Annotated in this window: 88 protein-coding genes (1 of these 88 cut by a window edge); 63 read left to right on the top strand and 25 right to left on the bottom strand. The window is 30.6% G+C overall.

What is annotated here, in order from left to right:
* Positions 1-158, top strand: the final stretch of a protein-coding gene (locus BEE63_RS05780) for a glycosyltransferase family 2 protein (RefSeq protein ID WP_066020475.1). 859 nt of this gene lie to the left of the window's left edge; the window shows 158 of its 1,017 coding nt (coding positions 860-1,017); its start codon lies beyond the left edge, outside the window; it ends in the stop codon at positions 156-158.
* A gap of 25 nt (positions 159-183) precedes the next feature.
* Positions 184-1,299, top strand: coding sequence for a UDP-galactopyranose mutase (gene glf / locus BEE63_RS05775; RefSeq protein ID WP_066020474.1), 1,116 nt, complete (start codon positions 184-186; stop codon positions 1,297-1,299).
* A 45-nt stretch (positions 1,300-1,344) separates the two neighbouring features.
* On the opposite strand, the gene BEE63_RS05770 is transcribed toward glf, so the two are convergent.
* Positions 1,345-2,028 (bottom strand): phosphatase PAP2 family protein, encoded by a 684-nt coding sequence (locus BEE63_RS05770; protein WP_066020473.1) that lies wholly within the window; start codon positions 2,026-2,028, stop codon positions 1,345-1,347.
* A 370-nt stretch (positions 2,029-2,398) separates the two neighbouring features.
* On the opposite strand from BEE63_RS05770, the gene BEE63_RS05765 reads away from it, so the two are divergent.
* The 13 genes from BEE63_RS05765 to gtfA all read left to right on the top strand — a co-directional run bounded on the left by BEE63_RS05765 (position 2,399) and on the right by gtfA (position 16,797).
* Positions 2,399-3,007, top strand: a complete 609-nt coding sequence (locus tag BEE63_RS05765; RefSeq protein WP_066020472.1) for a sugar O-acetyltransferase — start codon at positions 2,399-2,401, stop codon at positions 3,005-3,007.
* Positions 3,008-3,212: 205 nt separating this feature from the next.
* Complete coding sequence (locus BEE63_RS05760) at positions 3,213-4,958, top strand: sensor histidine kinase (protein WP_066020471.1); 1,746 nt, start codon at positions 3,213-3,215, stop codon at positions 4,956-4,958.
* The gene (locus BEE63_RS05755; protein ID WP_066020470.1) at positions 4,939-6,528 is read left to right on the top strand and encodes a response regulator transcription factor; all 1,590 of its coding nucleotides are present in this window, start codon (positions 4,939-4,941) and stop codon (positions 6,526-6,528) included. Before BEE63_RS05760 ends, BEE63_RS05755 begins: the two co-directional genes overlap by 20 nt.
* A 495-nt stretch (positions 6,529-7,023) precedes the next feature.
* A complete protein-coding gene (locus tag BEE63_RS05750) occupies positions 7,024-8,541 on the top strand; it encodes an ABC transporter substrate-binding protein (RefSeq protein ID WP_066020469.1) in 1,518 nt (505 codons plus the stop codon).
* 70 nt (positions 8,542-8,611) lie between these two features.
* Positions 8,612-9,541, top strand: coding sequence for an ABC transporter permease (locus tag BEE63_RS05745; protein ID WP_066020468.1), 930 nt, complete (start codon positions 8,612-8,614; stop codon positions 9,539-9,541).
* Between the two features lie 12 nt (positions 9,542-9,553).
* The gene (locus tag BEE63_RS05740; RefSeq protein WP_066020467.1) at positions 9,554-10,450 is read left to right on the top strand and encodes a carbohydrate ABC transporter permease; all 897 of its coding nucleotides are present in this window, start codon (positions 9,554-9,556) and stop codon (positions 10,448-10,450) included.
* A gap of 29 nt (positions 10,451-10,479) precedes the next feature.
* Positions 10,480-11,286 (top strand): Nif3-like dinuclear metal center hexameric protein, encoded by an 807-nt coding sequence (locus tag BEE63_RS05735; protein ID WP_066020466.1) that lies wholly within the window; start codon positions 10,480-10,482, stop codon positions 11,284-11,286.
* 12 nt (positions 11,287-11,298) lie between these two features.
* Positions 11,299-12,237 (top strand): alpha/beta hydrolase, encoded by a 939-nt coding sequence (locus tag BEE63_RS05730; RefSeq protein ID WP_066020465.1) that lies wholly within the window; start codon positions 11,299-11,301, stop codon positions 12,235-12,237.
* 15 nt (positions 12,238-12,252) lie between these two features.
* Positions 12,253-13,044, top strand: coding sequence for an alpha/beta hydrolase (locus BEE63_RS05725; RefSeq protein WP_066020464.1), 792 nt, complete (start codon positions 12,253-12,255; stop codon positions 13,042-13,044).
* Between the two features lie 12 nt (positions 13,045-13,056).
* Positions 13,057-13,887 (top strand): polysaccharide deacetylase family protein, encoded by an 831-nt coding sequence (locus BEE63_RS05720; RefSeq protein ID WP_066020463.1) that lies wholly within the window; start codon positions 13,057-13,059, stop codon positions 13,885-13,887.
* Between the two features lie 15 nt (positions 13,888-13,902).
* A complete protein-coding gene (locus BEE63_RS05715) occupies positions 13,903-14,325 on the top strand; it encodes a DUF3237 domain-containing protein (protein WP_066020462.1) in 423 nt (140 codons plus the stop codon).
* 29 nt (positions 14,326-14,354) lie between these two features.
* Positions 14,355-15,311, top strand: a complete 957-nt coding sequence (locus BEE63_RS05710) for a carbohydrate kinase family protein (protein ID WP_066020461.1) — start codon at positions 14,355-14,357, stop codon at positions 15,309-15,311.
* A gap of 16 nt (positions 15,312-15,327) precedes the next feature.
* A complete protein-coding gene (gene gtfA / locus BEE63_RS05705; protein ID WP_066020460.1) occupies positions 15,328-16,797 on the top strand; it encodes a sucrose phosphorylase in 1,470 nt (489 codons plus the stop codon).
* Positions 16,798-16,874: 77 nt separating this feature from the next.
* Here the strand turns inward: gtfA and BEE63_RS05700 are convergent, their stop codons facing one another.
* Positions 16,875-17,837 (bottom strand): NAD(P)-dependent oxidoreductase, encoded by a 963-nt coding sequence (locus BEE63_RS05700; protein ID WP_066020459.1) that lies wholly within the window; start codon positions 17,835-17,837, stop codon positions 16,875-16,877.
* A gap of 261 nt (positions 17,838-18,098) precedes the next feature.
* Between BEE63_RS05700 and BEE63_RS05695 the strand changes: the two genes are divergently transcribed.
* The 6 genes from BEE63_RS05695 to BEE63_RS05670 all read left to right on the top strand — a co-directional run bounded on the left by BEE63_RS05695 (position 18,099) and on the right by BEE63_RS05670 (position 24,776).
* Positions 18,099-18,836 (top strand): MerR family transcriptional regulator, encoded by a 738-nt coding sequence (locus BEE63_RS05695; protein WP_347463867.1) that lies wholly within the window; start codon positions 18,099-18,101, stop codon positions 18,834-18,836.
* A 656-nt stretch (positions 18,837-19,492) separates the two neighbouring features.
* The gene (locus tag BEE63_RS05690) at positions 19,493-21,208 is read left to right on the top strand and encodes a methyl-accepting chemotaxis protein (RefSeq protein WP_066020458.1); all 1,716 of its coding nucleotides are present in this window, start codon (positions 19,493-19,495) and stop codon (positions 21,206-21,208) included.
* A gap of 168 nt (positions 21,209-21,376) precedes the next feature.
* Positions 21,377-22,057 (top strand): response regulator transcription factor, encoded by a 681-nt coding sequence (locus BEE63_RS05685; protein ID WP_066020457.1) that lies wholly within the window; start codon positions 21,377-21,379, stop codon positions 22,055-22,057.
* 97 nt (positions 22,058-22,154) lie between these two features.
* Entirely contained in the window at positions 22,155-23,078 is a 924-nt protein-coding gene (locus tag BEE63_RS05680) for an ABC transporter ATP-binding protein (protein WP_066020456.1), read from the top strand.
* Positions 23,071-23,868, top strand: a complete 798-nt coding sequence (locus BEE63_RS05675) for an ABC transporter permease subunit (protein ID WP_066020455.1) — start codon at positions 23,071-23,073, stop codon at positions 23,866-23,868. The genes BEE63_RS05680 and BEE63_RS05675 overlap by 8 nt, the downstream gene beginning before the upstream one ends.
* 17 nt (positions 23,869-23,885) lie before the next feature.
* A complete protein-coding gene (locus BEE63_RS05670) occupies positions 23,886-24,776 on the top strand; it encodes a sensor histidine kinase (protein ID WP_066020454.1) in 891 nt (296 codons plus the stop codon).
* 11 nt (positions 24,777-24,787) lie between these two features.
* Here the strand turns inward: BEE63_RS05670 and BEE63_RS21605 are convergent, their stop codons facing one another.
* Both BEE63_RS21605 and BEE63_RS05660 read right to left on the bottom strand, forming a co-directional pair.
* A complete protein-coding gene (locus tag BEE63_RS21605) occupies positions 24,788-25,447 on the bottom strand; it encodes a YsnF/AvaK domain-containing protein (RefSeq protein WP_175400828.1) in 660 nt (219 codons plus the stop codon).
* A 116-nt stretch (positions 25,448-25,563) separates the two neighbouring features.
* The gene (locus tag BEE63_RS05660; protein ID WP_066020453.1) at positions 25,564-26,007 is read right to left on the bottom strand and encodes a YsnF/AvaK domain-containing protein; all 444 of its coding nucleotides are present in this window, start codon (positions 26,005-26,007) and stop codon (positions 25,564-25,566) included.
* A gap of 388 nt (positions 26,008-26,395) precedes the next feature.
* Between BEE63_RS05660 and BEE63_RS05655 the strand changes: the two genes are divergently transcribed.
* From BEE63_RS05655 to BEE63_RS22305, 10 genes are all read left to right on the top strand, one after another.
* Entirely contained in the window at positions 26,396-27,190 is a 795-nt protein-coding gene (locus BEE63_RS05655) for a Tim44 domain-containing protein (RefSeq protein WP_066020452.1), read from the top strand.
* A gap of 290 nt (positions 27,191-27,480) precedes the next feature.
* Positions 27,481-29,244 carry a pectate lyase family protein gene (locus BEE63_RS05650; RefSeq protein WP_081312477.1) on the top strand — a complete coding sequence of 588 codons (1,764 nt, stop codon included), beginning with the start codon at positions 27,481-27,483 and terminating at the stop codon, positions 29,242-29,244.
* A 150-nt stretch (positions 29,245-29,394) separates the two neighbouring features.
* Entirely contained in the window at positions 29,395-30,726 is a 1,332-nt protein-coding gene (locus tag BEE63_RS05645; protein ID WP_066020450.1) for an enhanced serine sensitivity protein SseB, read from the top strand.
* Between the two features lie 163 nt (positions 30,727-30,889).
* The gene (locus BEE63_RS05640; RefSeq protein ID WP_066020449.1) at positions 30,890-31,915 is read left to right on the top strand and encodes a DUF346 domain-containing protein; all 1,026 of its coding nucleotides are present in this window, start codon (positions 30,890-30,892) and stop codon (positions 31,913-31,915) included.
* Positions 31,916-32,362: 447 nt separating this feature from the next.
* Positions 32,363-32,560, top strand: coding sequence for a cold-shock protein (locus BEE63_RS05635; protein WP_066020448.1), 198 nt, complete (start codon positions 32,363-32,365; stop codon positions 32,558-32,560).
* A gap of 437 nt (positions 32,561-32,997) precedes the next feature.
* Positions 32,998-34,329 (top strand): pectate lyase, encoded by a 1,332-nt coding sequence (locus tag BEE63_RS05630; protein WP_066020447.1) that lies wholly within the window; start codon positions 32,998-33,000, stop codon positions 34,327-34,329.
* 300 nt (positions 34,330-34,629) lie between these two features.
* On the top strand, positions 34,630-36,132 hold the full coding sequence (yjeM, locus tag BEE63_RS05625) for a glutamate/gamma-aminobutyrate family transporter YjeM (protein WP_431732476.1): 1,503 nt from the start codon (positions 34,630-34,632) through the stop codon (positions 36,130-36,132).
* 203 nt (positions 36,133-36,335) lie between these two features.
* Positions 36,336-43,886, top strand: coding sequence for a hypothetical protein (locus tag BEE63_RS05620; RefSeq protein ID WP_066020445.1), 7,551 nt, complete (start codon positions 36,336-36,338; stop codon positions 43,884-43,886).
* Positions 43,887-43,965: 79 nt separating this feature from the next.
* Positions 43,966-45,765 (top strand): motility associated factor glycosyltransferase family protein, encoded by a 1,800-nt coding sequence (locus BEE63_RS05615; RefSeq protein WP_066020444.1) that lies wholly within the window; start codon positions 43,966-43,968, stop codon positions 45,763-45,765.
* 621 nt (positions 45,766-46,386) lie between these two features.
* Complete coding sequence (locus BEE63_RS22305; protein ID WP_066020443.1) at positions 46,387-47,220, top strand: methyl-accepting chemotaxis protein; 834 nt, start codon at positions 46,387-46,389, stop codon at positions 47,218-47,220.
* 298 nt (positions 47,221-47,518) lie between these two features.
* On the opposite strand, the gene BEE63_RS05605 is transcribed toward BEE63_RS22305, so the two are convergent.
* The 5 genes from BEE63_RS05605 to BEE63_RS05585 form a co-directional block, all read right to left on the bottom strand.
* Complete coding sequence (locus BEE63_RS05605) at positions 47,519-48,523, bottom strand: ketoacyl-ACP synthase III (protein ID WP_066020442.1); 1,005 nt, start codon at positions 48,521-48,523, stop codon at positions 47,519-47,521.
* Between the two features lie 319 nt (positions 48,524-48,842).
* Positions 48,843-49,583 carry an alpha/beta fold hydrolase gene (locus BEE63_RS05600; RefSeq protein ID WP_066020441.1) on the bottom strand — a complete coding sequence of 247 codons (741 nt, stop codon included), beginning with the start codon at positions 49,581-49,583 and terminating at the stop codon, positions 48,843-48,845.
* Between the two features lie 61 nt (positions 49,584-49,644).
* The gene (locus BEE63_RS05595) at positions 49,645-50,385 is read right to left on the bottom strand and encodes an alpha/beta fold hydrolase (protein ID WP_066020440.1); all 741 of its coding nucleotides are present in this window, start codon (positions 50,383-50,385) and stop codon (positions 49,645-49,647) included.
* Positions 50,386-50,492: 107 nt separating this feature from the next.
* Positions 50,493-50,759, bottom strand: coding sequence for an alpha/beta fold hydrolase (locus tag BEE63_RS05590; protein WP_066020439.1), 267 nt, complete (start codon positions 50,757-50,759; stop codon positions 50,493-50,495).
* Positions 50,760-51,021: 262 nt separating this feature from the next.
* Complete coding sequence (locus BEE63_RS05585; RefSeq protein WP_066020438.1) at positions 51,022-51,765, bottom strand: alpha/beta fold hydrolase; 744 nt, start codon at positions 51,763-51,765, stop codon at positions 51,022-51,024.
* A gap of 266 nt (positions 51,766-52,031) precedes the next feature.
* Here BEE63_RS05585 and BEE63_RS05580 point away from each other — a divergent pair, with 266 nt between their 5' ends.
* The 7 genes from BEE63_RS05580 to BEE63_RS05550 all read left to right on the top strand — a co-directional run bounded on the left by BEE63_RS05580 (position 52,032) and on the right by BEE63_RS05550 (position 75,143).
* Positions 52,032-67,148: a fibronectin type III domain-containing protein gene (locus BEE63_RS05580; protein WP_066020437.1), complete on the top strand. Its 15,117-nt coding sequence runs from the start codon at positions 52,032-52,034 to the stop codon at positions 67,146-67,148.
* Between the two features lie 266 nt (positions 67,149-67,414).
* Entirely contained in the window at positions 67,415-69,133 is a 1,719-nt protein-coding gene (locus BEE63_RS05575; RefSeq protein ID WP_066020436.1) for a sensor domain-containing diguanylate cyclase, read from the top strand.
* Between the two features lie 123 nt (positions 69,134-69,256).
* On the top strand, positions 69,257-70,375 hold the full coding sequence (locus BEE63_RS05570; protein ID WP_066020435.1) for a ribose-phosphate pyrophosphokinase: 1,119 nt from the start codon (positions 69,257-69,259) through the stop codon (positions 70,373-70,375).
* A gap of 162 nt (positions 70,376-70,537) precedes the next feature.
* Positions 70,538-71,287 carry a YwqG family protein gene (locus BEE63_RS05565; protein ID WP_242874699.1) on the top strand — a complete coding sequence of 250 codons (750 nt, stop codon included), beginning with the start codon at positions 70,538-70,540 and terminating at the stop codon, positions 71,285-71,287.
* A gap of 34 nt (positions 71,288-71,321) precedes the next feature.
* Positions 71,322-72,494: an aminotransferase class I/II-fold pyridoxal phosphate-dependent enzyme gene (locus tag BEE63_RS05560; RefSeq protein ID WP_066020434.1), complete on the top strand. Its 1,173-nt coding sequence runs from the start codon at positions 71,322-71,324 to the stop codon at positions 72,492-72,494.
* Positions 72,495-72,779: 285 nt separating this feature from the next.
* Entirely contained in the window at positions 72,780-74,345 is a 1,566-nt protein-coding gene (locus BEE63_RS05555) for a DUF2207 domain-containing protein (RefSeq protein WP_066020433.1), read from the top strand.
* Positions 74,346-74,486: 141 nt separating this feature from the next.
* Positions 74,487-75,143 carry a hypothetical protein gene (locus BEE63_RS05550; RefSeq protein ID WP_066020432.1) on the top strand — a complete coding sequence of 219 codons (657 nt, stop codon included), beginning with the start codon at positions 74,487-74,489 and terminating at the stop codon, positions 75,141-75,143.
* 218 nt (positions 75,144-75,361) lie between these two features.
* Here BEE63_RS05550 and BEE63_RS05545 read toward each other — a convergent pair whose 3' ends face one another.
* Both BEE63_RS05545 and BEE63_RS05540 read right to left on the bottom strand, forming a co-directional pair.
* Entirely contained in the window at positions 75,362-76,189 is an 828-nt protein-coding gene (locus BEE63_RS05545; protein WP_066020431.1) for an ABC transporter permease, read from the bottom strand.
* Positions 76,189-77,100: an ABC transporter ATP-binding protein gene (locus BEE63_RS05540; protein ID WP_066020430.1), complete on the bottom strand. Its 912-nt coding sequence runs from the start codon at positions 77,098-77,100 to the stop codon at positions 76,189-76,191. Before BEE63_RS05540 ends, BEE63_RS05545 begins: the two co-directional genes overlap by 1 nt.
* A gap of 225 nt (positions 77,101-77,325) precedes the next feature.
* Between BEE63_RS05540 and BEE63_RS05535 the strand changes: the two genes are divergently transcribed.
* From BEE63_RS05535 to BEE63_RS05510, 6 genes are all read left to right on the top strand, one after another.
* Complete coding sequence (locus BEE63_RS05535) at positions 77,326-77,796, top strand: Fur family transcriptional regulator (RefSeq protein ID WP_066020429.1); 471 nt, start codon at positions 77,326-77,328, stop codon at positions 77,794-77,796.
* 13 nt (positions 77,797-77,809) lie between these two features.
* Entirely contained in the window at positions 77,810-78,976 is a 1,167-nt protein-coding gene (locus BEE63_RS05530) for a sensor histidine kinase (protein WP_066020428.1), read from the top strand.
* Positions 78,977-78,995: 19 nt separating this feature from the next.
* A complete protein-coding gene (locus BEE63_RS05525) occupies positions 78,996-79,685 on the top strand; it encodes a response regulator transcription factor (RefSeq protein WP_066020427.1) in 690 nt (229 codons plus the stop codon).
* A gap of 78 nt (positions 79,686-79,763) precedes the next feature.
* Positions 79,764-80,366: a TetR/AcrR family transcriptional regulator gene (locus BEE63_RS05520; RefSeq protein ID WP_066020426.1), complete on the top strand. Its 603-nt coding sequence runs from the start codon at positions 79,764-79,766 to the stop codon at positions 80,364-80,366.
* Positions 80,367-80,386: 20 nt separating this feature from the next.
* Positions 80,387-81,091 carry an ABC transporter ATP-binding protein gene (locus tag BEE63_RS05515; protein WP_066020425.1) on the top strand — a complete coding sequence of 235 codons (705 nt, stop codon included), beginning with the start codon at positions 80,387-80,389 and terminating at the stop codon, positions 81,089-81,091.
* Between the two features lie 2 nt (positions 81,092-81,093).
* Positions 81,094-84,264 carry an FtsX-like permease family protein gene (locus tag BEE63_RS05510; protein WP_066020424.1) on the top strand — a complete coding sequence of 1,057 codons (3,171 nt, stop codon included), beginning with the start codon at positions 81,094-81,096 and terminating at the stop codon, positions 84,262-84,264.
* A 95-nt stretch (positions 84,265-84,359) separates the two neighbouring features.
* On the opposite strand, the gene BEE63_RS05505 is transcribed toward BEE63_RS05510, so the two are convergent.
* Together BEE63_RS05505 and fba are read right to left on the bottom strand one after the other, a co-directional pair.
* The gene (locus BEE63_RS05505; RefSeq protein ID WP_066020423.1) at positions 84,360-85,484 is read right to left on the bottom strand and encodes a glycoside hydrolase family 5 protein; all 1,125 of its coding nucleotides are present in this window, start codon (positions 85,482-85,484) and stop codon (positions 84,360-84,362) included.
* A 373-nt stretch (positions 85,485-85,857) separates the two neighbouring features.
* The gene (gene fba / locus BEE63_RS05500; RefSeq protein WP_066020422.1) at positions 85,858-86,721 is read right to left on the bottom strand and encodes a class II fructose-1,6-bisphosphate aldolase; all 864 of its coding nucleotides are present in this window, start codon (positions 86,719-86,721) and stop codon (positions 85,858-85,860) included.
* A gap of 370 nt (positions 86,722-87,091) precedes the next feature.
* Here fba and BEE63_RS05495 point away from each other — a divergent pair, with 370 nt between their 5' ends.
* From BEE63_RS05495 to BEE63_RS05445, 11 genes are all read left to right on the top strand, one after another.
* The gene (locus BEE63_RS05495) at positions 87,092-88,057 is read left to right on the top strand and encodes a VanZ family protein (RefSeq protein ID WP_066020421.1); all 966 of its coding nucleotides are present in this window, start codon (positions 87,092-87,094) and stop codon (positions 88,055-88,057) included.
* A gap of 35 nt (positions 88,058-88,092) precedes the next feature.
* A complete protein-coding gene (locus tag BEE63_RS05490) occupies positions 88,093-88,953 on the top strand; it encodes a D-alanyl-D-alanine carboxypeptidase family protein (protein WP_066020420.1) in 861 nt (286 codons plus the stop codon).
* 64 nt (positions 88,954-89,017) lie between these two features.
* A complete protein-coding gene (locus BEE63_RS05485) occupies positions 89,018-89,719 on the top strand; it encodes a response regulator transcription factor (protein ID WP_066020419.1) in 702 nt (233 codons plus the stop codon).
* Positions 89,706-90,812 carry a sensor histidine kinase gene (locus BEE63_RS05480; protein WP_066020418.1) on the top strand — a complete coding sequence of 369 codons (1,107 nt, stop codon included), beginning with the start codon at positions 89,706-89,708 and terminating at the stop codon, positions 90,810-90,812. Before BEE63_RS05485 ends, BEE63_RS05480 begins: the two co-directional genes overlap by 14 nt.
* 60 nt (positions 90,813-90,872) lie before the next feature.
* On the top strand, positions 90,873-91,421 hold the full coding sequence (locus tag BEE63_RS05475; RefSeq protein WP_066020417.1) for a GNAT family N-acetyltransferase: 549 nt from the start codon (positions 90,873-90,875) through the stop codon (positions 91,419-91,421).
* A gap of 175 nt (positions 91,422-91,596) precedes the next feature.
* Positions 91,597-91,809: a DUF2997 domain-containing protein gene (locus tag BEE63_RS05470; protein ID WP_066020416.1), complete on the top strand. Its 213-nt coding sequence runs from the start codon at positions 91,597-91,599 to the stop codon at positions 91,807-91,809.
* 40 nt (positions 91,810-91,849) lie between these two features.
* Positions 91,850-92,440: a 4Fe-4S single cluster domain-containing protein gene (locus BEE63_RS05465; RefSeq protein WP_066020415.1), complete on the top strand. Its 591-nt coding sequence runs from the start codon at positions 91,850-91,852 to the stop codon at positions 92,438-92,440.
* Between the two features lie 14 nt (positions 92,441-92,454).
* On the top strand, positions 92,455-94,146 hold the full coding sequence (locus tag BEE63_RS05460; RefSeq protein ID WP_066020414.1) for an AAA family ATPase: 1,692 nt from the start codon (positions 92,455-92,457) through the stop codon (positions 94,144-94,146).
* Positions 94,147-94,161: 15 nt separating this feature from the next.
* Positions 94,162-94,941: a hypothetical protein gene (locus BEE63_RS05455; RefSeq protein WP_066020413.1), complete on the top strand. Its 780-nt coding sequence runs from the start codon at positions 94,162-94,164 to the stop codon at positions 94,939-94,941.
* Positions 94,941-96,836, top strand: coding sequence for a DUF4339 domain-containing protein (locus BEE63_RS05450; RefSeq protein ID WP_066020412.1), 1,896 nt, complete (start codon positions 94,941-94,943; stop codon positions 96,834-96,836). The genes BEE63_RS05455 and BEE63_RS05450 overlap by 1 nt, the downstream gene beginning before the upstream one ends.
* A gap of 35 nt (positions 96,837-96,871) precedes the next feature.
* Complete coding sequence (locus tag BEE63_RS05445; RefSeq protein WP_066020411.1) at positions 96,872-98,251, top strand: DUF4339 domain-containing protein; 1,380 nt, start codon at positions 96,872-96,874, stop codon at positions 98,249-98,251.
* A 79-nt stretch (positions 98,252-98,330) separates the two neighbouring features.
* On the opposite strand, the gene BEE63_RS05440 is transcribed toward BEE63_RS05445, so the two are convergent.
* The 5 genes from BEE63_RS05440 to BEE63_RS05420 are packed head-to-tail and all read right to left on the bottom strand — an operon-like array spanning position 98,331 to position 102,531.
* Positions 98,331-99,125 (bottom strand): ABC transporter permease, encoded by a 795-nt coding sequence (locus tag BEE63_RS05440; RefSeq protein WP_066020410.1) that lies wholly within the window; start codon positions 99,123-99,125, stop codon positions 98,331-98,333.
* 15 nt (positions 99,126-99,140) lie between these two features.
* Positions 99,141-99,935, bottom strand: a complete 795-nt coding sequence (locus tag BEE63_RS05435) for an ABC transporter permease (protein ID WP_066020409.1) — start codon at positions 99,933-99,935, stop codon at positions 99,141-99,143.
* The gene (locus BEE63_RS05430) at positions 99,928-100,848 is read right to left on the bottom strand and encodes an ABC transporter ATP-binding protein (RefSeq protein WP_066020408.1); all 921 of its coding nucleotides are present in this window, start codon (positions 100,846-100,848) and stop codon (positions 99,928-99,930) included. Before BEE63_RS05430 ends, BEE63_RS05435 begins: the two co-directional genes overlap by 8 nt.
* Positions 100,849-100,906: 58 nt before the next feature.
* A complete protein-coding gene (locus tag BEE63_RS05425; RefSeq protein ID WP_081312473.1) occupies positions 100,907-101,830 on the bottom strand; it encodes a sensor histidine kinase in 924 nt (307 codons plus the stop codon).
* Positions 101,827-102,531 carry a response regulator transcription factor gene (locus BEE63_RS05420; RefSeq protein WP_066020407.1) on the bottom strand — a complete coding sequence of 235 codons (705 nt, stop codon included), beginning with the start codon at positions 102,529-102,531 and terminating at the stop codon, positions 101,827-101,829. Before BEE63_RS05420 ends, BEE63_RS05425 begins: the two co-directional genes overlap by 4 nt.
* 272 nt (positions 102,532-102,803) lie before the next feature.
* On the opposite strand from BEE63_RS05420, the gene BEE63_RS05415 reads away from it, so the two are divergent.
* Positions 102,804-103,262 (top strand): YhcH/YjgK/YiaL family protein, encoded by a 459-nt coding sequence (locus BEE63_RS05415; protein WP_066020406.1) that lies wholly within the window; start codon positions 102,804-102,806, stop codon positions 103,260-103,262.
* Between the two features lie 606 nt (positions 103,263-103,868).
* Here the strand turns inward: BEE63_RS05415 and BEE63_RS05410 are convergent.
* Positions 103,869-104,978, bottom strand: coding sequence for an alpha/beta hydrolase (locus BEE63_RS05410; RefSeq protein WP_066020405.1), 1,110 nt, complete (start codon positions 104,976-104,978; stop codon positions 103,869-103,871).
* A gap of 311 nt (positions 104,979-105,289) precedes the next feature.
* Here BEE63_RS05410 and BEE63_RS05405 point away from each other — a divergent pair, with 311 nt between their 5' ends.
* The 4 genes from BEE63_RS05405 (at position 105,290) to BEE63_RS05390 (ending at position 108,646) form a co-directional block, all read left to right on the top strand.
* Positions 105,290-106,063, top strand: coding sequence for an SPL family radical SAM protein (locus tag BEE63_RS05405; RefSeq protein WP_066020404.1), 774 nt, complete (start codon positions 105,290-105,292; stop codon positions 106,061-106,063).
* Positions 106,064-106,298: 235 nt separating this feature from the next.
* Positions 106,299-106,826, top strand: coding sequence for an NUDIX hydrolase (locus tag BEE63_RS05400; RefSeq protein WP_066020403.1), 528 nt, complete (start codon positions 106,299-106,301; stop codon positions 106,824-106,826).
* A 164-nt stretch (positions 106,827-106,990) separates the two neighbouring features.
* On the top strand, positions 106,991-107,476 hold the full coding sequence (locus BEE63_RS05395) for a GNAT family N-acetyltransferase (RefSeq protein ID WP_066020402.1): 486 nt from the start codon (positions 106,991-106,993) through the stop codon (positions 107,474-107,476).
* A 381-nt stretch (positions 107,477-107,857) separates the two neighbouring features.
* Positions 107,858-108,646 (top strand): hypothetical protein, encoded by a 789-nt coding sequence (locus tag BEE63_RS05390; RefSeq protein WP_066023171.1) that lies wholly within the window; start codon positions 107,858-107,860, stop codon positions 108,644-108,646.
* A 313-nt stretch (positions 108,647-108,959) separates the two neighbouring features.
* Here BEE63_RS05390 and BEE63_RS05385 read toward each other — a convergent pair whose 3' ends face one another.
* From BEE63_RS05385 to BEE63_RS05365, 5 genes are read right to left on the bottom strand one after another with little or no spacing between them, the layout of a single operon-like run.
* Positions 108,960-110,024: an ABC transporter substrate-binding protein gene (locus BEE63_RS05385; protein WP_066020401.1), complete on the bottom strand. Its 1,065-nt coding sequence runs from the start codon at positions 110,022-110,024 to the stop codon at positions 108,960-108,962.
* A complete protein-coding gene (locus tag BEE63_RS05380) occupies positions 110,025-110,807 on the bottom strand; it encodes an ABC transporter permease (protein WP_066020400.1) in 783 nt (260 codons plus the stop codon).
* Positions 110,801-111,634: an ABC transporter permease gene (locus BEE63_RS05375; RefSeq protein WP_066020399.1), complete on the bottom strand. Its 834-nt coding sequence runs from the start codon at positions 111,632-111,634 to the stop codon at positions 110,801-110,803. The genes BEE63_RS05380 and BEE63_RS05375 overlap by 7 nt, the downstream gene beginning before the upstream one ends.
* Positions 111,621-112,679 (bottom strand): spermidine/putrescine ABC transporter ATP-binding protein, encoded by a 1,059-nt coding sequence (gene potA, locus BEE63_RS05370; protein WP_066020398.1) that lies wholly within the window; start codon positions 112,677-112,679, stop codon positions 111,621-111,623. The genes BEE63_RS05375 and potA overlap by 14 nt, the downstream gene beginning before the upstream one ends.
* Before the next feature lie 30 nt (positions 112,680-112,709).
* On the bottom strand, positions 112,710-113,249 hold the full coding sequence (locus tag BEE63_RS05365; RefSeq protein ID WP_066020397.1) for a helix-turn-helix domain-containing protein: 540 nt from the start codon (positions 113,247-113,249) through the stop codon (positions 112,710-112,712).
* Positions 113,250-113,863: 614 nt separating this feature from the next.
* On the opposite strand from BEE63_RS05365, the gene BEE63_RS05360 reads away from it, so the two are divergent.
* The 3 genes from BEE63_RS05360 to BEE63_RS05350 all read left to right on the top strand — a co-directional run bounded on the left by BEE63_RS05360 (position 113,864) and on the right by BEE63_RS05350 (position 115,079).
* The gene (locus tag BEE63_RS05360; RefSeq protein WP_066020396.1) at positions 113,864-114,328 is read left to right on the top strand and encodes a ribonuclease; all 465 of its coding nucleotides are present in this window, start codon (positions 113,864-113,866) and stop codon (positions 114,326-114,328) included.
* 17 nt (positions 114,329-114,345) lie between these two features.
* Positions 114,346-114,624, top strand: a complete 279-nt coding sequence (locus BEE63_RS05355; RefSeq protein ID WP_066020395.1) for a barstar family protein — start codon at positions 114,346-114,348, stop codon at positions 114,622-114,624.
* 197 nt (positions 114,625-114,821) lie between these two features.
* The gene (locus BEE63_RS05350; protein ID WP_066020394.1) at positions 114,822-115,079 is read left to right on the top strand and encodes a hypothetical protein; all 258 of its coding nucleotides are present in this window, start codon (positions 114,822-114,824) and stop codon (positions 115,077-115,079) included.
* Positions 115,080-115,119: 40 nt separating this feature from the next.
* On the opposite strand, the gene BEE63_RS05345 is transcribed toward BEE63_RS05350, so the two are convergent.
* A complete protein-coding gene (locus BEE63_RS05345) occupies positions 115,120-115,275 on the bottom strand; it encodes an endoglucanase (protein WP_066020393.1) in 156 nt (51 codons plus the stop codon).
* Positions 115,276-115,343: the final 68 nt, after the last annotated feature.

Raw genomic sequence — 115,343 nt, 5'->3', positions numbered from 1 at the left:
AAGAACTATGGAAATACATTAAGGATAGAGACTTAGAACTTTATAATAATCTTAGATATGGAATTATGGGTCGGGTAATAAATTTACCAGGTAGAATAGGACGTAAAATTTCTTTAGGAGCATATAAAATATCACAAAGAATAGTGGGATTCAATTAAAAAATATTTTAGGAGAATAAATTTTATGAATAATAAATATGATTTTTTAATTGTAGGTGCAGGACTATATGGTGCTATTTTTGCAAATGAAGCGAAAAAGCAAGGAAAACGCTGTTTAATCATTGATAAGCGTAGTCATATTGGGGGAAATATTTATACAGAAAAAGTTGAAGGCATTAATGTGCATAAATATGGAGCTCATATTTTTCATACTAATAATAAAATGGTATGGCAGTATGTAAATCAATTTGCTGAATTCAATAGATATACTAACAGCCCGGTGGCAAATTATCATGGAGAAATTTATAACTTACCTTTTAATATGAATACATTTAATAAAATGTGGGGAGTTGTAACTCCGGATGAGGCAAAGAAGAAAATAGAGGATCAGCGTAGTGCTAACTTTACAGAGCATCCACAAAATTTAGAGGAGCAGGCTATTAATTTAGTTGGTACAGATATTTATGAAAAACTTATTCGCGGCTATACTGAGAAACAGTGGGGGCGCTCGTGCAGGGAATTACCAGCATTTATTATACGAAGACTTCCTGTAAGATTTACATATGACAACAATTATTTTAATGCACTTTATCAGGGAATACCCATAGGTGGGTATACTGCTATGATTGAAAAAATGATAGCTGGTATTGAAGTAAAACTTGATACAGATTATTTTAAAAATAAAGATAAATGGGATAGTATTGCGGAAAAAGTAGTTTATACAGGACCTGTTGATGCTTACTTTAATTATAAATTTGGTGTTTTGCAGTATAGAAGCGTACGATTTGAAACGGAAGTTTTAGATATACCTAATTTTCAGGGTAATGCAGTAGTTAACTATACGGATAGAGAAACTCCGTATACGCGTATTATAGAACATAAGCATTTTGAGTTCCAAAATCAATCTAAAACGGTTGTAAGTCGTGAATATAGCACAGAATGGAAACTTGGTGATGAGCCATATTATCCTGTCAATGATGAAAAAAATAGTGCTTTGTATGAAAAATATAAGGGACTTACTGAAACTCAGGATAATGTTATTTTTGGTGGGCGCTTAGGCGAATATAAATATTATGATATGGATAAAGTTGTAGAAGTGGCACTGGAGAAAGCAAAAAAAGTTTTAAAAAACGTAGAATAAATTATTTCAATATAATAAAAGCCGTATCAGATTTTTAATGCGGCTTTAAAAGTTACTGTTTTTATACGGTAAATTATTATTAATATTTTTATTTACATGTTGAGGGAATAGTTTTTCATTAAAGTATATTTTATATACAAATATGTATGAAGCAAAGCCAAGTATTAGTCCCCAGAAAACGTCTATTATAGAATGTTGCTTTACAAAAAGTGTTGAAATACAAATAAAAAAACTAAGAATTATTACAAGAATTTTTACCTTTAGGTTATTCTTAAAGCAAATTGAATTCATAATACCTGTACAAAGTGAAATACAAACAGCAACATGCAAACTTGGACATACACTTGATGGTGAATCACCTTCTTGTAAAAGCTTTATAGCCTGTGAAAAAATATCTTTGCCATAAGTTGTTGGTCTGAGTGTTATATAACTTGGGTATATGAAATAAGCTAATAAACCAATTGCCATACATATATTAACTGATAAAAAAGTTTTTCTTAAATCAATTTTTGATTTAAAAAAGAAAATAATACATGTTCCTGCAATAAGTAAAAACCACAGGCAATATGGTATTATAAATATGGGGACAAAAGGAATCATATCGTCCAATTTACAATAAATTCTATGCCCTCCAAGGTTGATGTTATCTTCTATTAAAAAGATTATTACTAAAGCAATATAAATAAAAATTTGAAGCAAAGCTTTATTGTCTTTGTTTTTTTTAAACACGTGATTTTCCTTCTTTTTTATAAAAATTAATAATGATCAGATTAAGAGTAAGGTATACAAATTCACCTAATCTTTCATGAAAACCTATATCCATTATATATATTACTACTTTTTGCTTATTATATATAGAGTGTTTATTTAAACTGTTCCCTAAATACTATTATCCTGATTAAAGTAAAAGCAAGGTAAATTTTTCTGCCCTTCTCTACGAAAAATGCGATAACATATTATTATAGAATGATAATTGGATTTGCGTATGATTCGATTACTAATAAATTAAGGATGATTAATACATACTAATATATTTAAAGATCAAATAATATAGATATAAAATCAGCTATTTATATAAAAGTTAAGGAGGAAGCTGAACATGAATCAAAAGGAAAGAATGCTATCAGAACTACCTTACAAAGCATGGTTGGATGGGCTTGAGGAAGAAAGAATTAAAAATAAGCTCAAAATATATGAATACAATTTGCTTCGTCCTGATGAAAAGAGCAAAATGAACAAATTGATTAAAGATATACTTGGTAAAACAGGTGAGAGCATTCATGTGGAACAGCCTTTTCATTGTGATTATGGCAAAAATATTGAGGTTGGAAATAACTTCTTTGCAAATTACAATTGTGTAATATTAGATGTAGGTAAAGTAGTAATTGGAGAAAATGTTTTATTTGCACCAAATGTATCGGTTTATACAGCAGGTCATCCAATTCATCCAGAGCCCAGAAATTCGGGATATGAATATGGTATTAAGGTAATAATAGGAGATAATGTATGGATAGGCGGAAATGTTATAATAAATCCAGGTGTTAAAATAGGAAATAATGCTGTAATAGGGTCTGGTAGTGTAATTACAAAGGATATACCTGATGATGTTATTGCAGTAGGAAATCCATGCAGGGTTGTAAGAAAAATAACGTATGATGATAGAAAATATTACTTTAAAGACAGAAAATTTGATGTTGAAGATTATTAAGCTAGTTTAGCTATTACTATTATACATTTAAGAATAATAAATTTTATAAACTAAAAATACTTAGAAGGTACCCAGATTATATAAGTAAATTTGAGTACCTTTATTTAGCGTATAATATTATTATAAAAATTACTTAGGGTAGTTGACATACTAACATTAACAATATAAAATCATACTTAAATAAACTGGAGATGTGATTATTCATATGAGAAAATATATAAGTGAATATAAAAATTCCTTAGTGTTTAAGGCCGCTTTAGCAGCAACTATAGTAATGCTCATACTAATGTTAACTTTAATAATTAATAATATATATTCATTCTATGTAGTTAGAACAAATACTATAAATTCATCTCAAAATGAACTTAAAATATATATAAATGATATAAACAATTCATTTAATGGCACATTAAATGATCTCAATGAAATCGCTTCCAATGTCGGTGAAATATTGGATATTGGCAGTGAAAATGAATCATTAAGATATTTTTCACAGGAGAAATTGCAAGACATTTTGACAGAAAGAATAAGTAATAACAAGTATGCACATGCTTTTGTAATTTATAATATTGAACATAATATTTTACTATCTAGTTACAATAAGGAACTCAGTTATCTTGACAAATTGGAGTTAAGCGAAAGTATTAAAAGCAATTTATATAAAAGAAAATACACTTTAGAGGATTTATGGGCTCCAATAAAGATTAATGATAAGATAGTTTTCTTTAAAGCATATAATTTTTCTGGGAATATAATAGCTGCATTTATCAGTTCGGATACTTTAATGAAATTTGTTAATAAATCTGATTCTAATATACGTCAGCAGATAGTATTGTCTGATAAAAAAGGAAATCCTTTAATAAAATCGGGAAATGCAAGCTTTTCTAATATAAATTATCCTTTGCCAGTTAATAAGAATAGTATTAGCAGTAGTGGTAGACAATATATTATAAATTCATATAATATAGAAACAAGTTATGCTAGACTATTTTCAATTATAGAAGAAAAAAATTTATTTCTTGGACTTAATTATGTTCAGTGGATTATTGCTATTTTGGGTGCTAGCTCATTACTATTATTGTTGTATGTAGTTTATTATTTAAACAAAGAGGTTATAAAACCTGTAAAAGCATTGATTATAGGAACAAAAGAAGTTGAGAAAGGAAATTTTGATTACAGGGTAAAGTACCCAGGAAATTTATTTGAGTTCCAAACTCTAAATAAGTCTTTTAACTTAATGATTGGAGAAATCAAAACTTTAAAAATAAGTGAATACGAAAAGAAAATTGAGCTGCAAAAAGCTGAATTAAAATACCTACATATGCAGATTAGGCCACATTTTTTCTTGAATGCATTAACTACTATACATAGTTTGACGTATAAAAATAAAGATGAAGAAATAAGAAAGTTTATAGACGCTTTATCAAATCATCTTAGATATATGTTTAAAGGAGGTACGATACTAGTATCAATAAAAGAGGAAATAGAGTATGTAAAAAGCTATTTTTATATGCAGGAAATTAAATTCCCTAACAGTGTTTTTTATGTTATTGATGTGGAACCTTCTCTTGAGAAAGAAAAAATACCACAATTTCTTATTCACACTTTTGTTGAAAATTCTTTTAAACATGCAATGACACTTGAGGAAACTCTTTCTGTTTTTATTAATGTAAAGTACTGCACGTTTGAAGGTGATGAAGCTATAAAAATAGTTATAGAGGACAGCGGTGAAGGTTTTCCAGAGGATATTTTAAATAAGGTAAATGGATCATATAATACGGATGATTCAGATGGATACAAAATTGGAATTTCTAATATAAAAAGAACTTTAGCCATATTTTACGGAAAAGATAATCTTTTAAAAATTTCTAATGAGGAGGCAACTGGAGGAAGAGTTGAGATTATAATTCCTAGAGATGGAGGGTATGTAATTGAGGGCGATAATAATTGATGATGATTTACTCACTGTAGAAGCAATTCGAGATTCTATTAATTGGGGGGTAATGGGCATTGATGAAGTTGATACAGCATACAATGTAGCGGGGGCAAAGAAATTATTTGAAAAAAGTGTGCCTGATGTTGTTATTTGTGACATAGAAATGCCAAAAGGTTCTGGAATTGATTTTTTAAAATGGATAAGAAAAAATGAGTACAAAAGTGAGTTCATTTTTTTAACATGTCATGAGAGTTTTGAATTTGCATCAACTGCACTGGAGTATAACGCTATAAGTTATATAACAAAACCTTTTAATATAGATAAAACGGAAGTAGCTATTGCTAAAGCGGTAGAAAAAATTAAAAAGGAAAGGCATCTCAATGAATACAGTGAGTATGGTGAATATTGGCTGAACAATAGAAAAATAATGCTTGAAAACTTTTGGAGAGAACTTTTGTTTTTGGGAATTTCAAACGACCGTGCTTCAATACAGGAGGAAATAGAAACTAGAAATCTTAAATTAAATGTAGATGATAATTATTATTTATTGCTTATCAGTGTAATTAAATCAGAAAATAAAGGTGTATTAATGAATAGTCAAACTTTTGAATATGCACTTAAAAAGCTTTCAACCGAAACTATATTAGGCCAACTGGATTTTGATAATGTTTTGTATTATGTAAATAGCAGAACTCATAATGTTTTAATAATATTACCTAGTAGCAAAGTTACCGAGCAAATAAAAGATTTATGCTTGAGTTTTATAGACAATTGTCATAAATACTTAAAGTGTAGAGCTGCTTGTTACATAAGTGATATAACTACTATGAGCTCATTAGCTGATATTAGGGTAAAGCTTGAGGAGATGGATCAAAACAATATAGTGTTTAGAAACAATGTATTTTTATATGGTGATAAAGATATTTTTAATACTAAAGGGCAATATGGTATTGATACAAATATTTTAAGTGATTTATTAGAAAAGGGAGAAAAAATTAAAGTTGTTAATTATATGAAAGGCGAGCTAGAATTGCTGGTGGCAAGAAAAAACTTAGATTCCTCTGTTATGTACTCTATACATCAAGATTTTATGCAGGTTATATATGCATTTTTATATAAGAATGAGATACAAGCGCATAATTTATTTTCTGATAAAGTGTCACAAAATTTAAGTAATAATGCTAACAATTCTATGTTTGATATGTTAAAGTGGATTCATTTTATTACAACGAAAACTGTTGAATATGCAAAAGAAGTTAAAAAATCATATACGATTATAGATAAAGCAAAGAAATATATATATGAGAATTATAAGGAGTACATTACAAGAAAAGATGTTGCTGCAAGCGTTTTTTTAACACCAGATTATTTGGCTAAAATTTTTAAGGCAGAAACTGGTGTTGCTGTTAAAGATTATATTAACAACTACCGTATTGAGAAAGCTAAGGGGTTACTTAGAAGCAGCGATATTAGTATTAGTATGATAGCTTCTCAGGTAGGATTTGATAATTTTTCATATTTTTCAACCGTCTTTAAAAAAATAACAGGTGTAAGCCCAGTTTTATTCCGAAAAGAGGAAAGCTGATTTGTAGAATGGAATAGTGTGAAAGATAATTTTACGGCGCTTTGCTCTGGAAAATCTACATTTTAGAAAAGAACATTTCCACTAGTGGAAATGGAAGTGGTTATATTATAAAAATCCTAGTACCACAAAGCTTTATGCCATAAAATTCCGTAGGTACGGAGGAATTTTTTCCTTGTATTCCTGTAGGAGCGAAGTAACAATGATGAAGGAACAATTTAAAAGAATTTTAATGAATCTTGGTAAAAAAATCATAAAATACTTAGATATGTCAATTTATTTGAACATTTTTTCAGCGAGTTATTGAAATGTCTTAAGATTTTATGATTTTTTTACCTTAGATGTATAGAATTCTTTTAGCGTTCCTTCATCATTGTTACTTCGCTTTATGTTCACTTAAAATTAAAAGTTTAGTGCGTATTTTTGAAAGCGTTTACTTAAAAAAATGAATATAATTTAACTATAATAAAAAATCAAATGAAATTAGGGGGAAATAATATGAAAAGGTCAAAGAAACTTTTAGGAATTTTGCTTGCAACAGTGCTTAGTACTTCAATGCTAGCTGGTTGCGGCAGTAATAGTTCTCAAAATTCTACAGAAAGTAAAAAAGGTAATCCAGATGAGATTGTATATGCGTATGTAACTTTTAATAAGGTTCCAGATGACAGCCAATTGAAAACTGTAGAAAGTGCTATTGATAAAATTACGGTACCTAAAATTAATGTTAAAGTTAAGTTGAAACCGTTATCTGTTTCAAATTATAGTCAGCAAATATCGTTGTCAATACAAAGTGGTGAACAATTAGATGTATTTCATACTCTTGGAGATTTAAATCAATATATTTCTAAAAATGAACTGTTACCACTAGATGATTTGCTAAATAAATATGGAAAAGAAACCAAAGAGATTGTTGGAAATACTTTTTTAAAGACTACGGAGGCTAATGGAAAAACTTATGCTGTTCCATCATATAAGGGTGTAGCAATTGCTCCTAATTTAGTATATAGAACGGATATAATGAAGGATTTAGGAGTTGATCCAAATAGCATTAAAAGCATAGATGATTTAAATGCACTTTTTGCAAAGGTAAAAGAAAAATATCCTAGTATGATTCCAATAGCACCTACAAATCAAGGATATTCAGGTGTTTTAGCAACATTAACCGATGTAGATTATCTTACTGATGATTTATTTAAGCCAACAGCCGTTTTAATGGGAAATAACACTAAAGTACAAGATTATTATGAAACTGATGCATTTAAACAAAAAATTAAAATAGCTAGAGATTGGTACAATAAAGGATATCTTTCTAAGGATGCAGCAACTACAACTACTTTAGCTACAGAACTTATTTCAGCGGATAAATGTTTCTCCTATGTTGCAAGCTATGCAGGAAAAGAATCAGCAGCTCAAATTTCAGCACTTACAGGAAAGAAAATGGGCATGGTAAGATTAGCTGAGCCATATTTATCAACTACAAGTGTTAATGCTGTTAGCTGGGGAATTGCTTCAACAAGTAAAAAACAAGAAGCAGCTATGAAATTTTTGAACTTAACATATTCTAACAAAGATATAGTAAACCTACTTGTTTATGGAATAGAAGGCCAGGATTATGTAAAAACAGATAAGGACCATTTGAAATATCCTAATGGTAAAGATTCTAATTCAGTACCATATACTGCTGCACTTAGTTGCGGAATTATAGGAAATCAATTTAATCAATACTCGCTAGAAGGACAAAGCACAGATGATTTGAAACTTATGGAAAAGGAAAATAAGAATTCAGCTATGTCTAAGGCATTTGGTTTTACTTTTGATAGTTCAAATGTAAAAACAGAATACTCTGCTGTTATGAATGTAATTAATCAATATTTACCAGGATTGAATTGTGGTAGTTTAGACCCTGATACAGAACTTCCAAATTTCATTAAGAAATTAAAGGAAGCAGGAATGGATACAATTGTTAAGGAAAAACAAAAACAGCTAGATCAATGGCTTTCTAAGAATAAAAAATAATGTTAAGTATAAATGAAGTAAAAAGTTTTGAGCTTTTTACTTCATTTATAAAACAGAAAGGAAAATGAATATGGAAAGACAAGTAAAAAAGAAAAAGAAAAGTTTTAAGAGTTCATTACCTTTATTAATGCTTACAATTCCAGGATTATTATATCTCATTGTTAATAACTATATCCCAATGGCAGGAGCAGTTATTGCTTTTAAAAGTCAAGATCTATCGAAGGGGATGTTTGGTGGTTCATGGGTTGGTCTTAAAAATTTTGCTTTTTTATTTAAAACTAAAGATGCGTGGATTATGACTAGAAACACAATTTTATATAATTTAGTGTTTATTATATTAGGAACAGTTTGTTCTATAATAGTTGCAATATTAATGACTGAATTAACAAAAAAGGTATTAGGTAAATTTTATCAAAATGCTTTGATATTACCAAGTATTATTTCAATGGTAGTCGTGTCTTATATAGGATTCGCATTCTTAAATTCAGATACAGGACTTATAAATAAAACAATCTTACATGCATTAGGGTCTAAGGGTATTTCGTGGTATTCAGAACCTAAATACTGGCCAGCAATTTTGGTAGTAGTTTATTTATGGAAAAATGTTGGATATGCTTCTATTGTTTATATGGCAAGTATAGCTGGTATTGATAAGAGCCTTTATGAAGCAGCTAAAATTGATGGTGCTGGTAAGTTAAAACAAATAAGATACATAACTCTTCCTATGCTTAAACCTACAATAATTATTATGACTCTTATGGCTGTAGGAAGAATTATGAACTCTGATTTTGGATTATTTTATCAGGTACCAATGAACTCAGGAGCACTTTATAGTACTACACAGACAATAGATACCTATGTATATCGTGCTATGATGCAGCTTAATGATACAGGTATGGCAGCTGCTTCTGGATTGTATCAATCAATTATAGGATTAGTTTTAGTGTTATTTGCCAATGGAATTGTAAGAAAATCAGATAAATCAAATTCATTATTTTAGGGGGGATGTAAAATGGAAGATATAAAAAGTAGAGGAGAAAAAGCGTTTAGTATTTTTGCGGAAGTAACTATAATTGTGCTTGTTATATTGTGTTTAGCACCATTTGTTCTAATTATTATGGCATCTATTACAAAAGAAACTGCTCTTGTGAAATATGGTTACAGCTTTTTTCCAAAAGCATTTAGCCTTGATGCGTATAACTATATTATGAAAGAAGCTGGAACAATTGTAAAAGCATATGGAATATCAATATTTGTTACAGTAGTAGGAACAACAATAAGCATTTTTATAACTGCAATGCTAGCATATCCACTATCAAGAATAGATTTTAAATATGGAAAATTAATTTCTTTTATTGTTCTTTTTACTATGCTATTTAGCGGCGGAGTGGCACCTTCATACATGATGTGGACAAGAGTTTTTCATGTTAAGGATACAATATTTGCGTTAATACTTCCAAACTATTTAATGAGTGCATTTAATGTTTTTTTAATGAGAAATTATTATAGTAACAATATTCCAAGTTCTCTTATAGAATCGGCACAAATAGATGGAGCTGGTGAATTTAAAATATTTTTTAAGATAATATTACCTCTGTCAATACCAGCAATCGCAACTATTGGAATATTTACAGGATTAGCATATTGGAATGATTGGGTTAACGCACTATATTACATTACTAATCCAAATCTTTATAGTATACAAAACTTACTTGTTACAACTATGAATAATATTCAATTCTTGCAATCTGGAAGTGCTAGTGCAGTAGGAAATGTAGCAGTTCAGTTTCCAAGTAATGGAATAAGAATGGCTTTAGCGGTAATAGGTGTGTTACCAATAATAATTATATTCCCATTTATGCAAAAGTACTTCATAAAAGGTGTTGTTGTGGGTGCAGTTAAAGGTTAATAGCCATAAACTTAGGGGAGGTTATATTGATGAAGGTAAAAGAAATTGTCAGTGAAATTTTAAACAAATTTGGAGGAGTTAAGTTCGAAGAAACTTGTGACAAGCTTATGAGCGGCAGCTATGATACAGAAGTTACAGGAGTTGTAACTACCTTTATGGCTACAGTAGATGTAATTAGAGAAGCAATTAATAAAGGTGCTAATTTTATCATTACTCATGAACCAACCTATTATACGGGAATTGATAGCATAGAATGGGTAAAAGATGATCCAGTATATATAGAAAAAAAGAAACTTATTGACAAGCATGGTATCGCTATTTGGCGTTTTCATGATCATATGCATGCGGCACCTTTTGATTTAATTTATGCTGGTTTAATAAAGGAAATTGTATGGGAGGATTATTTAATTAAGGGGTTACAATTTCCACATTGTTATGAGATACCAGAGATGAGCTTAAGAGAGTTATCATGGTTTTTTAAAGAAAAACTAGATATGAAGGTTATTCAAATAGTTGGTTCTCCGGATACTAAATGCAAAAGAGTTGGAATACTCGTTGGAGGTGGAAGCTTAGGGTTAGGTGTAGAAGAAATGCCAATGAAGTTAATGAAGGAACAAAATTTAGATGTTATGGTATGCGGTGATATAACAGAATGGACCTTATGCCCATACGTAAGAGATGCAGCATCACTTGGAATGAATAAGGCAATGCTTGTTTTGGGTCATGAGCGCAGTGAAGAGGCAGGAATGAAATATATGGCTAAATGGTTATTTCCAATGCTTAATGGTGTTCCTGTACATTTTATAGATGCAAAAGAACCTTTTAATTATTTATAATGAGGTGAATTTATGTCATACGAAAAAAGAGTTTTGCCAGAATTAATGCCTATGCTGCAAAACAATATAAAATTTGATTTAAACAAGGATTTGTATATGATGAGAAAACTCACAATTCCAACTATAGAAAAGTTGCCTAATGTACTAACAACAACATGTATGATTAGTGGTCCAGAATCAGAACTATTAGTAAAGATTTATGAACCGAATAATAGAAAAAATACAAATTTGCCTGTAGTGTTTTGGATTCATGGTGGTGGCTATGTGATGGGACATCCTGATGGGGATGATGCCTTGTGTGAATGTTTTGTTACAGAAATCAATTGTGTTGTAATCTCAATTGATTATAGGTTAGCACCTGAGCATAAATATCCAGCGGCGATAGAAGATTGTTATGCTGGACTTAAATGGACAATTAACAATGCAGAAAAATTAAAAATAGATATTTCAAGAATTGCAATTGCAGGAGCTAGTGCTGGAGGTGGACTCACAGCAGCACTTGCACTTATGGTACGTGACAGAGGTGAAATAGAGGTAGCATTTCAGGCACCTTTGTACCCAATGTTAGATGATAGAAATGTAACTTTTTCAAGTCATGAAATAAATGAAGAAAATTTACCAAAGGCATGGAACAGGGAAGCTAATGAGATTGCCTGGAAAATGTATTTAGGAGATAAGGATTCAAATGAGATATCTTATTATGCAGCTCCAGCTAGAGCTAAGTATTTGACGGGACTTCCCCCTGCGTATATATTTATAGGTCAGCTTGATCCCTTTAGAGATGAAACTTTAGAATATGTTTCGAGATTAGCCAAAGCTGGTGTTCCAGTTGAGTTTCACTTATATCCAGGATGTTTTCATGGCTTTGATTCAATTTTTAACGATGCGGAGATTAGTAAACAGGCTAGGAGCGGCTTTATAGATGCATTATCAAAGGCTCTAAATAAATAATTAGGAGGAGAGAAAATGGCTTTTTTACAAATAAATTTTTATTCGAAATCTTTAAAGAGATTAGTTAATTTTAATGCTGTTTTACCAGTAGACACTGTTACGATCCCTGGAATAATGGAGGCACCACCGGATGGACCTATGAAATCTATTTACCTTTTACATGGATATTCTGGTGGTCAGCATGATTGGATTTCAGGAAGTAAAATTCAGGAGTTGGCATTAAAGCACAATATAGCAGTATTTATGCCAACAGGGGAGAATAGTTTTTACATAGATGATATTGATATGGGAGCATTATATGGAGAATTTGTAGGAAAAGAACTTGTAGAAGTCACAAGAAAAATGTTTCATTTATCAGATAAAAAAGAGGATACCTTCATAGGCGGGCTATCCATGGGGGGATATGGAGCAATTAGAAATGGACTAAAATATTCAGATACCTTTGGACGTATCATTGCACTATCATCTGCACTTATAACTTATAATATTGCAGGAATCCCGGAGGATTATAAAGATCCAGTTGCGGATTATAAATATTATACTAGAGTTTTTGGCGATTTAAATAAGCTTATTGGAAGTGACAAAGATCCAGAAGCAATTGCTCATAATTTAAAGGGAAGCGGCAGAGACATTCCTAAAATATATATAGCATGTGGAACGGAGGATTTTTTATTAAGTGAAAATAGAAAGTTTCACGCTTTTTTAACCTCAGAAAATATAGAACATGATTATGAGGAAGGTTCTGGTACACATGATTGGACATTCTGGAATGAATATATCGAAAAAGCAATTGAATGGGCAATTTAGGAGCTGATAATTATGATTAGAATAAATAAACTTTTTCCAAAGGGTAGAAGAAAAGCATTCACATTAAGTTATGATGATGGAATTACTCAAGATATGAGGCTTGTTAAAATATTCAATAAGTACAATTTGAAAGCAACATTTAATTTAAACTCGGGTTTGCAAAATGAATTAGGTAGCTTTATGTTAAATGATTTACTTATAAAAAGAATGAATATAGAGTGTATACTCGAATTATATAAAGGACATGAAATTGCAATTCATGGATTAACCCATCTTTCACTTACAGATATACCAAGAGAGCTTATGCTTAAAGAGATTATTGAAGATAAAAAGAACCATGAAGCCCTATTTAAATATCCAGTAAGGGGAATGGCATATCCCTATGGAACATATAACAAAGAAGTTTTAGAAGTGCTAAAAGGCTTAGGCATTGAGTATTCAAGAACGGTTAATAATAATGAGAATTTTAGCTTGCCTATAGATCCATTAGAGTGGAATCCAACGTGTCATCACAGTAACCCTAATCTAATGAAAATTGCAAAACGCTTTGTAGATGGAGATTTTTTTGAATTAGGACTTTTTTATTTATGGGGTCATAGTTATGAATTTGATTTAGATAGTAATTGGAAGGTAATAGAGGAGCTTTGTGAGTATATAAGTGGTAAAGATGATATTTGGTATGCTACAAATATTGAAATTATAGATTATATTGCAGCATGGAATAGATTAAGATTTTCATCGGATTGTACGTTTGTTTATAACCCTTCCGCAATTTCGGTGTGGATAAATTTTAATGAGATACCTATTGAAATAAATCCAGGTGAAACTAAAAATTTAAGATGAATAGGAAGGGGATAAATGTTACTAGAAGCTGAATTAGTTATGGAGCTTACGGTAGAATTAGCAGAAACTAAAGATGTTGGAGAAACTTGCGAGGGATATTTAAGATTAATTCCTATTGTAGGAGGTACATTTTCTGGGGATAAAATCAAAGGTAAGATTTTACCTGGCGGATATGATTGGAATGTAACTACCGATAAAGGTTCAGCACATGCTTTGGCGAAATACGGAATACAAACGGATGATGGCGTATGTATTTCTATAGAAAATGAGGGCTATATTAATTTAAAAGCATCAGAAGCTTTAATTAAAACAACACCGCGTTTTCAGGCTCCTCACGGAAAATATGCTTGGTTAAATAGTGGCGTTTTTGTAGGTTCCTTGGAAGGCGGTAAAACTGAAATACCAAGTGTTAATATAAAAATATACAAAATGAAATAATTAATAATGGCAGGGATTGGAGGGATATAATGATTAAATTTGATGATAGTATAAAGTTTAAGAATAAAGAAAATGATATTATAACTATAGGAGAATTGCTTATAGATATGATATCAGCTGATTATGGAGAAAATTTTGAATGCAGTACATACAATAGGTTTTTTGGTGGCTCTCCTGCTAACATTGCTATGAATGTGAAAAGGTTAGGAATAAATTCAATTATAGCTTCTTCAGTTGGAAAAGATGGATTAGGAAAATTTTTATTGAACCATTTAAAAAAATGTGAAATGGATACAAGCTATATACAGGAAGTTGATTATTCTACTAGTATGGTAGTAGTTAACAAAAGTAAAAATAGTCCAATCCCAATATTTTATAGAGATGCAGATTATCATTTGAATTATGATTTAAAGCTTAAAGAAGTTTTAAAAAAGTCAAAGATAATTCATTTCTCTTGCTGGCCAATATCTAGGCTTCCGGTACGTGAAGCAATAGAAAAAATTATTGAAGAAGCAGCAAAAAATGAAATGGTTATATGTTTTGACCCTAATTATCATCCTATGATATGGGAAAAGGGCGAAGATGGAGTAGCTTATGTTAAAAGTATAATTAATAAAGTAGATATAGTTAAGCCTTCTGAAGATGATGCAGAGAGATTATTTGGTAAGGATACTTATGAAAATCAGATACAGAAGTTTTTAGAACTTGGAGCGAAACTTGTAATAATGACCTTAGGAAAAGATGGCGCTATAGTATCTAATGGGGTTGAAACTATTAAGTTTAAAACTATGGCATCAGAAGTTGTGGATACTACAGGGGCAGGAGATGCATTTTGGTCTGGATTTTATGCAGCTATCGTTAAAGGTTACACTATAAGAGAGGCATTGAATCTGGGATTTGCAGTTAGTGCTTATAAATTAAAATATTTAGGAGCAGTAGTAGACTTACCTAAGCTTGAAGAGATTAAAGCTATATATAATTTATAAATGGGAGGTACATTGCATGTCAGTAAAAAATAAAGTACAACTTATTACTTATGCAGATTCCTTGGGCGGAGATTTAAAAACTCTTAATAGTGTTTTATTAAAAAATTTTTTAGATATTTGCAGCGGAGGTGTTCATATTTTACCGCCATTTCCGTCCTCTGGTGATAGGGGATTTGCGCCGCTTACTTATCTCGAGATAGAACCTAAATTTGGCACATGGGAGGATATAAGTTCTATAGGTGAAAACTTTGATATATTAGTGGATTTAATGGTTAACCATATCTCTAGAAAGTCGGAGTATTTTCAGGATTTTCTAAAGAAAGGAAGAAAATCTAAGTATGCTGATTTCTTTATTACTTTAGATAAGTTCTGGCAAAATGGTGAACCTAATAAAGAAGATATAGAAAAGATATTTCTTAGAAGAGGGCGTCCGTATTCTACTTTCAAAATAGAGGAAACTTATGATGAAGAAAAAGTATGGACAACTTTTGGAAAAACAGATCCATCAGAGCAGATAGATTTAGATATAAGATCTGAAAAGGTAAAAGAGCTGCTTAAAGATTTCTTTGTTAATTTTAGCAAGCATGGTATCAAAATAGTAAGATTAGATGCTGTGGGATATGTTATAAAGAAACTTGGAACAAGCTGTTTTTTTGTAGAACCGGATATATATGAATTTTTAGATTGGATTATGGAACTGGCAAATTCTTTAGGAATAGAACTTTTACCGGAAGTACATTCACAGTATGAAACTCAATATAAACTAGCAGAGCATGGCTTTTGGATTTATGATTTTATTTTGCCATACACTGTTCTTGATACACTAATAAATAAATCAAGTGAGAAACTTTGTGAGTATTTAAAAAATCGGCCTAATAAGCAGTTTACAACTCTTGACTGTCATGATGGTATACCAGTAAAACCTGATATGGATGATCTTATTGATAGTAAAGCTGCTAGAAAAGTGGTGGATTTATGCGTAGAAAGAGGGGCAACTTTAAGCCGTATTTTAACAGATAAGTATAAGGATAAAGATGGCTTTGACGTTCACCAAATTCAATGTTCATATTATTCTGCCTTAAACTGTGATGATGATGCATATCTAGCTGCAAGAGCTATTCAATTTTTTACACCAGGAATACCGCAAGTGTATTATGTTGGATTGCTTGCTGGAGAAAATGATTTTGAGCGTGCAAAGAGTACTGGTGAAAGGCGAGAAATTAATCGTCATAACTTCAGCACAGAGGAAATAGAAGAGGCAATTCAAAAGAAAGTAGTTCAAAGGTTATTAAAGCTTATTAGATTTAGAAATGAGTATGATGCATTTGATGGAGATTTTAAAGTTGTAGATTCTCCTAAAGATGAAATTAAACTTGCCTGGAGTAAGGATGATAAAAAATGCAGTTTGTTTATAGATTTAAAAAACAATAAGACTGAAATATATTATATTAATGATAAAGGTGAAAATGATGTTTATTTAGTATAACAGTAAAATCAATTTTTATATAAATATTTTAAATGCAAGGGTGGAAATAAAAATAAATTCTCACCCTTGTATTTTTGTTAAATTACGTTAGTAGGAGTACCATTAATGTAATTTATAGCATTATCTATAGCAATATCTACAATACGCTTCCTTGCTTCTTTAGTTGACCATGCCATGTGAGGTGTGATTATACATTGTGGAAGACCTAATAGTGGATTGTTTGGTTTTGGAGGTTCTTTGGCTAAGGTATCAAGGCCAGCAGCATATATTTTACCGCTGTAAATTCCTCTAGCAAGAGCTTCTTCATCAATCATTTGCCCTCTTGCTCCATTTAAGATAATTACTCCGTCCTGCATTTTAGATATGGTTTCATCATTAATGATTTTAATGGTCTCTTCATTTAGAGTTGCATTTAAAGATATAACATTTGAACGGGACCATAAGGTTTCCTTATCAACATATTCAATAAAATCATCATCGAAACTAGGGTTTCTATGTTTTGTATAGCCAATTACGTTCATACCAAAACCATGTGCCATTTTTGCAAGGGCAAATCCAATATTACCAAGACCCAATATACCCATGGTTTTTCCAGCTAATTCAAATTGTTTTCCGATACGGAACATAAATTGATTTTCATCCTGCCAGTATATTCTTTTGACTGCTTCGTTGTAAAATCCAACTTTGGAGCATATTTCAAGCAATAATCCCATAATATGTTGTGCTACAGACATTGTACCATATGTAGGTATATTGGTTACAGTGATATTGTTTTTTCGAGCATATCCCATATCCACTTGGTTATAGCCTGTTGTCATAAGTCCTAGATATTTTAAATTAGGTAATTTAGATAGAGTTCCACTCATATAATTACCACTATTACAAATAATCATGTCTGCGTTTTGAGCTTTTTCTATAAGTTCATCATTCATAACATCGATGTATTTTTCTATATTTTCAACTGGGTCTAGCTGTTTTAATTTTTTCCAATCAGCATCATCTGATCCTAAAAGTGCTACTTCAAATATTGATATTTTCATATAAATCCCCCTAAATAAAATCAGTTTTTACTATAACTATATGTGATAAGTGACACACTTTATATAATATCATAAAAAGTGAGCTACTTTTTTATTTGCAAAAAATATGCTTGACTTTAACGTACCGTAATAGTGTATTCTATAATTGTCCTGGGACGGAAAGAGGTAAAGTATGAACATTAAAGCAATTAGACAAGGTAAAACTATATTTGAAGCTAGCGTAATACCTACTGCTCATATTTTAAAGGAGGTAAATGATTTTTGGAATTGAAGATAAATGAGGTTGCAAAATTAGCAGGAGTAACTGTAAGAACACTTCACTATTATGATGAAATAGATTTACTAAAACCAAGTAAAATCACTGAGACGGGGTATCGTCTGTATGATGAGGATGCTATTGCACTTCTTCAGCAAATATTATTTTTTAAAGAGTTAGATTTCCCACTTAATGAAATCAAGGACATTGTTACAAGTTCCAAATTTGATAAAACAGAAGCGTTAAAGGAGCACAAAGAACTGCTCATTAAAAAGCGTGAGAGAATTGATAGATTAATAAATCTTGTAGATAAAACAATAGGAGGAGAGGGTAGTATGAGTTTTAATGAATTTGATATGACTGAGATTGAAAATATGAAGATAAAATATGAGAAGGAAGTTAAAGAGCGATGGGGTAATTCTGATGCCTATGCTGAAAGTGAGAAGAAGACTAAGAATTACAGTAAGAAAAATTGGCAGCAAATAAATGAAGAAAGCAAAGAAATTTTAAAAGCTTTTGCGGATAATAAGGATAAGGCTCCAGATAGTGAGGAGGTTCAGGCGCTTGTAAGTAAGTGGCAGAATTTTATTACAGAAAGATTTTATAAATGTACAAATGAAATTTTAAGTGGTCTTGGAGAAATGTATTTGGCCGATGAGCGATTTAAGAAAAATATTGACAAAACTGGTGAAGGAACAGCAGCATTTATGTCAGAGGCAATTAAAATTTATTGTAAAAAATAAAAATAAAAGTTGCAAAATCATTTGAAAAATTAAGATTTATTTTATGAATTTGTTAAAAAAATTTATGCCTTTAGGATTTTAAATAATTCTAAAGGTTTTCTTTGTTAGGTCAGTTAAAATAGTAAGTTCAGGATTTTTATAACATTAAAAAATTAATAAACAAAATATGCAATTTGTTTCATTAACATCTTTATTATACCATTTTATAAGACAATATAGAACCTTATATTGCAGAATTATCTATAATATAACAAAAAAAGTTTGCATATCATCTTACTATAAGTGATATAGTTTTGATTATTTGCTTATTATGAATTAAAAAGTACTTATAGAATGCGTTACTAATGAAACAAATTGCATATTTTGTTCCATTGGTAGCGCATTCTTTCGATTATGGTATTTAGTTCATTTTTAGCTTTATTGGGGGGTGAATTATGGTAGAAAGCTGCTGGAAAATTTGGAAACTACAAAATTAAATTACTAAAGGTTAATAACCCAAAATTTTAAGCTTGTAATTGTTATATAAAGTAATGGCACTGAGAATTAAAAATGAGAATTAATGAGAATTATAAATATATATTATTTTAAAGCCAGCATGTAAGTATTTATATAATTTTGCAAGCACCTATAATAAAAATATATAAAAGGAGAAAAATATGAGAGTAATATCGGATATGAAAATATTTAAAAAACTGACTTTAGTATTTATAATTGTTTCTTTACTAACACTTATAGTTGGCATAATTGGTATAAATGGAAGTAGAAGCATAAATAATAATTTAAAAAATATATATAACATTGATTTAAAGGGTACAAATGAGTTAAAAGAATTAAAGACAAATCTAACAGAAATAAGAGCAGATATCATATATTTAAGAAATGAAAAGAATAAAGATAATATAGACACTGTTATTAAAGAAATTGATGATTTGAAAGTTCAGGATAACAAGTTATTAAGTGAATATAAATCTACAATTGTTACAGAACAGGATAGGGAAGAATACTCTAAACTTAATGATTATTTAGCTAAGTGGAGATCATCAAGGGAAAAATTTATTGAATTGGTTAAGCAGAACAATTATGATGAGGCTGAAGCTTACTATGAAGATGTTTCAAAAAATAGAAAATTAGCTTTTTCTGTATTAGATAGTGAAATAAGCCTTAACTTAAAATTAGCTGATAATGATTATAATAGCAGTCAGAAGATTTTTATTAGTGCTGTATACATATCAATAGGTGTGATTATTCTTAGTATAGCGCTTTCAATTATACTTGGAATACTTATGGCAAACCATATAAACGGACCACTTAAGAAAATTGAAAAAATGGCAGAACGTTTTAGTAAATTTGATTTTTCAACACCTATTGAAATAACACGTAAAGATGAGCTTGGAAAAGTAGGAGCTTCTCTTAATTCTTCACAGAAACATGTTGCAGGACTTGTAAAAACAATTATGGGTAATGCCGAGGATATGAGTGCTGCAAGTGAAGAACTTTCGGCTACTTCTGAAGAATTATCATCTAAGGCAGCTAGTATAGATGATGCTGTAAGTAATATTGTGTCAGGAATTGAAAATATGAGTGCTTCTTCAGAGGAAATAAATGCATCAGTAGAAGAAGTAAATTCAAGTATAAATGAATTATCGTCAAAAACTATGGACCAAAGTAATAGCTCAAATGATTCAAAAAATAGAGCTGTAGAGAGTAATGAATATGTTAAAAAGTCTACAGAAGAGACTAAAAACTTATATTCAGAAAAGAAAAATAAAATAGTTGAAGCTATAGAAGAGGGAAAAGTAGTTGATAATATAAAAGTTATGGCAGATACTATAGCAAGCATTTCAGAGCAGACAAATCTATTAGCTTTAAATGCATCAATAGAAGCTGCAAGAGCAGGCGAGGCAGGTAAAGGATTTGCTGTAGTAGCAGATGAAGTTGGAAAGCTTGCAGAACAATCAGCTCAATCTGTAGCTGGGATCGATTCTACTATAACCAAAGTACAAGAGGCATTTAAGAATCTTTCTTCAAATAGTGATGAAGTGTTGAAATTTATAAATGAAGATGTACTTCAGAGGTTTACAGCATTCAATAAAGTTGGACAGCAGTATTATGATGATGCTGATTTTATAAGTAAAGTATCAGAGGAAATTGCTGCAATGTCGGAAGAGCTTGCTGCTACAGTAGATCAGGTAAGCAGCGCTTCTCAAAGTATGGCTGAAACTCAGCAAGCATCATCTGAACATGCTGAAGGAATAAAAGCAAGTGTCGATGAGGTATCAAAAGCAACAGAACAGGTAGCAATAACAGCTCAAAATCAGGCACAGTTAGCTCAAAATCTTAACGAAATGGTATCAAAGTTTAAAATAGCATAATAGGTTATTCTGGCTTGTAAATATACAAATTTAAGATATTATATAAAATACGCACAGTAGAGATATTAATTTTTGCTATGCGTATTTATTTTTATGATTAAGTATATATATTGCTAAAATAATCAGTGTATAATGAAGTTATATACTAAAGCTATTAAGGGGGATTCTATGAATACCATACTTATTGTTGAAGATAATAAAGATGTTAATTTAATGCTAAAAGAAGCTTTGACAGATGCGGGTTATGATGTGAAATCAGCCTATACAGGTATAGAAGGCATAAAGGAAATTAAAAGTTTAAAATATGATTTGGTTTTGCTTGATATTATGCTTCCATATAAAAGTGGAGATGAAATATTAAAAGAAATGAGGAAATTTTGTCAAACTCCTGTTATAGTTATTTCTGCAAAGGATATGGTTAGCACAAAGATAGATATTTTGAAGCTTGGAGCTGATGATTATATTACGAAGCCATTTGATTTAGGTGAAGTAACAGCAAGGGTAGAAGCTAATTTAAGACGCTTACGAAACAAAGCACAAGCAGGGGAAACATTTAAGTACAAGGATATGGTGCTTGATAATATTATTAAGCGTGTTAATGTAAATGATGTTTTAGTAGAATTAACGGCTAAAGAATACATGATATTAGAAATGCTAATGGAGAATAAAGGAAAGGTATTTACAAAAGCTAATCTTTATGAATCAATATGGCAAGAGGAATATCTTGGTGATGACAATGCAGTTAAAACTCATATAAGTAATTTAAGAAATAAACTAAAAAAGGCAAATTCAAAGGAAAAATATATTGAAACGGTATGGGGACTTGGCTATCGTCTATATAAAGAATGAATTATCTTTTTCTTGACACTTTCTGTGAGTAACTTAACTTTTTCTAAACCTTTGGACATTATACTGTGTATTGTAGGAAGGACAGAGGTGAACAAGAATGGTTAAATATGTTTTAAAAACAGAGAATCTTATTAAAAGCTATCATGGTGTTACTGTTTTAAATAATGTATCAGTGACTATGGAGTCTGGTAAAATATATGGGCTAATTGGACGAAATGGTGCTGGAAAATCTACATTTATGAAGCTTGTTACAGGACTTACTTTTCCAACTAGCGGAAGTATTGAACTTTTTGGGCATACTGGTGAAAAGGCTTTACAGGTTGAACGAAAAAGGCTTGGTTCCATGATTGAGTATCCAAGTCTTGATCCTAACATGACGGCGAAAGAAAATATAAGGTTTCATAGAATTATGAAAGGTATTCCAGATGAAAAAATTGAGGATGAAGTTTTGGAACTTGTTAATCTTACAGGTACAGGCAAAAAGAAAGCAAAAAACTTTTCTCTTGGTATGAAGCAGCGCCTAGGAATTGCTATTGCTCTCCTTGGTAATCCAGAATTGCTTATTTTGGATGAACCAATAAATGGGCTTGATCCAATAGGCGTGGTTGAGATTCGCAATTTATTAAAGAAATTATGTGAAGAGAAGCAAATGACAATTTTAATTTCTAGCCATAACCTACCGGAGATGTACCAGACTGCAACTAATTATATAATCATTCACAAAGGAGAAATCAAGCAAAGACTGACACTTGATGAGCTTGAAGAAAGCTGCAAACATTATATTCTCATAAATTCAACGGAACCAGAAAAATTAGCTAGTGTTTTAGAAATGAAGCTGAAGACAACAAACTATAAAGTTATGTCAGACAAATCAATTAAACTATATGATTATGCAGATGAAAAAGAGCGGATTGCAAGAACTCTTTTTGAAAATGAAATTATAGTTACAAATTTTTCGAGTGAAGGCGATACACTTGAGGATTACTTTGTATCTGTTGCCAGAGGTGGCGAAAATGTATAATTTAATTAAGGCCGATTTATTCAAGTTACGTAAATCAAAGGCAATTAAAATTATATTTGCAATTACAGTTATAAGTGCATTAACTATGACTATAATGGCATATTTAATACAGAAAGGAAAACTTAATACGGGTACAACGGGAATTGGATTTCTGTTTTCTGATGCAAATATGATGGGTATTCTTGGAGCTGTTCTTGCAGGTGTTTTTATTTGTGGCGATTTTGATAATAGAACAATTCATGAAGCTATTGTAAATGGAAATAGTAGATGTCAGGTTGTTATTAGTAAAGCCATTGTATTTTTCATAAGTTGCCTTGTTATTTTACTGCCATATTTTATAGCAACAGGTATTGCAATTGAAACTGGTTATAAATTTAATATGGGTGGAGTATCAGTTGGTTTTTTAAATTTAATTACAACTGAAGGTGGTAAAGCTATTTCTTTATTACAAGGATTTAAAATATTAGCAATTATGTTTGCCTTGGTATTTATATATATTGCACAGCTAGGCCTTTGTATACCATTTGCTATTGTTTTTAAGAAACCAGTTGTTGTCGTGGCTGTATATTATGGCATTACAATTCTTTTTTCACAGATGAGCAAATTAGAAGCAAGCGCTAAAACATTTAAAAATATTATTGAATGCACTCCATATGGAAGTAAATATGTTTTTATGGCACTAAATACAGGAGCAGGAGATATTGCAAGGGCATTTATTGTTAGCTTAATATGTATAATTATAATGATTGCTATTACTTGCTATGCATTTAGGAGAGCAGAAATTAAGTAATTGAAAGGTTGATTAAAATGTTAGTAATTGTAGTTTGTATTTTGATTATATTAAGTATACTATCTATTTTATATATTGCATTTTTGAAGCTGCAATTACGTGGCATTAATAAAGATTTAACTAAAAGGCTTACAGAACATACTCGTAAGCCTCTTACTTTAGCATTATTTAATAAAGAACTTAATACTTTAGCTTCTAATATAAATAGATGTCTCAAAGAGGAGGAAAATCTTCGTCTTGAGGCTATTCGTGAGGAAAAACATTTTAAAGAAATGATTTCAGATATTTCTCATGACTTAAGGACGCCGCTTACTGCTATAAAAGGATATCAGCAGCTCATAGCCAAAGGAACATTGACAGATGATGAGAGAGGTAAACTTAAAATCGCACAAAAACATGCTGATGAATTAGGTGCTCTTATTGAGCACTTTTTTGAGTATACATATCTTATAAATGCAGAACCAAAATTTAAAATAGAAAAGCTTAATCTTACAAATATTACTGCAGAGTGTATTGCAGAAGCTGTTGCAATTTTTGAAAAAAATAATTTGAAGGTAAATTTTTATGAGGATCCTCCTGTATTTGCAATGGGGGATAAAGAGGCTGTTATAAGAATAATTCAAAATCTCATAAGAAATTGTGTTCAGCATGCTGATAGTAATATAGATGTACAGATACTGGCTGAACAAAGTGCTGTAATATCGTTTAGGAATTTTGTAAAGGAAGGTACTGAAATTGATATAAATCGGTTATTTGACCGCTTTTACATAGCTGATAAGGCTAGGAGTAAAACCACAGGACTTGGGTTATCTATAGTAAAACTTTTAGCAGAGCAAATGGGAGGAAGTACAGATGCATCTTTAAAGGATGGAATTTTAGACATTCAAGTTAGAATTCCATTATTTTAATGCAGCATATCCTATTTATTTGTAACTTTTGCAGAGCCAGAAACCTTTACATTGGATTTCTCTTTTTTTAAAGTTTCCTCAATATGCTTAATATCTTCTATTTGTTTTTTATAGATAGATACATCTTCTAAAGCCACTCTATGTTTTGAAAATTCAACATGCTCTTCACTTAGTGGTATTTTTATTATTTCTTTTGGTGCATCTTTATTTTGGGAAGATGTTTCAAGAGATTTTTTTTCTATTACAAGATTTTCGTGTTCAATGGGGATAGTAAAGTTTTTATTTTCTGAAAACACTTCTTTATATATTTTTACATCTCCAGTTTGAATCCATTTTTTTGCTATATCAAGCTGCTCTTCTTTTATCGGTAGTGTTACATTTCTTTTATCAGTGTGAATTTCTCTTGGGCTGATACTTGTATTTTTTGTAGAGAATATAGCTAAAAGCCAACCTATAATGCTGCCAAGTATACTACCTAATAAAATGCCTGAAAGGATTTCGTGAAATGGGATACTAATAGAAAATATAGTATCAAGTAATGAAATAGTAAAAATACCAGTTCTATGTAGAAATCCAATAAATATTCCTATTAAACATCCTATTAATATTCCTGAAATTACATTCTTATAAGTATGCACTTTTTGTTCATTTTGCAATGAATTATTTTCCATAAGATAGCCTCCAATATATTAGTTATTATTAATAGAATCATATATGAAGCACATTGCTTTTATTTTTAGAGAAGTAATAGTATTTAATGTTTCAAAATACTATTACTTCGCAACATTTATTCGGTTTTATTTTCTATTATATTAGGATCACCAGTTTTATTTATTTTGGCTTCTTCTCTTTTTAGTGTTTCATCAACATGCTGTTTGTCTTCTATAGAACGTTTATGAGCTGAAACTTCTCCAGTTACAACTGTATGTTTACCGACATCAACTTTTTCCTCGCTGACTGGAATTTTAATAGGTTCTCCTTCAGTTATAGGAGCATCGCTTGCTTCGTTGTTTAAGGCTTTTCTTTCAATTACTACTTCTTCACGTTTTACTGGAACATCCACAGCTTTATGTTCCTCTATAATTTCCTTACCAAGTTCAACTTCACCTTTTTGTACTTTATTTTTGTTAATGTCAAGCTCTTCTTTGTGAAGACAAAGTTTTTTATCCTTATCATTATCTTCTTTTTTATTATCATCATCATTTCCCCAAAGTCCATCAAATAAACCCATACATAAACGCCTCCATAAATAATAATTTTTATAATTTAACCTCATTTATAGATTGCCCTTTGATATAATACATTATCCTGATTGAAATTTGGAAATGAAAGCAATATGTCACATAGTAAATAATATAATACTATAAGTAGCTATAATAAAATATTAATATTATGTTGAAATTTATATTATAAAAAACACATAAATGGATTTATTTAAAATAAAAAATGCAAAATGGATTATAATTTATTTTTATGAAAATTTTGTAAAGCCATATGAAAATTTATAAATACGGATTTGATTTTGCCTATTTTTATGTGTAGTATTAAATAGGAAGTTTATGGACTTTTAGTAAAGTGCTAGGCATGCATTAAAAGATGTTGATAGGAGGAAAATATACATGAATGGATTTCGATTTGGTAATTTCATGAAAAGAATATTGATAATGTTAGTATTAGTTTTTATGATTAGTGGACAAGCAACTGTTTTTGCAAGAGCAGGAGGCGGACACTCATCAGGAGGTGGACACTCATCATCTTCTGGAGGTTGGCATGAAAGTAGGTCAGGAGGTAGCTATCATAGCGGCACAAGCCATCCAGTGGCTGATGCAATAGTTATTGGAATAATACTTGTAATAGCAATAATAGCAGTGTCTGGACCGATTATGTATAAAGCTAAAATAAATAAAAAGAAAAGTGAGAGCATTAAGGCTATAAAAAGTTTATCTAGAAAGGATTATAACTGGAATTATAATGGTATAAAAAAGGACGTAGAGGAAGCATTTTATAAAGTGCAGCTTGCGTGGGCAGAGAGAGATCAGGATCTAGCCAAGGAATATATGAGTGAGAAGCTGTATAGCGAACATAAAAGGCAAACTGATCGGATGATATTAAGAAAGAAAAAAAATATTTTGAAGAATATGACACTTCTTGGAGAAAAGCCAATAGGATTAAAGGATTATAATGGTATTAATAGAGATGTGCTCTGGGTTGATATAGAGGCAAGTGCAATAGATTATACTATAAATGAGCAAACTAAAAAAGTAATACAGGGACAGGATGATGAGGCTTGTTATTTTGAAGAATACTGGAAGTTTATAAGAACGGAAACTAGATGGGTATTGGATGAAATAAAGCAGAAAAATGAAGTTGGGAATTTGGACTTCTTTGAAGTTGAGATTGATAATAAAAAATAGTATATAAGCTGTATACATATTATGATATGGGCTATTGCACTAAAAATTATAGACTAATAATTTTTTAGTGCAACAGCCCTATTAAAGTAAAAAAATATTATGTAAAATAATTCATTAAACGGAATAAACTCTAAAATATTGTAATTATATATTGACATTCCTTACAGTATCTGCAATAATTAGATTAATGTTAACGTTAACTTAACTGCTTACTTAGTAATTTCAATGATTTGAGTAATAATAAAGATTAACGGAAACATAAAGAAAAAGTAAATAAGGAGATTAATAAAATGGTAAAGAAATTTAGAGATAAGAATCAAATCAAAACGTTTTCAAAGAGAGCAATGATGTTTGTGCTAACTGCATCAATAATAGCTGCACCAACATTTAGTGCCAGTGCTTCAAAGTATAGTAAGCATGGAACGGGTTCTGCGGTAGTAACAACTACTAATACAAGTAAAACTATTACAAAGGCTTCAGCTGGTGGAGTAGAAACAGCATCAGTATCTATATTGAGCAGCGAAGGCAATTTGGAATCAGCAGGTGTAGAATGGAGTCCGGTGCAAGGTGCTTCAGGATACGATGTTTATTATAAATCAGAAGCTGCTTCAGACTCTGAGTATAAAAGCTTAGATGATAATTTAATTAGAAGATATCCAGCATGTTTTAGGGCAGATGTAATGGGCTTAGCAGCAGGAAACTATATTGTTAAAGTAGTTCCTATTGTAAATAATTCAGAGGATATTTCAAAAGAAGCAGTTACAAAAACTATTAGCGTAAAGGCAAATAAAAGAGAAGGCTTTGCATTTTCTTCAGCATCACCAATGGGGACAGGCTCAGGTGGATATAATGATGATGGTACTGTAAAGAATGGAGCTGAAATCATTTATATTTCAGCAAGTAATGTAAATACAGTAACGGAAGATGTTGTAACAAACGCAAAAGGAACAAAAACTACATGTACAGGACTTGTAAATATTTTAGCTGCACGTCAAAAGGGTTATGATAAAACGCCGCTTATTATTCGTATGGTAGGCGAAATTAAAGCAGCTGATATTACTGGTCTTAATACCCACACATATGTACAATTAAAGGGATGCTACAATGTTACATTTGAAGGTGTAGGTAAAGATGCTACAGCATATGGATGGGGGTTCCTTATAAGGGGAGCTAGAAATGTAGAGCTTAGAAATGTAGGAATTATGTTATTTGGTGATGATGCAATATCACTTGATACTGATAATAGAAATATCTGGATTCATAATAACGACCTTTTCTATGGTGCAGTTGGACATGATGCTGACCAGGTAAAAGGCGATGGATCCTGTGATATAAAACAGGATTCAAGTTTTGTTACAGTTTCATATAATCATTTTCATGACTCTGGCAAATGCTCACTCTGTGGTATGCAGGATACTCAAAATTACTATGTTACATATCACCATAACTGGTTTGATCACTCAGATTCAAGACATCCACGTATAAGAGTTGGTTCAGTTCATGTTTATAATAACTATTTTGATGGTAATGCAAAATATGGAGTTGGCGTTACAAAGGGAGCCTCAGCATTTGTAGAAGCTAACTACTTTAGAGACTGCAAGCACCCAATGTTATCTTCACTTCAAGGTACAGATATATTTAATAACACTAAGGGAGGGTTCTCAGGAGAAGCAGGAGGCATGATTAAGGCATATAACAACAAAATAGAAGGAGCTGAAAAACTTATATATGCACAGCAGGATTCTACTCAATTTGATGCATATTTAGCTTCTTCAAGAAATGAGGCTGTCCCTAGTACTTATAAGACTTTAGTAGGAGGAACTACCTATAATAATTTTGATACAAGCTCAATAATGTATAAATATCAACCGGATTCACCAGAAGATGTACAAAGTAATGTTACTACTTATGCAGGAAGAACTGATGGCGGAGATTTGATTTATAATTTCACAGATGCAGATGATGCGTCAGCTATAAAAGATCCAGTACTAGAAAATAAAATTGACAATTATCAATCTAGCTTAGTATCAATTGGTGGAAAAGTTAATAAGTAAAATATCTTAAAAATAGATTGTTTTAGCCTGTATAAATTTTAGTATTATAGATTTATACAGGCTTATTTTACATATGTTTGTCTGAATATAGAAAAACATATATATTTAGTGCTAAAATTATTTTAATAATAAATATTGAGGTGTGTTCATATGAATGACGAAAGAAAAGATGAAATAGGAAATTTATTTTTACTAAAAAAAGAAACATCGGTAGAAGAATTAAAAAAACTAGAAATACAAGAGATAATATTTTTGATTTATTCTTCAAAATATTATAGAGATAAAAAAGCATTTATTAATGATAATTTCGATGAAAAAATTAAAATCTTTTTTAGTGTACTAAATGAGAGAATAAAAGATGCTGAAGAATTATATATTGCATATGATAAGAATACAAATTATCCTTATATAGATGATAACGATAGAGTGTGGCTATTTTCAAAAGAAGAGTATGCTGAAAGAGCTAAAGATTATTTCATGCAGCAATTAATAATGCTTGAAATGAAGAAGATAACTTCTGATGAAATAATTAAAGAATTTGCAAATCTTCATAGAACAGGAATAAAAAAGATATTAGTTGATAATGGTGAATATAATACGGAAATTGATAGAGATAATATATTGCCTCCTACTGATTGGAGCAATACACCTGATATAAATATTCCTGTGACAAATCCTAAGCTGCAGCATGGGATGATTAGGTTTTTTCAAATGTTATATTCAAAAAATAATTATAAAGGCAAGGAGCAAGTTCTTCATAGCTTAGAGGATAAAATGCTTGATGAGGTACTTAATGCTAAATATTTAGTGCCAATGAAACTTCAAGAAAAAGAACCGTCTGTACCAGATGAAGCAGAAAATAGAACTATAAAAGAAGGAGCTATCATGCGGTTTGCGAATTTAGTAGGGGATGATAACGCAAACTGGCTGCCAGCCTTTACTGATTGGACAGAATTTGAAAAGGTATATGATAAAAATTCATGGAGTGGTAATATAGCGTTCTATGATGACTTATTAGCATTATCTGAAAAAATAGAAGGTATAGTAATTAATTGTAATGGTATTCCTCTTCGCATAAATGAAAACAACAAAAAAATGATTGAAGAATACAAACAAGAATTAAATGAGCCTAAAGCAGCATCAGTAAAAAAGTCTACTGTGAAAAAGGATACTAAGGTTATGCTGGGTGAACCTAAGGATTATCCACATGAAATGATACAAGCTGTTAAGGAGTATATGAAGAAGCAGAAATCAATTAAAAAAGCATATTTAAGACTTATGATAAAAGATAATGAAAAAAGTTACTTAATGATAGTTGATTTTAATGGTGAAAAAGAAGATATATTTAACGGCATTTCCGAGATAGCGGGACCATATCTCAATGGGATGTTTCTTGATATGGTAGGTATGGATGATTGGGCTAAAGATGCTATTAAGGATGTTAATCCATTTTACAAAAGGAAGCTATTTGGAATATTATAATTTTCAGGAAGAATATATTGAACACATTATTAACTAATGAGAATTTTTTGTAACACGGATTATATTCTGTATCCAAAAATTGTGTAACGTTTGCCATGCCTAACTCATAAAATGTAATAATAGGGATTTATAGCCCTTAGCAAACAAACATAAGGAGGATTCAATGTATAGAAATAATTTTTTTAATTGCCCTTATAATAGGTTTAGGAACGGTTGCCCTTTTTTGTACAGAAATTTAAAACAAAATTATAATTTCGATGATTATTATGAGCCGGAAGACTTTGGCGATTATGAATATGAGGAAGACCCTTACTTTGAAGAAAATGATGATTGGAATGAAGAGCCACTGGATGACAACAATATATTACCTTATGCACGTCAAGGATGGAGTAATTGGGAGAGTCTTGGTGGAGTTTTAACATCAGCACCTGGGGCTTCATCATGGGCTGCTAATAGACTTGATACTTTTGCAGCAGGCAGCAATAGAGCTATGTACCATAAATGGTGGGATGGATCAAGATGGAGTGATTGGGAAAGCCTCGGGGGAACAATAACTTCAGCACCAGCTGCAGTATCCTGGGGAAGAAATAGAATAGATGCTTTTGCACGAGGCACAGATAATGCAATGTGGCATATATTCTGGAATGGATCAAGGTGGAGTAATTGGGAGAGCCTTGGTGGAACGCTAACATCATCTCCAGCAGCAGCTTCATGGGCACCTAATAGGCTTGATACATTTGTACGTGGTACAGATAACGCTCTTTGGCATAAATGGTGGAACGGTTCAAGGTGGAGCGATTGGCAGCGTATTGGTGGAAACTTAACTTCAGCACCAACAGCAGTATCCTGGGGAAGTAACAGAATAGATGTTTTTGCACGTGGACAGGGTAATAGATTAATGCATATATGGTGGAACGGAAGAAATTGGAGTAGATGGCAGAACCTCGGGGGAACAATTACTTCGGCACCGGCAGTTTCTTCTAGAGCAGCTAATAGGCTGGAGGTATTTGCTAGAGATCGTAGTAATAGATTAATGACAATGTCATGGAATGGAACTAGGTGGAGCAGGTGGAGTAATCTTGGTGGCAACATAACTTCTGATCCAGCGGCAGTATCATGGAGTAGAAACAGGACAGATGTATTTGCTAGAGGCACAGATAATGCAATGTGGCATATTTGGAGAGACTAATATAAGTTATATTTCTACGTAATAAGAAAAATATTTAATATATATAGGGTTTTTAGTTGGACGATTAACTTATATATGTACCATGATGCTTTGAATTAGTGTTTTGGAACATGTTTAAAGAAAGTCTAACTATGCTAAAACTCTATATATACTGTACATATTCAAAATAATATATAGACAATAAAAAATAATACGCAAAAAGACTTATTATTGGGCAATGAATTTAGAAAAAATTTTGTTAACATAATTTTATTATATATAAATTGAGTAAAATTTGATTTATTAATTAAAGTGTGTTATCATTATTTTGAGCTTAAATTTAATAGTAAATAATGCAGCACGATATATTTCAATTGGTACTTAGTAAAACTAGTAGTTAAATCGAAATTTTATTGGTGAGTTATTACAATGAGTTTAAGAGCAATAAAATTTTGGAGGTAATAGTAAATGACAGGTACAGTAAAATGGTTTAATGGAGAAAAAGGATACGGATTTATTACAGGAGAAGACGGAAACGATGTTTTCGCACATTATTCTCAAATCCAAGCAGATGGATTCAAAACACTTGAAGAAGGTCAAAAAGTTAATTATGATGTAGCTAAAGGACCTAAGGGTTTACAAGCAGAAAATATCACAGTTGCTTAATTAGTGAATATTTTTCCCTTTGAGTATTTATTACTCAAAGGGTTTTTGCGTTTGTTTTAAAAAATTAAAAGTTTGCAGATGAAAGCACTTACATATAAATATATGTAAGTGCTTTTTTTAACTAAAAAAGTCGTAAAAAATTGATATAATTAGATAATATATGTAAATCGTATAAAACAGTAAGAAAATGGCTTTAAATTAAATATTGTGTATTTGTTAACGTTAACTTTAGATGGTAAAATTTAATAGAAAGCTTAAGATTATACATAAAACAATGCGTTAAAAGTTTAAAGCAGGTAATTAATTTTTTAAAAATGTTAACGATAAGCTTTACAAAAAAACAATTTAATAAAAGAAAACATATGTATTTTTCAATGTAACATTAAAATATTAAACATTGAAATCTATGTTTAATAATAAAAAGGAGATTTTAGATTATGTTAAAGAAAACAAAGAAAACAATATCAAAAATTTGCTTACCTGTAATGCTTGCATCTGTATTTTCAATTTGTCAGGGGTCTATTAATAATGTATTAGCAGCAAGTACCAGGACGATAGTTAAGAGTAATTCTAGTGCAGTAAAAACTTTGAATGGAGATGTTATAACAGTTACAAATTTTGATCAGTTAAAATCAGCAGCTGCATCGGCTACAAGTGGACAAACAATTCAAATAGCATCTAACTATCTTGATTGTTCAAGTCAACTTGTTCTTGATAAGGATAATTCAGGAGTAACTATAGAAGCGGCACCAGGATATACGCCTGTACTTGATTTTACTTCATTTAGAACTGCGGCACAGAAAGCTAGTCCTAAAAAAACTGGTGATGGATATGTTGGAATTAGAATTATTGGTGGAAACTATACAATACAAGGACTTATAATTGAAAAAGCGTATGATAACGGAATTCTTATAAAGCCAAACTTTAATCCTTTAAACCCAAAAGCAACAAATGTAGGAAATCCTGATAATAATACAATTAAGGATTGTGTATTACGCTATAACGGAGATGCGGGCCTTCAGATTTCAGGAAGTAAAGGACTTGAAAAAGCTGGAACAGATGTACGTCCTGATAACACACATGTTATAGGCTGCGTATCTTATAGAAACTTTGACATATTAACAGCAGGTGGAAATGCAGATGGCTTTGCAGCAAAACTTTATCTTGGAACAGGTACAGTATTTTCTCATTGTGTCTCTGCTGAAAATTCAGATGATGCGTGGGACAGCTTTGGAGTAGGGAATAGTGATATAACTTATGAATATTGTGTAGCATATCATGCTGGTGATTCTACTGTATTTTCAGGAGCTTATGATAAAGCACATGGACTTCCAGCAGATAACGATATGACAGTCGGAAAATGCAAAGGCAATGGTAACGGATTTAAAATGGGTTCTGGGGCTTCGAAGTATGGTGCACAGACTAATGGGGTAAGGACACTTAAAAATTGTGTTGCAGTAGATAATTGCTCAAAGGGTTTTGATGAAAATAACGGTGCAGGTACAATAAATATTACCAATGGAATGGGACTTGGAAATGCTAAAGGTGATTATGTGCTTGATCTTATGAAAGCTGGAATATTTTCAAACGTACAAGCATTTTCTTTGAAAAATTTAAAAAATCCTAGCGGTGCAAATGTATCAATAATTACTGATACAGCAAAACAGGCAGCTGTTAGATCGGAAGTTGATAGTGCAATATCAAAGATGAGACAGGAACTTAGAGAAAATAAAATTCCTTCATATATGAATTTTGATTTTTGGAATTAATCAAATTGCAAAATATATAAGTGGAATTTTGGGAAAATGTCATAAAATTATTTTTATAATAATTTTATGATATTTTTTGTTTTGAGTATTAAAAGATGATGATTTTTGAATAATAGTAGTTTTTATATTATTTATAATTAAATTTAATAGTGAAGTAAATGATAAAATGATTTTGACATAAATTGACAAACAAATGCAATTAATATATAATAAACTTTCATTTGAGTGATTTTGTTTAAAATACATTTAGAGTGTAATGGTTTTAATGCCATATGCAAAATAATAAAAAATTATAGATAGGTGAGTGCAAAAATGAAAGGCAAAAAAAAGTTAACGTTAATACCGTTAGTACTAATGGTATTTACTTCGGTTTTTGGTTTTAATAATATTTCTAAAGCTTTCTATAAAATGGGATATGCAGCTATCCCTTGGTATATATTATCTGGATTAGCATTTTTTATACCATATGCATTTATAATAGCTGAATATGGTGCAGCATTTAAAGATGAAAAGGGCGGAATATACTCGTGGATGGAGAAATCAGTGGGTGCAAAATTTGCATTTGTAGGAACATTCATGTGGTATGCTTCATACGTAATTTGGATGGTAAGTGTGGCAACAGAAATATGGATACCACTTTCAAATTTAATATTTGGTAAGGATATTACAGGAAAGATTTCTATTTTAGGGCTTACAGGAACTCAAATACTTGGGATACTTGCAATTCTATTTGTCCTCATAGTAACATTTGTTGCTTCAAAGGGATTAGATAAAATAAGTAAAGTAACTTCTATTGGCGGAACGGCTGTAGCACTTTTGAATGTTGTATTGCTTGTGGGTGCAGTTTTAGTTCTAATTTTGCATGGAGGAAAACTTGCAGAGCCAATTACCTCAATAAAAACATTTATTTATTCACCAAATACTTCAAATAATTCTTTAATGAATTTACTGTCGTTTTTAGTATTTGCAGTATTTGCATATGGCGGTATAGAGGCAGTAGGAGGATTGGTTGATGAGACTGAAAAGCCAGAAACAACTTTTCCTAAAGGTATGATTGTATCTGCAATATTTATAGCTATAGGATATTCTGTAGGTATATTTTTATGTGGTACATTTTTGAATTGGAAAGTTCTGGGCGATGATAGCAGTGTTAATTTAGCTAATATAACATATATAATAATGCAAAATTTAGGGTATTCAATAGGCTCAAGTCTTGGAGTAGGACAAGCAGCTTCAATCACCTTAGGTCAAATTTTTGCAAGAATAGTTGGACTTTCAATGTTCTTATCATATTTAGGTGCATATTTTACCCTTATTTATACACCTTTAAAGCAGCTAATTGAAGGAACACCTAATAAATTATGGCCTGAAGTTATTGGAAAAGTTGATGAGGATGGTGTACCTAAAAATGCTATGTGGATACAAGGTATAATAGTATGTGCGTTTATTGCTATTATTTCTTTTGGAGGAAGTGGAGTTTCACAGTTTTTCTCATACATTGTTCTTATGACAAATGTTGCTATGACCATACCGTATATGTTTATAGCTATTGCATTTATAGGATTTAAGAAGAAAAAAGAAATTAAAAAACCATTTGAGATATTTAAGACTTATAAAAGTGGTGCTACTGCGGCTGTTATAGTAGCAATAGTAGTATTCTTTGCGAATGTATTTACCATAATAGAACCAGTATTAGGAGATAAACCAGATGTAAAATCTACTCTATGGATGATAATTGGGCCGGTGTTTTTCTCTGTAGTTGCGCTTATTATGTATGGTAGATATGAAAAGAAAATAAAATAATATTTATAACAAATATACATAATTGTAGAAGGATTAATGACTTCTACAATTTTTTTATATACTATTATAAATAATTTTTAAAATAATTATGGATTGTGTACACTACTTTTAATTATGTTTCTAAATAGTGTTAACTTTTTATTAACAATTACGATTATAATATTGAGGATTTTTATGGAATATTTATGAGAGGATGATTATTAATGGCAAGATTCAGCCACATTTGGAAAAAAATATACAGCATTGGTATGTCCACTTCATACATAGCTACGCAAGTATCTTCTTTAGCGTTTACTCCTATATATAATATAGTTAAGAAAAATAATAATAGTAATAATTATGTTATTTCTGAACAGAAAGATAAAAGTAAAACTAGAAATTTAAAAGATAATAGGAACACTAAAAATACTACAGGTGATGTTATAAACATACCACAAGATAAAGTGCAAGATAGTATAAAGAATAGTAATGAAAAAAGTCAGACTAATTCGTTACAAACCGTTAAAAATAAAAGTACTTCAAAAGCTCCTGTGCTTGCAGCAAAAAATGCAAAAGAAAAGAGTTTAAAACAGAATATTCTTTTTAATAATACTGTTGAAGTCGAGGATAAACAGCCACCTACTATAAATCAAATTTATACAGGATATAGTTGGAATGGAAAGGTATATGGATATGATATTGTTAAAAATGGTGATAGAAATATAACTCAATATAATAATAGCTTAGTAATAGAATTTAATGATAAGGATGTCATAAAAAGAAATGCAGCTGGAAGTTCTATATATGCAGGAGGTGGAATTCTAGCAAATAATCTTATAAAATTAGCAAGAGTAGATAGAAATACAGGAAAAGAAGTTCAAATAGATTTAACTCAGCAAGATATATATGGAAACACAGGAATAGAATTCATAGACGATAGTGCTCCTAATGGAGATGGAAAGGATAAGATAATAGTAAATTCAATGTCTTCATTTAACTTGGTTAACTTTATGGCAAACAGTATGTATAAGTTAAGTGTAGGCAGCATAACGGATGCATCAGGAAATGTAGTAAGTAATCCACAGACTGTAAACTTTACAACAGGACCAGCGCCTATGCTTACAGTAAATAAAAATGACTCAGGAGTAACCAATACAGGTTCATCTATAAATGAAGGACAACTAATAACAGATATAAGAACAGATGGAAGTTACAGTGGATTTGTTGTGGATGCAGGTTATAGTGATGAAGATGATATACTTAAAAACGTATCACAGAATACAGTGAAAATGTATGATTATGACAGTAATACACCGCTTCCACAAGATGATTATACTGTAAATCTGTCAAACGATAAGAAGCAAATAACTATAAAACCAACTTCAAATACTCTTCGAAAGAATAAGATATATTCAGTAGTAATAAGTGGAGTAACAGATGGAGAAGACACACCAATAATAAATAAGGATAATGCTATAAGCAATCAGTATAGATTTTATTTTAAAACTGTAGATACAGTAGCGCCAAGTGTAAATAATGTCTGTATAGCACAAAGTTATTTAGGAAGTGTACAGGATACAAAAGTTATTTATGATGGAGAAAAAAATGTACAGTGGGATTCAAACAGCTTGGTAATAGAATTCAATAATAAAGATGTTATAAAGGAAAATGCAGCAGGAAGCTCAGTATATGCAGGAGTGGGAAATTTACCAAATGATTTAATAAAATTAACGAGAATAGATAATGTTACTGGAAAAGAAGTATTAGTAGATTTAACAAAATACAATGCGTATGGAAATAAGGGAATACAATTAGTAGATGATACTAGTGCTATGGGAAATGGACATGATAAAATAATAATAAATAATAATGCTTTGAGTGATGGGGAAGATGTATGCTACTTTAATTTAAATAGTAAATATAAATTAACTATAGGAAATATAACTAATTCATCAGGTGATATTTTAAGTAATCCACAGGAGATTAATTTTACAACAGATCCAGCTACAATACTTTCACTAAACAGTGACAAATCCAATATAAAAAGTACTGCATCATCAATTGATGGTGGAAAATTGATAACTGATGTAAATGTAGATGGCAGCTATAGTGGTTTTGTTGTAAGTGGAGATTATACTTATGGTAGGGATGAAGCAGAGCTTGGAGGCTATACTTATGCTAATAAAGGTGAGCTTAGAAATGTATCACAGGATACAGTAAAGATATATGAGAAAGACAGCATCACGCCTATAGAAAGGAATTCATATGAAGTAAGTCTAACCGAAGATAAAAAGAATATATTAATAAAACCAACTGCAAATGCACTTCAAAAGAATAAAATATATTCAGTGGTAATAAATGGAGTGACAGATCAAGCAGGAAATCCAATAGTTAATACGGATAATGGTACAAACAATCAGTATAGATTTTACTTTGAAACAGAAGATACAGTAGCACCAAGCATAAGTGAAATTCATGAAGGCTGGGGCGGTAATGGACAGTTATATGGTGAAGATGGTGTTATTAAAGATGGAGATAAAAATGTAAGAATTGATGACAATAATTTGGTAATAGAGTTCAATGATAAAGATGTTATAAGGAAAAATGCAGCAGGAAGCTCTATATATGCCGGAATAGGAAATCTATCAGATGACCTTGTGAAATTAACAAGGATAGATAATAAGACAGGAAAAGAAGTAACTATTGATCTATCACAGCAGGATAGGTATGGCAATAGGGGAATAGAGCTTATAGACGATAGTGATCCTAAAGGAAATGGAAAAGATAAGATAATAGTAAATTCAATGTCTGGTTTTAATTTGGTTAACTTCATGGGAAATAGTGTGTATAAGTTAAGTGTAGGTAACTTAACAGATGCATCAGGAAATGTAGTAAGCAATCCACAGGAGGTAAACTTTACAACAGGACCGGCACCGACACTTACAATAAATAAAGACGATTCAGAAGTAACTAATACAGGATCATCTATAAATGCAGCACAATTAATAACAGACATAAGAACAGATGGAAGTTACAGTGGATTTGTTGTAGATGCAGGTTACAGCGATGAGAGTGATGGACTCAAAAATGTATCACAGGATACAGTAAAGATATATGAATATGGAAGTAATACGCCTCTTTCGCAAGATGATTATACTGTAAATCTGTCAGATGATAAGAAAAGAATAACAGTAAAACCAACTGGAGATAAACTTGAAAAGAATAAAATATATTCGGTAGTAATAAATGGAGTAACAGATAGTGTAGGAAATCCAATAAATAATACGGATAATGGTACAAACAATCAGTATAGATTTTACTTTGAAACAGCAGATACAGCAGCACCAAGTATAAGTGAAATTCATGAAGGCTGGGGCGGTAATGGACAGTTATATGGTGAAGATGGTGTTATTAAAGATGGAGATAAAAATGTAAGAATTGATGACAATAATCTGGTAATAGAGTTCAATGATAAAGATGTTATAAGGAAAAATGCAGCAGGAAGCTCTATATATGCCGGAATAGGAAATCTATCAGATGACCTTGTGAAATTAACAAGGATAGATAATAAGACAGGAAAAGAAGTAACTATTGATTTATCACAGCAGGACAGATATGGTAATAGGGGAATAGAGCTTATAGACGATAGTGATCCTAAAGGAAATGGAAAAGATAAGATAATAGTAAATTCAATGTCTGGTTTTAATTTGGTTAACTTCATGGGAAATAGTGTGTATAAGTTAAGTGTAGGTAACTTAACAGATGCATCAGGAAATGTAGTAAGCAATCCACAGGAGATAAACTTTACAACAGGACCGGCACCGACACTTACAATAAATAAGGACGATTCAGGAGTAACTAATACAGGATCATCTATAAATGCAGCACAATTAATAACAGACATAAGAACAGATGGAAGTTACAGTGGATTTGTTGTAGATGCAGGTTACAGTGATGAGGATGATATACTTAAGAACGTATCACAGGATACAGTAAAGGTATATGAATATGGAAGTAATACACCTCTTTCGCAAGATGATTATACTGTAAATCTGTCAGATGATAAGAAAAGAATAACAGTAAAACCAACTGGAGATAAACTTGAAAAGGATAAAATATATTCGGTAGTAATAAACGGAGTAACAGATAGTGTAGGAAATCCAATAACTAACACTGACAATGGCACAAACAATCAATATAGATTTTATTTTCAGACTGGAGATACAGCAGCACCAAGTATAAATAAATTTTATACTTTTGATAATTTTCAAGGAAGTTATATAAATGACCAGAATGAGCTTAATAATAATGAAAAAAATGTACATCAAAACGATAATGGCATAATTATAGAGTTTAATGATAAAGATGTTATAAAGAAAAATGCAGCAGGAAGCTCTGTATATGCAGGAATAGGAACTTTACCAAATAATCTTGTAAAATTAACAAGAATAGATAAGGATACAGGAAGAGAAGTAACTATCGATCTATTACAGCAGGATAGATATGGTGATAAAGGAGTACAATTAATAGATGATAGTGATTCAATTGGTAATGGAAAAGATAAAATAATAGTGCATTCAATGTCTGGCTTTAATTTGGTTAACTTCATGCCAAATAGTGTGTATAAGCTAAGTGTAGGAAATATAACGGATGCATCAGGAAATGTAGTAAGTAATCCACAGGAGGTAAACTTTACAACAGGACCGGCACCGACACTTACAATAAATAAGGATGATTCAGGTATAACCAATACAGGTTCATCCATAGATGCTAGAGCGTTAATAACAGACATAAGAACAGATGGAAGTTACAGTGGATTTGTTGTGGATGCGGGCAATAGCGATGAAGAAGATATACTTAAAAACGTATCACAGGACACAGTAAAGGTATATGAATATGGAAGTAATACACCTCTTTCGCAAGATGATTATACTGTAAATCTTTCAAGTGATAAGAAGAAAGTAACAGTAAAACCAGCTGCAAATAAACTTGAAAAGAATAAAATATATTCGGTAGTAATAAATGGAGTAACAGATAGTGTGGGAAATCCAATAAATAATACGGATAATGGTACAAACAATCAGTATAGATTTTACTTTGAAACAGCAGATACAGTAGCACCAAGTATAAGTGAAATTCATGAAGGCTGGGGTGGTAATGGACATCTATATGGTGAAGATGGTGTTATTAAAGATGGAGATAAAAATGTAAGAATTGATGACAATAATTTGGTAATAGAGTTCAATGATAAAGATGTTATAAAGAAAAATGCAGCAGGAAGCTCTATATATGCAGGAATAGGAACTTTACCAAATGATCTTGTAAAACTAACAAGGATAGATAATAAGACGGGAAAAGAAGTAACTATTGATTTATCACAGCAGGACAGATATGGTAATAGGGGAATAGAGCTTATAGACGATAGTGATCCTAAAGGAAATGGAAAAGATAAGATAATAGTAAATTCAATGTCTGGTTTTAATTTGGTTAACTTCATGGGAAATAGTGTGTATAAGTTAAGTGTAGGTAACTTAACAGATGCATCAGGAAATGTAGTAAGCAATCCACAGGAGATAAACTTTACAACAGGACCGGCACCGACACTTACAATAAATAAGGACGATTCAGGAGTAACTAATACAGGATCATCTATAAATGCAGCACAATTAATAACAGACATAAGAACAGATGGAAGTTACAGTGGATTTGTTGTAGATGCAGGTTACAGTGATGAGGATGATATACTTAAGAACGTATCACAGGATACAGTAAAGGTATATGAATATGGAAGTAATACGCCTCTTTCACAAGATGATTATACTGTAAATCTTTCAAGTGATAAGAAGAAAGTAACAGTAAAACCAGCTGCAAATAAACTTGAAAAGGATAAAATATATTCGGTAGTAATAAACGGAGTAACAGATAGTGCAGGAAATCCAATAACTAACACTGACAATGGCACAAACAATCAATATAGATTTTATTTTCAGACTGGAGATACAGCAGCACCAAGTATAAATAAATTTTATACTTTTGATAATTTTCAAGGAAGTTATATAAATGACCAGAATGAGCTTAATAATAATGAAAAAAATGTACATCAAAACGATAATGGCATAATTATAGAGTTTAATGATAAAGATGTTATAAAGAAAAATGCAGCAGGAAGCTCTGTATATGCAGGAATAGGAACTTTACCAAATAATCTTGTAAAATTAACAAGAATAGATAAGGATACAGGAAGAGAAGTAACTATCGATCTATTACAGCAGGATAGATATGGCAATAAAGGAGTACAATTAATAGATGATAGTGATTCAATTGGTAATGGAAAAGATAAAATAATAGTGCATTCAATGTCTGGCTTTAATTTGGTTAACTTCATGCCAAATAGTGTGTATAAGCTAAGTGTAGGAAATATAACGGATGCGTCAGGAAATGTAGTAAGTAATCCACAGGAGGTAAACTTTACAACAGGACCGGCACCGACACTTACAATAAATAAGGACGATTCAGGAGTAACTAATTCAGGATCATCCATAAATGCAGGACAATTAATAACAGATATAAGAACAGATGGAAGTTACAGTGGATTTGTTGTGGATGCAGGTTACAGTGATAAGAGTGATGGACTCAAAAATGTATCACAGGACACAGTAAAGATATATGAATATGGCAGTAATACACCGCTTCCTCAAAGTGCATATTCTGTAAGTGAGTCTTGGAATGAAAATAAGATAATAATAAAACCAACTGCAAACAGCTTTCAAAAAGGTATGATATATTCAGTTGTAGTAAACGGCGTAACAGATGAGGAAGGTAATCCAATACAAAATCAAGATAATGGTGTAAACAGTCAATATAGATTCTATTTTCAAACAGAGGATACATTGGCACCAAGTATAAGTAAATTTTATACTGCAAGTGATTATTATAGAAATTTATATTCACTTACGCAAGTAAAAGATGGAGATAAGAATGTATCTTATAATGACAACAGTATAGTTATAGAGTTTAACGATAAAGATGTTATAAAGAAAAATGCAGCAGGAAGTTCTGTATATGCAGGAATAGGAAATTTGGCAAATGATCTTGTGAAATTAACTCGAATAGATAAGGATACAGGAAGAGAAGTAACTATAGATTTATCACAGCAGGATAGATATGGTAATAAGGGAATAGAATTTATAGATGATAGTGATCCTAATGGAAATGGAAAGGATAAGATAATAGTAAATTCAATGTCTGGCTTTAATTTGGCTAACTTTATGTCAAATAGTGTATATAAGTTAAGTGTAGGAAATGTAACAGATGCATCAGGAAATATAGTAAGTAATCCACAGACTGTAAATTTTACAACAGGACCGGCACCAAAGCTCACAATAAATAAAAGTGATTCAGGTGTAAACAATACAGGTTCATCTATAGATGCTGGAGCATTAATAACGGACATAAAAACAGATGGAAGTTATGGTGGCTTCATTGTAGATGCTGGATATAGTGATGAAGAAGATGGACTTAGTAATGTGTCTCAGGATACAGTGAAAATATATGAATATGGAAGCAGTACGCCAATATCTGAAAGTGCATATTCTGTAAGTGAGCCTTGGAACAAAAAGAATATAATAATAAAACCAAATGCAAATGTACTTCAGAAAGGTAAAATATATACAGTAGTGATAAAGGGCGTAACAGATGTTGAAGGTAATCCAATATTGAATGTTGATCAAAATATAAATAATCAATATAGATTTTACTTCAAGACTGAACAATAGGATTTGACTAGGGAAAGAATTGATCTTTATATGGTCAATTCTTTCTCCATATTGTAAACTAAATATAAGAGGTGTTAAAATGGAGTTTCATAGCAATAACGTAGCTTTATTAAAGAAAAAGCACAAAATAGATATAAAATTAGGGCAAGATGATGGTGAAAGAATTAAAATTGAAAATGGCAATGTTGGAGTTTTAGAGAAGGGTGGAAAATTGCTATATTTTGACTATGAAGACAAAAGAATAGATGAATTTGCAGGTAAAATAAAAGACAATAATAAGGTATACATATTAATAGGCTTTGGAATGGGGAACTGTGTAAGAAAAATTTTAGATTCTATAGGGGGCAGTAAGCTTATAGTATTAGAAAACAATACTTCAATATTAGACTGTGCATTAAGTGCAAGCGATATGTGTGATGTACTAAATAATGATAATATAAACATTGAACTTTGTGATGCAAACAGCGTAGATGATGTTTTTGAAAGTAATATAAAGAGTTTGTTTTTTTCAAATGCTGTGGATGTAATAATTTGTCCCGGATACAGGGAAATTGACGAGCAATTTGTAAACTGCTGTATTGAGGGAGTAAAAAAAGCGTTTAATAATGCTATTGTAAACAAAAACACACTTGATATTATATCAGAAAACATACTTAAAGCTACTTTTAGTAATATACCATATATGATTAAAGCAAATGATATTAGGAATATAAAAAATGTGTTTAAGGGTAAGACTGCTGTTGTGGTTTCTTCTGGACCTTCATTAAGTAAAAATTTGCATTATTTAAAGGAATATAATGATAAGATAGTGGTTATCACAGGAGCTAGAAATTTAGATTATATGAGGTCTGAAGGAATAATACCACATTTTGTTTGTATAATAGATAGTCTAGATATAGTATATGAATTTACTAAAAATTCTTTTGATAAAGGTTTATTTTTTATAAGTACTGAACATGCTAATCCTAAAACTGTAAGGAAATTAGATGGAAGTAATATGTTTTGTACTGTACTGTTAAATGAATTTATGAACAAGATAACTGAAAATAGATATGAAAAGTTTTTGAGTGTATCATCAGTTGCTCATCTATGTACAATGATTGCTGTCTATACAGGGTGTAAAAATGTGTTGTTTATTGGACAGGATCTTGCATTTACAGATAATAAGGTGCATGATGATTTTTCGGGTTCTAAATATGAATATAATAATGTTGATAACAGAAATGATATGTTTTATGTAGAAGGCAATTATGGTAAAAAGGTTTTAAGCAATTTGTCATTTCAAAATTTTAAGGAATGGCTGGAAAAATATATAGCACTTAATAACCAAGTTAATTTTATAAATTGTACTGAAGGTGGAGCTAAAATAAAGGGTATTAAAGTGGCACCATTAGAAGAAACCCTAAAGAAACTTTGTAAAGAAGATATACGAGCTTTTGAAATTTTGAAAAAGTCGTATACGCCGCAAGAAGAAATTGACAAATATAAAGTAGTACATGAACTTATGAAAATTGAAGAAGAAATTGTATTTACTAGGTCTCAATATGAAAGAGGAATTGAACTGTGCAAAAAAATATATGAATTTAATAAGGGAAATATGAAAATAGATATAAGAAAAGCAGTAAGTGAATTTTCAGAAATTGACAAAGTGTCTGAAGGAAAAACTCATATAAATTCTCTTATAAATATACTTGCACTTTCTCCACTTAAAAAGATTGTTAATGATAGGGAATTAGTTGAAAATTCAAGTGATAGCCCAAGACAAAGAGGTATTAAATATGCCCTTAGAAACAAGGAGGTTTGCAGTTTGTATGTGGAGTCTATGAATAGGATAATTGAACTCATTAAGGGATGTATTGAGGAGATAAAAGGGAAGTAGAAAATAATAAGAAAGCTATATTAGCATTTAGTGCAGATATAGCTTTTTAAATTGCGTTGAAAACCACTGGCTATACCAGTGGATAAAATGGCTTTAGCTCTGAACAGAAAAAAACCTATGATAGAATGAAAACGACTGACAATCTCAAAACAAATAAGTATAAAAGAATATATTGACCCGTTTACGAGTGAGCCAACGAAAGGGAGCAAATAAGATAGCTAACAGATAGAGTGGTGGCTGTAGAAGTTTTTTTGCGAATTAATTTAAAATAGAGACAAATTTCTTAGAATATTAATTTAATTCTTTACATATATGTTTAATGTTACTGTAATAATTTTTATATCACGTTTGTTAGAAAAAATAAATATATTGGCAATTATAAAAATTTCTGAAACAATAAATCAAAAAAATATATTCATATAGTGTATTGAAATTTAATAAATATAAATATAAATATAAATGTAGAAAAAATTAAGTAGTACTTACAATAAATTATATATACAACTGATTATTGTAAAATATGCCATATTAATATATAATAGAGTATGTAGTATACTTTTAAGTAAGTATATGTAAATAAAAAATTAGGGATGTAACAAAAATTGATTGGGGTGAATGAATATGGAGTTAAGTGATGATGAATATTTTCAATCAATAAAAAATGTGTTTGACATATTGCCACTTCTTTTTACTTCTGATCCAGTAGTATTATTAACGGATAAGGAAAGATTTTTGCTGGTTAAGCAACCAAAAACTTTTAAGGTTAATGTAGTAAATGGGCAAGAACTTCCTGACAATGGGGCAGCATCAAAAGCTATAAATACTAGAACTACTATAGTAAAAAAGTTTCCTAAAGAAACGTTTGGATTTCCTGTAATTAGTACAGTTATACCTATCATTAATAAAAGTACAGGGAATGCTTTAGGTACATTAGTTTATTCAGTCTCACAGGAAAGAGAGTGCAATATTGTTGAAATGGCAAATAATTTAAAAGGATTTGCAGAGCAGTTAACAGCCTCTGCCCAAGAAATGGCAGGTTCAGCAGAAGAGTTATCCGCAAATAGCCATAGTATAAGTGAATTAGCAAATAAATCGTCACAAGGAATAAAAAAGATGGATGATATTTTGGAATATATAACACAAATTTCAAATACAACCAATATGTTGGGGTTAAATGCCGCTATAGAAGCTGCACGTGCAGGTGATCAAGGCAAAGGATTTAATGTTGTTGCACAGGAAATACGTAAGCTTGCGACGCAAAGTAAGACTTCGGTTGTTGATATTGGTAGTAGTTTGAGAACAATTAAAGATGATATAAATTCTATGTTGAAATTTATAAGTACATTTACAAATGCAAGCGAAAATCAAGCGGCTCAAGCAGAAGAATTATCATCAACTAGTGAAAACGTTAATGAATCAGCTGAAAGATTGCTGAAACTTACAGAAAAGTTATAGTAGTTTTTGCAATAAGTATTTTTTAATGATTAGGTTACATACAAAATAATACTTTATTTTTATTAAAATTTAAAATTGAAAAATAAGAGGAAGTGTTGCAGGGATAAGCTTTTTGTTGTTGTGAGCACTTCCTTTTTACTAGGAATAAAGCTAATTTGAAGTGTATGATTGGTTTTATTTCTAGTAAAGAAGGAATTAAGTAATTGTAAAAATGTATTGATTTATTAATTTTTATATAGCTAGGACTTTTTTAGATATGAACATGTACAGTTTAATTTAGCTAGAATAAAGTGTTAAATTAATATCTATATAATATGCATTTGCAAGTAAATCCAGATCCTACCGTCCAAAATAAAACATAATCACCTTTTTTTAATTCATCTTCCTCAACGGTTTTTGCAAATGCTAAAAGTGGACTTGTTGTACCAGTATAACCAAATTCATCTCCAATGTATGCAAATTTTTTAATATCTTCACCTAACTGATTGCACATTTTCACAATACTTTTTTGAGAAAATTGTGACAAAAAATATTTTTTTATATCATTTGTAGTAAGATTGTTTCTAGAAAGTAGTTCATTTATTGATATTATAGCACTATTAAACGCACCTTTTAAGCTGGCAGGTAACCATTGTATTAACTTGTCTTCTTCTTTAATGTTTTTATTATTAATAAGGGAAGAAGTTCCTTTAGGAGGTAGTACAACTTTATCATGCATACATGTATTTGTATATGAATCGGAATCTATAAATCCACTATCTGTATTAGATGTATTTTCTAAAATAATTGCACAACTGCAGTCACCTAAGTTTGCATAAGGTATAGGATCATTGAATTTTGCGTATTTACTTATTTGTTCTGAACCAATTATAAGTGCATATTTTAAAAGAGAATTATCTCTCATGCAGTGACTTACTTGATCTAAGGCTACAAGCATGCCTGCACAATCGGCGTTTAAATCATAAACAGAACATTTTTGACCGGCACCAATAAATTCATGAATTTTGGCTGCTGTGGTTGGACAAAAATATTCTGTAGTTATTGACGAAAAAACTATTAAATTTAATTCTTTTGGATTGATATTAACTTTTTTAAGCAGAATTTGAGATGCTTTAACACCCATGGTTAATACGTTCTCATTAGGATCATTTGAAAGGTAACGTGATCTTCTACCAAAGCTTTTTAATAAATGCCTAATATCTACACCTTGTGCATCAAAGTGTTTTATGAAGTACTCATTATCTACCACGTTGTCAGGATGATAATAAGCAATATCTTTAATAACAGCATTATGATTTTTCATTTATTACACCTCTATCACTATTCAATTAGAAAATACCATTAATTATAAAAAATTACCTAATTGTATATATATTGTAACATACTTTTACATATAGTTCAATAAAATATCAACTAATTTTTGAACTATATGTAAAATAATGTTGTAAAATAGGAGATGCAATTGACTATATATAGCATTTGTATTTATTTTTAATTTAGATATTACTTATTCTATAATCATACATATTAAAGGTTTTATAAAATATTTTCTACATTAATAAGACTTTTAATATATTGTAAGAATTAACTTTATTATTGGTTATGTTATGTATGATTTGATTTTAACCAGATACAAAACCAGCGATTTCTTTCGCCACTTCTTTGCCATGTACTACTAATAAAAAGTGCCTTCCATTTTCAAAAATTGTTAATGTGGAATTCTTAATTTTAGCATTATCACGTTCAGCATATTTTAAAAGCACTGATATTTCATCTCTTGCTATAATAATTTTTACAGGTATATCAATATCTTTAATTTTATTAGATATATCTAAATTTTCACATATTGCTAAATCATTTATTGATACTTTTGGATCTGATTTTGATATATGCATATATTTGTAAACTAGCGGATTAGGCTGATTACTCATACATTTATTAAAGAAATCTATATCTATTTTGCCGCTTTTATGAAGTTCTTTCATTGCCTTAATGTCTTTTAATTTATCAAATTTAGATGCACCGCTTATAATTATAGCTTGTTTTATATTAGGCAATTTTTTTAATGCTATGCTAAGAACTATTGAACCACCAAGACTATATCCTATTAGGGTGATTTTATTTTGATTTCTAGTTGAGTTACTATTTTTTATAAAATCTATAACATTATCTGCATATCCTTCCAGAGTAGAGGAGCATTCACCTTTACTTTCACCGTGACCATTAAGATCTATAAGGATACAATTGTAATTAGTTAAGTGTTTATAAACTTCTCCAAAAATCTTATAGGTATTACCACTTCCGTGTACAAAGAGTAGAGTATCAGCGCTTTTTTTATTACCTATTTGCACATAATGTAACATATAAAATATCTCCTTTATTAAAATTTGTATGATTTAGTTTCTAGCATAGTGCTGTAATTGATTAATCTGATATAAAAGCAGCAATTTCCTTTGCCACTCCTTTACCATTTATAATAGGCAAAACATGCATTCCACTTTCAAAAATTGTTAGTATAGAATTTTTGATTCTAGAATTATCCCGTTCAGCGCATTCTAGTAGTACAAGCTTTTCATCTCTTGATATAAGAATTTTAACTGGTATATCAATATTTTTTATTTTGTCAGATATATCAAATTTTGAGCATGCTACCAAATTGTTCATCAATAGTTCTGGATTTGATTCTCCAAGATGTGCGTATTTAATAGCTAATGGATTAGATTGATTTCCAATATATTTGCGTAAGCATTCACGGTCTAATTCATGTTTTTCATAAATTTTTTTTATAAATTCAGTATCTTTTAATTTATTAAATTTAGATGTGCCACTTATGACTACACCTCTTTTTACATTATGTAATTTTTTTAATGCTATTCCAAGAACAGTTGCACCGCCCATACTATAACCTATTATAGTGATGTCATTTTGATTTTTGGTTACATCACTATTTTTTATAAAATCTGTTACATTATCAATATATCCTTCAATGGTAGGAGAGCAAGGCCCTTTACTATCACCGTGACCATTAAGATCGATTAGTATGCAGTTATAATCTTCAAGATATTTTTGAACTTCACCATAGACTCTATGATTTGAAGCGGCTCCATGTATAAATAGTAATGTTTTTGAACTTTTATTATTCCCAGCTTGTACATAATTTAACATAAAAAAGTCTCCTTTATTGAAATTTATTTAATGCAGTTTTTTGCAAATAATATATAAAATTTAAAACTACAAGATGACTGTATTGATATAAGTGCTATTTATAAATCTCATATAAAAGCGGATATTTCCTTTGCAACTTCTTTACCTTTGACAACTAATAAAAAGTGTCGTCCGCTTTCAAAAATTGGAAGTATAGAATTTTTAATTTTACAATTATCTCGTTCAGCATATTCAAGGAATACAAGTATTTCATCTTTTGCTACAATAATTTTAACGGGTGTATCAATATTTTTAATTTCATTAGAAAAATCAAAATTTTCGCAAATGGTTAAATCGTTTATTATTATTTTTGAATCTGATTCGAGTGCTTTCACATATTTAGAGGTTAACGGATTGTCTTGATTGCCAAGGCAGTTATATAAAAGGTTTATGTCTAGTTTACCAGTTTGATGGATTTCAGTATCCTTTGCTTTATCAAATTTTGAAGAATCACTTAAAACTACAACTTTTTTTATTTCCTATTTGAAAATAATTTAACATTTTAAACATCTACATATTAATAGCTGTTTAATGAAGTTGATGGTGGGGCTGCTATATTAAATTTAAATAATGTGACAGCCCCTTGTATATTCCAGTTTAATCGGATATAAAACTATTTATTTCTTTTGCTACTTCTTTACCTTTTGAAACAAGTAAGAAATGCCTTCCGTTTTCAAAAACTGTTAATATGGAATCTTTAATTTGAGTATTAACAAAATCAGCATATTCCTTAAGGACAAGTATTTCGTCTCTTGCTACAAAAATTTTAACAGGTATATCAATATTTTTTATTTGATTAGATATATCAAATTTTTCACAGGCAGTTAAATCATTTATTGTTACATTAGGATCCTGCTCTAATGTGTCAACGTATTTTAAAATTAAAGGAGTTGGTTTGTTAGCTGTAAAGCATTGAATAGTAAGATTCATATCTAATTCATTAGTTTTATGATATTTTTTCATAAGTTCGCTATCTTTTAATTTAGTAAATTTGGCTCCTCCGCTTAAAACTACAACTTTTTTTACATTAGGTAATTTTTTTAATGCTACTCCAAGAACTATGCCCCCGCCCATGCTGTAGCCTATTATAGTAATATCTTGTTCGTTTTTAATTACTTCGCTGCTTTTTATAAAAGCTGTTACGTTATCGATATAACCCTCTACAGTAGGAGAACATTTACCTTCACTTTTTCCATGTCCATTAAGGTCTATCAGTATGCAATTGTAATCAGTTAAGTATTTATATACTTCACCAAAAATTTTATAATTGCAGCCGCTTCCATGAATGAACAGTAAAGTTTTTGGACTTTTTTTATTTCCCATTTGAATATAATTTAACATTTAAAACACCTCCCTAATATATTCCATCAAGTACAAATATTGAAAGCATTTATTTATAATTATAATATAATTAACTATATTAGACAATATAGTTAATTATTTAAGTTAAAAGTATTATTGTTATACATATGATATATACTAACATTAATTACAAAAAAATGTTTACAATCATAAAAAAAACAATTACAATATAAGTGTAATTATTTACAATATATATTGTAAAATTACAAAAAAATATATGTTAGGCAAAAATGGGGGTGAAAAATATGCCTAAAAGAACTAAAAAAAGCCAATCTTTTTGGTTCTTTATAATGCCGTTACTGGCAGCTATTTCTTTTCTGGTGTTTGGTTCAAATAGAGTGTATGCTTTTTCTGGCACGGGAACAGGTACAATAAATGATCCTTATGTGATAACATCAAAAGCACAACTTCAAGAAATGAGCAGTAATTTATCAGCAAGTTATAAACTTGGCAGTGATATTGATCTGCAAAGTAGTGAATGGACACCTATAGGCACTAGTTCAACAAAGTTTAGTGGTGTGCTGGATGGAAATGGACATACCATAAAAAATCTTTCAATAAATAAATTAAATGTTGAAGGAAATGGATTGTTTGGGTATGTAAGTAATGGTGTAATAAAGAACCTTAACGTAAAAGGCGTAAACGTTATCGGCGGAAATTGTACAGGAGCAATAGCAGCAAGTGTTACAGGTACAAGTACCGTAGATAATTGTTCAGCTGATGGAAAGATATTTGCAAATTCTAATGCAGGAGGATTAATAGGAACAGCAAGTGGATTAAAGATAAATAATTCATATTCTGCTGTAACTGTTAATGCATCTGGAGATAATGAAGGTGGTATTGTAGGAAGCCTTACAGGGAATATAACAAATAGTTATGCCATTTCAGATGTAATATCCAAAAGCGGAAGCAGCACTGGAGGACTTGTAGGATGGTTAACTGGAGATATAACTAAATGTTATACAACTAACAATATAAGCTCTAGTGGGAATTATACAGGAGGACTTGCAGGATGGCATCAAGGAATAATTGATGAATCTTATGTAGCAGGAAGTGTGACATCTACTGGAAGTTATGTAGGAGGACTTGCAGGAAGCATTAATTCAACTACTGTACAGAATAGCTTTAATTTAGCACCAGTAAGTGGAGCTTCATATGTAGGTGGAATTAATGGTAATGCATCTGGCAGTACTGTGAAAGATAGTTACTCTGCTGGAAAGATAACTGCATCAAGCGGAAACGCTGGTGGACTTACGGGTACAAATGAAACTGTAACTGATAGTTATTATGATGGAACAGCGGCCGGATATGTACCACAAAATACCTATGATGCAAGTAGATCTACAACTTCAATGGAAATGCAAAGTACTTTTAATAACTGGGAGTTTTTGGATACATGGGCGATAGACGAAGGAAAATCGTATCCATATCTAAGAAATGTTAAAAAGCCAGATGGAGTAACGAAAGGACTTCCATCAGAAGGAGAAACGAGTGGCAGTGGAACACAAAATAATCCATATATAATAAGTAATGTTCAGCAACTTAAAAATATGAATTATAATCTTACCGCGTATTATAAACTGGCAAATGACATCGATTTAAGTAGTATAAATTGGACACCAATAGGAAATAATAATGTACCATTTACAGGAGTATTAGATGGAGATGGACATTCAATAAAAAACATTTCTATGAACAGACTAGGTACTGATTTAAGTGGATTGTTTGGATGTATAAGTGGTGCAACGATAAAGAATCTAAGTATAAATAATGTAAACATAATAGGTGGAAATTATACTGGAGCAATTACGGGAAATGTAATTGGTGGAAAAATTACAAGTACAATAGATAACTGTTATGCCAATGGAACTATTGTAGGTTATAGATGTACTGGAGGATTAGTTGGATATGCATATATGGATGGAAGTACAAATATATTGAACATAACTAATTCGCGTTCTAGTGTAAATGTGACAGGTTCAGGAGACGATGTAGGAGGTATTATAGGAGCACTTGAAGGAAATATCTCAGATTCATATGCAACTGGAACTGTAATATCAAAAAGTGGAAACAATACGGGAGCGCTTGTAGGATGGTCAAGTGGAAGCATATCAAAATGTTATACAACTAATAATGTAACTTCAAGCCAAAAAAATGTAGGAGGAATTTCAGGAAATTTTCAAGGAACAATTGATCAGTGTTACTCAACAGGTAATATAGGTGGAACAGATAATATAGGAGGAATTGTTGGCTATGCAGCATCTGGTACTATACAAAATAGTTTCAGTATATCACAAGTTAGTGGTAATTCATTTGTCGGAGGAATTCAAGGCAGTGGAAGTACTACAATACAAAATTGTTATGCAGCTGGAAAGCTAACAGGAACTTCAAATATTGGAGGAATTACGGGGTCAAATTACACAGTAAATCATTGTTATTATGATGGAATTGTAAGTGGCTGCGCACCTCAAAATAGTAACGATGCTATTAATAGTAGAATAACTACAGCAATGAGAGAACAGCAAAACTTTGAAGGCTGGGAATTCATAAATACATGGGCAATAGATGAAGGAAAGTCATACCCATATTTAAAGAATGTAAAAAAACCTGATGGGTTAGCTAATGGACAAGTTTTAACTGGTAAAGGTACAGAGAGTGATCCTTATATTATAAATACCGTGGAGCAATTGCAAAATATAAAATATAATTTAGGTGGTCACTATAAGCTTGGAAATGATATTGATCTTACAGGAGTTAAATGGAGTCCAATAGGAGAAATTGCAGGTTGTGAGTTTACAGGGACTTTAGATGGAAATGGACATTCAATAAAAAATCTTTCTATGAATAGGCTTGGAACTGATATAACAGGTTTATTTGGAAGATTAAAAGGTGCAACTATAAAAAATCTAAAACTGGAAAATGTAAATCTCATAGGTGGAAATCATACAGGAGCTATAGCAGGTTATAGTGAAAATAGTACTATAGATAATTGTTCTGCATCTGGAACCATTTATGGATATGTGTATACGGGAGGATTAATAGGACAAGGCAATAATGAAACAAACATAAACAACTCTTCTTCCAGTGTTTCAGTTTCAGGAATTGATCCAATTGTGGGACAGAAGACTGATACTGGACAGAGAATTGGAGGCCTTGCTGGAGAACTTACAGGAAATATAACAGGTTCATATGTAACTGGAGACGTAATATCTAAGAGTGGAGATTATGTAGGAGGGTTAGTTGGCGTACTAACCGGAGATATAACAAAAAGTTATGTTGATAATAATGTAAAATCTCAAGGAAGTTATGTAGGAGGACTAGCAGGATGGTTACATGGGCATGTATATCAATCATATGCAGTAGGTGTAGTTATAGCATCATTAGATAATGTTGGGGGATTAGTTGGATATTCCTATGCAGCTTATAACATAAGTACACTTAATAGTATAGAGAATTGTTTTAATTTAAAATTAGTTCAAGGAAGAAATTACGTAGGTGGAATACAGGGTTTCGATGAAGGTAGTACAAATACTGTTGGTGATCATGGATATGATTATAATTACTCTTGGGTAACTGAATATTGGTATGGGGATGCTACAATAAAAAATTGTTATTCTGCAGGTAAAGTAGTATCATCAGGTAATTTAGGTGGATTATCAGGTACACCAACGATTATAACGAATAGTTATTATGATTCAATATCAAGTGAGTATTCACCCGAAAATCCACCTGATGTAGCGAGACTAACTACAGCAATGAAGGAACAGGGTACGTTTGTAAACTGGGAATTCATAAATATTTGGGCAATAGATGAAGGAATGTCCTATCCTTATCTAATAGGTGTAACTAAGCCTAGTGGAGTAACAGAAGGACTTCCTACAGGAGAGGTTGCAGGCGGAAAGGGGACAGCAAATGATCCTTATATTATAAGTACCGCACAGCAGCTTCAAAATATGAAAAATGATCTTGGAGCATATTATAAATTGGCAAATGACATAGATTTACAGGGCATCGATTGGGAACCTGTAGGGGTTAATAGTACGGTTCCATTTACAGGGGTATTTGATGGAAATGGACATTCAATAAAAAATCTTAGCATAAAGAAATTGGGTGTAAGTGGAATTGGGTTATTTGGTTATATAAGTGGAGCAACTATAAAAAATCTAAAATTAGAGAATGTAAACATAACAAGTGGTAATTATACCGGAGCATTAGTAGGAAATGCAATGGGAGTAAGTACAATTGATAATTGTTATTCTAGCGGAATAATTACGGCTTATGGTAATAGCGGTGGATTAGTTGGAGGAACATCTGGCGATGGAAGCAAAATAAATATAAATAACTCAGGTTCCTCAGTTAAAATGACAATAGTAAATGGCGATGGCATCAATGGTGATAATGTAGGTGGTATTGCAGGTGGTATTACAGGAGATATTACAAATTCATATGCAACTGGAGATATAACATCTAAAACTGGAAACTCAACAGGAGGACTTGTTGGATATATTAACGGCAACATAACACAATGTTATACAACTAATAATGTTAATTCAAATGGTAAAAACGCAGGAGGACTTGCTGGATATATTAATGGAAGTATTAGTGAGTGCTATGCGGCAGGAAGTGTAACATCAACATCAAATTTTGTAGGCGGACTTATCGGATATATGAATTCAGGTAAAGTTTGCGATAGTTTTAGTTTGGCGCCAGTTAGTGGAGCTTCATATGTAGGCGGTTTGCTGGGATACAAAAATACAACTGAAAATATATCACATTGTTATTCATCGGGTAAAATAACTGCATCAGGAAAATATGTAGGTGGAATAACAGGAGCAGGTGGAACAATAGACAACAGTTATTATGATGGAATATCAAGTGGGTATATGCCACAAAATGCTAATGACATAAGTAGAATAACATCATCAATGAAACAGAAGAGTAATTTCTTAAAGTGGGAATTTATAAATATATGGGCAATAGATGAAGGAAGTTCATATCCTTATCTAAAAGTTCTAGCTAAACCAGATGGAGTAGCTAAAGGACTTCCTACAGGAGAAGTTGCAGGAGGTAAAGGAACGGCTAGCGATCCATATATTATAAAAACAGTAGAGCAACTTGAAAATATACAATGTGATCCTGGAGCATACTACAAACTTGGAAATGATATAGACCTTAAGGGAATAAATTGGACACCAATAGGGATTAACAGTAATGTAGCATTTACAGGAACTTTAGATGGAAATGGATACTCTATAGAAAATCTTTCTATGAACAGATTGCAAAATGAAAATAGTGCAACTGGACTATTTGGATATGTAACTGGTGGAAAGATAATAAATCTAAAACTTAAAAACGTTAATATAATTGGAAGAAACTATACAGGAGCATTGGCAGGATATGTTTTAAATTCAGATACAAGTAAAAGTGTAATTGATAACTGTTCAGCTGATGGAATAATTACAGCTTATGGATCTACTGGAGGTTTAGTAGGATACGGAAATAGCCTTACTATAACTAACTCAAATTCTTCAGTAAAGGTAAATATAACTGATGAAGTTGATCCAAGTGGTAAAACAGTAAATGGTGATAACGTAGGCGGTATTGTTGGACAAATTGATGGAACTGGAAGTATAATATCAAATTGTTATGCTACTGGTAATGTAATATCAAAAAATGGAAATGACATTGGAGGTTTGGTAGGAAGTTTTTCAGGTACTATAACAAGATGTTATACAACTAATGACGTCAATGCAAAAGGAAATAGTGATAAATCAAAGGGATCATATGTTGGTGGACTGGTAGGTTATATGTCTTCTGGTACAATTGATCAGTGTTATACAACTGGAAGTGTAACAGCATTAGTTGATGATGTTGGAGGACTTACAGGATATTCTCCTTCCACTACAATCCAAAATAGTTTTAGTATGTCTTCTGTTAGTGGACATTCATGTGTAGGTGGATTGCAAGGAAATGGAAGTGGAACAATACAATATTGTTATTCAACTGGTAAAATAACTGCATCAGGAAGTTATGTAGGTGGAATAGAAGGAAATGGAAGTACAGTTGTCAAAAGTTATTATGATGGAATGGCAAGTGGCTATATTCCACAAAATGGTAATGATGCAAGTAAATTAACCAATGAAATGGAATCAAAAGATACATTTCAAAACTGGGAGTTCATAAATACTTGGGGTATAGATGAAGGAAAATCTTATCCTTATTTAAAGACTATAAATAAACCGGATTGTGTAACGGTAACAGATAAAAATGCTGCAAAAGGAAAAGGAACAGCAGAAGATCCTTATATTATAACTACGGTAGAGCAGCTTGAAAATATGAAATATGATTTGACAGCACATTACAAGCTTGGAAATGATATTGATCTTTCAGGAGTAGATTGGACACCAATAGGAAATAGCAATGCGCAATTTACAGGAAGTTTTGACGGAGACGGATATTCAATAAAAAATCTTTCTATGAATAAAGGTAACACAGATGCATGTGGATTTTTTGGATATGTTGGTGGTTCAGCAGAAATAAAGAATGTTGTTATGAAAAATACAAACATTTTAGCTGGAGACTATGTAGGTGCTTTAGCAGCCAATGTTTCAGGAAAAAGTGTTATCGATAATTGTATTGTTATTGATGGAAACATAGAAGGTGGAGGTTATGTAGGAAGCTTAGTAGGAGCAGCATCCGGGCTTAATATAAGTAACTCATCTTCAACTGCAAGAGTAATTGGCACGAAGGATTATGTTGGAGGACTTATAGGAAGTCTCAGTAATGGAAATATAACAAATTGCTACACTGAGGGAGATGTAAGTTCTGATGGAAATTACGTAGGAGGACTTGCAGGAAGCATTAAAGGAAATATAACAGGTTCGTATAGTAATGGAAATGTAACTTCAAATTCAGCTAATAATGTAGGAGGGCTTACAGGCTATTTAAATGGACAAGTTTCTCAATGCTATTCAACAGGAACTATAAAAGGTGTTAAAAACATAGGAGGACTTGTTGGATATTCTGATTCAAGTACAATTCAAGATAGCTTTAATTTAGGAGATGTAAGTGGAACCGACTATATAGGAGGAATACATGGAACTGGTAATGGAGCTACAACTATAAAAACTTGTTATTCAGCAGGAAAAGTAGTAGATGCAGGTTCAAATTTAGGTGGAATTTCTGCAGGAGGAGCAACAATTACTAGAAGTTATTTTGATAGCACAGCCTCAGGAATAAAAACACCTACAGATGAAGCAAAAGCTACAAATGATTTATTTAATAAGAATACTTTCTTAGATTGGGAATTTGTATTTACATGGGCAATTGATAAAGCTTATCCGTACCTTAGAAAATTATCAATACCAATATTCCCTAATTCAAAGGATCAAACTAAAGTTCCTGATGGATTTAAGGTTATAGATGTAACAGGTACAACTATAAAAGTACAGTGGGGACCAATTAGAGGTGTAGTAGGCTACGATATAGAAGTAGATGGAAAAATAATAGATAACGGTACTGATATAAGTTATACATCAACAGGATTAGCAGCAGGCTCAACACATACTTATAGAGTAAGGCTTAGAACACAAAGTGGAGTTGGAGCATGGACAAACTTAATTACAGTAATTACTCCAGGTAATATGGGTAATATAACATCAAAAGTTACAAGTACATCAATGAATATATCATGGGACAAAGTTGATGGCGCAGTAGGTTATGATATAGAAATAGATGGAAAAACAATAGATAATGGAAACAACACAAGTTATGAAGTTGATGGATTAGCACCAGGAACAGCTAATACTTACAGAGTAAGAGCAAAAAATTCATATGGAATTGGTGATTGGAGTACATTAGTAAGTAAACAAACACTAGGAGAAGTAGTAAATATAAAATCAAGTACAGCAGGAACATCAATAACTCTTAATTGGGATGCAGTAGGTGGAGCTGTTAAATATGAAGTAGAAGTAGATGGAAAAGTAATAGATAATGGAAACAGTACAAGTTATACATCAAATGATCTACAACCAGGAACAACTCATACTTATAGAGTAAGGGTAATAACTTTAGATGGAACAGGCGATTGGAGCTCATCAGTTGTTAAGACAACATTAGGTGTAATTCCAACTAGTGGTGTAACAGCAGAAGTAACGGGAACATCAATAAAATTAAGTTGGAATGCAATAACTGGTGCAACGGGCTATGATGTAGAAGTAGATGGCACAATAATAGATAATGGAAACAATACAAGTTATACATCACTACAATTAATACCAGGAACAACTCATGTGTATAGAATAAGACCAAAGACAGCAGATACACTAGGAAATTTCAGTGATTCAATAATTAAAACTGCAATAGGCGTAATAGATGTTAATGGTGTAACAACAGAAGTAACAGATACATCGATAAAATTAAGCTGGAATGCAGTAGCAGGAGCAACTGGTTATGAAGTAGAAGTAGATGGAAATACTATAGATAATGGAAGCAGTACGGTATATACTGCAGAAAAGCTAGAAACTGGAACAACACATACCTATAGAATCAGGGCAAAAAATGCGGATACAATAGGAAGTTTCAGCGGAACAATTACTAAAACTATATTAGCTACATTATCTCCTGTTAATATAACAACAGAAGTAACAGGAACATCAATAAAGTTAAGCTGGAATGCAGTAACGGGAGCAACAGGTTATGATGTAGAGGTAAATGGAAACATCATCGATAATGGTAATAATACAAGCTATGAATTAAAAGATTTGCCAGCAGGCACAACTTATAAATTTAGAGTACGAGCTAAATGTGCAAATGGAGAAGGAAAATTTAGTGACATAATAACTAAAACTACGATAGGTGCTATAGATAAGAATAGTATAACGGCAAAAGCAACTGATACTACTATAAAAATAACTTGGGCAGCAGTAACAGGGGCAACAGGTTATGATGTAGAGGTAGATGGCAATGTAATAGACAATGGAAGTAGTACAAGCTATGTAGTGACTGGACTTGCTACTGGAGTAACACATACGTATAGAATAAGAGCCAAAAATGCAGATACAGTAGGAAGCTTTAGTGATCCAATTGTTAAAACAACATTATCTCCGTTACTACCTACCAGCGTAACAGCAGAAGTAACAGGAACATCAATAAAATTAAGCTGGAATCCGGTAAATGGAGCAACAGGTTATGATGTAGAGGTAGATGGAACAATAGTAGACAATGGAAGTAATACGACTTATACAGCAGAGGATATAAAACCGGGAACAAAACACACTTATAGGGTTAGACCGAAAACAGATAATGGAGTAGGTGAATGGAGTAATCCAATAAGTAAAATTATATTATCTCCAATAAGTAAAAATAGTATTACAGCAGAAGCTACAGATTCTACAATAAATTTAAGCTGGACACCAGTAGCAGGGGCAACAGGCTATGATGTAGAAATAAATGGACAGACAATAGATAATGGTAACAATACAAGTTATTCTGCATTAAATCTTCAAGCTGGTTCAGTTTATAGTATTAGAATAAGACCAAAGACAGTGGATGGAGCAGGCGATTGGAGTGAAATAGTAACAAAAACTATTTTGTCAGTAATACCTACAAGTGGTGTAACATCAGTTTCAACAGGAACGTCAGTAAAATTAAGCTGGAATGCCGTAGCTGGTGCGACAGGTTATGATGTAGAAGTAGATGGAAAAATAGTAGACAATGGAAATAGTACAGTATATGAAGCTACAGGTCTTGTTAATGGAGTAACACATACTTATAGAATAAGACCAAAAACTTCTGATACTATTGGAAACTTTAGTGACGTAATAACGAAGACTACTTTAGATGTAATAACATCAAATGATGTAACAGCAGAAATAACTGATTCTACAGTAAAACTTACATGGAAACCAGTAGCTGGAGCAACAGGTTATGATGTAGAAGTAGATGGAAAACAAGTAGATAATGGAAATAACACAGCATATACAGCATCAGGTCTAAGTACTGGAGTAACTCATGTATTTAGAATAAGAGCAAAAGTAAAAAGTGGTTCAGCTGACTGGAGTGAAAATATCAATAAAACAACTTTAGCTACAATACCTAGCAGCGGTGTAGTATCAGAAGTTACAGGCACATCAGTTAAATTAACTTGGAGTGCAGTAACAGGTGCATCGGGCTATGATGTAGAGGTAGATGGAAAGACAATAGACAACGGAAACAGTACAGTATATGTAGCAACAGGTCTAGATGTAGGAGTAACTCACACTTATAGAATAAGACCAAAAACTTCAGATACAATAGGAAACTGGAGTGATGAAATTAAAAAGACAACACTCTCAGTAATACCAGCAAATGATGTAGCATCTTCAGTTACAGATACATCAGTAAAACTTGAATGGCAACCAGTAGATGGAGCAACAGGTTATGATGTAGAAGTAGATGGTCAAACAGTAGATAATGGAAGAAGTACAGTGTATGAAGCTACAGGACTTAAGCCTGGAATAACTCATTCTTATAGAATAAGACCAAAGACAAAAGATGGATTTGGAGAATGGAGTGACTTAATACACAAAACGACAATAGCTGTACTAACAGAAAATGATATTACAGCAGTTGTAACAGATTCTACAATAAAATTAAGCTGGAAGGCATTAAATGGAGCAACAGGCTATGATGTAGAAGTAGATGGCAAGGTAATAGATAATGGTGATGGTACAGTATATGAAGCTACAGGACTTAAAGCAGGAGTAACTCACACTTATAGAATAAGAGGTAAGACTGATACTGGCATAGGTGACTGGAGCGAAACTGTAAAGGAAACTACTTTAGATTCAGTATCAGCAAGTGGTGTAACAGCAATAGCAACAGGTACATCAGTAAAATTAACTTGGGGTGCAGTAACAGGCGCAGCAGGTTATGATATAGAAGTAGATGGCAATGTAATAGATGCTGGAAATAACACAAGTTATGAAGTGGATGGGTTAACAGTAGGTACAAATCATGTATTCAGGATAAGAGCAAAAGCAGATGAAGGGATAGGAGAATGGAGTGCACCTATAAATAAAGTAACTTTATCTTCACCATCATTAAGTGATATAACAGCAAATGTTACAGAATCAACTGTAAAACTCACATGGAAGGCAATAGACGGAGCAACAGGTTATGATGTAGAAGTAGATGGAAATCCAGTAGATAATGGTAATAGCACTTCTTATACAGGGAGTGGCTTTGAAGCTGGAACTTCTCATACATTTAGAATAAGAGCCAAAGTTGGAAATGGTGCAGGAGATTGGAGCACAGCAATAGTAAAGACAACTTTAGCACAAATATCTATGGGAAGTGTAAAGACAACTGTTACGGATACTTCAATAAGATTAGACTGGACTGCAGTAAAGGGAGCAACAGGTTATGATGTTGAGATAGATGGTACAGCAGTAATAGATAATGGTGATAAAACTTATTACGAATTAGATGGACTTAAGCCAGGAACTGTACACAAATTTAGAGTAAGAGGAAAAACTTCAGATACTGTAAGTAATTGGAGTGAAGTCATAGCAAAAACAACATTATTTGTAGTGCCAGCAGATAAAATTACAGTAACAGCAACAGATACCTCAATAAAGCTTACTTGGGATGCAGTTAGTAATGCAACAGGATATGATGTAGAAGTAGATGGAGTAACAATTGACAATGGAAACAGTACAGTATATGAAGCTACAGGACTTGCAACAGGAACAGTACACACTTATAGAGTAAGAGCAAAATCTTCTGATACGACAGGTATATGGAGTGACACAATTGTAAAGGCAACATTATCTCAAATACCAGTAAGTAATGTAACAACATCAGTAGCAGGAACTAGTGTAAAACTTACTTGGGCTGCAATAACAGGAGCAGTAGGATATGATGTAGAAGTAGATGGCAAAGTAGTAGATGCTGGCAGCAGTACATCATATGAAGCTGTAGGACTTGAAGAAGGAACAGTTCATAAATTTAGAGTAAGAGCAAAAGTAGGTAATGGTTCAGGCGATTGGAGTGACATAATAACAAGAACTACATTAGCAGTAATACCATCAGATAAAGTTATATCAAATGTAACAGCATCTTCAGTAAAACTTACTTGGGATGCAGTAAAAGGCGCAGCAGGCTACGATGTAGAAGTAGATGGAGTAACAATAGATAATGGCAACAGTACAGTATATGAAGCAACTGGATTAACTGCAGGAGTAACTCATACGTATAGAGTAAGGGCGAAATCTTCTGATACAACAGGAGAATGGAGTGATCCAATTGTAAAGACTACATTAAATGTTATACCAGTAGGTGGCATAACAACAGCTGTAACAGATAATACAGTTAAACTTACATGGGCTGCAGTAGATGGAGCAACGGGCTACGAAGTAGAAGTAGATGGAAAAGTTATGGATGCTGGTAGTAATACATCATATGAAGCAGCAGGCCTAGAGGCAGGAGTAGCTCATAAATTTAGAGTAAGAGCAAAGACAGCTAAGGCAGCAGGAGATTGGAGTCAGTTTATAACCAGGACACCAATAGGTATGATACCAAAGGATGGTATAACCTTAGTAAATACCGATACTGGCATAAAATTATCGTGGGCACCTGTAGAAGGAGCAGCTGGTTATGATGTAGAAATAAATGGACAGATTATAGATAATGCTAACAGTACAAGTTATGAAGCAAAAAATTTAATTGCAGGTGTAACTTATACTTGCAGAGTAAGAGCAAAATCTGTTGATACAACAGGACAATGGAGTGAACCAATAGTAAAAACTGAATTAAGTGTTATACCTGTAAGCGGTATAACAACAGTTGTAACAGATACTACGGTAAAACTTACATGGGCACCAGTTAATGGAGCAGTAGGCTATGATGTGGAAATAGATGGAAGTACAGTAGATGCTGGAAATGCTGCATCATATGAAGCTATAAATCTTCAAGCTGGAACAACTCATAAATTTAGAGTAAGAGCAAAGACAGATAAGGGAACAGCTGACTGGAGTGAAATTGTAACAAGAACAACTTTGGCAGTAATAGGCAATGTAACAGCTTCATCAACAGATAGTTCAGTAAAATTATCATGGACACCAGTAAATGGAGCATCAGGTTACGATGTAGAAGTAGACGGAAAGACAATAGACAATGGAACAAGTACAGTATACGAATCAGATGGATTAGATGCAGGAATAACTCATACTTATAGGGTAAGAGCAAAATCTTCTGATACAACAGGAGAATGGAGCAGCACTATAACGAAAACAACTTTAGGGGTAATACCTGTAAGTGGTATAACAACATCTGTAACAGGAACTAGCGTAAAACTTAGCTGGGATGTGGCAAAAGGAGCAGAAGGTTATGATGTAGAAATAGACGGAAATGTTGTAGACGTTAAAGATGTTACATCATATGAAGCTGTAAATTTTGAAGCAGGAACAACTCATAAATTTAGAGTAAGAGCAAAGACAGCAAAAGGAGAAGGAGATTGGAGCGACGTAATAACTAAGACAACCTTAGAAAAGGTACCATCAGATAAGATACAGGCATCAGTAACAGACAGTTCAATAAAATTAACATGGGAAGTAGTAACTGGAGCAGTAAGTTATGATGTGGAATTTGATGGAAATGTAGTAACCGGAATTACTGGTACAAGTTACGAAGCAGATGGACTTCAAGCAGGAACAACTCATAAGTTTATGGTAAGAGCAAAGACAGCAGATACAACAGCAGACTGGAGCGACGAAGTATCTAAGACAACATTAGGAGTAATATCTACAGATGATATAACAACTTCAGTAGGTGCAACATCAATAAAATATAGTTGGAAAGCAGTAACAGGAGCAACAGGATATGATGTAGAATTTGATGGAAAACCTATAGACAATAGTAGTAATACAAGTTATGAAGTAGATGGACTTCAAGCAGGAACAACTCATGAATTTAGAGTAAGAGCAAAGACAATAGATACAAAAGGAGAGTGGAGCGATAAAGTATCTAAGACTATACTAGCGGTAATACCATCAACAGGTATAACAACTTCAGTAAGCGCATCATCAATAAACTACAGTTGGAATGCAGTCGTAGGAGCAGCAGGTTATGATGTAGAAATAGATGGAAAAGTAATAGGTAATGGAAATAACACAAGTTATACAGCAGTAGGATTAGATGCGGGAACAAAACACACATTTAGAGTAAGAGCAAAATCTGCTGATAATATGGCTGACTGGAGTGACACTTTAACTAAAACAACTTTAGCAGTAATATCATCAAATGACGTACAGACAGCAGCAACACATACATCAATAAACTACAGTTGGAATGCAGTTGCAGGAGCAACAGGATATGATGTAGAGTTAGATGGAAAACAAATAAATGATATTAGCGGTACAAGTTATACAGCAGATGGTTTAGATGTAAACTCAAGTCATACATTTAGAGTAAGAGCAAAATGCTCTGATACAACAGGTGACTGGAGTGATGTAATTACTAAAGCTACATTGCCTATTGATAAGGTAAGTGGTGTATCAAGCACTTCAACTTATACATCAATAAAAGTTACATGGAATGCAGTAAATGATGTAACAGGATATGATATAGAAGTAAATGGAAAGGTAATAGATGCCGGCAATAACACAAGTTATACAGCAGAGGGATTAGATGCTAATACAAGCTATAGCTTTAGAGTAAGGGCAAAAATATCCAGTGCAGTAGGTGAGTGGAGTGATGCAATTAGTGCAAAGGTAATGCCAGCTCCTATTATGGATGTTGAAACTGATAATATAATAAATGTAGATAATAATAATATAGTAAATGCAGGAGATACATTTACAGTAACTATTGGATTTAAAAATGCAATAGACATATCTATTATACAGGGCTTAACTGTAAAATATGATTCAAATTTATTTGATTATGTTAAAGCAGAATCGGCAGATACAGGTTTATTTACTATAGATTCTGTGGATGCGTCTAATGCAGGTAAAATCACAATAGATGGAGAAAATGCAGGAGATAAAGCTCTAAATGGTGATAATAAAATTATAAAGTTAACATTTAAGGCTAAAACAAATATTGGAAAAGGAGATATAAATATATTAGGTGGAAGCGTTTGGAATATGGATGGACAAAGTTACAATGCAACATATTCTGGACAGACATTTAATACCGTAAATTGCGATGTAAATGGAGATGGAAAAGTTGACATGCAAGATTATATCGCAGTAAAAAATTGTATAGGAAAAACTTCTGACCAATGGGGAAAATATAAACCTGATGTAAATGGAGATGGAATTGTAGATGCACAAGATAAGAATTGTGTATATGCTGTTATGAAAGCCAACTCAAGTAAATAAAAATTAGAAAATAATTAAAGAAGGCAGTTCCTTAATATGAAGAAATTCATATTGGGTACTGTCTTTTTTGTTCGCTGCAATGCTTTTACTGTCGGCAGTTCGTATTTTACAGGAATGTTTTATGGTACAGTACATTTAATTTAAAACCTTTTTTATAGTATAAAGTTATTAAAAATAATTTATATATATTTTATTGATATTTCTTAAATAATAATATACTATTTTAGTATATTATTATTTATTATTATTGTGAGGTGCAGCTTTATATGAAAAAGCGTTTGTTGTTAGTTAGCCTGATTTTTTTAGTTTGCTGTGTGCTTTTTATATCATACTCAAATAAAAATGATAATGTTGCAGCTTATAAAGGAAGCATAAACTTAAAGAAATATGATTTTAATAAGAATGGTGTTGTGAACTTACAGGGGCAATGGGAACTATATTACAATAGTATTTTAACTCCAGAACAATTAAAAAATAAGAGATCAAATAAATATTTGACAGTACCAGGAAATTTAAAAAAGTGGTTGAATGGAAAAAGTAATAAGTATATGACGTTGCATTTTAAAATATATGCACAAGACAATGTGGTTTATGGCATTAGAATCGACCAAATGTTTTCGGCTTCAAAAGTATGGGTTAATGGTGTGCTTCAAGGTCAAGTTGGAAAGGTCGGGGAAAATTTCAGTAGCGAAAAGGCCATATATCTACCAGAATATTATTATTTTACAGCTCAAAATGGTATCATAGATGTAGTTATTCAAACATCAGCATATAGAGAAATTTTCCCTACTATTAAAGCTATTAAATTTGGTCTTAAAGATGAGATTATGAATGAATATATACTAAATAGTTCTATCGATTTAATAGTATTTGGTGGTTTACTAATTGTAGAATTGATGTTTTTATTAATATCTAAAAAAGTAAAAAGCGATAAATCATCATTATATTTTTCAATATTATGTATATTTATACAATTTAGATGTCTATTTTTAAATGAGAGAATAGTTATTCATTTATTTCCTAATATGCCTTTTGAAGTATTGAGTAAGACGGCAGCGTTAACATATTATTTGTGGATACCCATATATGCTTTATTTTTAAGAGAGATATTTCATGATTTTCCTAAAAAAATAGTTTATGTTTCAACAATATTTTCAGCTGTCTTTGCCTTTATTTGTATTATCACCAATAATACATTTTATGATAGATTGTCCATTTTAGGTCAAATTATATCAGGTATAATTATATGTGCTATATTAGTATTCTTGATAATGTGTGTAATAAAAAAGGTAAAAGAAAGTGTCATTTCGATTCTAGCACTTAGTATATTAATATTGGGATGTATAAATGATATGCTTGTAAATAACGGTATTATATATGGAAAATATATTTTTCAAATATACATGTTTGCGTTTGCACTTATAGAAACGTATCTACTTACATTTAAATATTCAAACCAAATTATAAAAACTGAAAAGTTAAAAATTGAAAATAAAATCATGTACGAAAAATCTATAAAGGATCCTCTTACTGGGTTATATAATAGAAATTATATTGAGGAGATGTTAGACGAGGTTATAAGAAATTATATAGACAATGGCATAATATTTACTGTGCTTATGTTTGATATAGATTATTTTAAAATTATTAATGATACTTACGGACATTTAGTAGGAGATAAGGTTTTAGTTTGTATAAGTGATATAATAAGGAATGATTTGGGAATTGAAGATTGTGCTGGAAGATATGGAGGAGAAGAGTTTATTGTGATTTTGCCTAATACTAAAGAAGAAAAAGCTATTGTAATAGCTGAGAAGATTAGGGAAGATGTAGAAAATTTATTTTTAGAAGAAAATATTAAAGTAACAATAAGCGGCGGGGTATATGAAAATAAAGGATATGAAAAAAGAGAATGTGTAGGTAAAGCCGATAAAATGTTATATTCTGCTAAGGAAAAGGGAAGAAATAGAATTGAAATTTACTAGATTATTTTGATGGCGTTTTACTATGTGATAAAATTATTTATGCATTGTAAATGAATAACTATTGACATACTGAAGCTGAATATCTAGAATTAATTAAGGAATATAAAATTTTGGAGGATGGATATGAATACAAGTCAAAATCTTAATAATACCAACGGTGAGCTTGGTATAATAGCCTTAGAAAGTTGTAAAGAACTAGGCGAAAAAATTGATGAACATATTAAACTAAAAAGAGGAACAGAAGAATCTTTTTTAGTACCTACTCAAGAAATACGTTTTTCCAATGGAGAAGGTAAGGTTAAACTGCCTAAGTCCGTTAGAGGTAAGGACATTTACATACTTTGCGATATAGGAAACTATAGTTGTACATATAATATGTTCGGAATAGAAAATCATAAAGGTCCTGATGAACATTTTCAAGATATTAAAAGAACAGTATCAGCTATAAGAGGTAAAGCAAAAAGAATAACTGTAATAATGCCTCTTTTATATGAATCAAGACAGCACAGAAGAAAAGGTAGAGAATCTTTAGATTGTGCATTGGCACTTCAAGAATTAGAGAGATTAGGAGTACAGGAAGTACTTACATTTGATGCACATGATCCAAATGTTCAAAATGCAATTCCTTTGATGTCATTTGAAAACTTGTACCCTACATACGATATAGTTAAGACAATTCTTACAGAAGAAAAAGACATAAAGATAAAAAATAAGGATAATATGCTTGTTATAAGTCCTGATACAGGTGCTATGGATAGAGCTATATATTATTCAAGTGTTTTAGGTGTAGATGTTGGAATGTTCTATAAGAGAAGAGATCGTTCAACTGTTATAAATGGAAAAAATCCTATAGTTAAACATGAGTATATGGGAAGAGATGTAGAAAATCAAGATGTTTTAATAGTTGATGATATGATTGCTTCTGGAGAATCAGTTCTTGATATAGCCAAGGAATTGAAAAAGAGAAAGGCAAGAAATATCTATGTTGCAACTACCTTTGCATTTTTCACAGAGGGACTAGAAAAATTTCAAAAATATTATGAAGATGGTACATTAGCTAGAGTTTATTCAACTAATTTAACTTATATACCACCTGAACTTAAAAAAGCTGAATGGTTTAGAGAAGTTGATATGTCAGATTTAGTATCAATAATAATAAATAAATTAAATAGAGATTTATCTATTGCAAAATTCATGGATGCAACTTATATACTTCATGAACTTTTAAACAATAGGAAATAAAGCTAAGTAATATTATAACCCCAGATTATAAAATACTAAGAAATTTTATAATTTGGGGTTATAATTATTTATATACAAAATAATTTATGGAAGATAATTTTAATCTAGTAGGTAAAATGTTAAAATATATATTATTACAGGTAATTGAGGGGGATGGTACAAATGATGAAGAAATTTAGTATACCAGAAACATTTAATGAATTTGAAAACATAATTTTACCGACAATAAAAGTTTCAAATGAAATTACATATAAGGCTCAAGAAACTTTGCCATGGGATAGTAAGCTAGGTGGATGTCCTTATCTTAAAAGTGAAGATGAGTATCCAAGAGATAATGAGGACAAACCTTATTTTTTTCTTGCACAGATTAATTTAGAAGATATATCAGGTATAAAAGATTTTCCTAAAAGCGGACTTATTCAATTTTATGTTAAGGCTAATGATGTTTATGGTTTAGATGAGGATGATGGATTTCTTGTTAGGTATATTGAAAAAGTAGAGAAGGATGAGACTAAACTTTCAAAAGTGATACCTACAATTCAAGATGATGATTTTTATCCACCTTATGAGAGAGAAGGTAAAATGAATTTTGAAGCAAGAGAAATGCCTGTTTCTATTGATGATAATATGTTTAATGAAATATTTAAAAATGTTAAATTTACAGAAAAGCAGGAAAAAGAAAGTTATGATGTATTTGAAGGATCAGGAAATAGAGTTGGTGGATATCCTGGTTTTACGCAGTACGATCCAAGAGAAAATAATAAATATGATGTATTACTACTTCAATTAGATATAGATAGTGAGTGCGATATTATGTTTGGTGATTCTGGAATAGCCAATTTCTTTATATCAAGTGAAGATTTGATTAAAAGAGATTTTTCAAAGGTTTATTATACCTGGGATTGCTGTTAATAAAATATAAATTTATATGGGGGGCAAATATGAAATGAAATGTTCAAAAAAAATGACAAATTTATCTTCAGCTATATTTACGGAGCTTAAAGAAAAAAAATTAGACTTAATTTCAAGGGGCAGAGAGGTTATTGATTTTAGTGTGGGAACACCTGATATACCACCAGACGAAAATGTTGTTGAGGAGCTTAAAAGTGAAGTTAGTAAGATAGAAAATTATAAATATGCTATAAGCGACAGTGATGAATTGATTGATGCAGTTATAACTTGGTATAAAAGGCGCTATAAGGTTCAATTAAATAGAAATGAGATTACATCACTATTAGGTTCTCAAAGTGGATTTGCGGAGGTTGCTTTATCTATGATAGATCCAGGAGATGTTGTTTTAACACAAGATCCAGGATATCCCATTTTTTCTGTTGGACCGTATCTTGCAGGTGCAGAAATACATAAAATGCCATTATTAAAGAAAAATAATTTTTTAATAGATTTTGACAGTATAGATGAGGACATAGCTAAAAGGGCAAAACTTATGGTGGTTTCATATCCTAATAATCCAACAGCATCAACGGCTCCTAGATGGTTCTATGGAAAATTGGTTGCATTTGCAAAAAAATATGACATTGCTGTGCTTCATGATAATGCTTATAGTGAGCTTGTATTCGATGGAAAAGTTGGAGAAAGCTTTTTAAGTGTACAAGGGGCTAAGGATGTTGGAATAGAATTTAACTCCCTTTCAAAAACCTACAGCATACCTGGATGCAGAATTGCATTTGCAGTTGGAAATAAATATATTATAAATCAGATAAAAATACTAAAATCACATGTGGATTATGGTATGTTTTTGCCATTTCAAAAGGCTGCTGTAAAAGCTTTAACAGGATCTCAAGAGTATGTTAAGGTTGTCAGAAATACATATGAAAGTAGAAGAAATTTGCTGATAAATGGATTCAATAAAATTGGGTGGAAGGTTGATATGACGGCAGGCAGCATGTTTGTATGGGCAAAAATACCTGATAAATATGAGAACTCCGTAGAATTCACTATGGATTTGATGGAAAAGACAGGAGTTATAGTAGTTCCAGGAAGTAGCTTTGGAGATGAAGGGGAAGGATTCGTTAGAATTGCGCTTGTTCAAAGTGACGATAAAATTTTAAAAGCTATAGAAAATATAGAAAAAAGCGGCATACTTAATATTGAGAAGTAATAGTATTTTGAAACATTAAATAGAACTCATAAGACTAAGTCCTAAATAAAGAAAATACTAAGAAATTTTAATAACTCGCTGAAAAAAAGCTCAAACAAATTAAAATCTCTAAGTCTTTTCATTATTTCGGGCAAAGTCTTATTGAGTTTTATTTAAACTGTTTCCAAAATACTATTACTTCCCTTAGAATAAAGGCAAGGTGAATTTTTCTCCGCTTCACTACGAAAAATAGCATAATATATTTCGAATGAGACAGTACTTTATAAATATAAAAAGGGTGATTTTTTGAATAAATTAAAAAAAGCAATTATATTTTGTATTTTAATATTATTATTTTCATATGTAATGCCACAGAGTGCAAAGGCTTCCGAAAACTATTATATTTCTAGTATAGTTATAAATGCTGATGTTAAAGCGAATGGAGATATGGATGTTGAGGAGATACATAATTATGTATTTAATGGTGCTTTTAATGGAATGAAAAGGGATATAAAGACTAATGGTTCCAGTGGTATTTCTAATATTTCAACTGAAGTTTTGAGCAATGGTGAAGAAGAGGATGTAGCTCCAGAAGTAACTAAAAATTCGGATAGTACTAAAATAAAAATATATAGTAAAAGTAATAATGAAAAAAAAGCTTTTGTAATAAGGTATACTTTAAAAAATGTTATTACTAAATTTTCTGATGTAGGTGAACTTAAGTGGGTTTTTTATAAGAATGAAGATGATGTTAAAACTGATAATATAACAGTTTATGTAAGTTTGCCAAATAAAATTACTAACAAGGTTAAATATTATGGAGAAGGACCTGAAAGGGGAACAGCGAAACTTAACTCTGATGGTAAGTTGCAGTTTGAGCTTAATAATGTTGATAAGGATGAAGTTATAGGATCAGAAGTAGATTTTCCCCTGAGCTGGGTTAATACCTCTAAGAAAATCAACATGAAAAGACAAGCTTATTATGAAAATGAGGATAGAAAGGAAAAAAGGAATATAGCAATTGTTGTAGTAGGAATTTTATTAGTAATTACTTTAATATATATGAGGCGTAAGAAAAGAAAGAAGGCAATAAAAGAATACAGAGACGGAAATGTATTTTTTTATGATAAGTATTGTTTTGAACTGCCAGATAATCTTTCTCCAGCCTTAGTAAGTGTACTTTTAGATGGTGAAATTGAAATAAAGGATTTATTAGCTACAATACTTGATTTAGCCAATAGAGGGATAATAACATTTCTTCAGGATAGTTTTAAAAATAAGGATTATGATGCTGTAGCTTTTAAGATAAATGAAGGTTATGATCAAATGAATATTAAACCATATGAGAAATTTTTGATTAAATGGCTTAAGATGTATGATAAAAAAGGTGTTATTAGGTTAAAATACTTAAAAGAAGAAGCTAAGAGTCGTGAGTTTAGAGATGAATATTATGATTTTGAAGATAGTGTTTTGGAAGAGGCTGAAAAACTTGGATTTTATACTGTAATAGTTGGTAAAAGAATATTGACGAATGAATATAAAAACGAAGAACAAAAATGGAGAGCATATAAAAGATATTTAGAGGATTATAAGGACATTGAAGTGGATAAAAAGCAAAATATTGAAGATAAAGTTCTTCCATATGCTATATCATTAGAATGCAGTGAGAATATTTTTGAGGATATTAATGATTCTTTAGGAAGTAGCAGTATTTTTATGAGTTATTGGTTTTTAAGCTATTACGCCACTGATTATAGTAAAGATTTTTCAGAAAACTATTCGTCAGGTATAAATAATAGCAGTTCTAGTGGTGATTTTTCAGGTGGAAGTGGAGATGGATTTGGTGGTGGAGGCGGTGGAAGTGCCTTTTAAAAGATTTATTAATAATAGGAAAGTCTTAGCTTATGAAGTTCCATTTTAGTAAAATTAACCTTGCTAACTTTTTAGTGGTATAATTAAAATATATAGTTTATGGCAAAAATATAAAAAGAGAAAGAAAGGAAGGGTTATAATTTGCAAAAAGACGTTTTTAATTATTTAGACAAAAATTATAAGTATTTAAATAATTATGTAAAAGAATTTGATAAAATAGTATTTACATCCCCACGCAGTGTGATTGTTAATGGCATAAAATTTACTGAAAATTTAACCAAAGAAATATGCAAGTTAGAAGGATATGGTTCATTAAATACGATAACTCAGGATGGCAGATTAAGAAAATTAGAAAGCAAGGGAGCACTTAAAGGTAAGATATATAGACTATTTAATAAAGTGGCGAGAATGGGAAATAAAGTAGTATATGATGATAAAGAAAAAGAATTAGAAGAAGCTTTAAAAATGCATAATAGCATTTATAATATTACGTGCTGGTTTGTTAAAAATTATATTGATAATAAATTTGAAGCTGATCCGTATAAATATCCTACTCCTCTTAAAAATAATAATACTGACATGGCATCAAATTTGATAAAAAGAATGAGCAGCGTAACAGAAAAGAAACAAGTAGCTGGCAAAAGTTATAAGAAAATAGTTAATCATTTAAATACAAATGAAAAAGCACAGGACATTTTTGAAAATTTTGTAATCGAAAGTATTATTGATAATAAGGAAATAGATAAGAAATGTTTAGTTCAAGAATTTTCTAAGATACAAGAGTCATTAAATAAGTAGACATATCTAGAATATTAGAATTTTGAAGTAGAGTGTGTTGTTAAACTATGATATTAGTATATTCATAATTAGCCTTCCATTTTACATCTTTTTTCTAATAACAATTTCAATTTCTAAATACATAGTTGAAGCTCATGGCGGATTTATAGAATGCATTGAGTCTTCGTCAAAAGGAACAACTATGTGCTTTAGTCTTCCACTATAAATTAGTAATTATATTAGTTTTCATGATGATTAAAAACTTTAACTTTAGAAAAATCTGTAGTATTAAATTGTCTTACTGAAAGGACAAAGAATATTGCACACATTGCAAGTATTATTAAAAATCCTTCATAAGGTTTAATTATAAATCCGTTTAAATTAAATGCGACTCCAGCTTTGATCAGTGACTTATTAGTCATATTCCACATTTTTAGTGTAATGTATCTAAATATTGCAGTTGTATATGTTAGAGGATTTATATATACAAGAGGCTGAACAATTTTAGGCATAACATTTGTTGGTATATAAGCACCAGATAGGAAAGTAAGCGGCATTAGTAATACATTTGTTATCATTTGAAAAGTAGTTGAATTTTTAGAAAGTGATGCTAGAAAAAGTCCTATGGCACTAAAGGTAAAACCAACTGCAATCATTACAATAAACATACCTATAAATTGAAGAACACTTATTTTTAATCCCATAAATAAACCCATAATAACAACAATAAGTCCCTGTAATACTGAAATAACAACTGCTGATGATATTTGACCAAGGGATATTTGCCATCTCTCAGAGGGAGATACTATTATTTCTTTCATAAAACCATTAGCAATGTCCTCAATTATGCTGGTTGAATTGGTTAAGGCTGATTGAAATACTGTCATTATAATTATACCGGCTATTAGGTAGTTTAATGGGCTGCTGTAGCCTATTGTATTTGATTTCATTACAAATGAGAAAGTAAACATTAAAAATAGCGGCATGATAATTGAGAATGCTATTTGAATTTTATTTCTGCAAAAATTAGTTAAATTTCTTATTATAATTGTCTTTATAGTTCTCATTATGCTCTAATCTCCTTTCCAGTTATAGCTAAAAATACATCGTTAAGAGTTCCTTTTTTTATCTCAAAATCTGCTATTAAGTTTTTAAATTTTGTAATTATTTCAATAGTATTTTCTAAGTTTGACTGTATTGTAAATAGGTTCTCTTCAAATTTGTATTTAATTGAGTTAACATTTAAAAAATTACGTACTAATCTATTATCTGTAACTTTAAGCTTCATTATATTAGAAGTGTATTGTTTCTTTAGATTATATGGAGTATCAAAAGCTGCTATTTTTCCGTGATCCATTATTGCTACTTTATCGCATATTTCGGCTTCATCCATGTAATGTGTTGTGAGAAAAATAGTAATGTTTTTTTCTTTCTGAAGTTTTATTATGTAGTCCCATATATTAGCTCTAGTTTGTGGGTCAAGTCCTGTGGTTGGTTCATCTAAAAATAGAACCTTAGGGTAATGAACGAGGCCCCTTGCTATTTCTACTCTTCGCTTCATACCTCCAGATAAACTATTTACTGGTGACTTTCTCCAGTCTGTAAGGTCTACAAGTTTTAATACGAATTCAATTCTTTCCGCTATTTCATTTTTTGGTACGTTATAAAATTCGCAGTGAAATTTTAAATTTTCTTCAACAGTTAACTTACCGTCTAAGGTTGATTCTTGAAATACAATTCCTATTTGATGACGTACTTCATTTTTATTTTTTTCTACATCATATCCGTTGATTTTTAATTCTCCTTCTGTTTTACCTGTTATTGTACATAAGGTATTAATAGTAGTACTTTTTCCGGCCCCATTAGGTCCTAGAAAGGCAAATATACTTCCCTCCTTAACGTTAAAAGAAATATTATCTACTGCTTTGAAATTTCCAAAACATTTAGTGAAATTTTTAACTTCAATTATATTTTGCATAATTTAATTCCTCCATTTTTAGATTTCTGCATTGCTTTGAGTACAAGTTAATTCTAAATTCATTTTATAAAGTCACAATAAAGCAATTTTAAAAATTTTATAAAGATAGTTAAAGTATTTTTAAATTTATTCTTTATAAAATCTTTAAAAATACTTTAAGCTATCTTTATAGCGATGAGTTATATTTTTATATAGGTACTATAAGTAATTAAGGAGGGGCCTAGTATGACTAAAGAAGAGATTAGCTATTATAGAAACATTTTAGCTAGTAATGGATGTAAATTTACAATTCAGAAACAAATAATACTTCAAAAATTGATGAAAAGCAGTATTCATTTAAATGCTCAAGAAATATATGAAAAAATTAAATATGAAGACATAGGTCTTGCTACAGTGTATAGAACCTTAAAATTATTCTGCAAATTAGGGATAATTGAAGAAATTAATATAAAAAATATAAATTATTATGAAATGAAATCATATAAAAATAAGAACTTATATATGCATTTTAAGTGCAGTAAATGTGGTAAGATATTGGATATAGACAGTAAAAAGTTATCTCTTGAAAAATTAAAGCTTAAAAATGTAATAGAAGAGGAATATGATTTATCAATACATGATGTTAATATAGTTTTTACTGGTATATGTAGTAATTGTAAAAGTGAAGATGATACTGGGAGTATAATGAAGGTATAGAAGGGCGGTATCCATGAAACATTTAATAGAAGTTATAAAAGAATGGCACAAAAGAAGAAATGACAAACGAATTTGGCATAGGAAAATGCATTTAGAGTTTCATAAGCATATGGATGAATTATACAGGCAAAATGGAGAAGTTCATAGATATTATAAGCATATGAAATACTCATATTCAACTATTATATTTTTAAGCTTAGCTCTAGGAATTTTTGTGTTTAAATATTTTGGCATAAGAATGATAAGTATCATTTTTGCTGCTATTATAAGTATAGTAGTGATTGTGGAGTTAATATTTTTGATGACAATGGAGAAAAGAGTATTTAAACCCATTAGTAAACTTGAAAATGGAGTTGAAGAAATTTCAAAAGGAAATTATGATGTAGAGATTGAGTTTAAAATACATAATGAAATAGGTATGCTTATATATTCTTTTAATGATATGGCAAAGAAATTAAAACAAGCAGAGAAGGTTAAAAAGGAATATGAAGAAAGTAGAAAAAATCTTATTGCAAGTATTTCACATGATTTGAAAACTCCTATAACATCTATTCAGGGATATATAGAAACATTACAGGAAATGGACAATGCACCAAAGGAAACAGTAAAAAAGTATCATCAGATAATATATAATAACACTGCATATATTAATAGGCTAATTGATGATTTATTTTTGTTTTCTAAACTTGATATTCAAAAGCTTGATTTCAATTTTGAGAGAGCAGAGATGAAGGCATTTATGGAAGATCTGATGCAGGAATTTAGCTTTGCACTTGAGGATAAAGGCGTTAAATTTAATTATACAGATAGTATTGACAAAAAAAGTTATGTTAAAATAGATGGCAAAAGGGTAAATCAGATATTTAGAAATCTAATTGGAAATGCAGTTAAATATGGTGATGATAAAGATTTATTAATAGAAGTTGCATTATATAGAGAAAATAACATGATATATACTACTGTAAAAGATAATGGTCCTGGTATTCCAAAGGAGAAATTACAACATATTTTTGAAAGATTTTATCGTATTGATTGTGAGCGTACCAAGGATTTAATGAGTACAGGACTTGGACTTGCTATTGCTAAGGAGTTAGTAGAGGCTCAGGGTGGAGAAATAAAGGTTTCAAGTGTTGTAAATGAGGGCACATGTTTTACAATAATGTTCCCTGTTTTAGAATAATTTAAAGGAGCTAATTTAAATGAAAAGGATATTAATTATTGAAGATGATATAAATATAGCAGAATTAGAACGTGATTATCTGCATTTAAATGGTTTTTCGGCAGAAATAGTACAAGATGGGGACGAAGGCCTGAAGATGGCATTAACCGGATTATATGACGTGATTATTGTCGACCTTATGCTTCCTCATAAAAGCGGCTTTGAAATTACTAAGGAGATAAGAAAGAAATTTGAAGTCCCTATAATTGTAGTTTCTGCTAGAACTGAAGATATTGATAAAATTAGGAGTCTTGAATTTGGTGCAGATGATTATCTTACAAAGCCATTTAGCCCTGCGGAGCTTGCAGCTAGAATTAGATCCCATATTAATAGATATGAAAGGCTTCAAGGCAATAACGTTTCTAAGGAAATTATTACTTGCGGCAGTCTTGAAATTAGAAAGGATTCACATAGAGTTTTTGTGCGTGGAAAAGAAATAGCTTTAACAACAAAGGAGTATGAGATTTTAGTATTTTTAGCGTCAAATCCCAATGTTGTATTTACTAAAGCTCAGATTTTTGACAGAGTGTGGGGAGACGAATTTTACGGAGATACAGCAACAGTTCCTGTTCATATACAGAAAATAAGAAAGAAAATAGAAAAAGATCCATCAGATCCTGAATTTATTGAAACTTTATGGGGGACTGGTTATAGGTTTAAGGAAATATAAGACATTTATTATAAATTTTTAATTATTGACAAACACTATAAATTACATTAGACTTTAAAAGAGAACGGAGGTTTTCTAATGCAGTATTTAAAAGAAGAGGTTAGAAAAAAAATAATTGATGAAGCTTTAAATGAATTTTCAAAATGTGGTTATACTAAGGCTTCCATAAGAAATATAGTTAAAAATGCTGGGACTTCTGTGGGAAATTTTTATAAGTATTTTGAGAGCAAGGAGGATTTGTACGAAAAAATTATAGATCCAGTGTATAGCAGGCTTATGAATTATTTAGATAAGTTTTCTGAGGTTGAAGTAAATGAAGAGGCTCAGGATATATTTTATGAGCTTATGGAAAAAGTAGTGGACATATTCGAAGAAAACAAAGATGAGTTGTCACTTCTTTTAAATAGCAGCAGCGGTTCGAAATATGAGAATTGTAAAATGATTTTTAGAAATTTTATAACAGAAACTGTTACTAGAAGTTTTACATATATGCTATCAAAAGATAATAAAAGGATTAAAGATGATTTTGTTATAAAGCTTCTCTCTTATAATTTAGTGGAGAGTATTTCTATAATATTAAGAGAAAAAGAAAGCAAAGTGGAAGTAAGAAAACTTATGCTGACTGTAATAGATATTTTTTATGGGGATTTAATAAACAAACTTGATATAGAAAAATTATGAGCGTGAGGAGGGCAAAGTTATTGGAGAATTTTATTGAACTTAAAGATGTTAGAAAAATTTATAATATGGGTGAAGTTGAAATTAAGGCAGTAGATGGTGTTTCATTTTCTATTGATGCAGGTGAGTTTGTTGTGGTATTAGGTGCAAGTGGAGCAGGAAAATCTACTATACTGAATCTTTTAGGCGGTATGGATCAGGTGAGTTCTGGAACTATTAAAGTTGGTGGAAATGAAATAAGCAGCTATAACAAGAAAATGCTTACAAAGTACAGACGTGAGGATATAGGTTTTGTATTTCAATTTTATAATTTAATTCAAAATTTAAGTGTCATAGAAAATGTAGAACTTGCAGTTGAGATATGCAAAAATCCATTAGATCCTGAAAAAGTACTTAAGAATGTAGGACTTCAAGATAGAATGCACAATTTTCCATCACAGCTTTCGGGAGGAGAGCAGCAGAGAGTATCCATAGCAAGAGCACTGGCTAAAAATCCTAAACTTCTTTTATGTGATGAACCTACAGGAGCGCTTGATTATAATACTGGTAAGTCAATATTAAAGCTTTTATATGATACTTCAAGGAAATATAATATGACAGTTGTTGTAATAACACATAATTCAGCAATAGCACCAATTGGAGATAAAGTAATACATGTTAAAAATGGTAGGGCCGAGAGTGTAAAGAAAAATGAAACTCCAGTACCTATAGAAAGTATAGAGTGGTAATTATGGGAAAGACTTTTTTTAAGAATCTTTTTAAAAGTATAGTTAAGACTAAGTCCAGATTTTTATCTATAGTAATTATTATAGCAGTTGGTGTTTCGTTTTATGCTGGTGTTAGAGCTTCCAGTCCTGATATGAAAATGTCGGCGGATAAATATTTTGGTGATAATAATTTTATGGATTTTAAATTGATTTCGACTTTAGGAATTACTGATGATGATGTAAGGGCAGTAAATAAGCTTAAGGATGTAAGTATGGTTGAAGGCGTAAAGTCAATGGATGCTGTTATAAAAAATGATCAAAATGATATAGTAGTTAATGTTGAATCACTGCCGAAGAGAAATGGAATCAATAAAATACAGTTAGTTAGAGGAAGGTTACCTAAGAAAAATAATGAAATAATTCTTGAAGAACGTTTTTTTAAAGATAACAAATTTAAGCTTGGTGAATCTTTAAAACTTGATACAGGTAGTGATGCTAATATTGATGATAGCCTTAAAGCTTCAAGTTTTAAAATTGTGGGAACAGCCAAATCTCCTATATACATATCATCTCAAAGGCAAATGAGTTCTGTTGGTAATGGAAATGTTAGAGGCTTTGTATATATAATGCCTGATGATTTTAAAAGTGATGTGTATACTTCAATTTATGTTAAGTTAAATGATAAATATTCTAAAACCAGTCTTATTGATAACGAAAAATATAAAGATGATGTAGATAGCATTAAAAGCAAACTTGAGGCGTTAATGAAGGTAAGAGGAAATGTAAGATACAAAGATATACTTAAGGAAGCTCAAGGTAAAATAAATGATGCAGAGAATAAATTAAATGCTTCTAAAAAAGATGCTGAAGATAGCTTTTCTAGCGCTCATAGTAAGCTTAATGATGCACAAAATAAATTAAATGCTGGAAAGCTTCAATTTCAAAGTAATGAAGCTGAATTTAATACTCAAATAAAAAATGCAGAAAATCAAATACAAAATCAGAAGAATGAACTGCAAAATAATGAGACTCAAGTTAATTCTAAGCTAACGGATGCTCAAAAGAATAAAAATTCCATAGAAAGTGCTAAGACTGAGATAAATTCAGCGCAGGAAAAGCTAAGTGCAGAAGAAAATATTGCTCTAAAAAATGCTTCTAGTGCTGCTGAGGCTAATGCCATAGAGTCAAAATATGCTGCTGCTCAGAATGATTTGAATTCTAAAAAACAAACTATAGACAGCAGTGAAAAAGCTATACTTGATGGAGAGGCTAAGCTTCAAGCTGCGTTAAATCAAATTAATGATGGCAAAGTTAAATTAGGTGAGGGTGAAAAAGAATTATCAGCTAAAAAAAATGATGGAATAAATAAACTCAATGCTGCAAAGCAGAATATTGATGTTGCTCAAAAAGAGATAGATGATAATACTCAAAAATTAAATTCTGAAGAAAATGATACAAATAAAAAATTTAGTGATGCAGAAGAAAAGATACAGCAAAATAGAGATAAATTAAAAGACATAAAGAAGGCAGAAATTTATGTGCTTGGCAGGAATGAAAATATAGGATATGCAAATTACAATCAGGATACCGATAGAATAGACAATATAGGAAAGGTGTTTCCTCTTGTATTTTTCCTTGTTGCAGCTCTTGTAAGCCTTACAACTATGACTAGAATGGTTCAGGAGAATAGAACAGAAATAGGTACATTTAAGGCTTTAGGATATTCTTCTGGTGCAATAGTGGCACATTATTTAATTTATTCACTTGCAGCAAGTATTACTGGAAGTATCATAGGAATATATCTTGGATTTAAGATATTTCCACCATTTATAATGAATGCATATGGATCATTATATGCGCTTCCTTATATATCAGTTTTGAATTTTCAACTTTCGCTGGAAGCGTCAGTTATAGCAGTAGTATTTACAACCTTAGCATCGGGAGTTTCTGCATTTGATGAATTAAAAGAAGTTCCAGCTTCTCTTATGAGACCTAAACCACCTAAAGCAGGCAAAAAAATTTTTCTTGAAAGAATAACATTTATATGGAAAAGATTTAACTTTACTAAAAAAGTTACTGCAAGAAATATATTTAGATATAAGCAGAGATTTTTTATGACAGTAATAGGTATAGCAGCTTGCACAGGGCTTATGATAACTGGATTTGGACTTAAAAGCAGCATAATAGGGGCGGTTCAAAAACAATTTAACGTTATTTACAAATATGATATGCAGACAACTATAAATAAAAACATAGATAGTGATGAGAAAACTTCAATAGAAAACACAGTAAAAACTGATGATAATATAAAATCGATTTTGTTTTATTATTCAAAAAATGCTGAGGTTAAAAAGAGTGACAATAGTAGTGAGGACATTTATGTTGTGGTACCAGAGAAAAAGGAAAATTTAAATAAATATATAGATCTTATTAATGGCAATAGCAAACTTAAACTTTCAGACAATGGTGTTATAATAAGTAAAAAAGTTGCTAAACTTATGAATAAAAGAGTTGGAGATAAATTTGATATAACTTTAGATAAAAAAGTTATACATGTGAGAATATCAGGTATAACAGACCAGTATGTTCAGCATTATATTTATATGAGTCCTCAGTATTATAAAAAAGTAACGGAAAAAAGTGTACAATTTAATGGCTTTTATGGACTTCTGAAAAATATGTCAGATAAATCCCAAAATAAAACTTCTAAGATTATCTCCGGTATTAAGAATATAGGAGCTGTAAGTTTTAAGAATAATACTTATGGTGATATAAATAAGAGTACAAATAGTATAAATTCAGCTGTTTTAATTCTTATAGCATCAGCTGGTGTACTTGCATTCGTTGTAATATATAATTTAACTAACATAAATATAAGTGAGAGAAATAGAGAACTTGCAACTATAAAGGTACTAGGATTTTATGATAACGAGCTTGCTATGTATATATACAGGGAAAATATTGTTTTAACCATAATAGGAAGCTTAATTGGTATAGGATTTGGAATGCTTTTGAATGTTTTTGTTTTAAGTTCTGCTGAAACTGATATGATGTTATTTTTAAGAACGGTAAAACCATTATACATCTTATTTTCGGTACTTTTAACTATGATTTTCTCAATAGTTGTGAACATTGCTATGTATAGAAGATTTTATAAAATAGACATGATAGAATCTTTAAAAAGTGCAGAATAAGTAGACTTAAGTTTGTAAGGTATTGAAAGAAAATTTTAATAGTAAATGCAAAAGGAATTTCCGATGAGGGAAATTCCTTTTGTATTTAAAAAGTTTTAATTTGCTGAATCAACTAAAGCTTTTACGAGGTCTGGGTAATACCAAGAAAGCATAGTTCTATTAAATATAGCATAAGTATCAGGTTGACCAGGATTATAAGCTCCATTATCCCACCATATAGGAGTTATGCCTCTTTTTCTTGCAGCACTAACATAGTATTTAGCGTGGGCTACTCTTGAACTTAAGTTGTTTTTGTCAATACTTCCAAATTCACCTATTACTACAGCTGTGCCGTTTTTAATAAATTTGTTATATATAGCATCCATTTGTGAGTCTAATGCTGCTTTATCAGCATCTGAGCCCCAAGTTGAAACGCTAAGATCAGAAGTATCCATTGCAAAGTAATAAGGTGCATACATATGAAGAGATACGATTACTCTGCTGTCGTTGTTTGGAATTGTTAATGCATTCATAGCAGCAGGTTCTACTGATGCAGCATAAGTTGGTACCATAATAAATCTAGAAGAGTTATTTCCCCCAGTAGATCTTATTGCGTTTACAGCAGTTAGGTTATATTGATTAACTGCTTGACGAGATTCATCAGTTCCGCCTGACCATTCAGTAGCTGAACCAACTTCTCTAGGTTCGTTAAGAGTTTCAAAAATTAAATAATCACTGTAATTTTTAAAACGGTTTGCAATCTGATTCCAAACTAATGAGAGTTCATGTACTGTGTCACCTTCGTGTTGAGAATTTGGTACAACCCAAGGATCATCATGATGTACGTTGATAATAGCATACATATTATTATCAAGAACATAGTTTACCACTTCTTGAACTCTATCAAGCCAAGCTTTATCAATAGTATAATTAGGAGCAGCACCAATATGATCTTTCCAAGTTATTGGAATTCTTACAGTGTTAAATCCAGCTTTTTTTATTTCATCAATCATAGCTTTTGTTGTTTTTGGAGCACCCCAGCCTGTTTCATCAGGAGATGCATCAAGAGTATTCCCTAAATTCCATCCAACCTTCATGTCTTTGACAACCTGCATGGACGTTATATTTCGCATTCCTGTATAAGCAGTAGATGCATGTACAGGAATTCCGGAAAGCATAGATGTTCCTAAAAACAAAGTAGAACATAAAATGCTTATTTTTGAAAAAAATCTTTTTAACATGTTTATGTTACCCCCCTTAATTAATATAAAGTAATTAAAAAAATTTACAATCATTATTCTACTAAATTATACTTTATACTGGATCATTTGTATATATAATGTATAGATGGTATAAAACTATATGCATTAATTTTTGGCAATGAATAAGAATTAAGTAGTATATTGTTATATTTATGGAATATTATAGCTTATTTCTTCATAACAGTTTGAAAAAGCAAAAAAAGATTAGTAAATTATACTTATTACTTATTGAAAAGTAAATTTCATTATTTTAAATATAAGAATCTATAATTAGAGGTGAATATTAAGATTATATAAAAAAATGCACTCACAATTATAAAAATTGTGAGTGCATTTTTTTATATATTTATTATTAAGCTCTGTTTACTGAACCAAATAATATCATTTTTTCTTTAACTTTAGCTTTTATTGCTTCAAAACCAGGGGCTAATAATTTACGTGGGTCAAAGCCTTTTCCTTGTTTATCTTTTCCAGCTTCAATGTATTTACGAGTAGCTTCTGCAAATACTAATTGACATTCAGTATTAACGTTGATTTTTGCAACTCCAAGTGATATAGCTTTTTTAATCATATCATCAGGAATTCCAGTACCACCGTGTAAAACTAATGGCATGTTACCTACAGTGTCTTCTATTTTCTTTAAAACGTCAAAGTGTAAGCCCTTCCAGTTTGCTGGATATACACCATGGATATTTCCTATTCCAGCAGCAAGTATGTCAACTCCTAAATCAGCAATTTTCTTGCATTCAGCAGGATCAGCAACTTCACCTTCACCTACAACTCCATCTTCTTCTCCACCTATTGCACCAACTTCTGCTTCAACAGAAATTCCTTTTGCATTGGCAGTTTTGATTACTTCTTTTGTTTTTTCAATGTTTTCTTCTATTCCATAATGTGAACCATCGAACATTATAGAAGAAAATCCTCCGTCTATTGCTTTGAAAGCACCTTCATAAGTACCATGATCTAAGTGTAATGCAACTGGTACAGTAATATTTAAATCTTTAATTAATCCTTTAGTCATCTGTGCAACAGCATAAAATCCACCCATGTATTTTCCTGCTCCTTCAGATACACCTAAAATTACAGGAGAATTGTTTTCTTGTGCTGTTAATAATATTGCTTTAGTCCATTCTAAGTTGTTGATATTGAATTGACCAACAGCATATTTGCCTTCTCTAGCTTTTTTTACCATTTCTTTTGCTGATACTAACATAATATTACCTCCAAAACTAATATATAGTATAAAAAAAATCTCTTACTACAGCTTATTATAATCTAAAATTGTTAAAAAGAAAACAAAAACTTTTTATCTTAAATTAAAATATTGTGTTAAAATTGTTGATTTATATTAATTTGTAGGCATTTTGACGCAATTTAAGAGCAGTGAGAAGAATTATCACTAATAATATTATTAATTTAATAACAATCATTTAGATCAATATAGCAATAGTTTTTATATAGATTATTTTTTTAGTTTATTATTGAAAAATCTTTATAATTCTTAAGGTTTACTTAAAAGTATTTTTAAGAAATAGTTTTAAGATAGTTTATGAACAAAGTTATATGAAAGAGGGTAGACGGTAATGGAAAAAGCAGAAAAAATAAAATCACATAAAGTTTCTATATTTAAAAGCATTGTAACTGTGCTTTCTGTAATATATATTGCAGCGCTATTAAAAATAATTTTATTTAAAAATGTGACATTAGCACAAATGTTTGGAGAATACAAAAAAATGCGTTCAGTTAATTTGATTCCGTTTAAATCCATATTTGAATCTTTTGCAGCATCTAAGGGTATGGGGGCATTTTGGACTGCTAGCAATGTATTTGGAAATTTAATTGTATTTATACCCTTTGGATATCTTGTTCCAATGATGTGGAAAAAAGCAATGAAATTTAAAAATATTTTAATGCTTTCTGCAGGGTTAAGTCTATTTTTTGAGACTTTTCAATATATAACTGGTACTGGAAGTAGTGATATTGATGATATTATGCTTAATACTATGGGAGCTATTATAGGATACATATTATTAGGTTATTTGAAGAAATTTATAAAGAAGGACAAGATTCAATACATTTTTGTTATTTTTGTTACAATTTTATTTTTGGCAAGTGGATTTTTTGTGGCCTTTGAGAAGTATGGTGTAATGCTGCATCTTACTAAGTTGCATGAAGTAGTAAAAGGTGGAAATGATATACCTAAAAGTAGGGCAGATGTTTTTGGAAAATTTATAGATGGAAATGAAAGTCAAATAAGTTTAAATACAAAAATAGAAGATAGTGATGTAAAAAGAACTGTAGTTAATGGTAAGGTGAAAAATAAAACTGATAAGGTATCTGAAAGCAATATAAATGTTTTGCTTAATTCATCAACTAAAGTTTATTTACAGAGGAGAAGTTATAGTGATAATACAATGACTATAGTGAATACTAGAATGTCAAAAAATAAAATTATAAAAATTAGTAGGAATTCCTGGATTGAAGTATGGGGGAAACGCGAGAATGATAAAATTTTGGCAAGTATTATAGTAGTCCAAGCAAAAGAGTAGTTTTATGAATATGGGAGTAAAGGAAAGGATAAGAAATGAAAAGTATATTTAGAAAAAAGATTTGGATTTTTGCATTATTATTCATAATTGCATTAATGATTAAAAATGGAAGTGGAATGTTTAGTATATTTAAAAATAAATTTGAAACTATTAGTTTCTTTGGAAAACCAAGAATATCTGCTAAGGCTGCATTAACTCTGGATGTAAGTGACAATAAAATAATATATCAGAAGAATATACACGAAAGAATGTATCCTGCAAGTACTACGAAACTTTTAACTGCTCAGGTTTTTGCTGATAATATGCAAAGAGATAGTCTTATAACCTATACAAGAGACTCAAAGATGCAGCCTGCAAGCAAACTAGATTTAATAGTAGGTGAAAAATTAACGGGAGATACAGCAATGAAAGCAATGCTTATATATTCTGCTAATGATATTGCAGAGGCTATAGGTGAAAATGTAAGTGGCAGCATTCCAGCATTTGCAGAAAAAATGAATGAAAAAGCTAACTCACTTGGTCTTCATGAGAGCAATTTTGAAAATTCAAATGGTTTGCCAGATGAAAATCATTATACAACGGCATATGATTTGAGCTTAATTGCTAAAAATGTATACAAGTATCCGTGGATAATGGAGACTATAGGAAAAAGAAATTGTGATATTAGGACAAGAGGTAGATATATTGATCTTCAAAATACGAACAAGCTTCTAGGAATTCATGGCTGTATAGCTGGAAAAACAGGATATACTTCAGAAGCTGGAAGATGCCTAGTTGCATACTATGAAAGGGATAATAAGAAAATGATAGGTATTGTATTATGCGATAATGATGAGGAAAGTATAAATAAGGATATGGAAAAGATTATCGATTGGAGTTATTCAAAATTGCATTAGATTATCTTGAATAAAGATTATTAAATCCAAGGTTTTTAAGGTATAATTTTCTTGGGGTGGTAATGTGAATGAAAGAGTTTTAGTAGTGGATGATGATGAAGAAATTGCTAATTTGGTTTCTATATATTTAACTAATGAGGGATATGAAGTAATTAAAGCTTATGATGGCTTAGAGGCTTTAAATATGGCCTATAATTATAAACCACAATTGGTGATTTTAGATATTATGATGCCTGGTATAGATGGTATGGAGGTTTGTAAAAAAATCCGGGAAAGTTTGAATGTACCTATTATAATGCTAAGTGCAAAGGTTCAGAGTAGTGATAAAATTGCAGGGCTTTTAACCGGTGCTGATGATTATATAACTAAGCCTTTTGATCAGCTTGAATTTATTGTACGTGTAAAAACTTTAATGAGAAGAACTTATTTATTTGATAAAAAAGAAAATGAAAACCATGATAGAGGTTCTATAATCTTGGGTAGCTTAACTATAAAGAAAGCTACGCATTCAGTTTTTGTAAATGATAAAAAAATAGAGTTAACGGCAAAGGAATTTGAAATATTATATCTTTTAGCAAGCAATCCCGGAAGGGTTTTTAATGCTGAGGAAATATTTAAAATTGTATGGAAGGAGAGATATTTTCAATCCAATAATACAGTTATGGTTCATATAAGCAATCTTAGAGATAAAATTGAAGGCTATTTAGATGGCGAAAAATTAATACATACTGTATGGGGGGTAGGGTATAAAATTGAAAAAAAGTGAAGTGTATAAATTTGAGTTTAAAATTTTTAGCTTATTTCTAATTGTTGCAGTATGTTCTGAAGTAACAGTACTTTTTATTGGAGTTCTAAAGAATGCTATTGAAGAGATAATGATAGTTTATTTTAGTAATGCTCTTACTATTGCACGAGCTGCTTTTAGTGACATAACAAGTTTTTTTAAAGCATTTAGTATTTTTGAATATATAATAGCATTTATTGTTTGGTTTCATGTTATTTTTAATAAGAAAAGTAAATACTTCTTAAAAATAAGTGAAGCTGTTAGTGAAATGTCAGGAGGAAATTTTAAAATTCGTGTAGATGTGAAGTCCGAGGATAAGCTTGGAAAGTTGGCATCAAATATTAATAAAATTATGGATGAATTTAATTCAACTTTAGAAGATGAAAGAAGATCAGAGCAAACTAAAATGAATCTTATAACCAGTGTATCTCATGATTTAAGGACACCGCTTACTTCTATTTTAGGATACTTGCAGCTCATAGAAAATGATGAATGTAGGGATGAAGTTGCTCTATGGTATTATGTTGATATAGCCTATAATAAAACTAAAAGATTAAAGGTTTTAATAGATGATTTATTTGAACTTACAACCTTAAATAATTATGGAAGAAAAATTTTAAAAAAGGAAATAGATGTGGTAGAACTTATAAATCAGCTTGCAATTGAATATAGGCTTAATTTTAGAAAGGCAAATATTGAATGCAGATTGGATTTTACAGATGAAAAAGTACATATTTTAGGTGATAGTATACTACTTGTGAGGGCTTTTGAAAATTTAATTTTTAATTGTATAAAATATTCTAAGACCAGTGATTTTATGGATATATCTGTTCAAAAGGAAGATGATAAAGCTATTTTACGCTTTATAAATTATGGTGAGCCTATATCGCCTCAAGATATTCCTTATATTTTTGAAAGATTTTATAGAGTTGAAAAATCAAGATCGGATAAAACTGGTGGCTCGGGTTTAGGACTTGCAATAGCTAAAAATATTGTTGAACTTCACGGAGGAGAAATTAGCGCAGAGAGTAGTATTCATGAAACTGTATTTAAGATAATACTTCCGTGTATATAAAATTAGTTATACAATATTTTTATCAAAAGGGCTTTTGTAATACATTTATGGAGGGTTTTTATGAAAAAATATTATGAAACACATCGCCTTATACTTAAAGTTCTTAATAAAACATATTCAAAAGAAGTTTTAGATTACTATGTGAGAAATAAAGAATTTTTAGAAGAATGGGAACCAGCAAGAAAAGCAGAATTTTATACGAAGGAATATCAAGAAAAGCAGTTAGATATGGATTCAAGGAGTATAGAAAGTGGAGAAGCATTTAAGCTTTGGATATTCAAGAAGGGAGAAAATAAGACCATAGGATATTTTGCTTTTAACAATATTGTAAGAGAAATTTTCTTATCATGTTTTCTTGGGTACAAGCTTGATGGAGATGAAATTAGAAAAGGATATATGTATGAAGCACTTAAAAAGGGGATAGATATTGCATTTAAAGAATTGGGACTGCATAGAATTGAAGCTAATATCATGCCTAAAAATAAAGCTTCGCTGGCACTTGCTCAAAAGCTTAATTTTTATAACGAAGGACTTGCTTATAAATATTTAAAGATAGATGGACAGTGGGAAGACCATATACATATGGTTCTGCTTAATGCGGAAAAGTAATATTTTATAATGTAATTGGGATAAGAAAGTGTATTTGCACTTTCTTATTTTTTATAAATATTGTTATTAAAATAGGAACGCTTGTTTACAAACAAATGGATTAAATTCTATTGAAAGTTAAAACTCAATAATTTATACTTTAGTTGTAGTTAATCTCTATATAGGGGGAAAATAAATGTCAGGTAAAATAAAAATTACAATTTTTGAAGATGGACATGTTCAAGGGGAAATTAATGGCATTAAGGGTAAAAAATGTACTAATTATATAAAAATATTAGAGGAACTTTTGGACTCTAAAGTTGTGGATTCTGATTATACACCAGAGTATTACGAATTAGAAACTCAGGATATAAATGAAGATGAAAAATTAACTCTTAAAAATAATTAAATTTCAAAATAGTTAATTAAAGAAAGAGCAGTTGATTATCATGAAAATAAGGTTGCATAGATTTTTGGATAAGACACAGGTTGAAGGTCCAGGTACAAGATGTTGCATTTGGGTGCAAGGATGTAAAAGACATTGTAAGGGATGTGCAGCTAAGGAAACATGGTCTTTTCAATATGGAAATATAGTTGAAGTTAGTGACTTATATCAAAGAATAATTAATATAAAAGGAATAGAAGGAGTTACATTCGTTGGAGGAGAGCCATTTGAACAAGCAGCTCCCTTGTATGAGCTTGGCAAAAAACTTAAAAATATTGGGCTGTCTATAGTTGTATTTACAGGCTATACATATGATGAAATATTGAAAAAGGGAAATGAACAATGGTTAAATTTATTATCTATAACTGATTTATTAATTGATGGTGCTTTTGAAGAAGATAAATTTGACTTATCAAGACCTTGGGTTGGATCTTCAAATCAAAATTATAGATTTTTAACGTCAAGATATGAGAAACTTGAAAGAAATCTTAAAACTATTAAAAATAAGATTGAAATCATAATGGATAAAAACGGTAACATTTTAATAAATGGTATGGGAGATTTTAAAAAAATCAAAGAAATATTTAGAAGTTAAAATGGAGGAGAAACATGGATAATAAAAATAGTGCATTTGATACTAAAAAGCGTTTGGCAAATCTTTTTAAAGCTCGATTTCCATATGTTTATATATCTACATGGGAAGAAGAAAGAGTTATGGAGGAAATAGAGGATTTAGCGAATGATGTAGAACTTATAAGAACTCCACGAAAAGTAATCTATTGGAGTCAAACTGAAGGAATTAAAGGTGAAGAGGTTAATGGTAGCGATGAGACAAAAAATCCTTTAAAAGCATTAGAATTTATAGAAAAATTTCAAGAAGCATCTATATTTGTACTTAAGGATTTTCATGTGTATTTTGGTGTGCATGGTAAAAACATTGATTATCAAATTATTAGAAAAATTAGAGATATGGTTCCGAGATTGAAACAAAGTCCTAAACCTAAAAGTATTGTATTTATATCGCCATTTCTTGTATTACCAGATGATCTTCAAAAGGATATAACTATAGTAGATTTTGATTTCCCATCTATAGAAGAAATAAGAAATGTCTTAGATGAAATGATAAGAGTTAATGGGCAGAGTGGAAGAATTAAGATTTCTCTAACTGAAGAGGAAAAAGAGAGATTATCAAAAGCTGCTTTGGGATTAACACTTAAGGAAGCTGAAAATGCTTTTGCAAGGGCTATGGTTGAAGATGGATCATTAGATATAAATGATTTGAATGTTATATTAGAAGAGAAAAGGCAGGTAATTAAGAAAACAGGCATACTGGAATTTGTAAAAAGCAATTTAAGAATGGAAGATGTCGGTGGACTGGAAAACTTAAAAAGGTGGCTTACAAAGAGAAATAAATCATGGCTTGATTCAGCTCAAAAATATTGTTTGCCAGCACCTAAAGGAGTTTTAATAACAGGGGTCCCGGGATGTGGTAAAAGTCTTATAGCAAAGGCAATTAGTGCTATGTGGCATTTACCATTATTAAGGCTTGATATGGGTAAAATATTCAGCGGTATTGTTGGAAGCTCTGAAGAAAATATGAGGATGGCTATAAAGACAGCAGAAGCGGTTTCACCTTCGATTTTATGGATAGATGAAATAGAAAAAGGTTTTAGTGGTACGGGAAGCTCGGGTGATGGTGGAACATCTACTAGAATTTTTGGAACGTTTCTTACATGGATGCAGGAAAAAACGAAACCAGTATTTGTTGTATCAACTGCAAACAATATAAATTCTCTTCCTCCTGAACTTATGAGAAAGGGTAGATTTGATGAGATATTCTTTGTTGATTTACCAACTAAAAAAGAGAGAATGGAGATATTTAGACTACATTTAAAGAAAAGACTTAAAAATCCAGAGGTAGCTAGTGGACTAGAAATAAATGATGAGTTATTAGAAAGATTAGCTAATATTACAGAAGGTTTTGTTGGTGCGGAAATAGAGCAGGCAGTCATTTCAGCATTATTTGAAGCATTCTATGAAAACAGAGAACTTAGGGAAGAGGATTTAATAAGGGTTATAAATAATACAGTGCCACTTTCTGTAACCCAGCGTGAGCAGATTATAGGTATAAGAGAGTGGGCAAATGTCAGAGCTGTGGCTGCAACGGCAAAAGAAGATAGAGCTGAATATGGGGAAGAAGCAAATAGCAAATCAGATGCAGATTCAAATTCAAAAGTTAATAGTGGTAATGATCATGATGATATAAAAAATAACAGGGGTGGAAGAACTATTGATTTTTAAAGGAGGAAAAATTATATGTCAGTATCTTTAGTTTTTGTTCCTATAGCACTTGCTTTAAGAGTGGCTATGGGAAAGGAAAGGTTTAACAGTTGGTTAAAATCTTCAGAAGTAAAAGTCTCAACTAATTTTAAGAATGAAGAAGAATTATGCAAAGTTGTGAAAAAAGCTGGGTACGATGTTGTAAGATTTGCAGGTTCTTTAAAGACTCATATGAATGGAGAGAAAAGTTTTTTCTTTTGGGAAGTTGAAAATGAAAATTTTACTGCTGTTTTTTCAAAATATGATTCTGAAGAAGATATAGATAATTTTATAAGAACCGTTGAAAAGGCAGCAGGAAGAAAAGTATTTAACAGTACAAAGGAAGAACTTAAATATAATGTTGAAGATCCAAGAGAAGTTAATGAAATTCCACCTTTACCTAAGTTTACAGATGAGATGTTTCCTACTAATTTTAAGGATGGTAAACTTTTATACAAGACCCTTAAGGATTATGGAGTTAACCCGCAGATGTCAGAAAGTGGAGATTTAGTATGTAAGGTTGAAAATGCAGAATTAGTATTTCATTTACCAGTTGATAATGGTGTTTATAATGTAGAGATAAAAAATTATGGTGGTTTAAATTTGATATACCCTCATTTATCTAATATAGATGAAGAATATAAAAGAAACGTACAGAGTAATACTTATAAAAATGTAGTAAAAAAATTAAAGGAAAAACAAGTTACTATAGAAAACGAGAAAATACTTGATGATAATTCCATAGTTCTTACAATTGATACCGGGAGGCTTAGTTAATGAACACAATTGATGAAATAGATAATTTGTGCAAAAATGCAATTTTTATAAAGTGTGCATATAAAACTTTAATACCATCTAAGAAGTTAGAAGCCGCTATATCAAATTATAGTATACCAAAATCAGAAGAAGTTATATATTTATATGATAATACATCACTTCAAAACGGAAAAAGGGGAGTGGCTATTTGTTCAAGTGGAATTTATATTAAGGATATATCTCTTAATTATATTCCATGGGAAAGGTTTTCTAAAGTTTCAATTGAATTTAGGGACAAAAGTTTAATAAAATCATCCAAATTTGAAATTGATGGTTGTAATATTTATTTAGATGATAATACTATGCCATTAAAAGAGTTTGCTCAATTATTTATGGATATTCAGAATGTTTTAAAGGGCAAAGAATATACGTCAGAAAGAAAACTAGATATAAATTTAAGTATGAGTGAAAAGATAGATAAATTATGCAAAGCATTATCAATTGAGGCAAAATATATTTATAAAGACTCTATTGAGAAATATTTTTTTGAAGAAGCTAAAGAAAAGTATTCAATGAAGGATTCGGATGAAATTATAGCTCTATATGATACTTCCTTGCTTAAATATGGAGCAAATGGTTTTATTATTTGCAGCAGTGGAATTTATTTTAAAAACTTTAGGGAAAAAGCGAAATATATTTCATGGCAGGTTTTAGCTAAAAGTGAGCTAAAAGGAAGTGAAGATAATGTATTAGTAGGGACTTATAAGTTTTGTCCTAATCCAGGGTGCTCTCCCGCTATATTGCAGCTTCTAAAAAATATTAAGGAAATTTCATTAGAATCACAAGATTGCATTGAAGATAGTAATGAATTATCTGAAGGCAATAAGACAATGAATGTAATTGACAAATTGAATCATTTGTGCGAAGATGCACTAATATCAAATTACTGTTATAAGACTATGATTTCTACAAATAAAATGATGAAGGTAAAAAAGTCTTATCCTATACCTGATTCAGAGAAAATTATAGCTTTATATGATAGTAGTTTGTTTAATAATGGAAAAAGAGGTGTTGCCATTAGCGAAAATGGAATATACATAAAAAATGTTTGGGAAAGTGTTAAGTACATTTCATGGAATAATTTTATTAAATGCAAAATTAAATTGAATGGCACTGATGAAATACTTATAGGTGAATCCAGTCTTATGATATACGATGAAGTAGAAAATCAATTGCTAGAATTTTTAAAGCAAGTACAGGAGATTTTTTTAGGTAAGCAAGATAAGAAGATTGAGCATACGGCAGAAAAAATGGAACAAAAATCGGATGATGATAAAGTTTATTTAGATAAAAATCAAACAGAAAATAAAAATGGCGGTAGTACTGAGTCTAATATTAAGGTGGAGTCTAAAGATGAATGGAGAATTGCGGTAGATGGTAAACAGTATGGAACATTTGATAGTAAATCTTTAAAGTCAAGAATTAATTCCGGTGAATTAAAGGTAGAAAATTGTTACGCATGGAGACCTGGAATGAGTGAATGGATGCCGTTTTTACAAATAGAAGAACTAAAGAGCTTAATTAGCAACTCAGGTTTTGAAGCACCACCACTGCCAGATGAAATTAATATGAGTTCTCAAAATGACAAGAAAACTGATAAAATTGATATTAATAATTGCAGCTTAGATGATCTTCTTAATCTTGATTGTATGAATTTAAAGAATTCAAAACTTATACTTGATAAGCGAAAAGATGGAATGGTATTTAATAGTGTAGAAGATGTTGGACAACTTTTACAATTAAAACCTCATCAAGTAGAAGAGATAAGAGAGAAGCTTAGTTTTAATAAGAATGATTTTAATTTAGAATATAATAATGGTAAAAAAGAGTCTCACTCAAGATTAATAGATTATTGATTTTAAAATATCGCTAATGAGAGGAGAATAAATATATGGATAATAATATTGGCAATATATATGAGTTATGTGGAAAAACATCGATGAAGCGATATTATTATAAAGATAGTATTCCTGAGAAAAAGATTATAAATGCAAAGAAAGCGTATCCTTTACCTGATTCAGAGAAGATTATAGCTTTATGTGATAGTACGATTTCTGGAAATGGTAAAAATGGTTTGGTTATTTGTGAGAGTGGTGTTTTTTTAAAGAATATGACTCAAAAGGTTAGGCATGTTACATGGGATGATTTTATTACAAGAACAATAGCAATACAGAACAGTGCTATTTGCGTTGGTGAGTTTAGGTTTTTTGTTAATAATGGACCCAAGGATCAAATATGTGATTTTTTACAGGACATTCAAAAAGTTTTAATTGAAGAGAACAAAAATAAGGTAATTACAAATGAAAAAATCAAGCAATTATGTAAGCTGTGTGAAAAAGTTTCAATGAAATATTATTGTAGTAGTATAAAGATTTCTTCTGAAAAAATAACGAATGTTAGGAAAAATTATTGTATACCAGATTCGGAAAAGATTATAGCTTTATTTGACGAAGGTAAATCTGAGGAGAAGGTAGGGTGTGGTATTGCTATTTGTCAGGGAGGTCTCTATATTAAAAATACACTTTTGAGGGCTGTGCATATTTCATGGGAAAATTTTATTAGGAATAAACTAGAGATAAAAGGAACTGCACTAATAATAGGTGGGTTTAACTTTATTAGTACTATTGTAGTGAGAAGTGAATTGCCACAATTTATGCAGAAAATTCAAAATCTTTTATTGGAGGATGAAGATAGTACAGAGAAAAATACTAATGCAAGTACATCAGAGGACAATATTACCACTAATAAAATTAATGATATAGAGCCAAAATGGAAAATTGCTATAAATGGTAAGCAGTGTGGAACTTTTGATAAGAAAACTTTAAAGTGCAAAATTAATTCAGGTGAACTTAAAATTCAAGATTGTTATGCATGGAAATTTGGCATGAGTGATTGGATACCTCTTTTACAAATACAAGAACTGAAAGATTTAATTGACGAATCATTTTTTAATGTACCGCCATTACCAAATGAAATTAATAATATGAATTATAAAAGTGAAGTGGAAGACGAGAAGATTGATATTAATAATTGCAGCTTAGATGATCTTCTTAATCTTGATTGTATGAATTTAAAGAATTCAAAACTTATACTTGATAAGAGAAAAGGTGGAATGGTATTTAATAGTGTCGAAGATGTTGAACAACTTTTACAATTAAAACCTCATCAAGTAGAAGAGATAAGAGAGAAGCTTAGTTTTAATAAGAATGATTTTAATTTAGAATATAATAATGGTAAAAAAGAGTCTCACTCAAGATTAATAGATTATTAAAGAGAAAATTTAGGAGAATTTCTTTCGTAGAAATTCTCTTGTTTTATGTTTTGAATTAAAGTATTTTCAATCTGTAGCTTTAATATATATCTTGAAAATTGTAATATACAAAACATAAGAGGGTACCCATTATAAATAATATTAAATCTATAAATATGCTTATATTATGTAACGGGACAGCATTTGGTATAATTAGTATCTTATCTTTTGTCTGATTAAAGAAATTAGAAAGTATTTTAATAGGAAAATATATTGGAATGTAATCACAATTGTTTTTAAATGCATAGCCTAAAGTATTTTTGTTTGCCATGGGTATAAAAACTGACATGTATGAATTGCAGATACAAACTACAGCACTGTAGATAAATGGTATTATTGAGTTTTTACAAAGTAGAGCTATTAAAATTGCAATAGGCAAAATTGCATATAGGCACAATATATGATATAAGTTCAATTTTAAGTATACAAGCAGAAGGTTCTTTGTAAGCTCGGCGTGATTAAACACGCTGCCGAGTAAAAGTGCAAAAAAAAGCTGAAAGAATATTAAGCTAGCTGTTAAAAGTAATATGAACACTAATTTTGAAAAAAATATCTTTAGCTTACTAGCTGGATAGCAAAATAAATTAGACATTGTCTTTAAAGAAAATTCTCTTGTAAATATATAAGCAGCAATTAGTGTGGATAGTGGAATAGTTAGAAAATTAAAGGATGCTTTTTCTATTAGAAAGATATAATTAACACTATTTTTTAAGGAACTTCCGTTGGTTGCCAAAAGATTTAAGCCTATTGGTAAAATGGATACTATCAAAATTAAAGACAAATAAAAATGAGATTTTTTTATTTTTAAGAATTCACAATAGATGACATTATACATTTGAAACATCTCCTGTTATTTTATTTCGCATTTGGAGTAATATAGTAAACATAAAATAATTCCTATAGCAAAAGTTATCAAAGCTATAAGTATACTTGAAGTTTGCATTGGTACGGAATTTAAACTTATATTCATAACTGTTTTTACAGATTTAACACAATTTTGAAATACTAGCGTTGGATAATAGGCTACAAAGTAATTCTGATTGTTATACAAAAAACTTCCAGTAGAGTTTGTTTTTAATTTTAATATATAAATGGCAATATACATATTAGCTAAGGAAATTATAAAACTATAACCTACAGGCACTATAAAATTTTTGGAAATTAGTGAAATTAGGAGTCCAATTGGCAAAATTGCATATATGCAAAATAATTCATATAAATTTATTTTTAAGTAGGTAAAGAAAATTTGACTTGTAAGTTCATCATGTTTTAATAAAAGTCCCATTAAAATGACTAACAAAAATTGAAAGAGTATATAGAAAGCTATTAAAATACCCGAAGCCATTAATTTTGAAAAAAATACTTTGGTTTTACTCAGTGGATAGCAAAATAAAGTGGACATTGTTTTAAAATGAAATTCTTTTGTGAATATATAAGAAACAATTAAGGTGGATACTGGAATACTCAAAAATCCAGGAGTAAACTGCCAGGCTTGAAAAATATAGCTAGTCCAGTGTATTGTACGGTTAGTTCCTAAAAAATTAGAGCATGAAGTTATAGGCAAAAAGCATGTAATTATTAGCAAAAATAAATAAAATTTAGATTTTTTTAATTTAAGGAATTCGCAGTAAACAGCATTAGGCATTTACAGCACCTCCTGTTAGCTTTACAAAATGATCTTCAAGGTTATCTAAACTAACAGACATTTCATATAATTCTATATTATTTTCAGCTAATATTTTAGAAATAACAGCGCTTTTGTCTAGCATTCCGTAAATTCTTATAATGTTTTTTTCAGTAACTTCATAATCTTTAAAATTAAGTTTATTTTCAAGAAGGAAGCAGGTTTTTTTATCATCACTTACTTTTATTTTTAGGTATTTTCTATTTTTCCTTTGAAGCTCTTTATAATCTATTTCCTCAAGTAGACGACCTTTGTGTATAATTGCTATTTCAGTTGCAAGATGTTCTATTTCGCTTAATAGATGGCTTGATATTAGTATTGTTAGGCCTCTTTTATTGCATAAATCAATAAGGGTATCCCTCATAGTTTTGATTCCGATTGGGTCTAAGCCGTTAGTAGGTTCATCAAGAATAAGGAGTTCAGGCTTGTGAAGAAGAGCTCGTGCAAGACCTAATCTTTGCTTCATTCCAAGTGAGTAATTTTTGACCTTTTTATTTTTTATTGCGCTAAGGTCTAAACCAGCAGTTTCTAAGGCATCTTTAATGTATTCTTTATTTTCTATTTCCATCATTCTTCTGTGAATTTCAAGATTTTCTTCTCCAGTAAGGTTTGGATAAAAACCAGGATATTCTATTATTGCTCCAATCTTTTTGAACACCTCTCTAGAAGGATTAACTTCTCCAAATAGTTTTACTTCTCCATTTGATGGTTTTATAAGATTTAAAATCATACGAAGTGTTGTTGTTTTACCAGCACCATTTTGCCCTAAAAATCCATAAATTTGTCCTCTTTTTATGTTCAAATTTAAGTCGTCTACTACTTTTATATTCTTGTAAGTTTTTGTAAGATTGTATGTTTCAATTATTGATTCCATGAAATTCACCTCGAAATATATATTACCCTATAATGTTTACAGATGCATAACATATATCTTACATTTTTCTTAATTTTTTTGGAAAGGTTATTTTAAAAGCTGTCTTTTTATAAGGAAGACTTTCTACCTCTATTTTTCCATTATGTCTTTCTACAAGTTTTTTTACTATGGTTAGGCCTATGCCATTGCCTTTTAAATTACTATTTCGGGATTCTTCACCAGTGTACAGCCTTTCAAAAATATAAGGTAAGTCTTCTTTTTTAATTCCTTTACCTTTATCCCATATCTCTATTGTTACGTTGTCTCTGTTTTCTTTTAAATTTATTCCAATAACTTTTCCGCTGCTGCCGTATTTTAAGCTATTGCTTATTATATTTTGAAGTATTCTATTTATTGACTTTTCGTCTGCATCAATGTATAATTTTTTTTCTGGAATTTCAATTATAGGAGTTATTTCTCTAGCATCAAAGTCCTTTAAAAAAGAAAGAAGGCACTGCCTTGTAATTTCGGCTATATCTATTTTTTTAACTTCAAATTTTATATCATCGGAGTCTATTTTTGAAAGGCTAAAGAACTCATCGATTAATCTTCTCAAAACTTCACCTTTGGTTTCAATAACATCAAGATATTCCTTTTTCTCATTTGAACTTAGAGATTTATCAGTTTGAAGCATTTCAACATAACCGAGCATTGAAGTAAGAGGAGTTCTAAGGTCATGTGATATATTTGATATCATTTTTTTTCTATTATCCTCGTACTGCTTGTTTACAGACACAATTTCTTGAAACTTATCAATAAGACGATTTAAATTTATAATTAGATTTTTGACCGATTTATTGTAGTCGTGAAATTTTATTCTTTCGTTAAAGTTTCCAATTATTATTTCCGTTAAAGAATTTGAAATTTTATTTATTTTAATATTTTGAAATACAATTATTGCAGTTAGAATGAAGATAATAACAATTAAAAAAGAGTACATCATTGTAGTTTACCTAGCCTATAACCTATTCCCCATACGGTTTCAATATATTTGGAGGTAGAGTTATCATCTTCTATTTTATTTCTGAGACGCTTTATATGTACCATTACTGTATTGTCATCACCCATGTATTCTTCTCCCCATACGGAGCTGAAAATTTGAGCTTTAGTGAATACTTTGTTTGGATTTTCAAAAAGTAATTTTAGTATTTCAAATTCTTTTGGTCTAAGATCTATAGTCTTATCGTTTTTAATTAAAGTGTAGTTTTCTAAATTTAATTTTAAATTACCATGTTCAAGAATGGAAGCTTTTTCATTACTATCATTTGAATCATAGTACATAAATCTTCTAAGTTGAGCTTTTACTCTTGCAATAAGTTCAGCTACAGAAAAAGGTTTTACTAGATAATCATCAGCACCAAGGCCAAGTCCTATAATTTTATCGCTTTCTTCAGCTTTTGCAGATAAAATTAAAATAGGGATAGTACTTTTTTGACGTATCCTTCGAAGTATTTCAGTGCCGTTAATTTTAGGAAGCATCAAATCAAGTATAATGAGCTTAAAATCATCGTTGTGCCAAACATTTAAAGCTTCTTCACCATCAAAAGCATTTTTTATATCAAAGCCTTCTTTTGAAAGGGCTTTACTAATCATAGTATTTATAGCTTCATCATCCTCAATTATAAGTATTTTTGGATTTCGCATTAAAATCACCTCTTAAAAATTATTTTACCATATACTGATGAAATTAAATGATTTTTGTATTTGTAATATACTAATTGTTTAAAAAAGCCATCAAAAATGTTATAATACATAATATAAGTTATCATAATACGAAACACATATTCATAATACGGAACAAACTTATAATACAAGGAGGGCAGAATGTATTTTAATGTGCTCAACTGTGTTTAATGCGTTTTTGATTTAAGAAAACGTTGTAATATCAATATTAATAGGGGAAGGAAGAATAAAAAATGATTGTTGATAAATTAGAAAATGCAAATTTATATATGGATATTAATGGTGGATTTGAGAAGGCCTTTAAGTTTTTAAAGGATAATGATTTAGAAAAACTTGAAGACGGAAAATATGAGATTGATTCTGATAAAGTTTTCGCTTCGGTACAAACGTATGTTACTAAAGATGAAAAGGATAAAAAGTTTGAATCTCATAAAAATTACATAGATATTCAATATATCGTTAAAGGAAAAGAATTTATGGGATGGATACCATTGGATAAATTAAATATCAAAGGAGCATATTCAAAAGAAAAAGATATAGCTTTTTATAATGATTGTAAATTTTATTCAAAAATAAATGTAGAGGATAAAAGTTATTGTATATTTTTCCCTACAGATGCTCATAAGCCAGGCTGTACTTTTGACAAGCCTACAGAGATAAAAAAGGTGGTTATAAAAGTTAAAGTGAAGTAAAAATATTTTAAAACGTTAAATAAAACTCATAAGACTAAGCCCCAAATAATTAAAATACTAAGAAATTTTAATAACTCGCTGGAAAAAAGCTCAGACAAATTAAAATTACTAAGTCTTTTAATTATTTGGGACAAAGTCTTATTGGGTTTCATTTAAATCGTTTCTAAAATATTTTTACTTCACTTTATGGGGAAAAGCAAGGAAGATTTTCTTTCGCTGCGCTACTGAAAATTTGAAATAAAGGCTTATATAAGGTTAAGATTTAAATAATTAAAATACTAAGAAATTTTAATAACTTGCCCGAAAAAAGCTCAGACAAATTCTAATTTGTAGAGAATATAAATGGGTAGTAAGCGGTTAACATGATTTGTTCATTAGTGTTAAGTTATATGTTTTATTAACACTCTTGATGTTGCCTGTGGTTCTACAGCATTTCAAAATTTCGTATGTACGGAGAAATTTTTTTCCCTTAAGCCAACTGTTTTGTGAAACAAAAATGTTGCAGGATGGTTTAAATAAAGGTCAATAAATCTTGAAGGCTAATTATTAAAAGAGGCTGTCGCACTAAAAAATTAGTGCGACAGTTTTTTGATATTGAACTTTTTATCACTTGGACTTTAATTGTAATTTTATCCATTTTAGAGCTGAATTGGTAATACTTGGACTCTGATAACCATGAGGATCTTTTGAATATGTCATAAATGTATTTTTTACGCCTGCATGTGTGAGTGCTAAACTAAATTTTAAACTTTCTTTAATTGGTACTAGAGTATCATTACCACCATGTGCAATAAATGTTGGTGGGTCATCTGAAGTAACATTGTTTATAGGACTTCCTAATTCAGCTAATTTTACTTTTGACCAATATGGTGAACTAGTGTCGTTTTTGTCACGTAGTTGTCTAAGAACACCTACACCTTGTCCCGATTTGTCAAAGCCAAGAAGTTTAGATTCAGCAGCATCCGGCGAATCATGCATTTTAGCTGCGTCAGCAGGTGATTGAATAGAGGGATCCATTTCAGGTCCCATTGAAAGTAAATCAGTTGGACCGAAGAAATCAACACATGCTATTACTTTGCTGGAAAAATTAAGATTTCCGCCTACGTCACCTTCAAGCTCTTTTACACCACCACTTGTAGCCAATAATGCAGCCAAATGTCCTCCAGCAGATTCTCCACAGACTGCTATTCTATTTGGATCAATACCATATTTTTTGGCATTAGCACGTAGATATCTAATACTTCCTTTAACATCATATATTTGAGCGGGAAAAGCAGCTTCTGTACTTAAACGATAGTCTACAGATACAAATGTTATTCCATCTTTGACTACACTTTTAAAACTACTGTATTCTGAAGGAGATTTATGTTTATTAAGGCTTTTAGTAGCTTTAGCAGCAAGTTTTGTATTTACATTAACTTCACATTTATAATCACCCATAGCCCAAGCACCACCGTGAATGTATACAAGAACAGGGGTGTTCTTAGATGATTTGTTTTGTTTGAAAATATTCATTCGTAATTTTTTAGTTTTTCCATCATCATTTTTTACGGTGGCAAAAACTACATCTTTGTAAGTAGGTGAAGTAGAATCTGTTCTAGAATTAGTATGTGCAGCTGTTTGAATATTTTGTGAACATGCCGTCAACGAGAATACAAAAATAGAGCATATGGCTAATATAGACATAATATGTTTGTGTTTGAATTTTTGTTTCATTAATTTTTCCTCCCTAATTAAAAAATATATATGTAATAAAAAACATGTCAGTATATACATGTTTTTATTAATAATCATATTATATTTTTTAAAGTAAAATGTCAACTAAGTTAACATATTACATTGTTTCATTCTTATGATATAATTGTAAATAAAATGTTAAAAATCAGCTGCTTGGAAGCTCTCAATGTTAATTGAAAAGTTAACAATATGTAAAAAAACACAAAAATAATTTGGCATAATAATGTTATTAAGATAAATAATTACTTTAAATAAAAAAAACATATTATCTTATTGAGGAGGTAAACTCTATGATTAAAGAAATACTTGTAACTAATGCGTTTGAAAAAGAAATTCAACCTGATGGAAGCAAAGTGGATATTATTGATTCTTATGTTGGATGCCAGCTACAATGCCCTTATTGTTTTCAAATGAATGATATAAATTGGAGTAAGGATATAATTGTAAGAAAGAATATTGCAGATATTTTAAAGGATCAACTAAAGAAGAAAGGCAGTGGTGACGTATATATAGGCAGTTTAAGTGATCCATATATGCCATTAGAAGATGAATATCACCTTACTAGAAAATGTATTCATGTATTGAGTTCTTCTGATATGAATGTTTATATTACAACAAAATCAGATAACGAATTAATTCTACGTGATTTGGATTTGTTAAAAAGTTTTAAAAATCCAGTTACCATATTACTTGGGTTATCTAACTTAAATCAGGCAGATAGAGGTGCTGATAATGCAAATATTAAAGTAGCAAATGAATTGAAGAAGGAAGGTATTGATGTATGGGCATTTATTACCCCAATTCTTCCGTATGTTATGAATATTGATGAAATGATTAATGCATTGGATACAAATATCCCTATTTATCTTGATAAATTAAGAGTAATGACAAAAGGTAATCAGGATAAGAAAATTTACAATTGGATTAATAAAAAGTATCCACAGTATGCTAAAGAATATGAAAAAATATTATATGAGACAGATGAATCATATTATAAAAAAATTATAGAAAAATATCGTATGGATGACCGTATAACCTTCATGTTTGATTTATGGGAAAGATAAATGCCAGATAGATAGTATGGAATGTTCTATACGATGAAATATAAACAAAGTTATTAACGTGATATAAATATCCCGCATATGATAAGAGTGCTTTTGTATGGTTAAGAAGGATAGTGGCCAAAGCCCAAACCTCCCATATGATAATACTTTTATTTTTTATATATAAAAAAAACGCTAAAGATTTGGTATAATAACCATATGTAGATAAATATTAATTTATGGGGGACTGTATTGTATGGAAATGATAGATATTTATGACGAACTAGGTCAAAAATCTGGTAAGATCGAGGAAAAAAACGAGGCTCATAAAAAAGGACTTATTCATAAAGGCGTTTGTGTATGGATTATTAATTCTAATGATGAGATACTACTACAAACTCGAAATAATCAAGTTATGTTCCCCAATATGATGGATATCTCGTTTTCAGGGCATATCCAAGCCGGTGAAACATCTTTAGAAGCAGCTATAAGAGAAGGGAAAGAAGAACTTGGCATTGATTTAGAAATAGATAAACTCCAGTATCTCTTTTCGTGTCGAGAGTATGGGGAGGTTGATGGATATATTGAAAATGAAATAGATGATGTGTTCCTTTATAGAAAGGATATTCTTTTAGAGGAGTATTCTTTCTGCGATAATGAGGTGAAAGAGGTATCGTATGTTTCACTTGAGAAATTCAAGACAATGGTAGAAACACATTCCACTATGCTTATGCCATACAAAACACATTATATTTTTTTACTAACAGTCTTAGGTAGGTGGTAAATTTAGTCTATTATATGGATTTGATTTCGTACTTACCGGGACAAACTCCAATTTAAGATTGGAAAACATAAATTGTAATTTGTAGATGAGATTTAATAAAAACAAGATTTAGTTAGAAGCAGAACTAATATAATAAAAAATACAAGTAATGGAGAGATTAGTCAATGAGTAAATTTAAAGGTGGAGATATGATAGTTGGACTAACTAATTTGCCGCATTATGAAGTAACTAATAAAAATATTAAGTTAAAAAGAGCTTTTCCTGGAGATAAAGAGGAGATATTAAACTTTGTCCATGAAAATTTTCAAACAAATTGGACTTATGAGGTTGAGCAATCCTTGATGCAGAGTCCTGGAAAATGCTTTATTGCAACAGAAAAAGGGAAATTATTGGGATTTGCATGTTATGATGCTTCAGCAAAAGGATTTTTTGGACCAATAGGTGTTCTTACTTCAGAGAGAGGTAAAAATATAGGTACTTTATTATTATTACGGACATTAGAATCTATGAGGGAATATGGATATGGATATGCTATTATAGGATGGGTTAGTGAAGCAGAGCAGTTTTATAGAAAAACTGTTTCAGCAGAATACATAAAAAATGGTGAACCGGAAAACAGTGTTTATTCAAATTTAATTTTTATGAAATAAATTTGAATTATTATTTTATGTTTACAAATTCTAATTTGTAGAGGATATAAATGGGTAGAAAGCTGTTAATATGATTTATTCCTTGGTATTAAGTTACATGTTTTATTAATACTTTTGACGCTGCTTGTGATTCTTTATTTAAACCGTTTCCAAAATTCTATTACCTCACTTTATGGGGAAAAGCAAGGAGAATTTTATTTTTAGATATGGTTAAAAAACACGAAAGGAATTTGGTATAATAATGATATGTAGATAAATATCAATTTTAAGATGAGAAATTATTTTATGATAACTAATACCTTTGATGACAAAACAGAAGCTATAATTAGTCCTAAAAGCTTTTGTAAAAAAAGGAAAAAGGAAGGATGTATTGCAGTAGATATGAAGGATAAAATAGCAGAAAGTATTAATATATTGGGGAGGTTCTGTGGAAAAAGAGATATCTCTGTATTGACTAAAAATGAATTAAAAGTAAAATATGGCTTGGAACAAGTTGATGTTATGGTTCTTTTTGGTGGAAGTATTTTGATTGGTGGAGATGTTTTGGCAGAAGCAATGAAAAATAGAATTGCTAGGAAATATGTTATTGTTGGCGGAGCAGGACATACAACAGAAACTTTACTAGTGAAAATGCATAATGAATTTCCAGAAATTGAAACCAATGGACTGCCAGAAGCAAAGGCGTTTGCAGCATATTTGAAGTACAAATATAATTTAGAGCCAGATTTATTGGAATGTAAATCTACAAATTGTGGTAACAATATAACATATTTATTAGACTTGTTAAAAGAAAATAATATATCTTTTAAAAGCATTATTCTTTCTCAGGATGCAACTATGCAACATCGCATGGAGGCAGGACTTAGAAAATATATTTCTCAAGATAATGTAATAATCAATTATGCGGTTTATGATGTAGATGTTGTTGTAAGAGATAATGAATTAGAGTTCAAACATCATATTCTGGGAATGTGGAATATTGAAAAGTATATTACACTATTGATGGGTGAGATTCCACGACTTTCAGATGATGACGAAGGATATGGACCCAACGGTAAAAATTATATTGCTCATGTAGAAATACCAATTGAGGTTAGTAATGCGTTTATGGAATTAAAGAAAGTTTATGGCTCTTCTATTCGTAAAGCAAATCCACTTTATGCATCATAATGACAAATCCCAATTTGTAGAGGATATAAGTGTGTAGTGAGCGACTAATGTGGATTTGTTTCTTGGTATTAAGTTATATATTTTTATTATTAATATTGACACTCCTTAAAACCACGGTTTTGTGAAACAATAATGTTGCAGGACGGTTTAAATAAAGGTCAATAAATCTTGGAGGCTAATTGTTAAAAGACTTAGAAATTTCAATTGTCTGAGTGTCCAGCGAGTTATTGAAACTTCTTAGGCTTTTAACAATTAGCCTCTTAGATTTATGACCTTTATTTAAACCGTCCTGAAATATTATTGTTTCACACCATTATTTCTTTGCAGTAACAGTTACCCATGCATCATTATATAGTTTTCTTGCATTTCCTAAGTCTATGAATATCTCTGAATTTTTTAGCGAACTTTCATCAGGGTATGAAGCCTTATTGTTTTTAACCTTGTCAGTTAATATGTTAAAGGTTTTTTTGTTTGGAGTTCCGTAACCTATATAGTCTACATTTTTCTTATTTACCTTTGCATCAAGTAGGTAGTTTAAGAATTTTTCAGCTGCTTCTTTATTTTTTGCATTTTTAGGTATTACCCAGCTGTCAAACCATATATTAGTTCCTTCTTTAGGTATTACGTATTCGTATTTATTTGGATTTTCGTTCATAAGTACAGCTGCATCACCGGAATAAATAACTCCAATTGGCTTTTCTCCGTTTCTCATATCATCTTTTATTTCATCGCCAACATACACTGGATTTATTTCTTCTTTCTGCTTTATGAGTTCATTAGCAGCTTTGTTAATCTCAGAAGCATTTTTAGAGTTCATTGAATATCCAAGTCTTTTAAGGGATATGCCAAGAGAATTTCTCATATCATCTGACATATAGACCTTGCCTTTATACTTAGCATCCCATAAGTCGTTCCAGCTGTCTATTTTATCTTTAATTTGAGTTTTATCATATATAATACCTATAGTTCCCCACATATATGGAACTGAATATTTATTGCTTGGATCATAACTCAAATTTTTATATTTACTATCTATATTGGAGTAATTAGATAAATTTTTAAAATCAATTGGCTGAACTAATTTCTCTTTTATCATTCTGTCTATCATGTAATCTGAAGGACATATGAGATCATAAGTACTGGTTCCTGATTTGACTTTTTCGTACATTTCTTCATTTGTTGAGAAAGTCTCATAATTTACCTTTATGCCTGTTTTGGCTGTAAAATCTTTAATTATATCCTTGTCTATATACTCTCCCCAGTTAAAAACATTTAGTGTAGTTTTATTGGTACCTGGCTTGAAACTGCAGGCAGTTAAAGCAGAGGCAGTTATGAAGATTAAAATTGATAAGGATATAAGTTTTTTTATATTTTTCATTTATTTATTTTCCTCCTTTGATATAATACTTTTTCTGTTTGCAAGGAATAGAAGAATAAGGATGGTTACAAACATTAAGGTTGATAATGCATTTATTTCAGGTGTTATTCCTCGTCTTGCCATAGAGTATATTTCTATTGAAAGATTTGTAACGTCATTTCCGGTGTTGAAGAAGCTTATTACAAAATCATCTATTGACATAGTAAATGCAAATAAAAAGCCTGCAAATATACCGGATTTTATTTGAGGAAGTACTATTTTTCTCATTGCGTACCTAGGGGTTGCTCCAAGGTCTAAAGCAGCTTTTACAATATCTGGTGGAAGCTGTGTTAGTTTTGGAAGGACCGACAGTATTACGTATGGAGTAGAAAATACAATATGAGCGATTATAAGTGTTACTAGTCCAAAAGGTACATTGAAAAATATAAATAAAGTCATTAATGATACTGCCATTACTATATCAGGATTTAAAACTGGTATATTATTTATATTGAGTATGGTTTTCTTCGGCACATGAGACAGTTTACTTATTCCGATGGCACTTATAGTCCCGAGAATTGTGGATATTATGGAAGATATTACGGCTACAAGTATTGTATAGTAAAGAGCAGTTAAGATTCTATCGTCCTGAAGCAGTGCATGGTACCAGGTTAATGAAAAATGACCCCAGTGTGATGAAAATTTCTCCGAATTAAAAGAGAAAACCATGAGAAATACTATGGGCGCATATAAAAATATATAGATTAAAGTTAAATAAAATCTTTTTAGACATTTCTCTACCATATACGTCCACCACCATTCAAATCATTTTTACTATCAAATTTTGAAAGTACAGCCATTGAAATAAGTATTATTATCATCATTAGTATTGATATAGCTGATCCGAAATACCAATCACCAACAGTTGTAAATTGAGATTCTATTAGATTACCAATAAGCATAAATTGTCCGCCACCTAAAAGCTTTGATATTACAAAGGTAGAAACGGCAGGCATAAAAACCATAGTAACTCCTGACATTACACCAGGTATGCTTAAGGGAAAAACAACTCTTTTAAAAATAATGAATTTATTTGCTCCAAGGTCTGAAGCTGCTTTTATTACATCCTTGTCTATTTTTATGAGGATTGTATATATTGGTATTATCATAAAAGGAAGAAAATTATAAACCATTCCAAGTATGACAGCAGCATCAGTGTATAGTATATCTAAAGATTTAAAGCCTAATAGGGAAAATATAGTATTTATAATTCCGTTTCTCCCGAGTATAGACATCCAGGCATAAGTTCTGAGCAAAAAGTTCATCCACATTGGGATTATGAGGAGCATCATAAGTATACTTCTCATTTTTAAGCTGGATTTTGAGAGAATATATGCTGCAGGATAACCTAATATAAAGCATATTACAGTTGAAATAAGTGCTAGTTTAATTGAGTTAAAGAATACGAGCATGTAAAGCGGATTAAATAATTTTTGATAATTTGCTAAAGTAAAATCACCATTATTGTTTGTAAGGCTGAAATATATTATAAGAAAAATAGGTACAACTATGAAGATTATGCTCCAAATAAAATAAGGGTATGCAGAAATAGAGCCTTTATTTCGTTTCATTATCTTGAGCCTTTCGCATTATGTGTATATCATCAGGAAAAATATTTATACCTATAATGTCTCCTGGTGACGCATGTTTTGTATTATGAATTATCCATGTTGTGCCATTTATTTCAACCTTAATTTCGTAGTGAACTCCTCTAAATATTGAGGAAATTACTGTTCCATAAAGCATACCTTCATATTTATTTGTTATTTTTATGTCTTCTGGTCTTACTACAACCTCAATGTTTTCATCTTTATTAAATCCAGCATCCACACATTCAAAGATTTTATTTTCAAATTTAACTTTGTAATCGCTCAACATAATTCCATTTAAAATATTACTTACACCAATGAAGTTAGCCACAAATCTATTTTTAGGTTCGTTATATATATCTTCAGGAGTTCCAATTTGCTGCACTTTGCCTTTATTTAAAACTACAATAGTATCGGACATAGTGAGGGCTTCCTCCTGATCATGGGTTACAAAAATGAAGGTTATGCCAAGTTTTTGTTGCATATTTTTTAGTTCAATCTGCATTTCTTTTCTAAGTTTTAAATCAAGAGCACCAAGTGGTTCATCAAGTAGAAGAAGTTTTGGTTCATTTACAAGAGCCCTTGCAATTGCAACTCTTTGCTGCTGACCACCGCTTAAGGAACTAGTTGACCTCTTTTCAAAGCCTTCAAGATCAACCATTTTAAGTATATCTTGAATTTTTTTGCGAATATCATTTTCTGAAAGCTTTTTGATTCTGAGACCAAAAGCAATATTTTCGTACACATTCATATGTGAAAAAAGAGCATATTTTTGAAACACAGTATTTATCTGCCTCTTGTGAGGAGGTACAATATTTATATTACTGTCTTCAAATATTATATTTCCTTCGTCTGGGGTTTCAAAACCAGCAATCATATTTAAAGTTGTTGTTTTACCGCATCCACTTGGACCTAAAAGAGTAAGAAATTCATTTCGCCTGACGAATAGATTTAAATCTTTAATTACATAATTGTCGTCATATTTTTTTGAAATGTTTTTAAGTTCAATAAGTATGTCCTTTTCCATAGTTAATATTTAACACCTCTTTTACAAATGTTAGAAGGATGGGGGTGTGCTTACCCATATAATTTTAGCTGGCTTTTTTCCAGCATTTAAAATTTGATGATTAGCATTTGGTTTAAAATAAAAACTTTCACCGCTTTTTATTTTAAATTTTTTACTTCCAAGTTTGAGAAATATACTTCCTTTTAAAACATATCCAAATTCTTCTCCTTCATGAGGTTCATCTTCAAGATAATTGCCATTTTCGTAAAGGGTTAGTAAAACAGGTTCCATAGAATCCTTTTGAGAATTTGAAACAAGCCACATGAGATTGTAATTTAGTTCTTCATCAGAGGTTTCGCACATGTCATCCTTTTTAAATACTATTTTTTCCTGACTATCCTCGTTAAAAAAATCCGGTAAATTTGTTCCTAAAGCATCGAGGATATCAGTTAAGGTTGCTATTGAAGGTGAAGTTAGGTTTCTCTCTATTTGAGATATAAAGCCCTTCGATAACTCGCAGCGATTAGCAAGTTCTTCTTGAGTTAATTGTCTTTCAATCCTGAGCCTTTTTATTTTTTCTCCGATATCCATAAATCACCTATATAAAATATAATAATTTTTTTTATAGGGAAACCAATTCAACTATTAAGTTATAAATGTACCATAATATTTTGGTGCTAGCATTTTGGAACATGCATAATTTAAGTTTTACATTGGTTTCACTTTAATAGTATATGTAAACTTAAAGTTTATATATACTAAACTCGACAATAAATAATTATACAGGAATTTTTGAATAAATCAATAAGTATTTGTAAAAAAACAAGTAATTATTGCAGTAAATAGTTAATTTTGAGCTACTGCAAGGAAAATAATATTAAATACCAAGTATTATTACGTTTTATTAGAAAAATTTAAGTTGTGCAAAAACTAAGTCCTCAAGGTTAGAATAAGCAATAAGGAAAAAATTTATTAAATATAAATATTTTTTAGATCCTTTTTTAAAATTGAAGTAATGCTGTGGAATATTAATTAAATGGGATTTAAAGTAAAAAAAGTAATATATTCAACAAGATACACTTTAATACAAGAAATGAAAATGTAAATACCATGTAATATAATTTAATTAGAGGGCAAAAAGTAATATACATTTTATAAATCTTTATAACTATTTGCTCATAAATAAATATAAAGAGGTGCATGTTATGAAAAGGAACAGTTTTGTTGCAATTTGCTTATCTATAATTTTTATGTTCTTTACAACTTTATTTGGTAATACGATTAATGTTAAGGCTTATACTGCTGGTACTCAAAACAGTTATTATGGAGCAGAATATACCGAAACTACAATAAATGACTTTCAGGGCGTAGCAGATTATATACATCAATATGGATGCCTCCCAGATAATTATATTACAAAGGAAGAAGCAGAAGATTTAGGATGGCAACCTGGCAAAGATTTATGGGATTATGCTTATGGTAAAAGTATAGGAGGAGACATATTTACTAATTCTGAAAGAGCTCTTCCAAGTAGAAGAGGAAGAGTGTGGCATGAATGTGATATAAATTATTTTGGTGGACATAGAGGCGCAGACAGGATAATATATTCTAATGATGGACTAATTTATGGTACATCAGATCATTATCAAACATTTACACGTTATTATTAAATTCAAAGGTGATGCTTATGAGGAAAGTAATAATTGACGGCAAAAATTTAAAAGATAAGAAATCACTTCATTTAATATTAAAGGAAAAGCTAGATTTACCTGAATACTATGGTGAAAACTTAGATGCACTTTGGGATTGCTTAACAGGGGATATTGCAATACCACTGAATATAGTATGGGAAAATTTTAATGAGAGTAAAAATTATTTAGGAGAGTATGCTGATATGACAGCTGAAGTTCTATTAAAGGCTGAGAGATATTTTCATGGTAAACTGAAGATAGAGATTAATTTATAAACAGTTAATAAATTATATATAGTACGTTAATAATTAAGTAGTATTATGACTATAAGCTAATAATTAATGAATTAAGTATAAGCAAAGCAGTTGGATTACCCCCCAAGTATTATCCAACTGTTTTTTGCTTTGCTAGGAATATTATTTTATGTTCCTTTGTATAAATTATATATAAAGTTAAAGTGGGGGTATGAAGTGTGCAGAATATTAAGCTGCTAAGTAAAATATCGGATGGACTTACGGAGTGTTGCAAAAGGGGAAAAATAATCAAGGTAAGTAAGATGTCTGTCATTGTTAATAAAGAAAGTGATGTTACTCAAGACAATCTTTCTAGTTATCTTAAAGATAATAACAATAAATTAATAGATGCTGGTACAGAAATAAAAATTGAAATAGGAGATTTGCCTGATGAAGTGGCAATTATAAAAAACATCGAAGGCGATAAAGAAGAATAGGTTTATAATATTTAGTTTCAATTATAATAAAAAAGGCGTTTTAAACGCCTTTTTTTATTAAATATTTATCATAAACTTTTAAGTGTGATATCTCTGGGCAATCTTCAAATTCCTTAGGAATCGCAAAAACATCTAAATCTTCAGGTAATAAAGCTGATATAAAAAACATTAAACCTACTATTAAAAATATAGACATATTAACCAACTCCTTTCAATTACTATTATACATAAATGCAAGAAAAAAATCATTATATTTTCAAAATA

This window comes from Clostridium pasteurianum (assembly GCF_001705235.1).
GTDB classification, from domain to species: domain Bacteria; phylum Bacillota; class Clostridia; order Clostridiales; family Clostridiaceae; genus Clostridium_S; species Clostridium_S pasteurianum_A.
The sequence above is the reverse complement of the archived record's forward strand: the minus strand, read 5'-3'. Positions and strand labels throughout refer to the sequence as shown.

Coding starts and splice junctions, on each gene's coding strand:
- BEE63_RS05375 (WP_066020399.1), bottom strand. CDS start 111,634: ATGAAACGAAATAAAGGCTCTATTTCTGCATACCCTTATTTTATTTGG.
- BEE63_RS05685 (WP_066020457.1), top strand. CDS start 21,377: ATGAATACCATACTTATTGTTGAAGATAATAAAGATGTTAATTTAATG.
- BEE63_RS05535 (WP_066020429.1), top strand. CDS start 77,326: ATGACTAAAGAAGAGATTAGCTATTATAGAAACATTTTAGCTAGTAAT.
- BEE63_RS05565 (WP_242874699.1), top strand. CDS start 70,538: ATGATGAAGAAATTTAGTATACCAGAAACATTTAATGAATTTGAAAAC.
- BEE63_RS05605 (WP_066020442.1), bottom strand. CDS start 48,523: ATGAAAAATCATAATGCTGTTATTAAAGATATTGCTTATTATCATCCT.
- glf (WP_066020474.1), top strand. CDS start 184: ATGAATAATAAATATGATTTTTTAATTGTAGGTGCAGGACTATATGGT.
- BEE63_RS05700 (WP_066020459.1), bottom strand. CDS start 17,837: ATGAAAATATCAATATTTGAAGTAGCACTTTTAGGATCAGATGATGCT.
- gtfA (WP_066020460.1), top strand. CDS start 15,328: ATGTCAGTAAAAAATAAAGTACAACTTATTACTTATGCAGATTCCTTG.
- BEE63_RS05435 (WP_066020409.1), bottom strand. CDS start 99,935: ATGCCTAATGCTGTTTACTGCGAATTCCTTAAATTAAAAAAATCTAAA.
- BEE63_RS05395 (WP_066020402.1), top strand. CDS start 106,991: ATGAGTAAATTTAAAGGTGGAGATATGATAGTTGGACTAACTAATTTG.
- potA (WP_066020398.1), bottom strand. CDS start 112,679: ATGGAAAAGGACATACTTATTGAACTTAAAAACATTTCAAAAAAATAT.
- BEE63_RS05470 (WP_066020416.1), top strand. CDS start 91,597: ATGTCAGGTAAAATAAAAATTACAATTTTTGAAGATGGACATGTTCAA.
- BEE63_RS05710 (WP_066020461.1), top strand. CDS start 14,355: ATGATTAAATTTGATGATAGTATAAAGTTTAAGAATAAAGAAAATGAT.
- BEE63_RS05425 (WP_081312473.1), bottom strand. CDS start 101,830: ATGATGTACTCTTTTTTAATTGTTATTATCTTCATTCTAACTGCAATA.
- BEE63_RS05490 (WP_066020420.1), top strand. CDS start 88,093: ATGAAAAGTATATTTAGAAAAAAGATTTGGATTTTTGCATTATTATTC.
- BEE63_RS05735 (WP_066020466.1), top strand. CDS start 10,480: ATGAAGGTAAAAGAAATTGTCAGTGAAATTTTAAACAAATTTGGAGGA.
- BEE63_RS05495 (WP_066020421.1), top strand. CDS start 87,092: ATGGAAAAAGCAGAAAAAATAAAATCACATAAAGTTTCTATATTTAAA.
- BEE63_RS05650 (WP_081312477.1), top strand. CDS start 27,481: ATGGTAAAGAAATTTAGAGATAAGAATCAAATCAAAACGTTTTCAAAG.
- BEE63_RS05745 (WP_066020468.1), top strand. CDS start 8,612: ATGGAAAGACAAGTAAAAAAGAAAAAGAAAAGTTTTAAGAGTTCATTA.
- BEE63_RS05360 (WP_066020396.1), top strand. CDS start 113,864: ATGAAAAGGAACAGTTTTGTTGCAATTTGCTTATCTATAATTTTTATG.
- BEE63_RS05530 (WP_066020428.1), top strand. CDS start 77,810: ATGAAACATTTAATAGAAGTTATAAAAGAATGGCACAAAAGAAGAAAT.
- BEE63_RS05630 (WP_066020447.1), top strand. CDS start 32,998: ATGTTAAAGAAAACAAAGAAAACAATATCAAAAATTTGCTTACCTGTA.
- BEE63_RS05405 (WP_066020404.1), top strand. CDS start 105,290: ATGATTAAAGAAATACTTGTAACTAATGCGTTTGAAAAAGAAATTCAA.
- BEE63_RS05510 (WP_066020424.1), top strand. CDS start 81,094: ATGGGAAAGACTTTTTTTAAGAATCTTTTTAAAAGTATAGTTAAGACT.
- BEE63_RS05570 (WP_066020435.1), top strand. CDS start 69,257: ATGAATACAAGTCAAAATCTTAATAATACCAACGGTGAGCTTGGTATA.
- BEE63_RS05575 (WP_066020436.1), top strand. CDS start 67,415: ATGAAAAAGCGTTTGTTGTTAGTTAGCCTGATTTTTTTAGTTTGCTGT.
- BEE63_RS05730 (WP_066020465.1), top strand. CDS start 11,299: ATGTCATACGAAAAAAGAGTTTTGCCAGAATTAATGCCTATGCTGCAA.
- BEE63_RS05670 (WP_066020454.1), top strand. CDS start 23,886: ATGTTAGTAATTGTAGTTTGTATTTTGATTATATTAAGTATACTATCT.
- BEE63_RS05465 (WP_066020415.1), top strand. CDS start 91,850: ATGAAAATAAGGTTGCATAGATTTTTGGATAAGACACAGGTTGAAGGT.
- BEE63_RS05595 (WP_066020440.1), bottom strand. CDS start 50,385: ATGTTAAATTATGTACAAGCTGGGAATAATAAAAGTTCAAAAACATTA.
- BEE63_RS05600 (WP_066020441.1), bottom strand. CDS start 49,583: ATGTTACATTATGTGCAAATAGGTAATAAAAAAAGCGCTGATACTCTA.
- BEE63_RS05455 (WP_066020413.1), top strand. CDS start 94,162: ATGTCAGTATCTTTAGTTTTTGTTCCTATAGCACTTGCTTTAAGAGTG.
- BEE63_RS05580 (WP_066020437.1), top strand. CDS start 52,032: ATGCCTAAAAGAACTAAAAAAAGCCAATCTTTTTGGTTCTTTATAATG.
- BEE63_RS05675 (WP_066020455.1), top strand. CDS start 23,071: ATGTATAATTTAATTAAGGCCGATTTATTCAAGTTACGTAAATCAAAG.
- BEE63_RS05415 (WP_066020406.1), top strand. CDS start 102,804: ATGATTGTTGATAAATTAGAAAATGCAAATTTATATATGGATATTAAT.
- BEE63_RS05765 (WP_066020472.1), top strand. CDS start 2,399: ATGAATCAAAAGGAAAGAATGCTATCAGAACTACCTTACAAAGCATGG.
- BEE63_RS05620 (WP_066020445.1), top strand. CDS start 36,336: ATGGCAAGATTCAGCCACATTTGGAAAAAAATATACAGCATTGGTATG.
- BEE63_RS22305 (WP_066020443.1), top strand. CDS start 46,387: ATGGAGTTAAGTGATGATGAATATTTTCAATCAATAAAAAATGTGTTT.
- BEE63_RS05725 (WP_066020464.1), top strand. CDS start 12,253: ATGGCTTTTTTACAAATAAATTTTTATTCGAAATCTTTAAAGAGATTA.
- BEE63_RS05635 (WP_066020448.1), top strand. CDS start 32,363: ATGACAGGTACAGTAAAATGGTTTAATGGAGAAAAAGGATACGGATTT.
- BEE63_RS05400 (WP_066020403.1), top strand. CDS start 106,299: ATGGAAATGATAGATATTTATGACGAACTAGGTCAAAAATCTGGTAAG.
- BEE63_RS21605 (WP_175400828.1), bottom strand. CDS start 25,447: ATGGAAAATAATTCATTGCAAAATGAACAAAAAGTGCATACTTATAAG.
- BEE63_RS05540 (WP_066020430.1), bottom strand. CDS start 77,100: ATGCAAAATATAATTGAAGTTAAAAATTTCACTAAATGTTTTGGAAAT.
- BEE63_RS05655 (WP_066020452.1), top strand. CDS start 26,396: ATGAATGGATTTCGATTTGGTAATTTCATGAAAAGAATATTGATAATG.
- BEE63_RS05355 (WP_066020395.1), top strand. CDS start 114,346: ATGAGGAAAGTAATAATTGACGGCAAAAATTTAAAAGATAAGAAATCA.
- BEE63_RS05525 (WP_066020427.1), top strand. CDS start 78,996: ATGAAAAGGATATTAATTATTGAAGATGATATAAATATAGCAGAATTA.
- BEE63_RS05640 (WP_066020449.1), top strand. CDS start 30,890: ATGTATAGAAATAATTTTTTTAATTGCCCTTATAATAGGTTTAGGAAC.
- BEE63_RS05420 (WP_066020407.1), bottom strand. CDS start 102,531: ATGCGAAATCCAAAAATACTTATAATTGAGGATGATGAAGCTATAAAT.
- BEE63_RS05720 (WP_066020463.1), top strand. CDS start 13,057: ATGATTAGAATAAATAAACTTTTTCCAAAGGGTAGAAGAAAAGCATTC.
- BEE63_RS05385 (WP_066020401.1), bottom strand. CDS start 110,024: ATGAAAAATATAAAAAAACTTATATCCTTATCAATTTTAATCTTCATA.
- BEE63_RS05760 (WP_066020471.1), top strand. CDS start 3,213: ATGAGAAAATATATAAGTGAATATAAAAATTCCTTAGTGTTTAAGGCC.
- BEE63_RS05505 (WP_066020423.1), bottom strand. CDS start 85,484: ATGTTAAAAAGATTTTTTTCAAAAATAAGCATTTTATGTTCTACTTTG.
- BEE63_RS05715 (WP_066020462.1), top strand. CDS start 13,903: ATGTTACTAGAAGCTGAATTAGTTATGGAGCTTACGGTAGAATTAGCA.
- BEE63_RS05345 (WP_066020393.1), bottom strand. CDS start 115,275: ATGTCTATATTTTTAATAGTAGGTTTAATGTTTTTTATATCAGCTTTA.
- BEE63_RS05660 (WP_066020453.1), bottom strand. CDS start 26,007: ATGGGTTTATTTGATGGACTTTGGGGAAATGATGATGATAATAAAAAA.
- BEE63_RS05690 (WP_066020458.1), top strand. CDS start 19,493: ATGAGAGTAATATCGGATATGAAAATATTTAAAAAACTGACTTTAGTA.
- BEE63_RS05585 (WP_066020438.1), bottom strand. CDS start 51,765: ATGTTAAATTATATTCAAATGGGAAATAAAAAAAGTCCAAAAACTTTA.
- BEE63_RS05740 (WP_066020467.1), top strand. CDS start 9,554: ATGGAAGATATAAAAAGTAGAGGAGAAAAAGCGTTTAGTATTTTTGCG.
- BEE63_RS05410 (WP_066020405.1), bottom strand. CDS start 104,978: ATGAAACAAAAATTCAAACACAAACATATTATGTCTATATTAGCCATA.
- BEE63_RS05440 (WP_066020410.1), bottom strand. CDS start 99,125: ATGTATAATGTCATCTATTGTGAATTCTTAAAAATAAAAAAATCTCAT.
- BEE63_RS05645 (WP_066020450.1), top strand. CDS start 29,395: ATGAATGACGAAAGAAAAGATGAAATAGGAAATTTATTTTTACTAAAA.
- BEE63_RS05680 (WP_066020456.1), top strand. CDS start 22,155: ATGGTTAAATATGTTTTAAAAACAGAGAATCTTATTAAAAGCTATCAT.
- BEE63_RS05450 (WP_066020412.1), top strand. CDS start 94,941: ATGAACACAATTGATGAAATAGATAATTTGTGCAAAAATGCAATTTTT.
- fba (WP_066020422.1), bottom strand. CDS start 86,721: ATGTTAGTATCAGCAAAAGAAATGGTAAAAAAAGCTAGAGAAGGCAAA.
- BEE63_RS05520 (WP_066020426.1), top strand. CDS start 79,764: ATGCAGTATTTAAAAGAAGAGGTTAGAAAAAAAATAATTGATGAAGCT.
- BEE63_RS05460 (WP_066020414.1), top strand. CDS start 92,455: ATGGATAATAAAAATAGTGCATTTGATACTAAAAAGCGTTTGGCAAAT.
- BEE63_RS05560 (WP_066020434.1), top strand. CDS start 71,322: ATGAAATGTTCAAAAAAAATGACAAATTTATCTTCAGCTATATTTACG.
- BEE63_RS05545 (WP_066020431.1), bottom strand. CDS start 76,189: ATGAGAACTATAAAGACAATTATAATAAGAAATTTAACTAATTTTTGC.
- BEE63_RS05615 (WP_066020444.1), top strand. CDS start 43,966: ATGGAGTTTCATAGCAATAACGTAGCTTTATTAAAGAAAAAGCACAAA.
- BEE63_RS05750 (WP_066020469.1), top strand. CDS start 7,024: ATGAAAAGGTCAAAGAAACTTTTAGGAATTTTGCTTGCAACAGTGCTT.
- BEE63_RS05365 (WP_066020397.1), bottom strand. CDS start 113,249: ATGGATATCGGAGAAAAAATAAAAAGGCTCAGGATTGAAAGACAATTA.
- BEE63_RS05430 (WP_066020408.1), bottom strand. CDS start 100,848: ATGGAATCAATAATTGAAACATACAATCTTACAAAAACTTACAAGAAT.
- BEE63_RS05380 (WP_066020400.1), bottom strand. CDS start 110,807: ATGGTAGAGAAATGTCTAAAAAGATTTTATTTAACTTTAATCTATATA.
- BEE63_RS05475 (WP_066020417.1), top strand. CDS start 90,873: ATGAAAAAATATTATGAAACACATCGCCTTATACTTAAAGTTCTTAAT.
- BEE63_RS05445 (WP_066020411.1), top strand. CDS start 96,872: ATGGATAATAATATTGGCAATATATATGAGTTATGTGGAAAAACATCG.
- BEE63_RS05390 (WP_066023171.1), top strand. CDS start 107,858: ATGAAGGATAAAATAGCAGAAAGTATTAATATATTGGGGAGGTTCTGT.